General features: G+C 73.8%; 72 protein-coding genes and 1 pseudogene. 30 read left to right on the top strand and 43 right to left on the bottom strand.

The genetic code is table 11. The features are described 5' to 3' along the window. The first annotated feature begins 95 nt into the window (after nt 1-95). From OP18_RS34975 to OP18_RS34955, 5 genes are all read left to right on the top strand, one after another. Nucleotides 96-680 carry a bifunctional 4-hydroxy-2-oxoglutarate aldolase/2-dehydro-3-deoxy-phosphogluconate aldolase gene (locus OP18_RS34975; protein ID WP_033363403.1) on the top strand — a complete coding sequence of 195 codons (585 nt, stop codon included), beginning with the start codon at nt 96-98 and terminating at the stop codon, nt 678-680. A gap of 22 nt (nt 681-702) precedes the next feature. After that, a complete protein-coding gene (locus OP18_RS34970) occupies nt 703-1,947 on the top strand; it encodes a BNR-4 repeat-containing protein (RefSeq protein WP_156090015.1) in 1,245 nt (414 codons plus the stop codon). Then, a complete protein-coding gene (locus OP18_RS34965; RefSeq protein ID WP_052387784.1) occupies nt 1,947-3,098 on the top strand; it encodes a glycoside hydrolase family 16 protein in 1,152 nt (383 codons plus the stop codon). The genes OP18_RS34970 and OP18_RS34965 overlap by 1 nt, the downstream gene beginning before the upstream one ends. Before the next feature lie 400 nt (nt 3,099-3,498). After that, nucleotides 3,499-4,479, top strand: a complete 981-nt coding sequence (locus OP18_RS34960; protein ID WP_033363402.1) for a pirin family protein — start codon at nt 3,499-3,501, stop codon at nt 4,477-4,479. Further along, the gene (locus tag OP18_RS34955) at nt 4,480-4,746 is read left to right on the top strand and encodes a GNAT family N-acetyltransferase (RefSeq protein ID WP_033363401.1); all 267 of its coding nucleotides are present in this window, start codon (nt 4,480-4,482) and stop codon (nt 4,744-4,746) included. A 162-nt stretch (nt 4,747-4,908) separates the two neighbouring features. Here OP18_RS34955 and OP18_RS34950 read toward each other — a convergent pair whose 3' ends face one another. Both OP18_RS34950 and OP18_RS34945 read right to left on the bottom strand, forming a co-directional pair. Further along, nucleotides 4,909-5,751: an SCO6745 family protein gene (locus OP18_RS34950; RefSeq protein WP_033363400.1), complete on the bottom strand. Its 843-nt coding sequence runs from the start codon at nt 5,749-5,751 to the stop codon at nt 4,909-4,911. Between the two features lie 76 nt (nt 5,752-5,827). Beyond that, nucleotides 5,828-8,065 (bottom strand): glycoside hydrolase family 6 protein, encoded by a 2,238-nt coding sequence (locus tag OP18_RS34945; protein ID WP_033363399.1) that lies wholly within the window; start codon nt 8,063-8,065, stop codon nt 5,828-5,830. Nucleotides 8,066-8,371: 306 nt separating this feature from the next. On the opposite strand from OP18_RS34945, the gene OP18_RS34940 reads away from it, so the two are divergent. After that, nucleotides 8,372-8,944 (top strand): TetR/AcrR family transcriptional regulator, encoded by a 573-nt coding sequence (locus tag OP18_RS34940; RefSeq protein ID WP_033363430.1) that lies wholly within the window; start codon nt 8,372-8,374, stop codon nt 8,942-8,944. A gap of 79 nt (nt 8,945-9,023) precedes the next feature. After that, complete coding sequence (locus tag OP18_RS34935) at nt 9,024-10,526, top strand: MFS transporter (RefSeq protein WP_052387782.1); 1,503 nt, start codon at nt 9,024-9,026, stop codon at nt 10,524-10,526. Between the two features lie 248 nt (nt 10,527-10,774). Here the strand turns inward: OP18_RS34935 and OP18_RS34930 are convergent, their stop codons facing one another. The 11 genes from OP18_RS34930 to OP18_RS34880 form a co-directional block, all read right to left on the bottom strand. After that, nucleotides 10,775-11,863 carry a LacI family DNA-binding transcriptional regulator gene (locus OP18_RS34930; RefSeq protein WP_033363398.1) on the bottom strand — a complete coding sequence of 363 codons (1,089 nt, stop codon included), beginning with the start codon at nt 11,861-11,863 and terminating at the stop codon, nt 10,775-10,777. A gap of 252 nt (nt 11,864-12,115) precedes the next feature. Further along, nucleotides 12,116-12,313, bottom strand: a complete 198-nt coding sequence (locus OP18_RS34925) for a hypothetical protein (protein ID WP_156090014.1) — start codon at nt 12,311-12,313, stop codon at nt 12,116-12,118. A 110-nt stretch (nt 12,314-12,423) separates the two neighbouring features. Next, a complete protein-coding gene (locus OP18_RS53510) occupies nt 12,424-13,065 on the bottom strand; it encodes a hypothetical protein (RefSeq protein ID WP_156090013.1) in 642 nt (213 codons plus the stop codon). Nucleotides 13,066-13,241: 176 nt separating this feature from the next. Next, nucleotides 13,242-15,242, bottom strand: coding sequence for an RICIN domain-containing protein (locus tag OP18_RS34915; protein ID WP_033363427.1), 2,001 nt, complete (start codon nt 15,240-15,242; stop codon nt 13,242-13,244). A 468-nt stretch (nt 15,243-15,710) separates the two neighbouring features. Continuing rightward, entirely contained in the window at nt 15,711-17,114 is a 1,404-nt protein-coding gene (locus OP18_RS34910; RefSeq protein ID WP_063745673.1) for a HAMP domain-containing sensor histidine kinase, read from the bottom strand. A 38-nt stretch (nt 17,115-17,152) separates the two neighbouring features. Next, on the bottom strand, nt 17,153-17,839 hold the full coding sequence (locus OP18_RS34905; protein ID WP_033363396.1) for a response regulator transcription factor: 687 nt from the start codon (nt 17,837-17,839) through the stop codon (nt 17,153-17,155). A 178-nt stretch (nt 17,840-18,017) separates the two neighbouring features. Continuing rightward, complete coding sequence (locus OP18_RS34900) at nt 18,018-18,569, bottom strand: QsdR family transcriptional regulator (protein WP_033363395.1); 552 nt, start codon at nt 18,567-18,569, stop codon at nt 18,018-18,020. Nucleotides 18,570-18,579: 10 nt separating this feature from the next. Then, the gene (locus OP18_RS34895) at nt 18,580-19,626 is read right to left on the bottom strand and encodes a serine/threonine dehydratase (RefSeq protein WP_052387779.1); all 1,047 of its coding nucleotides are present in this window, start codon (nt 19,624-19,626) and stop codon (nt 18,580-18,582) included. An 81-nt stretch (nt 19,627-19,707) separates the two neighbouring features. Then, nucleotides 19,708-20,463: a crotonase/enoyl-CoA hydratase family protein gene (locus tag OP18_RS34890; protein ID WP_033363394.1), complete on the bottom strand. Its 756-nt coding sequence runs from the start codon at nt 20,461-20,463 to the stop codon at nt 19,708-19,710. A 100-nt stretch (nt 20,464-20,563) separates the two neighbouring features. Then, nucleotides 20,564-20,755, bottom strand: a complete 192-nt coding sequence (locus OP18_RS34885) for a hypothetical protein (RefSeq protein ID WP_033363393.1) — start codon at nt 20,753-20,755, stop codon at nt 20,564-20,566. Between the two features lie 47 nt (nt 20,756-20,802). After that, nucleotides 20,803-21,489, bottom strand: coding sequence for an ArsR/SmtB family transcription factor (locus tag OP18_RS34880; RefSeq protein ID WP_033363392.1), 687 nt, complete (start codon nt 21,487-21,489; stop codon nt 20,803-20,805). 63 nt (nt 21,490-21,552) lie between these two features. Here OP18_RS34880 and OP18_RS53505 point away from each other — a divergent pair, with 63 nt between their 5' ends. Beyond that, entirely contained in the window at nt 21,553-22,701 is a 1,149-nt protein-coding gene (locus tag OP18_RS53505; RefSeq protein WP_052387778.1) for a hypothetical protein, read from the top strand. Next, nucleotides 22,698-23,429 (top strand): isocitrate lyase/PEP mutase family protein, encoded by a 732-nt coding sequence (locus OP18_RS34870; protein WP_033363391.1) that lies wholly within the window; start codon nt 22,698-22,700, stop codon nt 23,427-23,429. Before OP18_RS53505 ends, OP18_RS34870 begins: the two co-directional genes overlap by 4 nt. 27 nt (nt 23,430-23,456) lie before the next feature. On the opposite strand, the gene OP18_RS34865 is transcribed toward OP18_RS34870, so the two are convergent. Further along, complete coding sequence (locus tag OP18_RS34865; protein ID WP_033363390.1) at nt 23,457-24,470, bottom strand: LacI family DNA-binding transcriptional regulator; 1,014 nt, start codon at nt 24,468-24,470, stop codon at nt 23,457-23,459. Between the two features lie 89 nt (nt 24,471-24,559). Between OP18_RS34865 and OP18_RS34860 the strand changes: the two genes are divergently transcribed. Genes OP18_RS34860 through OP18_RS34850 form a run of 3 tightly spaced genes read left to right on the top strand, consistent with a single transcriptional unit; the run spans nt 24,560 to nt 27,270 of the window. Further along, nucleotides 24,560-25,282, top strand: coding sequence for a cupin domain-containing protein (locus OP18_RS34860; RefSeq protein WP_245635629.1), 723 nt, complete (start codon nt 24,560-24,562; stop codon nt 25,280-25,282). An 18-nt stretch (nt 25,283-25,300) separates the two neighbouring features. Beyond that, nucleotides 25,301-26,452: a Gfo/Idh/MocA family protein gene (locus OP18_RS34855; RefSeq protein WP_033363389.1), complete on the top strand. Its 1,152-nt coding sequence runs from the start codon at nt 25,301-25,303 to the stop codon at nt 26,450-26,452. Beyond that, nucleotides 26,449-27,270 carry a sugar phosphate isomerase/epimerase family protein gene (locus tag OP18_RS34850; protein ID WP_033363388.1) on the top strand — a complete coding sequence of 274 codons (822 nt, stop codon included), beginning with the start codon at nt 26,449-26,451 and terminating at the stop codon, nt 27,268-27,270. The genes OP18_RS34855 and OP18_RS34850 overlap by 4 nt, the downstream gene beginning before the upstream one ends. Before the next feature lie 77 nt (nt 27,271-27,347). Here OP18_RS34850 and OP18_RS53500 read toward each other — a convergent pair whose 3' ends face one another. Both OP18_RS53500 and OP18_RS34840 read right to left on the bottom strand, forming a co-directional pair. Then, nucleotides 27,348-28,727 carry a serine/threonine-protein kinase gene (locus OP18_RS53500; protein WP_052387777.1) on the bottom strand — a complete coding sequence of 460 codons (1,380 nt, stop codon included), beginning with the start codon at nt 28,725-28,727 and terminating at the stop codon, nt 27,348-27,350. Between the two features lie 241 nt (nt 28,728-28,968). Then, complete coding sequence (locus tag OP18_RS34840) at nt 28,969-29,427, bottom strand: MarR family winged helix-turn-helix transcriptional regulator (protein WP_052387776.1); 459 nt, start codon at nt 29,425-29,427, stop codon at nt 28,969-28,971. 271 nt (nt 29,428-29,698) lie between these two features. Here OP18_RS34840 and OP18_RS34835 point away from each other — a divergent pair, with 271 nt between their 5' ends. Further along, on the top strand, nt 29,699-30,676 hold the full coding sequence (locus OP18_RS34835) for a Kelch repeat-containing protein (protein WP_052387775.1): 978 nt from the start codon (nt 29,699-29,701) through the stop codon (nt 30,674-30,676). 114 nt (nt 30,677-30,790) lie between these two features. Here the strand turns inward: OP18_RS34835 and OP18_RS34830 are convergent, their stop codons facing one another. Then, a complete protein-coding gene (locus OP18_RS34830; protein ID WP_033363419.1) occupies nt 30,791-31,534 on the bottom strand; it encodes a DUF72 domain-containing protein in 744 nt (247 codons plus the stop codon). 178 nt (nt 31,535-31,712) lie between these two features. Between OP18_RS34830 and OP18_RS62050 the strand changes: the two genes are divergently transcribed. From OP18_RS62050 to OP18_RS34820, 3 genes are all read left to right on the top strand, one after another. Further along, nucleotides 31,713-31,844 carry a hypothetical protein gene (locus tag OP18_RS62050; RefSeq protein WP_260710334.1) on the top strand — a complete coding sequence of 44 codons (132 nt, stop codon included), beginning with the start codon at nt 31,713-31,715 and terminating at the stop codon, nt 31,842-31,844. Nucleotides 31,845-32,292: 448 nt separating this feature from the next. Next, nucleotides 32,293-35,040, top strand: coding sequence for an ATP-binding protein (locus OP18_RS34825; RefSeq protein WP_245635628.1), 2,748 nt, complete (start codon nt 32,293-32,295; stop codon nt 35,038-35,040). 101 nt (nt 35,041-35,141) lie between these two features. Then, a complete protein-coding gene (locus tag OP18_RS34820) occupies nt 35,142-36,017 on the top strand; it encodes a diacylglycerol/lipid kinase family protein (protein WP_033363417.1) in 876 nt (291 codons plus the stop codon). Nucleotides 36,018-36,039: 22 nt separating this feature from the next. Here OP18_RS34820 and OP18_RS34815 read toward each other — a convergent pair whose 3' ends face one another. The 10 genes from OP18_RS34815 to OP18_RS34770 all read right to left on the bottom strand — a co-directional run bounded on the left by OP18_RS34815 (nt 36,040) and on the right by OP18_RS34770 (nt 45,292). Then, the gene (locus OP18_RS34815; RefSeq protein ID WP_033363387.1) at nt 36,040-37,413 is read right to left on the bottom strand and encodes an alkaline phosphatase family protein; all 1,374 of its coding nucleotides are present in this window, start codon (nt 37,411-37,413) and stop codon (nt 36,040-36,042) included. Continuing rightward, nucleotides 37,410-38,546 carry a metabolite traffic protein EboE gene (eboE, locus tag OP18_RS34810; RefSeq protein WP_033363386.1) on the bottom strand — a complete coding sequence of 379 codons (1,137 nt, stop codon included), beginning with the start codon at nt 38,544-38,546 and terminating at the stop codon, nt 37,410-37,412. The genes OP18_RS34815 and eboE overlap by 4 nt, the downstream gene beginning before the upstream one ends. Further along, nucleotides 38,546-39,409 carry a TatD family hydrolase gene (locus tag OP18_RS34805; RefSeq protein ID WP_033363385.1) on the bottom strand — a complete coding sequence of 288 codons (864 nt, stop codon included), beginning with the start codon at nt 39,407-39,409 and terminating at the stop codon, nt 38,546-38,548. The genes eboE and OP18_RS34805 overlap by 1 nt, the downstream gene beginning before the upstream one ends. After that, a complete protein-coding gene (locus OP18_RS58820; protein WP_033363384.1) occupies nt 39,409-40,005 on the bottom strand; it encodes an EboA domain-containing protein in 597 nt (198 codons plus the stop codon). The genes OP18_RS34805 and OP18_RS58820 overlap by 1 nt, the downstream gene beginning before the upstream one ends. After that, nucleotides 40,002-40,862: a sugar phosphate isomerase/epimerase family protein gene (locus tag OP18_RS58815; protein ID WP_033363383.1), complete on the bottom strand. Its 861-nt coding sequence runs from the start codon at nt 40,860-40,862 to the stop codon at nt 40,002-40,004. Before OP18_RS58815 ends, OP18_RS58820 begins: the two co-directional genes overlap by 4 nt. Further along, nucleotides 40,859-41,752, bottom strand: coding sequence for an SCO3242 family prenyltransferase (locus tag OP18_RS34790; RefSeq protein WP_052387773.1), 894 nt, complete (start codon nt 41,750-41,752; stop codon nt 40,859-40,861). Before OP18_RS34790 ends, OP18_RS58815 begins: the two co-directional genes overlap by 4 nt. Then, nucleotides 41,749-42,864 (bottom strand): inositol-3-phosphate synthase, encoded by a 1,116-nt coding sequence (locus OP18_RS34785; protein ID WP_033363382.1) that lies wholly within the window; start codon nt 42,862-42,864, stop codon nt 41,749-41,751. Before OP18_RS34785 ends, OP18_RS34790 begins: the two co-directional genes overlap by 4 nt. Before the next feature lie 166 nt (nt 42,865-43,030). Further along, nucleotides 43,031-43,615, bottom strand: a complete 585-nt coding sequence (locus OP18_RS34780) for a YidC/Oxa1 family membrane protein insertase (RefSeq protein ID WP_033363381.1) — start codon at nt 43,613-43,615, stop codon at nt 43,031-43,033. A 326-nt stretch (nt 43,616-43,941) separates the two neighbouring features. Next, on the bottom strand, nt 43,942-44,199 hold the full coding sequence (locus OP18_RS34775; RefSeq protein ID WP_033363380.1) for a hypothetical protein: 258 nt from the start codon (nt 44,197-44,199) through the stop codon (nt 43,942-43,944). Between the two features lie 61 nt (nt 44,200-44,260). Then, on the bottom strand, nt 44,261-45,292 hold the full coding sequence (locus tag OP18_RS34770; protein WP_033363379.1) for a GGDEF domain-containing protein: 1,032 nt from the start codon (nt 45,290-45,292) through the stop codon (nt 44,261-44,263). A gap of 156 nt (nt 45,293-45,448) precedes the next feature. Here OP18_RS34770 and OP18_RS34765 point away from each other — a divergent pair, with 156 nt between their 5' ends. Genes OP18_RS34765 through OP18_RS34745 form a run of 5 tightly spaced genes read left to right on the top strand, consistent with a single transcriptional unit; the run spans nt 45,449 to nt 50,389 of the window. After that, nucleotides 45,449-46,399 (top strand): ABC transporter ATP-binding protein, encoded by a 951-nt coding sequence (locus OP18_RS34765; protein ID WP_052387772.1) that lies wholly within the window; start codon nt 45,449-45,451, stop codon nt 46,397-46,399. After that, nucleotides 46,383-47,255 (top strand): ABC transporter permease, encoded by an 873-nt coding sequence (locus tag OP18_RS34760; RefSeq protein WP_033363378.1) that lies wholly within the window; start codon nt 46,383-46,385, stop codon nt 47,253-47,255. The genes OP18_RS34765 and OP18_RS34760 overlap by 17 nt, the downstream gene beginning before the upstream one ends. After that, nucleotides 47,255-48,166 carry an ABC transporter ATP-binding protein gene (locus OP18_RS34755; RefSeq protein WP_052387771.1) on the top strand — a complete coding sequence of 304 codons (912 nt, stop codon included), beginning with the start codon at nt 47,255-47,257 and terminating at the stop codon, nt 48,164-48,166. The genes OP18_RS34760 and OP18_RS34755 overlap by 1 nt, the downstream gene beginning before the upstream one ends. Further along, on the top strand, nt 48,166-48,879 hold the full coding sequence (locus OP18_RS34750) for an ABC transporter permease (RefSeq protein WP_033363377.1): 714 nt from the start codon (nt 48,166-48,168) through the stop codon (nt 48,877-48,879). The genes OP18_RS34755 and OP18_RS34750 overlap by 1 nt, the downstream gene beginning before the upstream one ends. A gap of 37 nt (nt 48,880-48,916) precedes the next feature. Then, a complete protein-coding gene (locus OP18_RS34745) occupies nt 48,917-50,389 on the top strand; it encodes an MFS transporter (RefSeq protein ID WP_156090011.1) in 1,473 nt (490 codons plus the stop codon). Here the strand turns inward: OP18_RS34745 and OP18_RS34740 are convergent. After that, on the bottom strand, nt 50,349-51,104 hold the full coding sequence (locus OP18_RS34740) for a 3-ketoacyl-ACP reductase (RefSeq protein ID WP_033363376.1): 756 nt from the start codon (nt 51,102-51,104) through the stop codon (nt 50,349-50,351). The genes OP18_RS34745 and OP18_RS34740 overlap by 41 nt on opposite strands. Continuing rightward, nucleotides 51,101-52,522 (bottom strand): YyaL domain-containing protein, encoded by a 1,422-nt coding sequence (locus OP18_RS34735; protein ID WP_156090010.1) that lies wholly within the window; start codon nt 52,520-52,522, stop codon nt 51,101-51,103. Before OP18_RS34735 ends, OP18_RS34740 begins: the two co-directional genes overlap by 4 nt. Before the next feature lie 79 nt (nt 52,523-52,601). Between OP18_RS34735 and OP18_RS34730 the strand changes: the two genes are divergently transcribed. Continuing rightward, the gene (locus tag OP18_RS34730) at nt 52,602-52,967 is read left to right on the top strand and encodes a hypothetical protein (RefSeq protein ID WP_052387770.1); all 366 of its coding nucleotides are present in this window, start codon (nt 52,602-52,604) and stop codon (nt 52,965-52,967) included. Nucleotides 52,968-53,026: 59 nt separating this feature from the next. Here OP18_RS34730 and OP18_RS34725 read toward each other — a convergent pair whose 3' ends face one another. The 5 genes from OP18_RS34725 to OP18_RS34710 all read right to left on the bottom strand — a co-directional run bounded on the left by OP18_RS34725 (nt 53,027) and on the right by OP18_RS34710 (nt 58,322). Then, complete coding sequence (locus OP18_RS34725; RefSeq protein WP_033363375.1) at nt 53,027-54,628, bottom strand: DUF2334 domain-containing protein; 1,602 nt, start codon at nt 54,626-54,628, stop codon at nt 53,027-53,029. A 20-nt stretch (nt 54,629-54,648) separates the two neighbouring features. Beyond that, the gene (gene wecB / locus OP18_RS34720; RefSeq protein WP_033363374.1) at nt 54,649-55,818 is read right to left on the bottom strand and encodes a non-hydrolyzing UDP-N-acetylglucosamine 2-epimerase; all 1,170 of its coding nucleotides are present in this window, start codon (nt 55,816-55,818) and stop codon (nt 54,649-54,651) included. Nucleotides 55,819-55,831: 13 nt separating this feature from the next. Next, nucleotides 55,832-57,142: a glycosyltransferase family 2 protein gene (locus tag OP18_RS34715; RefSeq protein ID WP_033363373.1), complete on the bottom strand. Its 1,311-nt coding sequence runs from the start codon at nt 57,140-57,142 to the stop codon at nt 55,832-55,834. A 3-nt stretch (nt 57,143-57,145) separates the two neighbouring features. Further along, entirely contained in the window at nt 57,146-57,313 is a 168-nt protein-coding gene (locus OP18_RS57885; RefSeq protein WP_156090009.1) for an LPXTG cell wall anchor domain-containing protein, read from the bottom strand. 190 nt (nt 57,314-57,503) lie between these two features. Next, nucleotides 57,504-58,322 (bottom strand): serine/threonine-protein kinase, encoded by an 819-nt coding sequence (locus tag OP18_RS34710; protein ID WP_052387769.1) that lies wholly within the window; start codon nt 58,320-58,322, stop codon nt 57,504-57,506. Nucleotides 58,323-58,514: 192 nt separating this feature from the next. Here OP18_RS34710 and OP18_RS34705 point away from each other — a divergent pair, with 192 nt between their 5' ends. Together OP18_RS34705 and OP18_RS34700 are read left to right on the top strand one after the other, a co-directional pair. After that, nucleotides 58,515-59,507, top strand: coding sequence for a LacI family DNA-binding transcriptional regulator (locus tag OP18_RS34705; protein WP_033363372.1), 993 nt, complete (start codon nt 58,515-58,517; stop codon nt 59,505-59,507). 58 nt (nt 59,508-59,565) lie between these two features. Further along, nucleotides 59,566-60,855 (top strand): serine/threonine-protein kinase, encoded by a 1,290-nt coding sequence (locus OP18_RS34700; RefSeq protein ID WP_245635627.1) that lies wholly within the window; start codon nt 59,566-59,568, stop codon nt 60,853-60,855. A gap of 102 nt (nt 60,856-60,957) precedes the next feature. Here the strand turns inward: OP18_RS34700 and OP18_RS53495 are convergent, their stop codons facing one another. Further along, nucleotides 60,958-63,897, bottom strand: a complete 2,940-nt coding sequence (locus tag OP18_RS53495) for a helix-turn-helix transcriptional regulator (protein WP_052387768.1) — start codon at nt 63,895-63,897, stop codon at nt 60,958-60,960. Nucleotides 63,898-63,960: 63 nt separating this feature from the next. On the opposite strand from OP18_RS53495, the pseudogene OP18_RS34690 reads away from it, so the two are divergent. Next, nucleotides 63,961-64,707, top strand: a pseudogene (locus OP18_RS34690) (PP2C family protein-serine/threonine phosphatase); the annotation flags it as partial. A 49-nt stretch (nt 64,708-64,756) separates the two neighbouring features. Here the strand turns inward: OP18_RS34690 and OP18_RS34685 are convergent. Then, a complete protein-coding gene (locus OP18_RS34685; protein WP_052387766.1) occupies nt 64,757-65,875 on the bottom strand; it encodes an FAD-dependent oxidoreductase in 1,119 nt (372 codons plus the stop codon). 63 nt (nt 65,876-65,938) lie between these two features. Between OP18_RS34685 and OP18_RS34680 the strand changes: the two genes are divergently transcribed. The 3 genes from OP18_RS34680 (at nt 65,939) to OP18_RS34670 (ending at nt 70,066) form a co-directional block, all read left to right on the top strand. Further along, a complete protein-coding gene (locus tag OP18_RS34680; protein WP_052387765.1) occupies nt 65,939-66,490 on the top strand; it encodes a TetR/AcrR family transcriptional regulator in 552 nt (183 codons plus the stop codon). A 77-nt stretch (nt 66,491-66,567) separates the two neighbouring features. Beyond that, complete coding sequence (locus tag OP18_RS34675; protein ID WP_052387764.1) at nt 66,568-69,330, top strand: putative bifunctional diguanylate cyclase/phosphodiesterase; 2,763 nt, start codon at nt 66,568-66,570, stop codon at nt 69,328-69,330. Nucleotides 69,331-69,433: 103 nt separating this feature from the next. Beyond that, on the top strand, nt 69,434-70,066 hold the full coding sequence (locus OP18_RS34670; protein ID WP_033363369.1) for a response regulator: 633 nt from the start codon (nt 69,434-69,436) through the stop codon (nt 70,064-70,066). Nucleotides 70,067-70,089: 23 nt separating this feature from the next. Here the strand turns inward: OP18_RS34670 and OP18_RS34665 are convergent, their stop codons facing one another. After that, nucleotides 70,090-70,389 (bottom strand): hypothetical protein, encoded by a 300-nt coding sequence (locus OP18_RS34665; protein ID WP_033363368.1) that lies wholly within the window; start codon nt 70,387-70,389, stop codon nt 70,090-70,092. Between the two features lie 108 nt (nt 70,390-70,497). Here OP18_RS34665 and OP18_RS57880 point away from each other — a divergent pair, with 108 nt between their 5' ends. Beyond that, complete coding sequence (locus OP18_RS57880; protein ID WP_033363367.1) at nt 70,498-74,670, top strand: SCO7613 C-terminal domain-containing membrane protein; 4,173 nt, start codon at nt 70,498-70,500, stop codon at nt 74,668-74,670. 64 nt (nt 74,671-74,734) lie between these two features. On the opposite strand, the gene OP18_RS34655 is transcribed toward OP18_RS57880, so the two are convergent. The 6 genes from OP18_RS34655 to OP18_RS34630 all read right to left on the bottom strand — a co-directional run bounded on the left by OP18_RS34655 (nt 74,735) and on the right by OP18_RS34630 (nt 82,825). Then, the gene (locus OP18_RS34655; RefSeq protein ID WP_033363405.1) at nt 74,735-75,628 is read right to left on the bottom strand and encodes a Gfo/Idh/MocA family protein; all 894 of its coding nucleotides are present in this window, start codon (nt 75,626-75,628) and stop codon (nt 74,735-74,737) included. Between the two features lie 191 nt (nt 75,629-75,819). After that, a complete protein-coding gene (locus tag OP18_RS34650; RefSeq protein ID WP_033363366.1) occupies nt 75,820-76,815 on the bottom strand; it encodes a 1-acyl-sn-glycerol-3-phosphate acyltransferase in 996 nt (331 codons plus the stop codon). Next, a complete protein-coding gene (locus OP18_RS34645) occupies nt 76,815-77,651 on the bottom strand; it encodes a patatin-like phospholipase family protein (RefSeq protein ID WP_033363365.1) in 837 nt (278 codons plus the stop codon). Before OP18_RS34645 ends, OP18_RS34650 begins: the two co-directional genes overlap by 1 nt. Then, nucleotides 77,644-79,299 carry a protein kinase domain-containing protein gene (locus tag OP18_RS34640; RefSeq protein WP_052387763.1) on the bottom strand — a complete coding sequence of 552 codons (1,656 nt, stop codon included), beginning with the start codon at nt 79,297-79,299 and terminating at the stop codon, nt 77,644-77,646. Before OP18_RS34640 ends, OP18_RS34645 begins: the two co-directional genes overlap by 8 nt. Nucleotides 79,300-79,428: 129 nt before the next feature. Beyond that, nucleotides 79,429-80,700, bottom strand: coding sequence for a glycosyltransferase family 4 protein (locus OP18_RS34635; RefSeq protein WP_052387762.1), 1,272 nt, complete (start codon nt 80,698-80,700; stop codon nt 79,429-79,431). A 205-nt stretch (nt 80,701-80,905) separates the two neighbouring features. Next, the gene (locus OP18_RS34630; protein WP_033363363.1) at nt 80,906-82,825 is read right to left on the bottom strand and encodes an amylo-alpha-1,6-glucosidase; all 1,920 of its coding nucleotides are present in this window, start codon (nt 82,823-82,825) and stop codon (nt 80,906-80,908) included. Nucleotides 82,826-82,979: 154 nt separating this feature from the next. Here OP18_RS34630 and OP18_RS34625 point away from each other — a divergent pair, with 154 nt between their 5' ends. Then, the gene (locus OP18_RS34625; RefSeq protein WP_033363362.1) at nt 82,980-85,637 is read left to right on the top strand and encodes an MGH1-like glycoside hydrolase domain-containing protein; all 2,658 of its coding nucleotides are present in this window, start codon (nt 82,980-82,982) and stop codon (nt 85,635-85,637) included. The last annotated feature ends 456 nt before the right edge of the window (nt 85,638-86,093 follow it).

Here is an 86,093-nt window from a genome sequence, read left to right as displayed (position 1 = left end):
GTCCTCGCCGAAGAAGTCCAATCCATCCTCATCGGCAAAAAGAACCCGAAAGAAGCCCTCACCTCCGCCCGCGACCGGATGAACGCCCTCATCAAATGACCTTCGACGAGCTGCTCGACGGGCGCCCGCTGGTGGCGATCCTGCGGGGCGTGCCGATTCCGCGCGCCCTGCAGATCGCCCGTGCCGTCTGGGACAGCGGCCTCGGCGTCGTGGAGGTCCCGATCCAGAACCCGGCGGCCGTCGAGTGCCTGCGCGCCCTCGCCGGCCACGGGCACCCGGTCGGGGCGGGCACCGTCCGCAGCCCCGAACAGGTCGCCGTCGCGGCCGAGGCAGGTGCGGTCTTCACCGTCGCGCCCGGCCTCGACCTCGACGTGGTGCGCGCCAGCCACGACGCGGGGCTGCCGCACCTGCCGGGGGTCGCGACCGCGTCCGAGGTCCACCACGCGCTGCGGGCCGGCTGCCACTGGCTCAAGGCGTTTCCCGCCGGGTCACTCGGCCCCGGCTGGCTGCGCGAGATGCGCGGCCCGTTCCCCGAGGCGAAGTTCGTCGCCACCGGCGGCGTCGGCGCCCACAACGCACGCGACTACCTGACCGCCGGCGCCCGCGCGCTGGGGGTCGGCGGCGCCGTCACCCGCGACGGCGGCCTGCCACCGCTCCTGGAGGTCCTCCGCACGACCTGACCGAGCCCTGAGGAAGGGACCGATGAACCGTGCCGTCCTGGTCGCCGCCACCGCCATGGCGACGGCCCTCGTCACCGTGCCCGCAACCGCCGTGCACGCCACGCCCGCCGACGTCACCCTCGTGCCGTACGGCATCGACAGCTCCAACCAGGCGGCCTGGTGGTCGCCGCTGGACACGTACACCCCCGGCAACGACTACGCCTATCTGGCCTTCAACGAACCAGGCTCCACCGCCGGCACCCACCGCGTCGCGATCGCCCGGCGCGACACGGCCGGCGGCTGGACGAAACTGCCCGTCATGAACGGCGCGGCCCAGGCCGAGTACGCCGACGACAACGGGCACAACCAGCCGTCGATCGCGCGGGACGGCAGCGGCCGCTTCCACGTGTTCGCCAGCATGCACAACAACGCGTGGCGGTACTTCCGCTCCGACACCGTCGGCGGCGCGCCCACCAACCACGCCGGCGACCTGCCGGACCAGGGGATCGGCGTCACGTACCCGGTGCTGACCACCGCACCGAACGGCGACCTGTACCTGATCGCCCGGCTCGACGGGAGCACCGCCCGCTCCGGGCGGCTCTACCGGTGGAACGACGCCGCCGCCACCTGGACGCGTGTCGCGGTGTTCGCCGAGTCCGCCAACCGTGCCGTGTACCCCGACGACCTGCAGTTCGACGCCGCCGGCAACCTGCACATCCTGTGGGAGTGGGGGCTGTACCCGGCGACCGCGTTCCGCCACCAGCTCAGCTACCTGCTCTACCGTCCGGCCAGCAACACGTTCGTGGACCACACCGGCGCGGCGGTGACCGTGCCCGTCAGCACCGCCACCGCCGACGTCATCCAGCCGATCGAGACCGGCGAGGTGTACCAGGGCAACGACGGCACCGGACCGGCCGTGCAGAGCGCCAAGCTCACCGTCGACGGCACCGCGCCGAAGGTCGCATACCGGTACCGGAGCGCGACGAACTTCATGGTGCGGTACGCGTACGTCTCAGGGACGACCTGGGTGCGCGACACCGTCTACTCCGCCACCCAGACCACCGCCGCGATCGACATCACCTGGCACCCGACCGAACAGAAACGCGTCTACTACGCCACGGCGGCCGGCATGTCGGTCGCCACGAAGACCGGGACCGCGTGGACCGCCGCCGCGGTCGCGCCCGGCATCCCCGTCGAGCGGTTCGCCGTCGAGCGCACCAGCGCCGGCGTCGACGTGCTCTACCTCGTCGACCTCACCAACCTTCGCCTCTACTACGGGAGGAACTGATGCGCCGCCTGCTCACGCTCCTGCTGCTGGCACCGGCCACGGCCGTCGCCGTCGCGCCCGCCACCGCCGCCCACGCCGACCCGGCCGGCACCGGCTACACGCTCGTCTTCGAGGACCAGTTCGACGGCACCGCCGTGGACACCGCGAAGTGGAACTACCGCACCGACTCCAAGGCGTACAGCACGCAGCGCCCGCAGAACGTCTCCGTCAGCGGCGGCGCCCTCAACATCGCCCTCAAGAAGGAGACCTACGGCGGCAAGGACTACACCGGCGGCGGCGTGGTCAGCAAGCAGACGCTGCGGTACGGCTACTACGAGACCCGCGCCAAGCTCAACGACGGCGCCGGCTGGCACAGCTCCTTCTGGCTCATGGCCGGCGACGGGTCGACCACGTACCCGGCGTCGCAGCGCACCGAGATCGACGGCTTCGAGATCGACTCGATCAGCCCGACCCGTATCCACCACGGGGTCCTGACCTGGCAGGGCAACGGCGTCTCGGCCGGCAAGTCGTACGGCACCACGTACACGAGCAGCACCATCGACTCGCGCGACTGGCACGTCTACGGCATCGACTGGTCGGAGACGAGCACGAAGTTCTACGTCGACGGGGTCCTCAAGTACACCGCGCCCTACGTGCCGACGGACTGGACCCACGACTACACGAGCATCTGGCTCACCAGCATCGCCTACGGCAGCGTCCCCGACGCGACGAAGTTGCCGTCCACCGTGCAGTTCGACTACGTGCGCTACTGGCAGAAGGACTACTACGTCGACGACGACGGCCCGGCCGCGTACGGCTACAGCGAGACCGGCACCTGGTCGCCGTCCACGCTGACCGGCTGGACCGTCGGCTCCCCGACCCGCTACGCCGCCTGCAACACCGCCGGCAACACGGCGACCTGGCGCCCCAACCTCCGTGCGGCGGGCACCTACCGCGTCTCCTACTACAAGGTGACGGCCACCAACAGCGACCCCGCCGCGAAGCTCACCGTCGCGGGCACCCAGACCACGGTCAACGGCACGGCCGGCTCGTCCGGCTGGGTCGACCTGGGCACGTTCGCGCTGCCCGCGGGCACCGGGACGGCGGTCACGCTGACCAGCTCCGGCACGGGCTGCGCCCGGGCGGACGCGGTGCGCTTCCTCAGGATCTAGCCGGCTCACCCGCGGCAAGAGGGTCCCGGGGCCCCGCCCGACCGCAGACCGCGGCCGGGCGGGGCCCTGCGCTGTTCACCGGCGGGGGCTGCGCGTGCGGGCCGGCGGGACGCTGTGCGGGCGCCCAGCCGACCGCCGCGCCGCTGTGCCCTGGGCTCTGCCGCACCTGACCGTGCCGCCCCTCCGGTCGCATCGTCAGTTCTCCGCACCACGCTGCCCGCCGACCGTGCCGCCGGCCCCGGCCGCGTCGCTGCCCGCTGTCCCGGCTGCCCTCATCCCGCCCCGCCACCGCCCCGCCACCGCCCCGCCACCGCCGGGGCAAGATTGTTGACTTGCGGAATACTTGCCATGCAAGTATCGTTACGGCAGGCGACAACCCGCTCAGCCCTGGAGGCGTCAGATGCCCGCGATCACCGTCGACAACGTCCTTGCGCTGCCCCGCGTGTCCACACCGGACCCGGTGACGGCGCGTCCCCGCCCGGTGGTGTCCGTGACCACGGCGCCGAAGGGCTTCGAAGGCGAGGGCTTCCCCGTCCGGCGCGCGTTCGCCGGCGTCGACCTGCGCACGCTCGACCCGTTCATCCACATGGACCAGATGGGCGAGGTGGAGTACGCGCCGGGTGAGCCGAAGGGCACGCCGTGGCACCCGCACCGGGGGTTCGAGACCGTCACGTACATCATCGACGGCGAGTTCGTGCACAGCGACTCGCACGGCGGTGGCGGTGTCATCCGTGACGGCGACACCCAGTGGATGACCGCTGGAAGTGGCCTGCTCCACATCGAGACCCCGCCGGAGCACCTGGTGGTCAGCGGTGGGCTGTTCCACGGGTTCCAGCTGTGGGTGAACCTGCCCAGGGCGGACAAGTTCGCCGCCCCGCGGTACCAGGACATCCGCGGCGGCCAGGTGGCGCTGCTCAGCTCGCCCGACGGCGGGTCGCTGCTGCGGATCATCGCGGGTGAGCTCGACGGCCACGCCGGGCCCGGCAACACCTACACGCCGATCACCATGATCCACGCGACGATCTCGCCCGGGGCGTCGCTGACCCTGCCGTGGCGCAAGGACTTCAACGCGCTCGCGTACACCCTGGCGGGCAAGGGCACCGTCGGCACCAAGGGCCGGCCGGTGGAGCTGGGGCAGCTCGCGGTCTTCGGGGAGGGTGACAGCATCACCGTCACCGCCGACGCGAAGCAGGACCCGCGTCACCCCACGATGGACGTGCTGTTCCTCGGCGGTAAGCCGATCCGCGAGCCCGTCGTGGCGTATGGTCCGTTCGTCATGAACACCAAGGCCGAGGTCGTGCAGGCGTTCGAGGACTACCAGGCCGGTCGGCTCGGCAGCATCCCCGCGGCGCACGCCGGCGTTCGGGGAGAGGCGTCCTGAGTGGACATCGCAGTCGTCGACAGCCCGGAGCAGCACCGCTTCGAGCTGCGGGTCGACGGTGAGCTCGCGGGTGCGGCCTACTACCGGCTGCACCCCGGCGAGATCGTCTTCACCCACACCGAGGTCGACAAGGCGTACGAGGGCAAGGGCCTGGGCAGCAAGCTCGCCGCCGGCGCCCTCGGCGCGGTGAAGGAGCGCGACCTGCGCGTCGTGCCGCAGTGCCCCTTCATCGCCGCCTACCTCAAACGCCACCCCGAGCTGGCGTAGCAGAACGCCACCCCGGGCTGGCGTAGCAGAACGCCACCCCGGGCTGGCGTAGCAGAACGCCACCCCGGGCTGGCGTAACAGGCACCGCCCCGAGCCGGCTGAGCGGACGCCACCTCGAGCCGGCACAACAAGAAAGACCCGACCTGGCGCCGGCGAGCACGGTCAGTCCAGCGCCGGCAGCCCGATCGGGTTCGGGTGGCGCAGCAGCCGCGACGCCTGGACCGCGATCGGGCGCAGCAGCTCCGCACAGCGCGCCGTGGCGTCGGTCCCCAGGACCCGCCACGGCGTCGCCGCGAGCGCGTCCGTGGTGGCCTCGATCGCGGTGCACGCCGACCGTGCCGCCTCCGTGGCCCGGCCCGACGCGTCGACCCAGCCGCGCGTGCGCAGCCGGTCGGTGGCGGCGTCCCACTCCTCGTCGGTCCAGCCCCGCGCCGGCTGGTAGAAGTCGCGGCCGTCGCCGTCGCGCAGCGCGACCCGCCACACGTTGCACTCCACGCCGTCGAGGCCCTCGACCAGCAGTGCCGCCAGGTGGCCGTCGCCGCGGTGCTCGCGCAGCACGGTGGCCGCCTGCCACAGCACGCCGGCCGGGTCGTCCGGCCAGGGCAGCATCGCGTTCGCCGCGCCCAGGACCCGACCGTGCAGGTCGACCGCCTCGGCCGCGGCCCGCAACAGGCTTGCGGTCTCGGTGAGGTCGCCGTCCACCTTGCGCAGGACCCGCCGCGCGCCCTCCAGTCGAGCGGCCAGGGCCGCCTCCGGTGTGATCCTGGTCCACACGTCCGGCAGTGCCCGGGTCACCATCCGCGGCGCGAAGCCGTAGAACGCGGCCAGCACCGGGCCCGCCGGCACGGCGCCGAGCGGGGCGCTGCGTCCGGCGAAGTACCCCCGCCAGAACCCGCGCAGCCCCGCGGCCTCGAACGCCGCGAGGGCGTCGTCGGCGAAGTAGGTGACCGCATGGACCGGCTCGTACAGGCTCCACATGCGGCGCTCGATGGACAACTCTGTCATGGACCTGACGATAGACGCGAAAAGGCCCCCGGCGAACCGGGGGCCTTTCCTGAACCGGTGTTACAGCGACTTCGTGTTACAGCGCCGGGTAGGCGTTGGCCACGAGCTCGCGGAACTGCGCCGAGAACCACTGGCCGGCGATCGGCGAGTTCGGCAGGGCGCCGGTCGGGTTGTTGCCGTTGCGGTCGTTACCGGTGTAGGTCGGGTCGCACATCCGGTCGAAGCCCTTGCCCTCGTCGTTCGGGATGACCTGGCTCGCGCCGTCCGACTCGCCCGGGGGCTTGATCCAGACGTAGGCGTCGATGCCCGGGGCCGGGGTCGCCCGCGGCCGCTCGCCGATGCCCGCACCGGACTGGTTGCACCAGTTGCCGGCGTGGATGCGCCGGTCGACGCGGGACTGGTTGACGAAGGTGTTGACGTCGGTCGACGTGCTCGCACCGGCCGGACGGTTCGCGCCGCCCCAGCCGTTGCGCGAGGTGTCGATCAGCATGCCGAGGTTGCTGTTGAAGCCCAGCGACACCAGCTTGTTGCGGAACGCCTGGGCGTAGGACTGCTCGTCGACGTAGTAGTTCCAGTCGACCCACTTGGACTGGCGCACCGACTGGCCGTTCACCGTGGTGTTGATGGTGAAGTACGGCTCGACCAGCGCGGAGTAGTTGGCGGTGTTCGTGATGAAGCCGTCGACGCTGGCGAAGCCGGCCGTGGTGCCCCGCACGGTGGAGGCGAACAGGTCGGCCGAGGGGCCGAAGTTCGAGTCCCAGCCGAGCCAGCCGTGGTGGCCGGCGTCGATGTAGGTGTACACGTTGCTGATCGCGTGCAGCTTGTTCAGCGCGTACTGGACGCCCTGGACGTAGGCACCGCTGGACTTCGCCTCGGCGCAGGCGGCGAGGTTGGTGTTGGTGACCAGGTTCGGCAGCGAGTCGATCTCGATGATCGTCACGATGCGCAGGCTGGAGTACTTCGGGTCGCCCAGGATCGTGGCGATCGGGTCGATGTACTCGGTCTTGTACCGCTCGAGACCGTTCTCCGAGATCTTCAGCTCACCGTTGGAGGCGAGCGCGGAGCAGTCCCGGTTCGGCAGGTTGTAGACGACGAACTGGATGGTCAGCGGGCCGGTGCCGGCGTTCTTCTGGGCCAGCGCGTCGTCCAGGTGCGCCCGGATGCCCCGCGCGCTGCTGGTGCCGTTGATGGCGGCGATGCGGTCGATCCACACACCGGTGGAGGCCCCGGCGATGGCGGCGCCACCGTCGGCGCGGGCCTTGGTCGCCCAGTCCGCGTTCACGTAGCCACGCGCGCCGGTGTACGGGTTGTCGACGTGACCGTCGGTCTGCCCGCCGGTGGTGACGGTGATCGCGGCGGCGTTGCTGGTGGTCGAGTTGCCGGAGTTGTCGGTCGCCTTGGCCGTCAGCGAGTAGCTGCCCGCGGCGACGTTGCTCCACGTGTACGCGTAGGGCGACGTGGTGTCGGTGCCCAGCAGCGTGGTGCCGTTGTAGAAGTCGACCTTGGTGACCGTGCCGTCGGCGTCCGCGGCGGTCGCGGTCAGGTTGACCGTGGCCGGGGCGGTGTAGCCGGAGCCGGTCGTCGGGCCGGTCAGGGTGACCGTCGGCGCGCCGTTGGTGCCGCCGTTGGTGACCGTGATCGGCACCAGGCCGCTGGTCGTGGAGAGGCCGCCGTTGTCGTAGGCCTTGGCGGTGATGTTGTAGCTGCCCGCCACGACACCGGTCCAGGTGTACGCGTACGGCGCGGCGGTGTCGGTGCTCAGCAGCGTCGTGCCGTTGTAGAACTCGACCTTCGACACGGTCCCGTCGGAGTCCGCGGCGTTCGCCGTGATGCTGACCGAGGCGGGGGCGGTGTAGGACGCGCCGGCGGCCGGGCTGGTCACGCTGACCGTCGGGGCCACGTTGGTGGTGGTGCCGCCGTTGCAGGCGGTGCCGTTGAGCGTGAACGCCGTGGGCACCGGGTTGCTGGTGGTCCAGGTCCCGTTGAAGCCGAACGTCACCACGCCGTTGGTCGGCAGGTTGCCGTTGTAGCTCTCGTTCTTGGCGTTGACGTGGGTGCCGGTGACCGTCGGGATCGCCTGCCACATCTGCTGGATGCCCTGGCCGGTGACGAAGTCCCAGCCCAGGTTCCAGCTGGTCAGCGCGTCACCCTTGTTCGTGATCTCCACCGCGCCACCGAAGCCCCCGGGCCACTGGTTCGTCACGGTGTACTTGACGCTGCAGCCGGCGGCGGCGAACGCCGGACTGTTGACGGCGATGATGCCGCCAGTTGCCGCTATCGCGGCGATCGAGACGATGGCGAGTTTCCGCCTCATCGATGCTCCTCAAACTTGACGGGAGTTCGGGTCGTTCTGGCCCGGTCACCGTGCGCAGTGGCGTGGGTCACCGTCAAGGAAGGGTCAAGCGGACAGGCTCTGGACCTGGGAATCCCTGCTCAGGGACGTGAAAGTTACCTTGCCGTTAACCATTCCCGGATGCCCTGTGACGTCGTTCACCGGGATCAGGTGTACGGAACGGTTTCGTACCGGAGGTGGTGGGGAGTAGGGTTCCGATACGAAACGGTTCCGTACACCTGCGATCCAGGACTTGCGGAACCGGAGCCTGCGATCTAGGAAGTGGTCATGTCTCCCGCACCGAAGCCCGGCCGCCGCGAAGCGATCTGCGAAGCGGTCTTCGAGCTGCTCGGTGAGGTCGGATACGACCGCATGTCGATGGATGCCGTGGCGGCGCGGGCCCGCGCCAGCAAGGCGACCATCTACCGGGGCTGGCCGACCAAGCCCGACCTGGTGATGGATGCCTTCGAGCACCGGTTCGGCGGCCCGTTCGAGCCGCAGGACACCGGCACGCTGCGCGGCGACCTGATGGCGCTGCTCACCGCGGCCTGCCACGTGGCGAACAGCCCCGACGGCGACGTCATGACCGGTCTGATGACCGCGGCCACCCGCAACCCGGAGCTGGCCGAGACGTTCCGCCGGTGCGTCTACGAGGCGAAGCAGTCCGCGTACGACACCATCGTGCGACGCGCGGTGGAGCGTGGCGAGCTGCCCGAAGGCGCCACCTCGGACCTGCTGCACGAGATCCTGCACGCGATGGTGCTGAACCGGACCATGTGGCACGAGGGGCCGCTCGACGAGTCCTTCGCGACGCGCGTCGTCGACCGGGTGCTGCTGCCTGTCCTGCGTCAGCCCGCCTGACCGTTTTCTCGCACCACCAGGACCCGTCCGTCCACCTGGGCGCGGTCTGGATCAACCATGCCTTGGGAGGCATACGCTCATGTCGAACGACTCGGGGGGAACGGCCACCGCCACGGCGGGGGCCACGGCTGCGGTCGACCCGAAACGCTGGCTCGCGCTGTCGGTGATCGCCGTCGCGCAGCTGATGGTGGTGCTCGACGCCACCGTCGTGAACATCGCCCTGCCCTCGGCGCAGGAGGCGCTGCACATCTCCACCGCCGACCGGCAGTGGATCGTCACCGCGTACACCCTGGCCTTCGGCGGCCTGCTGCTGCTCGGCGGGCGGATCGCCGACTTCTTCGGCCGCCGCCGCACGTTCCTGATCGGCCTGCTCGGCTTCGCCGGCGCCTCGGCGCTCGGTGGCGCCGCGGTCAACGCCGAGACCCTCTACGCCGCCCGCGGCCTGCAGGGCGCGTTCGGCGCGCTGCTCGCCCCGGCCGCCCTGTCGCTGATCACGGTCACGTTCACCGAGGCGAAGGAGCGGGCGAAGGCGTTCGGCGTGTTCGGCGCGATCTCCGGCGGCGGCGCCGCGATCGGGCTCATCTCCGGCGGCCTGCTCACCCAGTACGCCAACTGGCGCTGGACCCTCCTGGTCAACATCCCGATCGCGGTCATCGCCTTCATCGCCGCCCTGCCGGTCGTCCGGGAGAGCAAGGCCACCGGCGACACCCGCTACGACATCCCCGGTGCCGTCCTGGCCACCGTCGGTCAGGTCGCGCTCGTGTACGGCTTCACCAAGGCCGCGACCGACGGCTGGAGCTCCGGCGTGACGATCGGCTGGCTCGTGGCCGCCGGCGTGCTGCTCGCCGCGTTCGTCGTCTGGGAGTCGCGGGTCAAGCACCCGCTGCTGCCGCTGCGCGTCCTGTGGGACCGCAACCGGGGCACGTCGTTCCTGGTCTCGATCCTCGTCGGCGCGGGCATGCTCGGCATGTTCCTGTTCATGACCTTCTACCTGCAGCAGACGATGGGCTACTCGGCCCTCAAGAGCGGCGTCGCCTACCTGCCGTTCTCCGCGGGCATCATCGTCGCGGCCACCCTCGCGGCCCGTTTCCTGCCCCGCGTCGGCCCCCGGGTCATCATGTCGATCGGCGGCGTCCTGGCCACCCTCGCCATGATCTGGCTGACCCGGCTCGACCTGCAGTCGGACTACGTCGTGGACATCCTGCCCGCGTTCATCGCGATGAGCGTCGGCATGGGCCTGGTGTTCGTGCCGCTGAGCAGCGTCGCGCTGACCGGCGTGGCGAACCACGACGCCGGCGTCGCCAGCGCCCTGGTCAACACCACCCAGCAGGTCGGCGGCTCGCTCGGCACGGCCCTGCTCAACACCATCTTCACCACGGCCGTCACCGGCTACCTGACCAGCCACGCGGCGTCGCCGCTCGGCCAGGCGGAGGCGGCGATCCACGGGTACAACGTCGCCTTCACCGCCAGCGCCGTGCTGCTCGGCGTGGCCGCGCTGCTGGTGGTGCTGTTCATCCGCCGCACGCCGGCGGACGCCACCAGCACGTCGGAGCAGGAGCAGGTGCCGGTGCTGGTGCACTGACACCGGGCCGGGATCCCCGCGGCGCACGTGCGTCGCGGGGATCTGCTGTCCGCGCTGCCGTTCCGCTCGTGTACGCCCAGCGCCCCGCCGGACGCCACCGAGGCGTTCAGGCGGGCGGAGCGGCATCGCTTGCGGGCGGCGGTGCGGTGCCTGGCGCGTTCACGCGGGCGCTGCGGTGCCTGGCGCGTTCACGCGGGTGGCGCGCGGCGCCTGGCGCGTTCAGGCGGGTGGTGCGGTGCCTGGCGCGTTCACGCGGGTGGTGCGGTGCTTTCGCGGACGATGAGGTCGGCGGGGACCAGCACCTGGTCCGGGGTGGGCGCGGCGCCGGCCCGGGCCTCGGCGATCGCGCGGGTCAGCGCCGCGGCCGCGGCCCGCCCCTTCGCCAGCACGTCCTGCCGGACCGTGGTCAGCGGCGGCCGCATCCGCGCCGCGAGGGGACTGTCGTCGAACCCGACCACCGACAGGTCCTCGGGGACCCGCAGCCCCAGGTCGTACGCCGCCTGGACGACCCCCTGCGCGATGGCGTCGGAGAAGCACAGCACCGCCGTCGGCCGCGGGTCCTGCGCGAGGATGATCCGGGCACCGTCATAGCCGTCCTCGGGCCGCCCGTGCGCCAGCCGCACCACGGGCGGGGTGATACCCGCCGGCGCCAGGGCGTCCAGCCAGCCGAGGATGCGTTGCTGTGCCACGTACCCGTCGATGACCGCGGCACCCTCGTCCGTCGCGCCGCCGGGGATGACCGCACCGACCGGCAGCAGGCCGTGCGCGCCGCGCACGCCGCTGGTCACCACGGCGATGCGCCGGTGACCGAGGTCGACGAGATGCTGCGCGGCGGCGCGGGCACCGGGCCGGTCGTCGACGTTGACGCTGGGGATGCCGTCGGCCGGCACCTGGTCGATGAACACCAGCGGCAGTCTGCGCCGGATCAGCCAGTCCACGGCCGACGAGCTCGGGTCGCAGGAGTACACCATCGCGCCGTCCATCGCCACGTCCCTCGCGGGGACGACGTCCTCGCGATCCGTGGCGGTGAGCAGGGTCAGGCCCAGCCCCGTCGGGGTGAGCTCCTCCGCGATCGCCCCGAGGAACGTCGTGGCCACCTCGTCGTTGAACGCGTCCCGCAACGACTCCGTCAGCAGCACCCCCACCGCGCCGGTCGTGCCGCGCGCGAGGGCCCGGGCCGCCGGGTCCGGCCCCACGTACCCGAGCTCCGACGCGACGGCCAGGATCTTGTCCCGCAACGTGGGGGAGAGCTGGTCGGGCCGGGAGAAGGCGTTGGAGACGGTCATCCGGCTCACGCCGACCTGGTCGGCGATCGTCTGCAAGGTGACCCTCGCCATCGCACCTCCTCGCCATCGTCGAGCGGGCCCCGTCCCGCGAACTCCGGGAACCCGACGACGATATCGCGCTGCGGCGCCCGGGGCCGCACGCGGCGCCACATGGCGCGGACCGCGGCCGGTGATGCTCTGGCGCCGATGGCGCCGGGCCGGTGGTGCGTCGAGCTTCAACGCGCCCCGTGCGTCCGGCGTCCCGTGCGTCCGGCGGACCTTCAGCGGCGGACCCTTCAGCGGCGGACCTTCAGCGGCGGACCTTCAGCGAGCGGGGCTGCAAGCGGCAGCCGGGGCGACCGCGTCGGCGGCCCGGTGCAGCGACGCGGCGAGGGCCGCGCGGACCTGGCGCACCCTGGGCCGCCGAGCCCGCAGCAGCGGCGCGGCGGGCGGCTCGACCGTCGGCGCGCCGGGCAGCGCACTGCGGACCTCGTGTGCCATCGCGTTCTGAGACTCGATCATCGCGAACGGAAACATGGCCGGACCTCCTCGAACCTGGCGCCTGTCCACGTGGCGCCTATACCGGTACAGTACGACGCGCGACTGTACCGGTCAAGAGGCGGTGGTGGGCGTCACTTGCGGCGCACGGTCGTCCTCCGGTTGGACGACTTGCGCCCCGGCGTCCTCCGAGCGGTCGCCCGCGTCGCAACCGACGTGCGGTGGAACCACCAGGCGGCCACCCCCGCGAGCGCCGCGACGCCCAGCAGGTACCACACCCAGGTGTACGAGGCCTTCGCCGCCGCGGGTGCCGGCACCGGACTCGCCGCCGCCGCCGGCGGCGCGCACACGATCTCCTGCGGCACCCCGTCGGCCGCCACGTGCAGGGCCCCCTGGCACCGCCCGATCGCCGGCGTGCCCATCTCGGCCACGACCGTCCAGTCGCCCTCGCCGAGCGTCCCCGCGTACGTGAGCGCATCCCCGTTGCGTTTCAGCCCGGCCGGCCCTTCCCGCCGCCCGTCCGCGGTCGTCGCGAGCAGCGTGATGCCGACCGCCTCGGTCACCGGGTGCCCGTCCTGCCAGGCCGCGGTCACCCACACCGACCCCCGGCCGTCCCCGTGCAAGGTGAGGATGACCCCGTCGTGCGCGGCGGCCGGCACCGCCGTGCCGAACACCAGCGCCGCCACCACACCGGCCACGAGACCGGCCGCCGTCACGCTCCGCCGCGCCGCCACCGCGACCCGCCGCGCCGCCACCGCGACCCGCCGTGTCGCCACCGCGACCCGCCGTGTCGCCACCGCGACCCGCCGCGTCGTCGCCCGGCCGGCGGTGGTTGCGCCACGGACCCCTGCCGCCGCGCCTCCAGCGGCCCGCGCCCGGCGCAATGCCGTCTTCATGCAGGCCGCGGCCCGGCGCCACGAGGGCACCGGGCCGCGGTCGGTTGCGGGCTGGTTCACGTGCGCTGCGGGATCCAGCTCTGGTACTTGGCGCCGCTCGGCTTCTGCAGGACGAGCAGCCGGCTGCCGAAGTACTCGTTGTTGCCCACGCCGACGACCAGGCCGGTCGCGGTCTGGAGCGACACGCCGAACTCGGTCTTGGTCAGCGTCCACTGCAAGGCCTTCGCACAGTCACCTTGTACCAGGGTCGCACCCACGGTGTCTTTGTCACCCGTGGTGGTGACGCAGGCGTTCGTCGCCTTGGAGCGGACCACGAACCTGCCGTCGGCCACCGGCTCCAGCTTCCACTGCTGGTTCGCGCCGCCGTGCCGCTGGTAGATGATGATGGGCGTACCGGCCGCGCTGCGGGCACCGAAGACGTCCGCGACGCCGCCGGTCAGGCTGTTGCCGAACACCATCCACGCGCCGGCCGTCGGCGCGGGTGCGGCCGCCGTGTGCACCTTGACGGTGGTGGTCCAGGGGGTCAGGGTGCCGTTCTGCGCGAGCGAAACCCCGATCTGGTAATCGGTGTCGGGGCGCATACCGACGATCCGGACGTTGGTCGAGCTGACCTGGCCGATGGACCGTCCGTTGAGGACGACCGCATAGCGGCTGCCGGCCGCGGCCGCGTCCCAGGACAGCCGCACGGAGTTGGCGGTGACGTCACTGACTCGCAGCTCCTTGAGCCCGGTCGGCGGTTTCGTCGGCGTCGGCGACGCGGTCTTCGTGGGCGACGCCGACGGTGTGACCGACTTCGACGGCGTGACCGACTTCGACGGCGAGGGCGACACGGTCTTCGTCGGCGTCGGCGACGCGGTCTTCGTGGGTGACGCCGTCGGCGACGGCGGCGGAGGCGTGGTGCCGCCCGGGCCCGCGATCAGGAACTGGTTGTTGGCCACGTTCCAGTTGTTCGCGAGGTAGCTGCCGGGGCTCGGGTTGGTGTTGTAGTAGTCGTCGTGGTTGCAGTCCATCCGGTTCTCACCGGCCTTGTCGGTGCAACCGGTCCGGACCGACGTCTTCAGACCGCCCGAGTCGTTGTAGCACATGATGTCGTACTCATCGAGGCAGTGCCCGGCCTTGCTGGAGTTCGGCGCGTTGTTGTTCACGGCGCCGAGGTTGTGCCCGAGCTCGTGCGCGGCGACGCTGGCCGCCCAGCAGCCCGAGTCGCTGCGGCCGTAGCCGGGGCCGCCGTTGCTGCGGTTGTTCGAGCCGGGCTGGGTGTCACCGGCGAAGGTGCCGATGCCGCAGTACACCTTCGACTCGCCGAAGATCATGTATTTGCGGTCGGTCCTGTTGTACCCGAGTGCCTTCAGCCCGTTGATGGTCGCGTCGAACGTGTTGAGGCCACCCGCGGGCAGCTCGACCTCGCGGACGTCGACCTTGCAGTCGGCGGTCGTCACGAACCGGACGTGCCGCTCGCCGCCGGTCTCCTTGGCGCTGGTGTTGTAGATCGCGTCGACACCGGCGCTCCAGGTGCGGAAGCTCTCCAGGTACTGGTTGAACCGGCTCGCGGTGTTGGCGTCGCGCACGTACAGCACCTGCACGCGCTTGCCGGACACGCCGTCGCCGTCGCAGGCCACGCCTGACGCGCCGATCGTGTACCCGACGGCGGTGTCGCCGGCGGCCTCCGGTACCAGGGCGAAACCACCCTCGGAGGCGACGGACCCGTCCTCGGCGGTGACGGTCTGTTCCAGCGGGGCGGCCGCCGTGTCCGTCTCGGGAACGACCTGGGTGGGCCCGGCCGCCGTGATCGGATCGACGTTGCCGCGGACGGTCAGACCGACCGGCGGGACGTCAGGGCCGTGGCTGCACTGGCCGCGCTCGGAGACCTGGTACCCGCCGACACACGGGTCACCTTTCTTCGCCGGCGTCAGGCCCTGGTACACCAGGCCGAGCTCAGGGTTGTCGGCCGGGACGCGACTGATCGCGGCCGGCCCTTTCTCGTTGAACAGGCTGTCGATGGCGCCGGGCCCGGCGATCGCCGCACCCGTGCCGAGGACCGCGACCGCAACGGTCACGGCCACGCGGTGCAAGACTCGAGACACGCTCGGTTCCTCCGGAGGGGAAAAGGGCGCGCGGCGGAGACGGGCACAGGGCAGAGGTACCCGTCCCCGCCGCGCGCGGGACGGCCGGCCTTCGAGGGTGGCAAGGCGGGTGAGTGCCGGTCCGTCCACGTGGGAACGGGGTGACCATAGCGAGCCGTCAACGTGTCGTTCCAGCTCAAACGACCCAATTAAGAGACTCATAACCGAGACTTGTGGCGGCCCTACGCCACCTGGCTGTTTTGCCGCGCGAGGCGCGTGCTGCCGCCCCGGTGCCGGACCTCCGGACCGGACACCCCATGCGAACGCTCCGCGTTCACACCTGTACGGTCAGCCGACACCGGCCGCCGGTGTCCTCCGCCGGTGGGAGACCGCCCGGGCCGCACCGCACCGGCGTTGCGGACCCCGGCCGGCTCCGGCCGGGTCACCGGCGAGGTGTGACCCTCAGGAGGCGGCCTTGCCGCGGCGGCGGCGCTCGTTCGGCTCCCGGGACAGCCGGCCGACCAGCCCGAAGCGGCTCTGCGGCGGCTGTTCCTTGGGCGCCGGGTCGGCGTCGGCCATGACGATGACGACGCTCGCGCCGCCGAGGGTGGCGGACGTGCCGATGTTGACGGTGCCGTTGCCCTCGACCGCGACCCGGCGCACGATGTCCAGGCCCAGGCCCGTGGAGCCCTGACCGCTCTCGCCGCGCTGCAGCGCCAGCTCCGGGTCGGGGATGCCGGGGCCGCCGTCCTCCACCCGCAGCACGACGTACCCGTCGTCCCGGCGGGTGACGGCCACCTCGAAGGGGACGCCCTGTGGGGTGTACCTGATGACGTTGCCGATGAGCGCGTCCAGCGCGGCGGCGAGCTCGCTCTTCGCGACGTGCACCGGTGCCGGGCTCTCGGTGCCGATGGCCTTGCAGTCGCGCTCCTGGTCGCCGGCGACGGCGGACCAGAACATCATGCGGTCCCGCACGACCTCGGCGACGTCGCAGCCCTGCTCGCCGGTGGAGGCGGCGGCACCGTCGCTGCGTTCGCCGCGGTCCGGGGTGGGGGAGTGCGCGTCGATCGGCTCGCGCATCGCGCGGATCAGCTTGTCGATCTCGACCTCGAGCGCGGCGATGGCGTCGCGGATGCGGTCGGCGTCCTGGCTGTCGTCGAGCGTCTCCGCGTCGAGCCGCAGGGCGGTCAGCGGGGTGCGCAGCCGGTGCGACAGGTCCGCGACCAGCTCGCGCTCGTTCGTCAGCAGGGCCATGATGCGGTCGGCCATCACGTTGAGCGCGAAGCTCGCCTCGGCCAGCTCGCGCGGGCCCGACGGGTCGAGCCGCACGTCGAGGTACCCCTCGCTGAGCGCACCCGCGGCGCCGGCCAGCTGGCGGGCCGACGCGGTCACCTTCGCGGCGAGCCGGTCGCCGACCCAGACGGAGGCGATGACCAGACCGACGGCGACGGCGGTCAGGGCCCACCAGGCGCCGCTCACCCCGTTGGACAGCTCATCCTCAGGGATGAAGACCTCGACAACCGCCGTGCGGCCCGACCCGACGTCCACCGGCTCCAGGTACGACAACCCGCCCTCGACGGTCGCGGTCACCGGCGCGGCCTGGTCGGCGGCATGGGCGAGGTCCTTGGCGGCGGCGTGCCCCGTGCCGATCTCGAGACCCTCCTCGCCGAGGTTGTGCACCGAGACGCGGCTGACCGCGGGACCGCCGGTGCTGGCGATGGCCCGTTCGATCGCCAGGGGGTCGGTGGTCACCGTGAGGACCGCCACGACCACGGCGGTCTGGCGTTCGGCGTCGGCGAAGGCACGCTCGCGGGCGAGCTGCTGCACGACCAGCCCGAGCGGGATCAGGAACGCCAGGGCCACCATCGTGGTGACCGCGGCGCAGACGTAGGCGAGGGTCCGCCTCAGTCCGGGGCCGCGAACCTGAAGCCCACGCCCCGCACGGTGTGCAGGTATCTGGGAGCCGAGGCGCTCTCGCCAAGTTTCCGGCGTAGCCAGTACAGATGCACGTCGATCGTCTGGTCCTCGCCCACTGAGGGTTGCCGCCATACCTCCTCCAACAGCTCACGGCGTGAGACCACCCGTCCGGGACGGGCGGCGAGGTACGCCAGCAGGTCGAACTCTTTGCGGGTCAGCGTCAGCGGCTCGCCGTGCAAGTGTGCCTGCCGTTGTCCGATGTCGACACGCAAGCCCCCCACCTCGATGGCGGTGGGTTCCTCGCGGCTCGCCCTGCCGGTGCGGCGCAGCACGGAGGTCATCCGGGCGTCGAGGTGGGCGGAGGTGAACGGTTTGATCATGTAGTCGTCGGCGCCGGCCTTGAGCAGCCGGACGATCTCCGCCTCGTCGTCCCGGGCGGTGGCGATGATGATCGGGGTGTCCGCGATGCCGCGCAGCATCCGCAGGGCGTCGGCGCCGTCCAGGTCGGGCAGCCCGAGGTCGAGCACGACCAGGTCCGGCGTCTCGGCGGCGAAACGCCGTAACGCCTCCAGCGCGGTGCCGACCGCGTGCACCGTGTGACCCCGGTCGGTCAGGGAGCGCAGCAGGGCGCCCCGCACGACATGGTCGTCCTCAACCAGCAGCACCGTGGCCATGCGAAGAACATACGTCCTGGCGCAAGTGGCAGTTCTCGCGGTCGATGGACGATTCCGACATGTCCCCTTTTTTCGCTGGCGACCATCATACGTTCGCCGAGACTTCCGTTCGTACGGACACCAACGGCTGGCCGGGTGCCGTACGGCGCGCCGCGGTGACGCGCCGCGCGCCCGCGGCTCACGGCTGGTCGTCGAGCAGCCGCCCGATCACCTGCAACGCCTGTTCCACGTCGGGCTCGCCGTCGGCGATGGCGTCGGCGTAGAGGAAGCTCTCGCCGATGCGTACCAGGACGAACGCCAGCGTGCGCACGTCCATCCTGGGGGTGAAGGCGCCCGCTGCGATCTCCTCCTGCAGGAGGCCCTCCAGGTGCGCCCGGACCCCCGGCTGGACGATGCCGTGCTTCGAGGTGAGGATGCGCAGCGCCGCCTCCGGCTCGGCCGCGAGGAAATGCCGCAGGCTGGGCTGCTCGATGACACCTGCGAGGAAGTTGCCGATCACGGCGACGATCCGGTCGGCACCCCGCCGGCCCTCGGCGGCCTTGACGGCCCGCTGCTGGCTGCGCTGGGTGAGCTGCCACAGCACCTGGCCCAGCAGCTGGTCGCGGCTGCCGACGCGGCGGTACAGGGTGGCACGGCCCATGCCGAGTTCGGCCGCGAGCGAGCGCATGTCGACCCGGCGCCGCTCCAGGAACCGCCGCATGGCCGCGTCGAAGATCTCGTCGTGCGGCATGTCAGGCAGGCTACACGCCTTGAGACAGATCCTGAACTGTCTCGGCGCTGAGGTCGGCGGGGTCGGTGTTCGCGCCGCACAGCACGACCGCGACCCGTCCCCAGCCGCCGGCCCGGTCGAGGAGGCCGGACTGGTCCCGACGGTCGTCTCCGCTGGTTCCGCCGGGCGCGCTCAGGCCGCTGCCGGGCCCGTCGCCGCGGTCGTCGCCGCGGTCGTCGCCGCCGGTCCGCAGCTGTTCGAGGGCGGCGAACGCGGCGGCCGCGCCGAGCTCGACCACGATCCGGTGCTCCGCCCACAGCCTCCTCCGGGCCCGCACCATCGCGTCGTCGTCGACGAGCATGCTCAGCACCCCGTGGCGGGTGACCGTCTCGAAGGCGATCGTCCCGATCCGGCGGGCGCCGAGCGAGTCCGCGGCGAGGCTGTCCACCGCTACGTCCACGGGACGACCCGCGGCGAGGGCCGCGTGCAAGGTCGGTGCGCCGGCCGGCTCGACGGCGACGACCCGCATCCGGTCACCGACGGCCGCCGCGATGCCGCCGACGAGACCGCCGCCGCCCGTGGCGACCAGGACCGTGTCCACGTCGGGCAGCTCCAGGGCGAGGGTGCCCTGGCCGGCGACGATCTCCGGCTGGTCGTAGGCGTGCACGAACAGCGCCCCGGTCTCCGCCACGCGGATCGTCGAGGCGGCGTACGCCTCCGCGTACTCCCGGCCGTGCTGGTGCACGACGGCGCCGAGCTCCCGCAGCCGGCGCACCTTCACCGCCGGCGCGACCCGCGGCACGAACACCTCGGCCGGGATGCCGAGCCGCGCCGCCGCGAACGCCACGGCGAGCCCCGCGTTGCCGCCCGACGCGGCGACCACCCCGGCGGCCGGCAGCTCGCCGGCCTCCCGGGCGGCGAGGATCCGGTTGAACGCCCCGCGGGCCTTGAACGAGCCGCTGTGCTGCAGCAGCTCCAGCTTGAACCACAGTCCGGGCGCCACCTCGACCGACGGGGTGCGCCGCACGTACCCGTCGATCCTGCGGGCGGCCGCCTCGACGTCACGCCTGTCGACCATGCGCCCACCCTACGTCCCACCGGGCGGCGACCCGGCCGCAAACGGCGTGCGGGCGGCGCGGGCCGATGTCGTCCCCTGGTACTAGACGCCGCCGCGGCCCTCACCGGCGGCGAACCTGGCGGCGCCGCCCGCCGCGCCGGCCCGCAGGGACGCCACGCCGAAGCCGTGCTCGACCGCGAGCGCGTCGGGCAACGGGCGGCCGAGGGACTCGTACACCGACAGGCGGTCGTTGCGCAGGCAGGCCTGCGGCAGCGCGGCGAGCGTGGCGGCGAGCGCCTCCGCCGCCGGCCGGGACCCGCCCGGCGGCACGACCCGGTCGGCGAGGCCGATGCGGTGCGCCTCCGCCGCGTCGACCGGGCGGCCGGTCAGGATCAGGTCGAGGGCCCGGCCGACCCCGATCAGCTGCGGCAGCCGGACCGTGCCGCCGTCGATCAGCGGCACGCCCCAGCGCCGGCAGTACACCCCGAACGTCGCGGTCTCCTCCACGACCCGCAGGTCGCACCAGATCGCCAGCTCCAGGCCGCCCGCGACGGCGTGCCCGGCGACCGCGGCGATCACGGGCTTGCCCAGCCGCATCCGGGTCGGGCCGAGCGGCCCGTCGCCGTCCGCCTCGACGCGGTTGCCGTCGCCGGCCGCGACCGCCTTCAGGTCGGCGCCGGAGCAGAACGTGCCGCCCGCGCCCCACAGCACCGCGACCGCCGCCGAATCGTCCGCGTCGAACTGCCGGAACGCGGCCGCGAGCCGTTCCGCGGTGTCCCGGTCCACGGCGTTGCGGGTCTCCGGCCGGTCCAGCACGACCGTCCACACCGGACCGGACCGCTCGATGCGCACACTCATGCCAGCCAGTGTCGGCCACACGGACGACGGCCGCGCCCGAACCCCCACCTGGGGTAGGACGCGGCCGTGGCAGTGCGTGCGACGCCGAACGCCGATCCGCTCAGCGGCGGCGGCTGCGGCGGTAGCTGCCGTACCGGGTGTGCCAGGTGCCCGCACCGGCCAGGTGCAGGGCGACGCACAGGAACCCGGCCAGGCTCAGGGTCCCCACGTCGAGCACCGGCCCGGCGTCGGCACCGAACAGGTCCATCAGCAGCGCGACAGCGAACAGGATCGCGGCGATCACAGCGAACACAACGGCCTCCTTCGTAGTGACCGCTGAGTACCCAACCGCCCCGAAACCTAATCGACGCCGTCGATGCCGAGCAGGTCCGCCAGGGCGACCCGGCCGTCCGGGGTGACCCGCACCGCCCGCCCGGAACCGATGCGCGCGACCCAGCCGCGGGCCAGGAACCGCTCGCACAGCCGCGCCCCGGCGACCCCGGCCAGGTGCGGCCGCCGCTCCGTCCAGTCCAGGCAGCCCCGCGCCACGGGCCGCTTCCCGCCGTCCAGGTCCAACCCGAGCGCGGCCATCCACGCCAGGCCGGCCTCCGTCAACGCGAACCCGCCCGTCTGGTCCAGCAACCCACGTGCAGTCAACGCGTCCGTCACGGCTACCCCGAGCCGCCCGGCGAGGTGGTCGTAGCAGGTCCGCCCCCGGGCGAGGGCCGCCGACGCCGTCGCCGCCCGCAGCCCGGCCGGCCGGGACACCTGCGGCGCCAGCCGCGCCGACATGTCCTCCAGCAGGGCGGCGACCGAGGCGTCGGCGAGGCGGACGTACCGGTGCCGCCCCTGCCGCTCCTCGACCAGCAACCCGCCGGCCGTCAGCCGGTGCAGGTGCTCCGTCGCCGTGGACCGCGCGACACCGGCGTGCCGGGCCAGCTCGCCGGCGGTCCACGCGCGCCCGTCGAGCAGCGCCAGGCACATCGCGGCCCGCGTCTCGTCGGCCAGCAGCGCGGCGAGCTTCGCGAGCGAGGACGGTGCGGTCACAGGTCCATTGTCCGCTCCGTCAGTTCGTCATGTACCGAACGGTCCCGGCCGTACGGTCCAGCCATGCAGACGATCGACGATCCCGGCGACGCCCTCGCCGTGCTCCACGACCCCGGTTTCGTGGTCCCGCCGGTGCCCGCCGCCGCACACGGCGTCGCCTGGCTGCGCGCGAGCGTCGGCCGGTTCAGCGACGGTGCGGCGCACACCCGGCGCCGCGGGCTCAGCGAGTCAATCCTGTCCACAGTGGACCCCGAGGCGCTCCGCGCGGCGGCCGCCTCATCCCCGCACGCCCACCCCGTGCAACTCCTGTGCACCGCCCTCGGCCTCGACTCCTCCCCAAGGACGACCGACGCGGTCCGCGTGGTGGCCGCCGCGTACCAGCCCGGCACCGGCGACGAGCCCGCCGCCGACACCGCCGTGGAGATCCTGGTCGCCGCGTGCGGCGGCACCGCCGACGAGACCACCGCCGCGCGGATCGGGCTGCTGGTGCAGGCCTGCGACGCGACCGCCACCCTGATCGCCCGCGCCGCCGGCCTCCTCGCGGCGGCGCCCGCGGCGACCGGACCCGGGGACCCGGCTGCCGCGCAGGACGTCGACCGGGTGACCGGAGCCGGGGAGCTGGTCGCCGCGGAGGACGTCGACCGGGTGACCGGAGCCGGGGAGCTGGTCGCCGCGGAGGACGTCGACCGGGTGACCGGAGCCGGGGAGCTGGTCGCCGCGCAGGACGTCGACCGGGCGCTGCGCCGGGTGCTGCGCGACGCGCCACCGGTCGCCGCCACGAAGCGGATGGCCACCCGCCCGGCCGACGTCGGCGGCGCACAGGTCGCGCCGGGCGAGGTCGTACGGGTCGGCCTGCACGGCATCCCGTTCGGCGCCGGCCCGCGCGGCTGTCCGGGTCGCGCCCACGCGCTGGCCCTGGCCGAGGGGGCGCTCAGCGCGCACCTGGGCGGCGGGCCCGCACGCGACGGAGCCGCCGCGGGCGTGTCGGCTAGGGGCGAGTTCCCCGGTGGCGGCGAATCGGCGCGTGCACCGGGCACAGACCCGATCCCGAATGATGGGACCGCGGAACCCGCCCGGCCCGGTGGCGGGCTCGGCACCGCCGGTGCGGTCCCCGCCGGGACGATCGCCGCCGTCGCCTCGCCGGTCGTCGGGTCGCCGGTGGTCGGTTCGCCGGTGGTCGGTTCGCCGGTCGTCGCGGGTGAAGCGCGATGAGCGACTTCCGGTCACTGCACCGCGCCGGGGAGCCGCTCGTCCTTCCCAACGCCTGGGATGTCGCGTCCGCCCGGATGCTGGCGGCGGCCGGGTTTCCGGCCATCGGGACGACGAGCCTCGGTGTCGCCGCCGCGAACGGGTTGCCGGACGGGCAGGACGCCACCGGTGAGGAGTCGCTGCGGCTGGTCCGCAGGATCGCCGGGCTGCCCTGTCACGTGAGCGTCGACATCGAACGCGGGTCCGTGCGGGAGGCGGTCGCGGTCGCCGCGGCCGGGGCGGCGGGGATCAACGTCGAGGACGCGATGGGGCCGGTCGAGCGGCAGGTGCGCCTGATCCGCGCGGTGAAGCGGGAGGTGCCCGGGCTGTTCGTCAACGCCCGGACCGACACGCACTGGCAGCGGGGCGGTGAGCTGAGGGAGGCGTTGCGGCGGGTGCGGGCGTACGTGGACGCCGGGGCCGACGGGGTCTTCGTGCCGGGGCTGCGGGCGCCGGCGGACATCGCGGCCGTCGTCCGTGCGGTGGATGTGCCGGTCAACGTGCTGCACGAGCCTTGCGGACCGACGGTCGCCGAGTTGGCCGAGCTGGGGGTGCGGCGGGTGAGCACCGGCTCGCTGCTGTTCCGGGTGGCGCTCGCCGCGGCCGTGAGGGCGGCCCGGGCCGTCCGCGACGGCGCGCCGGTCGACGGGGAGGGCCTGCCGACGTACGCGGAGATCGCCACCGGCGCGTGACAAAATGCCCCACCGACCGGGAATGAGTCAGGTCAGGGGAGCCGACGACTCCCGGTGCACCAGCGTCGCCGCCGCCGGCTCCACCCGCGGGGTCCGCGCCCGGTCCTCCAGCGCCATCGTCATCGCCCGCGCGCCCATCTCCGTCAGCGGCAGCCGGACCGTCGTCAGGGCCGGCGTCACGTCCCGCGCGATCGGCATGTCGTCGAAGCCGACCACGCTCACCTGCTGCGGCACCGCGATGCCCCGCTCGCGCAGCACGCTGAGCGTGCCGACCGCCATCGAGTCGTTGAGGGCCACGATGGCCGTCAGGTCGGGGGAGTCGTCCAGCAGCCGGCGGGTCGCGTCGGCGCCGCTGTCGCGGTCGAAGTCGGCGAAGACGACGCGCCGCGGGGGCAGGGTGCGGCCGTACTGGCGGGCGGCGCGGCGCAGGCCGGCGAGCCGGTCAGTGGTGGTGGTCAGGACCTTCGGGCCGGCGATGACGCCGACCTTGCGGTGGCCGCCGCCGAAGACCTCGACGCCGGCGAGGTGGCCGCCGTCGGCGTTGGCCGGCATGACCGCGTCGCCGGGCAGCTCGTGCCGGCCGATGACGCTGACCCTGCCGCCGGTGCGGGTGTAGGCGGCCAGCTTGCCCGTCAGCGCCTTCGTGAACGCGGGGTCGTGGTAGCCGGAGCCGGCCAGGATGATGGCCGCGACCTGCTGGGCCCGCAGCAGCTCCACGTACTCCAGCTCGCGGGCCGGGTCGCGGTAGCTGTTGCAGATGATGACGAGCCGGCCCGCCGCGGTGGCGACCTGTTGCAGGCCGCGGGTGATCTCGGCGAAGTACGGGTCGGAAACGTCGTGCACGATGACGCCGACGGCGGTGCGCTGGGCCCGGGCGAGGAACTGCGCGTGCGCGTTGGGCACGTACTGCAGCTCGTCGACCGCGCGCAGCACCCGCTCGCGCAGCTCGTCGGTGACGAGTTTCGTGCTGCCGCTGATGATCCGCGAGGCGGTCGCGGGCGACACCCCGGCACGGCGGGCCACGTCGGCGAGCGTCGCCATCGTCCGCCTCCTTCCATTGACTCGTTCGCAGCATACGGGTTAGCGTCGACATGACCAGAGGAAAGCGTTTTCCTGGCGTGAAAGAGGCGGTGACGGCAGTGGCGCGGGACCAGATGCCCGGAGCGGTCGGGATCTCCCGGTTGTCCGTCTATGACTCGCTCGCTCCGGACGGGCTGTTCGGCGGGACCCCGCACATGCACCTCACCTGCTCGGAGGGGTACGTGGTGACCGCCGGCGAGGGGCACGTCCAGACGCTGTCCGGGGAGGGGTACCGGGAGACGCCCCTGCGCACCGGCACCGTCGCCTGGTTCCCGCCCGGCACGATCCACCGCCTCGTCAACGAGGGCGGCCTGCAGATCGTGGTGGTGATGCAGAACAGCGGCCTGCCGGAGGCGGGCGACGCGGTGCTGACGTTCCCGCCCGACGTGCTGGCCGACCCCGCCGCGTACGCCGAGGCCGCGACGCTGCCCGAGGGTGGGGCGCCCGGCACCGACCTGGGCGCCGCGTTCCGCCGCCGGGACCTGGCCGTCACCGGGTTCCTGGCGCTGCGCGAGAGCGGCCCCGACGGCCTCGCCGCGTTCCAGGCCGCCGCGGCCAGGCTGGTCGCCCCCAAACTGCCCGGCTGGCGTGAGCGGTGGGAGCGCGGCGCGCTCCGCGTCGCGCTGGAGACGGGCCGGCAGATCGACGCGCTCGCCGCCGGCGACGCGAGTCATCTCGGCGCCGGCGGCATCAACGTGCTGCCCGCGCCGAGCGAACACGGCAGGCACGGCATGTGCGGCCTGCTCGACACCTACCACGCCACCGCCGCGTGAGGAGCCTGAGGAGTCCCGTTGTCCCGCATCCCGATCGGTATCGTGCTGAACGGCGTCACCGGCCGCATGGGGTACCGCCAGCATCTGGTCCGCTCCCTGCTCGCGATCCGCGAGCAGGGCGGCCTGCCGTCGCGTGACGGCTCGCTGATCTGGCCGGAGCCCGTCCTCGTCGGCCGCAACGCCGACAAGCTCGCGCAGCTGGCGCAGCGGCACGGGCTGACCGAGTGGACGACCGACCTCGACGCCGCGCTCGCCCGCTCCGACGTGCAGATCTACTTCGACGCGCAGGTGACCCAGCAGCGGGAGAAGGCGATCCGCGCCGCCATCGACGCAGGCTTGCACGTCTACACCGAGAAGCCCCTCGCCGAGGACACCGACGCCGCGGTCGCACTGTGCCGCGCCGCGCGGACCGCCGGCATCAAGCACGGCGTCGTGCAGGACAAGCTGTTCCTGCCGGGGCTGCGCAAGCTCAAGCGCCTCGTCGACGGCGGCTTCTTCGGCCGGATCCTGTCGGTGCGCGGCGAGTTCGGCTACTGGGTGTTCGAGGGCGACTGGCAGGCCGCGCAGCGCCCGTCGTGGAACTACCGGTCCGCCGACGGCGGCGGCATCGTCGTGGACATGTTCCCGCACTGGCAGTACGTGCTGGAGCAGCTGTTCGCCCCGATCCGCTCCGTGCAGGCGACCATCGCGACCCACATCCCGTCCCGCGTGGACGAGGCCGGCCAGGCGTACGAGGCGACCGCCGACGACGCGGCGTACGGCACGTTCGAGCTGGAGGGCGGCATCGTCGCGCAGATCAACTCCTCCTGGGCGGTGCGGGTCCGCCGCGACGAGCTGGTCGAGTTCCAGGTCGACGGCACCCACGGCAGCGCCGTCGCCGGCCTGCGCGAGTGCCACGTCCAGCACCGCGGCACCACCCCGAAGCCGGTGTGGAACCCGGACCTGCCGGTCACCGAGCCGTTCCGCGCGCAGTGGCAGGCGGTGCCGGACAACGAGCCGTTCGACAACGGCTTCAAGGTGCAGTGGGAGCTGTTCCTGCGGCACGTCGTGGACGGCGCCGACTTCCCGTGGGACTTCGCCGCCGGCGCCCGGGGAGTCCAGCTCGCCGAGCTCGGCCTGCAGGCCGCCCGCGAGGGCCGGCGCATCGAGATCCCGGCGCTGGACCTGTGAGCGCCGACCCGAGGCTCGAGCGGTTCTCGCTGAACCAGGCCACGACGAAGCGCTGGCCCGTCGACGAGACGGTCGACGGCTGCGTCAAGCAGGGCGTCACCCAGCTCGGGCTGTGGCGCGACCAGGTGGGCACGTTCGGCCTCGAACGGACCGCCGCCCTGGTGCGATCGGCCGGGCTCACCGTCACGACCCTGTGCCGGGGCGGGTTCTTCACCACGCCCGGCTGGTTCGACGACAACCGCCGCGCCATCGACGAGGCGGCGGCCCTCCAGGCGCCGGTGCTCGTCCTGGTCAGCGGCGGGCTCCCCGACGGCAGCCGGGACCTGGACGCGGCGCGCCGCACCGTGGGCGACGCGATCGGCGAGCTCGTCCCGCACGCCGAGGCCGCCGGTGTACGCCTGGCGATCGAGCCCCTGCACCCGATGTTCGCCTCGGACCGGTGCGTCGTGTCGACGCTGTCCAACGCGCTGGACCTGGCGGCGCCGTATCCGCCGTCGGCGGTGGGAGTGGCCGTGGACACGTACCACCTCTGGTGGGACGACCAGATCTGGAAGCAGCTCGCACGGGCCGGCGCCGAGGGTCGCATCGCCTGCTTCCAGGTGGCCGACTGGATCACCCCGCTGCCGGAGGGCGTGCTGCTCGGCCGGGGGCTGCCGGGCACCGGCTGCGTCGAGCTGCGGCGCTTCCGCGAGGCGGTCGACGCGACCGGGTACACGGGCCCGATCGAGGTCGAGGTGTTCCACGAGGCGGTCTGGTCCCGCCCCGGCGCGGACGTGCTGGCCGAGTCGATCGAGGGCTACCTGACGCACGTGCTCTGAGCCGCGGCACCGGCGCACGGGTCGGGTGCCGCGGAGCTGACGGCGGCACCCCGTTGCGAGGTGCCGCCGTCGACGCGTCAGGGGACCTGGTTGCCGCCGCCACCCGGATCGACGGTGTCGGTCGGCGGCGGCGGTGTCGTCGTCGGCGGCGCCGTGGTGGGCTCGACGCTCGGCGTCGTGGCCGGCGGCGTCGTCGGCGCGGACGTCGTGGGGACCGCGGTCGAGGTGACCGACGCGACCCCGGAGACCGTGGGGAACACCTGCGGGCCGTTGGTCGGGTTGCCCGCGCTGGTCGTCGAGCCCGGGTTGGGCCGCTGGATGCCGGTCACGCCCGGGTTGGGCGCGGGCGAGAGGTTGTTGCCGACCTCGTCGCCGCTGGTGCTGCCGCGGTGGGTGCCGGGGTCGGACCTGCCGCCCATCATGTCCGACGTGGTCTCGGCGGCGGCGAAGACCAGCGCCAGGGCCATCGGCACGGCGATCGCCATCGAGGTCACCCGGCGGCGCGACATCTGGGTCGAGCCGCGCAGCCAGCGGCGCTGTGCCGGCAGCGGCGCCGCGTCGAGGTCGTCGATGGCCAGGCCGAGCAGCAGCTGCCGGGCGTCGGGCCGGTCCAGGGGGTCGCGGCTCAGCGCGGCGGCGACCAGCTCGCGGACCGGGTCGGGGATGCCGTTGAGGTCGGGCTCGCCCTCGAGGATCTTCCAGGCGCGGGCCGCGGCCTCCTCGCCGCCGTACGGGTGGCGGCCGGTGGCCGCGAACGCGACCAGGCAGCCCCACCCGAAGATGTCCATGGCGGCCGTGGGCTCCTCGGCGCGCAGCTGCTCCGGCGAGGCCCAGCCGAGGCTGCCGACGATGTTGCCGGTGCCGGTGATGTCGCTCGCGGCGTCCATCGCGCGGGCGATGCCGAAGTCGATGATCCGGACGCCACCGAGGGTGACCATGAGGTTGCTCGGCTTGAGGTCGCGGTGGACCAGCCCGACGTTGTGGATCGCGGCGAGCGCGGCCGCGACGCCCAGCGCGACGCTGTGCAGCATCGCCGGGTCGAGCGGGCCGTCGTCGGCGACGAGCCGGGACAGCGGGATGCCCTCGAGATACTCGGTGACCAGGTAGGGCCGCTCCTCGTGCATCCCGGAGTCGAGCACGCGGGCGGTGCAGAACCCGGGGACCCGCTGCGCGGCCCGGACCTCACCGGCGAAGCGCACCCGGAACCGCGGGTCGCGGGCGAGGTGCGCGTGGACCAGCTTCACGGCCACGCGGGAGCCGTCGGGGGACTGGGCCAGGTAGACGGTGCCCATGCCGCCGACGCCGAGCTGCCCGATCAGCCGGTAGTCGTCGATGCGGATCGGGTCGTTGTTGGTGAGGTCCCCGACGGCGGCGCGACGTGACGGCGCGGCCGAGCGCAGCGGCAGGTCCGGCGTGCCGGACTCACCGGCGCCGTCGTGCGTGCCTGCCTCGGTCATCGGGGTCCTTCCAGCCACTTGGCACAGGTCCTATGCAGTCTGATCTGTTCACCGCGAGATGAAAAGACCACCCTGGATGCAACCCTCGTGCCCGTTCGGGCACATTTGCACCGGCCGGCATCCGCGCATGGTGCCCCGACACTAGTCGAGACGCGCGCGGACGTCCGCGCCGGAGGTCACACCTGTTGACCTGCTCCGTCCAACGACTGACAGCTGGACGGATGACGCCACCGCCGTCACCTCAGCGTGGTCGCTCCAGGTGAGCGATCATTCCACGCAGTGCAGTCGTGACGACGGCGAGCTGGGCCGGTTCGAGGTAGGAAAGGGCGAACACCTCCGCGCTCTGTGACTCCGGCAGCAGCTCACGGATGAGCCGCTGGCCCTTGCGGGTGAGTTGCAGCACGACCAGCCGGCCGTCGTCGGGGTGCGGGCCGCGCCGCACCAGCCCCCGGCCCGACAGCGTGTCGACGACGCCGGTGAGCGTCGCCTTGGAGATGCCCGCCTGCTCGGCGACGTGCCGGGTCTCCATCCTGCGGGCCCCCCACACCGTGCGCAGCACCACGAAGCCGGTCCACGTCAGCTGCCGCGGACGCAGCACCACCTGCTCGACGTGCTGCCGCACGGCGTTGGCCGCCCGGTGCAGGTGCAGCACGGTCTCCGTCGCCGTCGAATGCGCGGCGACGTCCTGCGTAGCGGTCACCGCGTGCCACGCAGACGCTCATGCAGTGACACGACACCTCGCATACCCATGTGGCGGCCCCCCTCCGGTCCCCATAGAGCGCACAGAATATCGAAAAGGTAGCGCTTCCGTTGCCCCACCATCACCGACAGCAATTCTTCGAACGCATTACGTAGACCGACTTCGGGGCATTCGCGTGCTTTGTCCGGCCAATTTATCGGCTATCGGATGAATTGAAACTTCTGATGCCGCGCCGGTACCGATGTGGCGTCGTATCGACGACACTGGACCCATGCGGGTCGCACTGCTGGCCGCCGCGATGCTGGTCGGACTGACCGCGTGCACGGGGTCGTCCGGGTCCCATCCCACCACTGGCCCCGCGACCGCCACGGACCGGACCGGCCCGTGGCGCCGGCTGGCCGACGCCCCCTCCGAGCGCACCGAGGTCGCCGCCGCCGTGTCCGGCACGCGGATCGTGGTCGCCGGCGGGTACCAGCGCGACGGGGGCAGCCTGAAGACCGTCGAGATCTACGACACCGCCACCGGCGCCTGGACGGCCGGGCCGCCGCTGCCGCTCGCCGTCAACCACGCGATGGCGGCCGCGGTCGGCGGGGTGGTCTACGTGTTCGGCGGCTACCTCGGCGACGGCACCCCGAGCGCGGCGGCCTTCCGTCTCGCGGCCGGCGCGGCCCGGTGGGAGTCGGTGGCGGACATGCCGGAGGCGCGCGGTGCCGGTACAGGAGCGGCACTGGGCACTTCGATCTTCGTGGCGGGCGGGATCGGCCCGGGCAAGGACGTCCTGGCCGCCACGACGCTGATCTACGACACCGTGACCGAGCGGTGGCGCTCCGCACCCGGACCGCCCACCCGGCGCGAGCACCTCGGCGGCGCGGCGGCGGGCGGGCTGTTCTACACCGTCGGCGGCCGGACCTCCGCCGGCAACCTCGCCACCGTCGAGTCCTACGACCCGGCCACGGGTGCCTGGACGCGGCGGCCCGACCTGCCGACCGCGCGGGGCGGTCTCGCCGCGACCGGCACCTGCCACGGCTGGGTCGTCGCCGCCGGCGGTGAGGGCAAGGCGACATTTCCGCAGGTGGAGCTCTTCGACCCGGCGACGCAGCGGTGGCGGGCGCTGCCCGGCATGCCCAACCCGCGGCACGGGCTCGCGGTGGTGACCGTCGGCTCCACCCTCGTCACGCTGCCGGGCGGGCCGCAGCCGGGGCTGTTCGTCGCCGCCACCACGGAGTCCCTCGAGCTCGACCCGTGCTGATCAGTCCCCGTCGCGGTGCCCGCGGCGCAGCAGCCGGTTGCGCTGCCAGACGAGGTACGCGAACAGCGCGATCAGCATCATGATCACGCAGAGGAACTTGGCCATCGGGTCAGCCTACGGCGCGCCCGCCCGACCAACCTCCAGCCCTCGGCGCCGGGCCAGCCGGGCCAGCGCCAGCGCGTCGCGCACGGCGGCGCAGCCCGGGTCGTTGTTGCAGTAGACGTACGACTCGCCGAACTGCGCCAGCCGGCCCGCCCACGTGTCCAGCGCGGTGCGGCCGTACCGCGGCCACGGCTTCGCCCGCCCCTCGTGCAGCCGCAGGTAGCCCCAGTCGCTGGTCGCCCACAGCGGCGTCACCGGCCGGCTGCCCCGGTCGGCCCAGCACAGCGCCGCGCCACGGTCGCGCAGGACCTGCCGCACCTCGTCGACCCACCACGAGGTGTGCCGCGGCTCGACCGCCACCCGCACCCCCGCGGGGAACGCGGCCAGGGTCGCGTCCAGCGCCGCGACGTCCACCCGCATCGTCGGTGGCAGCTGCAGCAGTACCGGCCCGAGCCGGTCACCCAGCCCGCCGGCCCGCTCCATCAGCCGCCCGACCGGCTCCTGCGGCTCGCGCAGCCGGCGGACGTGGGTCAGGTACCGGCTGGCCTTCACCGCTACGACGAAGTCCCCCGGCGTACGGTCGCGCCATCCCTCGAACGTCGAGCGCTCCGGCAGCCGGTAGAACGCGTTGTTCACCTCGACCGTGCCGAACACGCCCGCGTAGTGCTCCAGCCAGGCGCGCTGCGGCAGCTCACGGGGGTAGAACGGGCCCCGCCAGTCGCGGTACTGCCAGCCCGACGTGCCGATCAGCATCATGCCCACCGGATACCCACAAACGGCGGCTTCCGCAGGGCCTGTGTCGCCTACGTGTACGTAGTTCGGTCGTGCGGCCGACTACGTATGCCTGCCCGATGCGATTACGTAAGCGTGACCGATGCCGCGTGGGCCTTACCGCGCGACGATGGTGACACACGGATCGCAGAGGAGCACCGACATGAACGTCCACCCGATTCTCCTGACCGAGCTCGTCCGCCAGCGCCAGCTGCACATGCTCGACGAGGCGAAACACTGGTCAAGCCGCGTAAAGCTGCGCCGCAGAGCGCATCGCTCCGGCACGGCGGCCTGACCGGCCCGCAACCCCGCAGCCCCGGATGCCTCCGCGGCTGCCGCACCACCTCCCTCCGGGTGCGGCAGCCGTTGGACCGTCCGGGGCTGCAGTGCGTCCGGGGCCAGGTGGGTCCGCCGCCCGGTGCGTCCGCCGCCGGCGTCCGGTGGTGCCGGTGCGGCGGTGACTACGACCGCCGACCGGGTCTAGGTACCGGCGCGGCGGCCAAGATACGTAACAGGTACAGATGGAAACGGCTCCTTACCCGACCAGGATGGGGACATCACCGAGTGAAGGAGCCAGCCATGATGCACCCAGTGTTTCTCTTCGTGCAGGTCCAGCACCGTCAGGAGGACCTGCTCGGCCTCGGCCGCGGCCCCCGGCGCGCCGGCGGGGACGACCGGCCGTGGTGGCGCAGGTCGCGTCCGTCACAGCCATCGCACCGCCCGCCCGCCGGTAGGCTGGTGGCGTGCGGGCCAGCCGTAGCGGAGTGAGCCAGGTGATGGTCGGCCGCGACGATGAGCTGCGCCGGTTGCGGCGGCTCCTCGACGGGTCCGAGCCGTCCATCGCCATGCTCGGCGGCGAGCCGGGCATCGGTAAGAGCCGTCTGGTGCAGGAGCTGATCACGGGCTTGCCCGAGACGGTGCCGGTGCTCGACGGGCAGGCCGATCCCGGCACGCTGAGCCGGCCGTTCGAGGTGCTGCTCGACGCGATCGACAGCTGCCACCGCTCGGCCGGGCTCGACCCGGAGCTGCTGGTGACCGTCACCGACGCGTCCCGGTCGATGATCGACCGGATCCAGGCCGGGCTGGAGATCGTGCGGCTGCTGACCACGCCCGGGCCGTCGGTGGTCGTGTTCGAGGACCTGCACTGGGCCGACTCGGAGAGCGTCGCGCTGTTCGAGCGGATCGCGGACCTGCCCGGCAGCCGGCTGCTCATCGGCACCTACCGGCCCGACGAGGTCACCCGCCGGCACCCCCTGGCCGATCTGCTGACCCGGCTCGAGCGGCGGTACATGGTGACCAACGTGCGGCTGGAGCGGCTCAACCTCGCCGAGACGTCACGGTTCCTGAAGTCCGTGACCGGCCGGCCGCCGGCGTACCGGACGGCGCTGTCACTGCACAACCGCACCGGTGGCAACCCGTTCTTCCTCGAAGAGCTGATCAAGGCCAACGGCGACGAGGACCTCGACACGCTGTGCGACCGGCCGCTGCCGTGGAACGTGGCCGAGGCGCTGCGGCGCCAGCTCGACGACCTCGACCCGACCGAGAAACGCATCGTCGAGGCCGCCGCGGTGCTCGGCCGCAAGGTCCCGTTCGACCTGCTCGCAGCCGTCACCAGCCACAGCGAGCCGGAGCTCATCGACGCGCTGCGGGTCCTCGTGCGGCGCGGGCTGATGGTGGAGACCGGCGACGACGAGTTCAGCTTCCGGCACGCACTGACCCGCGAGGCGCTCGCCGACGAGCTGCTCGCCCGCCAGCGCCGCCGCCTGCACGAGCTGGCCCTGGAGACGCTGCTGTCCACCGGCAGCAAGGACTACGCGCTCGTCGCGCACCACGCCCGCGGCGCCGGCCGCTACCTCGACATGGTCGAGGCCGCCCGGCGCGGACTGGCCACCTACCTGGCGATGGGCTCGCCGTACCAGGCGCTGCAGCTGGCCGAGATGGGCCTCGACGAGCTGCCCGACGACGTGGAGCTGCTCTCGTGCGGGGCGCGCGCCGCGTGGCTCGCCGGGCTCCTCGACGACGCCCAGGAGCTCGGCCGCCGCTGGCTCGCCGCCGCCGGCACCCGCGCCGACCGCGCCGACGCGCTGCGGCTGCTCGTGCGGCTCAGCTGGGAGATCGGCAGCAGCGGCAGCATGCAGGAGCGGGCCGAGGAGCTGCGCGCCGAGATCGAGCCGCTCGACGACGGGCCGGCGAAGGCCCACGCGTATGCGGCGATCGCCCAGGCGTACATGCTCATGGACAACACCGAGTGCGCCATCGAGTGGGCGGACAAGGCGATCAGCCTCGGCGAGCGGCTCGGGCTGCCGGCCGTGTGGCTGGCCGGCAAGGTCGAGAAGGGCTCGGCGCTGGTCAACTTCGCCGCCGGCGTCGACGACGGCATCAAGCTGCTCAACGAGGCGGCCCAGGAGGCCGAGCAGGCAGGCGAGTGGCTGCTCGCCGCCCGGTCGCTCAACAACCTGTACAACCTGCTGCCCGGCGGCCCGGCCGACTGGGCCGCGGCGCTGGAGCGGATGCGGACGTTCGCTGAGCGGGCCGGCTTCGAGTCCCTCGCCGTCGCCGCGTACTTCCAGGGCCGCGCCCGGCTCGCCGTGCAGGAGGGCAACCTCGGCGGGGCCCTCGCCGAGCTGGAGTCGGCCCGGCGGCGCGACCGCGGCCTGCTGCGCACCCGCAACGGCATCGACTACCACGGCGTGTTCTTCGCCGGGCTGCTGCTGGAGGCCGGCGAGCTGGACCGGGCCGACACCGTCATCCGCGGCATGGTCGAGGCGACCGACACGTACACGATGCTGACCCAGACGTCGGTGCCCGGCCTGCAGTTCCACCTGGCCGCCCGGCGCGGGCACACCGACCAGGCCCGCGAGCTGCTCCGGGCGGTCCTCGACGCGGTGCGGGTCACCGGGGTCACCGGCCGCGACTTCGCCCACGACCTCATCTCCGCCGGGCTCGTCGGCGGGCTCGGCGTCGACGAGCTGCGGCCGGTCGCCGCCGCGATCGACGACCCGTTCTTCGACGACGCGTGGCGGTGGCTCGCCGACGCGCAGATCGCCGAGGCCGCCGGCGACCACACCGCCGCGCTCGCCGGCTACCGGCGCGCGGTCGCCGAGCCGTCGATGCTGCTGCCGGCCACGAAGGGCTCCGGTCACGTCGGCGCCGCCCGCTGCCTGGTCGCCCTCGGCGACCTCGACGGAGCCCGCCAGCATGTCCGCACCGCCGAGCCGCTCCTCGCGCGCTGGTCCGGGTGGCGGGTCGCGGAGCTGTCGGCGCTGCGCGGGCGGCTCGGCCTCGGCGGCCCCGTCGCCGGCGACCAGGCCCTGACGCCACGGGAGCGGGAGGTGGCGGTGCTGCTCGCGGAGGGCCTGACCAACGCCGAGCTGGCCCGTCGGCTGTACATCTCGCCGCGGACCGCGGCCGTGCACGTCTCCAACATTCTGAGCAAGCTCAACCTGGAGTCGCGGACGCAGATCGCCGCGTGGGTCAAGGCCGGCAGCTGAGGGGGCCTGCCGCACGTCCCGCGGGTCGTCGGCGGTCGTTCTCCGGTACGACCCGGTCGCGGCGGCGTCGCACGTCACATGCAGCCCGTATCGTGAGCGGGGTGCTGGTCGTCACGAACGAGCTCGCCGGGCGGACCGAGGCCGATGCCGTCGAGGCGGTCCTGACCGTCCTGCGCGACGCCGGCGACGTGGAGACGGCGGCCTGCGGCGACGCCGGCGACGTGGACCGGATCCTCGACGCGCGCCGCGGGCGCCGGCTGGTGGTCGTCGGCGGTGACGGCTCGCTGCACACGATGGTCGGCGCGCTGCTGCGCCGGGGCGAGGCCGGCACGTGCGAGGTCGCCCTGATCCCGCTCGGCACCGGCAACGACTTCGCCCGCGGCGTCGGCATCCCCGTCGACGACGTCGCGGCCGCCGCCCGGCTCGCCGCGACCGGCACGGCGCGCCCGACGGACCTGATCGTCGCCGACGGTGCCGGGGTCGTCGTCAACGCCGTCCACGTCGGTGCCGGCGCCGAGGCCGCGTTGAAGGCCCGGCCGCTGAAGCGGTGGCTGAAGATCGCCGCGTTCCCGATCGGCGCGGTCCTCGCCGGGTTCACCGCGCGGGGGTGGCGGCTGCGGGTCACCGTCGACGGCGCCGTGGTGGCGCGCGGGCGGCGGCGGGTGCTGATGGCGGGGCTGTCCAACGCCCCGACGATCGCCGGCGGCACCGGTGCGCTCGGCCCCGCCGCGGACCCGACGGACGGCCTCGCCGACGTCACCGTCTCGTTCGCCGTCGGGCCCCTCGCGCGGGTCGGCTACGCCCTCGCCCTGCGCAAGGGCCGCCACCCCGGCCGGGACGACGTGACCCACCTGCGCGGCCGTGACATCCGCATCGAGGGCGAGCCGTTCCACGTCAACGCCGACGGCGAGCTGACCGGCCCGTTCCGCTCCCGGCACTGGACCGTCGCGCAGGGCGCCTGGCTCCTCGTCCGCTGAACCCGCACGCCTGAGCCGCCCGTCAGGCCAGTCCGGCGAGGCGCAGCAGCAGCCCCTTCACGTCCGTCGCGTCGACCGACTCGGGCGCCACCGCCGGGTCGCTGCACATCCACACCGGCCCGTCGTCCACCGTGGACGGCAGCAGCCCGTGGGAGCCCTTGACCGCCCGGGCGCCGGCGTCCAGGCCGACGACGCTCATCATGTACCGCATCCCGAGCTTCTTGCGGGCCAGCGCGACCCCGGCCCGGGCCTTCGCCGCGCCCGGGGCGGCCGGGTCGAAGAGCAGCTCCGCCGGGTCGTAGCCGGGCTTGCGGTGGATCTCGACCAGCTGCGCGAAGTCGGGGCGGCGGGCGTCGTCGAGCCAGTAGTAGTACGTGAACCACGCGTCGGGCTCGGCGAGCAGGACCAGCTCGCCGGCGCGCTCGTGGTCCAGGCCGGTGCGCTGCTTGCCGGCGGCGTCGAGGACCTCGCCGACGCCGGGCAGGCCGGCGCACAGCTTCTGCACCAGCGGCAGGTCGGCGGCGTCGCGGACGTACACGTGCGCGACCTGGTGGTCGGCGACCGCGAAGGCCCGCGACGTCCACGGGTCGAGGTACTCCATGCCGTCCTGGGTGTAGACGTTGAGCAGCCCTTCGGCGCGCAGCAGGCGGTTGACGTCGACCGGGCGGCTCGCGTCGGTGATGCCGTACTCCGAGAGGACGACGACCGTGACGTCCCGCGCGGCGGCGGCCGCCAGCAGGGGAGCGACGACGTTGTCCAGCGCGGCGGCGGCCTTGGCGGCCTCCGGCGAGGACGGGCCGAAGCGCTGGAGGTCGTAGTCGAGGTGCGGCAGGTACACCAGGGTCAGGTCCGGCGACTTGTCGACCAGGATCTGCTCGGCGGCCCTGGCGATCCACTCCGAGGACGGGATGCCGGCGCCGGGTCCCCAGTACGTGAACAGCGGGAACTCGCCGAGGCGGGCGGTCAGCTCGTCGTGCAGCGCGGGCGGGAACGTGTAGCAGTCCGGCTCCTTGCGCCCGTCGGCGTAGTAGATGGGGCGCGGGGTCACGGTCCAGTCGACGTCGGCGCCCATCGCGTACCACCAGCACACGTTCGCCACCGTGTAGTCCGGCTTGACCCGGCGGGCGGCGTGCCACAGCTTGTCGCCGCCGACGAGGGCGTTGTGCTGGCGCCACAGGAAGATCTCGCCCAGGTCCCGGAAGTACCAGCCGTTGCCGACGATTCCGTGGTCGGACGGCATGGCCCCGGTGAGGAACGTCGATTGCACGGAGCAGGTGACCGCGGGCAGCACGGGCCGCAGCGGCACCGCGGCGCCGACCGCGGACAGGCGCGGCATGTGCGGCAGCAGCCGGGGCGTCAGCCCGACCACGTCGAGGACCAGCAGGGGCTTGCTCATCGTGGCTCCAACGTCTTGAGACCGAGGTCGTGCAGGGTGTCGCGGGCGTAGGCGAGCTCGGCGGCCATCCCGGCGGCGAGCTGCTGCGGCCCGGTGGGGCGCTGGGACGGCGGCAGCACGCCCCAGGTGTACGTCTCGACCTCGAGGTGGTCGCAGCCGGCGACAGGCCCGCCGAGCAGCACCGCGAGGCCGGCCCGCAGCACGCCGGTGGTCGCCTCCAGCGGCGGCTCGGGCGAGGCGTGCAGCGGCACGTGGTAGTGCACCCGCCACGGGCCGTCGGCCCCGCTGGCGAGCGCCTCGTCGAGGTCGTCGAACGACGCCGCGCAGCCGCGGGAGCGGGTCTGGTGCATGAAACGGGGCTCGACGTACCCGGCGAGGGCCGGCGCGCCCGGGTCGTCGACGGACAGGGCCGCCGACACCTGCACCTTCACCACCGGCAGCCCGGCCCGGGCGAGGCGCTGCACCGCGGTGACCGGGTCCTCCCAGGCGCACGCGAGGTGCGCGAGGTCGACGCAGACGCCGAGGTACCTGGGGTCGACCCGGGACAGGTGCACGGTCGCCTGCAGGGTGTTCTCGATGACGCACCCGGGCTCCGGCTCGAAGGCGACCCGGATCGGCCGGTCCAGGAACGACAGCCCGTACGCGAGCTGGTCCAGGGCCCGGTTGACCGCGCCGACCTGCGGGCTGTCCCACGGGTCGCGCCAGCCGAGCGGCAGCGTCGAGATCGAGCCCCGCGCGGCGTCGTCGGGCAGCAGGTCCACGAGGACCCGGGCGAGGTCCATGGTGTACCGCAGCCGCCGCGGGTCGGCCCAGTCCGGCAGGTACACGGCCTTCTTCACCACCGGCGCGTGGAACGCCTCGTAGGGGAACCCGTTGAGGGTCACCACCTCCAGGCCGCGCACGTCCAGCTCGCGGCGCAGCCGGCGGCGCAGGACCGGCTCCGCGGCGAGGGCGGCGGCGACCGGCGCGGCGAGCCACAGCCCGAGCCCGAGGACGGCGGTGTCGAGGTGCGACCGGACCCGGGCCGCGTAGACATCGAGTTGCGTGAGGATGCCCGGCAGGTCCTCCGCCGGGTGGACATTGGTCCCGTAGGCCAGGTGCACGACCTGGCCGTCGGGGTGTCGCAGCCGCATCACGACCCGCCGCGGAGGATCGAGTTCCCCTCGAAGGTCGCCGGCAGGGGAGCCCCGATGGTGTCGAGGTCGGAGACGTCGAGCCGCTTGGACTGGCCGTAGAACTCCACCGGGTTGCGCCACAGCACCCGGTCGACGTCGTCGTCGCTGAACCCGGCGGCCAGCATCGCCTCGCCGGTGTACCGCGTCAGCAGCGGGTCGGAGCGGCCCCAGTCGGCGGCCGAGTTCACCAGGACCCGGTCCAAGCCGTGCTCCTGCAGGATGGCGACCATCCGCTGCGGGGTCATCTTCGTGTCGGGGTAGATCGAGAACCCCATCCAGCAGCCGCTCTCGGCGACCCGCGCGACGGTGACCTCGTTGAGGTGGTCCACGACGACCCGGCCCGGGTCGATGCCCGACTCGCGGACGACGGCGAGGGTCCGGTCGGTGCCGCGGGCCTTGTCGCGGTGCGGGGTGTGCACCATCGCCGGCAGCTCGTGCTCGACGGCGAGGGCGAGCTGCGCGGCGAACACCTCGTCCTCCTCCGGCGTCATCGAGTCGTAGCCGATCTCGCCGACCGCGACGACGCCGTCCTTCTCCAGGTACCGCGGCAGCACCTGCAGCACCTCGCGGCAGCGGGCGTCGTTGGCCTCCTTCGGGTTGAGCGCGATCGTGCAGTGGTGCCGGATGCCGAACTGGGAGGCCCGGAACGGCTCCCACCCGACGAGGGAGTCGAAGTAGTCGGTGAACGAGCCGACGCTGGTGCGCGGCTGCCCGAGCCAGAACGCCGGCTCGACCAGCGCGCGGACCCCGGCGGCGGCCATCCGCTCGTAGTCGTCGGTGGTCCGTGACGTCATGTGGATGTGCGGGTCGAAGATGCGCATCACGAGACCCTCTCCTGAAGACGGTGCAACAGCGCCATGGCGTCCTCGGCGACGGCGCGCCCGGCGGCGGTGCGCTCCTCGACGAGCCCGGCGAGCATGGTGGCGAGCTCGGCGTCGGCGCGCGTGTCGAGGTCGGCGACGGCGGCCAGCGGCAGGCCCATGAAGACCGCCTTCAGCACGCCCTGCCGCCACGCGGCGTCGGGCAGGCACGCGGCGGCGGGGCCGAGCGCGGCGGCGACGAGCCGGGTGTCGTTCGTGCGCAACGCGTCGAGCAGGATCCCCGGCGCGGCGTCCTGCGGCGGCAGCAGCGGCAGCGCCCGCAGCACGGCCCGCTTCTCCGCGCCGTCACCGTACCGGTAGAGCGGCTCCAGCTCGGTCTGCAGGGCGCTTGCGGGCATGCGGGTCAGCAGGAGGACCCGGGCCGCGTCGTCGACGGTCCAGCCGGGCAGCCCGGTGAGGGCCCACCGCCCGCAGCGGCGGCCGGCGGCGGGGAAGAGCCGGCCGATCGCCGAGGGCTGCCGGGCCACGGTCTCGAGCGCCGTGTCGAGCCACACCGTGTCCGTCAGCTCGGCGGTGAGGGAGTCGTACAGGTTCATGGCACCTCCTGGAATCGGTCCAGTGCCTGCGCTTCGGCGGCGCGCAGGAACGCGAGGGAGTCCCGGGCCACGGCGGGCGCGGCGTGGCTGTGCCGGGGCAGCTCGACGGCGACCAGGCCGCCGTAGTCGGTCTCGGTGAGGGCCCGCAGCACCGCCGGGAAGTCGACCTCGCCGGTGCCGAACTCGAGGTGCTCGTGCACCCCGCGGCGCATGTCGTCGATCTGCACGTTGACCAGCTGCCCGGCGACGCGCCGGACGCACTCGTCGGCGGGCCACGGCTCCAGGCAGCGGCAGTGGCCGATGTCCAGGGTCAGGCCGAAGTGGACGGGCGCGCCGAGGTCGGCGCGCAGCCGCTCCCAGTCCGTGATCGACTCGACGAGCATCCCGGGCTCGGGCTCGAACCCGAGCATCATCTCCGCGCCCTCGGCGGCGGCGAGCACCTCGGCGCAGCCGGTGACGAGCCGCCGCCACGCGACGTCCGGCGGCAGCCCGGGCGGGCGCACCCCGGCCCAGAAGCTGACCGCCTCCGCGCCGAGGTCGGCGCCGATGCGCACGGCCCGGCGCAGGAAGTCGACGCGCGCCTCGGGCTCGTCGTCCTGCAGCGTCGGCGCGTGCTTGTGCCACGGGTCGAGCAGGAACCGGGCGCCGGTCTCGATGACGACGCCGAGGCCGAGCTCCTGCAGCCGCTGCCCGAGCGCGCGGACGTGCCGCCACAGGTTGCTGTCGTACGGGTCCAGATGATGGTGGTCCAGCGTCAGGGCCACCCCGGTGTAGCCGAGCCCGGCGATGACGGTCAGCGCGTCGTCGAGGCGGTGGTTGCTGAAGCCGTTCGTCCCGTACCCGAACCGCAGGCTCATGTCGGTGACAGCCGTTTCGCGAGGTGCCGGCCCAGCGGCGCGGCGGCCGCGACGGCGATCCCGGCGATCGGTGCGCCGGCCCGTGCGGTGAGCGCGCCCTGCAGCGTCGGCAGGTTGACGATCCCGGCCCCGACCGACGCCCGGATGTTGCCCGCGGTCGGTTTCTCGAGAGCCCGCAGCTGCGCCTCACCGTAGCGTTTCGCGTACCAGCCGGACAGCGCGAGCGGGATCAGCGACCGCCATCCGGGGCGCCGCGACGGCAGCGCCGCCGACACCGCCACCGCGGCGGACCCGGCCAGCGTGGCGGCGGGCAGCGACGGCGTGGAGCCGTGGACCTCGGCGCGGGACAGCGCGGTCACGGTGTACGTGTGCGCGAACACCGTCGCCGCCGGGTACACGGCCCGGCGCAGGCGCCCGCCGCTCGCGCCGAGGAGCACGTCCAGCGCGCGGCAGGCCGCCATCGCCGCCGGTCCCGCCGGGGTGTTCTTGAGCTTGAGGTCGTAGGCCCACACGGTGCCGGCGAGCGGCACGGCGACGGCGAGGGCGCGGCGGCCGCCGGCCAGCCCGGCGAGCGCGACGCCCGCGGCGGTCAGGCCGGCCGCGACCCCGAACGCGGCCCCGGGTGTGACGCGGCCCGACGGGATCGGCCGCTCCGGTCGTTCGACTGCGTCCAGGTCGCGGTCGGACCAGTCGTTGGCGGCCATGCCCGCCCAGTACAGCAGGACGGATGAGGAGGCGAGCAGCGGCGTGCGCGGCCCCAGGGTGCCCGCGGCGGCGGCCCCCGCGACGACGTCACCCGGCACGCTCAGCGCCGCGGGCGCCCGCACCAGCTCGGCGAGCGTCCGCCAGTCGAGGACCTGCCCGCCGGGTCGGGCGGCGGGGGTGCTCACAGCGACCGCACGAACGTGGCGAGGGCCTCGAACTGCGCGCCGAGCGCGTGGTCGACCTCGCCGAGCGGGTCCTTGAAGAAGAACGCCAGCTCGGTCAGCGGCCCGACCCGCCCGGCACCGTGCGCGGCGGCGGTGAGCCGGGCCAGGTCCAGCACCAGCGGCGCGGCGAGCGCGGAGTCGCAGCCGTGCCAGGTGAACTCCATCCGCATCGGCGTGCCGAGGAACCCGGCGAACGTGATGAGGTCCCAGGCGGTCTTGAAGTCGCCGATGTCGGGCACGTACTCGATGCGGGTGTGGCCGTCGGGCTGGTAGCCGAGGGTCTCGCTGAGCACCCGCTGCTTGCTGGCCGACTTCGCGGCGTTGGCGGCGGGCTCGGCCAGGGTCGCGCCGTCGCCGCCGCCCAGCAGGTTGGTCCCGGACCAGGACCGCACCCGCAGGTTGCGCATGGCGAACATCGGCGCCAGCACCGACTTGATCAGCGTCTCGCCGGTCTTGCCGTCGTGCCCGGCGTAGGGCACCCGGCTCGCCGTGGCCAGCTCGTGCAGGGCGGGCAGGCGGGCGCCGGTGGACGGGGTGAAGTCGACGAAGGCGCAGCCCGCCTCGAAGGCCGCGTACGCCATCAACGCGCTGGGCGGCAGCGTGTCGAGCGCGTCGCGCAGCGACTCCAGGCTCGTGTGGGCGGGGTGGGGCGCCGCCGCGGCCTCCGTGGAGGCGACGTTGACGACCACCACCCGGGCCAGGCCGTGCCGCCGCCGGAAGTGCAGCAGGTCGGCGGTGACCGCGGCGGCGACCTCGGCGGCGGTGCCGTGCGGCAGTGGACGGATCTCCTCGTCCACCGCCGCCAGCTCCGAGTGCAGGGTCGCCACCAGCCGGGCCGGCACCACCCCGGACTCGGCGAGGGCCTCGGCCTTCTTCACCACGCTGATGGTGGCGATGTCGTGACCGCCGAAGACGAGGTCGCCGAAGGCGGGCAGCGCGTCGCTGCGCAGCACCGGATGCTCGGTGACACAACCGATCGGCTCGGTGAGCCCGGCGCGCACAGCGGCAGCGCCGACGATGCTGGTGACGGCGACGGAACCGCGCGCGCCTACCAGCCACACACCCGTTCGCACCGGGCCCTCCCATGACCGTTGGAGTTGTGTGACGATCTTGTGGCGACATCGCCGACTGTCGCTTGAGTTGGCAGCGTAGAACTCGTTTCCTCCTTCCGCCAGTGGCAACCGAACTTTTATATAAACGAAAAAAACTTTGCGCTGGTACGTGCAAAAGCGCTGCTCCTCAGCGCCGCGCGACGATCCGCTCGACGGCCGTCCAGAGCCCCGAGGTGACCAGGTAGATCCCGGCCGCGACGGGGGTGAGGGCGGCGAACGCCACGGTGCCGAACGACAGCACCCTGACGAAGCCCGGCGAGCCGGCCGGGAGCTGCCGCACGTTCCAGACCGCGATCGCGGCGAGGGCGGCGACGATCAGCCAGCCGGCGGGCAGCGCCGGGTGGTCCAGGAGCCGGGCGGTGAGGTCGGCGCCGAGCAGCGTGTGCCCGCGCACGGCGTCGCCGCTGAACTCGCGGTACAGCAGCCAGATCACCGGCGCTTGGGCGAGCGTCGGCAGGATCCCGGCGAGCGGCCCGGACCCTTCGGCCCGCATGAGCTCGGCGGTCTTCTCGGCGAGCGCGACCGGGTCCTTGCCGTGCCGCTCCCGCAACGCGGTGAGCTGCGGGGCGAGCCGGGCGCGGACCTTCTCGGCGCGGTACGCCCGCAGGCTCAACGGCAGCAGCGCGGCGCGGACGGCGAGGGTGGCGATGACGATGGCGGCGGCGACGGATCCGGTGGTGGTGGACAGCAGGACGAGGACATGGTGCAGCACGACGGGAGCCCTTTCGGCTTCGGTACGCGCGCCGGACCGCCACCGGAGCCGGCCGGCGACACGACACCCGGCACCCACGCCGGCGACACCCCGGACGGCGACGACCCCGACCGGCGGCGCGCCGATGGGCGGCGTCGGTCGTGGACGTCGGTCGTGTCGGTCGTGGACGTCGGTCGTGGTGTCGGCGGGTGGCCAGGGCGGGGCGGGCCGCGAGGCGCTCCCCGGCCGGCGGGCGCCGCCATCGGCGGGCACTCAGGGCAGGCGGGCGCTCGGCACCGGCAGGTGGACAGCGCGCGGAGGAACGGACGGACGGGAGTCGGGAGGAACTACCGCCGTCCGGGCGCCCGGGGCCGCGGCCGCCCGGCCGCGTCGGGGTCCGTCGCCCGGGAAGGGCGGGCCCAGCGGGAACGGGCCCGGGCCGGCACCGGCACGACCCGCGGCGCCGCCGTGGGTGCCCCGGTGAGCAGCCGCGCGGCGAGGACGATCGCGAGCGCGGCGAGGACCGCCGTCGCCATGGCGACGGCGTCGGCCGGCGAGGTCACCGAGGACCACGCGGCGAGGAGGGTGGTCAGCGACCACGACATGCGATGAGCATACGCCCGACCCGCGACCCCGGCGCCCGTCCGTCACGGCGGGCGATCGCTGCTACGCGGCGTGGGCCGTCGGGCGCCGCCGGCCGGCCTTCTCCCGGTACATGCCGGCGTCGGCGGCCCGCAGCAGCGCGTCCAGGGTGTCTCCCGGCCCCGCCGCGGTCGCCGCGCCCACGCTCGCGTCGATGCGCACGGACCGGCCGTCGATGGTGACCGGGGCGGTGATGGCGAACCGGAGCCGGGCCGCCACCTCGGCCGCCACCTCGGCGGAGGCGCCCGGCAGCAGCAGCACGAACTCGTCGCCGCCGAGCCGGGTCACCAGGTCGCCGTCGCGGGCGTGGCCGCGCAGCCGGGCACCGACGACGCGGAGCAGCTCGTCGCCGGCGGCGTGGCCGAGGGTGTCGTTGACGGCCTTGAAGCCGTCCAGGTCCAGCACCAGTACGGAGGTGGGGCCGCCCGGGGTGAGGCCGGCGCGGGTGAACTCCTCCAGCAGGTTGCGGTTGCCCAGCCCGGTGAGCGGGTCGTGCAGCGCGAGGCGGCGCAGCTCGGCGCGGGCCTCGGCGAGCCGGCGCAGCTGGGTGTGGTGGCCCCGGGCCAGCAGGCCGGCGAGGATCGCGACCACCAGGTGCAGGGCCGGGGCGAGGCCGACGAGGTCGTGGGTCATCGGGCGGCCCGCGATCGGGCCGGACCACACGTACAGGGTGACGCAGCCGGCGGTGGTGGCGAGCCAGGTGAGCAGGGCGCCGGCCAGCTGGCCGCGGAAGGCGCCGACGATGATCGCGATGACGAAGACGGGCCACAGGGCGGCCGGGGAGAATCTGCTGGTGACCATGACCGCGCCGATGACCGAGGCCGTGTCGGCGGCGATGACCAGCGCGCTCAGCACCGGATAGCGGCGGTGCCCGGCCTTGCGCAGCGCGTACCACGCCAGCAGGTTGGTCAGGGTCAGCTGGACCGCCCACAGCGCCGTCGTCACCGGTAGCGACCACAGCACCAGCGACCCGACGATCCACAGCACGGAGACGGACCGGCTGACGAGGCCGGCCCACTCGATGCTGCGTCTGACGCGGAGCAGGGGTGAATCCACGCCCCCACGTCGGCAGTCACGGCGCCGACCTGAGTGTGACGAACCTGAGAAGTGACTGAGCGAACCTGAGCCGAATCTCAGGTTGAACCCCTAGGTGGCCGGGTTCAGGTGCGTTCCGGATGGTCCTCGGGGTTCACGGTCCGTAAGGTCGGCGACGTGGCACTCATCGAGACGCGTGCGCTGACGAAGCGCTACGGGGGTGGCGTCACCGCCCTTTCCGAACTGACCCTGGCGGTGGAGCCCGGGATCATCGGGCTGGTCGGCGCGAACGGCGCCGGCAAGTCCACGTTTATCAAGATCATGCTCGGCCTGCTCCAGCCGTCCGGCGGAGAGCTGCGGGTGCTCGGGCTCGACCCGACGACGCAGTCGGTGCAGGTGCGGCAGCGGGTCGGGTACATGCCCGAGCACGACTGCCTGCCGAGCGAGACATCGGCCGCCGAGTACGTGACCCACCTGGCGCGGATGAGCGGCCTGCCCGCCAACGCCGCCCGGGAGCGGGCCTCCGAGGCGCTGCGGCACGTCGGGCTCTACGAGGAGCGGTACCGCCAGATCGGCGGCTACTCCACCGGCATGAAGCAGCGGGTCAAGCTGGCCCAGGCCCTCGCGCACGACCCTGACCTGCTGCTGCTGGACGAGCCGACCAACGGCCTCGACCCGGCCGGCCGGGACGCGATGCTGGAGCTGGTGCACCGCATCGGCACCGAGTTCGGCATCTCCATCGTCGTGTGCTCCCACCTGCTGGGCGAGGTCGAGCGGATCTGCACCTCGCTGATCGCGATCGACGGCGGCAAGCTGCTGCGCTCCGCGACCGTGTCGGACATGACGACCAGCCGCGACGTGCTCACCGTCGAGGTGAGCGAGGGCGTGGAGCAGCTGGTGGCCCGCCTCGCCGAGCAGGGCCTGCCGGTCACCCGCGACGGGCACGCGCTCATGGTGCCGATGGACAGCGACGAGGTGTACGACCGCATCCTCATCGCGGTCGCCGAGCTCGACCTGCCCCTGCACCGCCTCGACCAGCGCCGGCACCGCGTCGCCGAGCTCTTCCAGACCCCGTCCGTGACCGGACCGGCAGCAGCACAGGAGGTCGGCCATGGCGCAGCCAACTAGCGTCATCCATGACATCGGCTACCAGCGCTACACGGGCCCCCGGCTCGGCCGCGCGTACGCCAACCGCTCCCTCTACGAGCAGAGCCTGCGCACCGCGTTCGGCATCGGCCGGGGCGCCAAGGCGAAGATCTTCCCGTGGCTGGTGATCGGCATCGCGCTCAGCGTCGCCGTCATCGAGATCGCGGTCCGCTCGCTCACCGGCGAGTCCTTCATCAGCTACCGCGGGTTCGCCAACACCATCAGCTTCCCGGTGATGCTGTTCCTCGCCATCGTCGCGCCGGAGCTGGTCTCGCGCGACCTGCGGGACCGGACGCTGCCGCTGTACTTCAGCCGGCCCCTCGGGCGCACCGACTACGCGCTGACCAAGTACGCCGCGCTGTCGACCGTGGTGCTGCTGCTGCTCGCCGTGCCGCAGCTGCTGATCTACATCGGCGCCGTGTTCACCCGTACCGACGGGTTCAGCGGCGCCATGAAGGAGCTCGGCGACATGGGTCCGGGCCTGGCCGGTGCCGTGATCCGGTCGCTGATCCTCGCCGCGATCGCGCTGCTGGTGGCGTCGCTGAGCGGCCGGCGGGCGTTCGCCGCGGCGTTCATCGTCGGCGTCTTCGTCATCACCGCGCCGATGGTCGGCATCCTCAACGTCATCGGCGGCCAGGACAGCGCGCTGTCCAGCCTCGCGTTCATCGTCAACCCGATGACGTTGCTCATCGGCGTCGAGCAGTGGCTCTTCGGCACGCTGGACAACGACCCCATGCCGATCGGCGACTACGGACCCGCCTACGGTGTCGCCACCCTCCTGCTGCTCGCCGGCTGCCTCTCCCTCCTGCTCCTGCGTTACCGGAAGGTGGCCGCCTGATGGGCACCGTCGACCTGCAGCACGTGTCGCGCTGGTACGGCAACGTGGTCGCCGTCAACGACGTGACGATGACCCTGGGCCCGGGCGTCACCGGCCTGCTCGGCCCGAACGGCGCCGGCAAGACCACGCTGCTGCACATGATGTCGGGGTTCCTGGCCCCGTCGAAGGGCACGCTCACCGTCGACGGCGCGCCGTCGTGGCGCAACCCCGACGTGTACCGCACCCTCGGCCTGGTCAGCGAGCGCGAGGCCGTGCACGGGTTCCTCACCGGCAAGGAGTTCGTCCTGGCCAGCGCGCGGCTGTTCCGCCTCGCCCAACCCGAGGAGGCCGCCCGCCGAGCCCTGGCGATGGTGGAGATGGAGCCGGCGCAGGACCGGCGCATCGACACGTACAGCAAGGGCATGCGCCAGCGCATCCGGGTCGCGGCCGCGCTCGTGCACGACCCCGGGGTGCTGCTGCTGGACGAGCCGTTCAACGGCATGGACCCGCGCCAGCGCTTCCACATGATGGACCTGCTGCACAAGATGGGCGACGACGGCCGCACCGTGCTGTTCTCCTCGCACATCCTGGAGGAGGTCGAGCAGGTGTCGGGCACCGTGCAGGTCATGGTCGCCGGCCGGCTCGCCGCCTCCGGCGACTTCCGCACCATCCGCCGGCTCATGACGAACCGGCCGCACATGTTCTCGATCCGCTCCAGCGACGACCGCCGCCTCGCGGTGGCGCTCATCGGCGAGCCGTCGGTCACCGGCGTCGACCTCGACGCGACCGGCCTGCAGGTCCGTGCCGCCGACTACGGCACGTTCACCCGTGCCCTGCCTCGCATCGCGCTCAAGGAGGGCATCCGGGTGCGCCAGCTGGTGCCCGCCGACGAGTCCCTGGAAAGCGTCTTCTCCTACCTGGTGGGTGCCTGATGAATCCGACCATCGCCCGCATCACCGCGCGCGGCCTGCTCGGCCGCCGGCGGATCTGGCTGCTGGTGCCGCTGCCGATCATCCTCATCGGGTTCGCCTGGGCGGCCCGGGCGTTCGGCGAGCCGCCCACGAGCTGGGGCGAGCCCGTCATCGTCGGGCTCGGCTTCACCGCCGTGCTGCCCGTGATCGCGCTCATCGTCGGCACCGGCGTGCTCGGCTCCGAGATCGACGACGGCACGATCACGCACATCCTGTCCAAGCCGCTGCCGCGTTCGGAGATCGTGTTCACGAAGCTCGCCGTCGCGGTCGGCGTCACCGGCGGGTTCGCCGGGGTGCCGCTGTTCGTGGTCGGGCTGCTCGCCGACTCCACGCCGCTCGCGTTCGCGCTGGTCGTCGGCGCGTTCGTCGGGGCGCTGGCCTACTCGGCGCTGTTCCTGGCGATCAGCGTGATCACCCGCCGCCCGGTGCTGCTCGGCCTGGTGTACGTCGTGCTCTGGGAAGGGCTGCTCGGCAACATCCTGTCGGGCACGGCGAAGCTCAGCATCCAGCAGTACGTGCAGACGATCGTGGACTGGCTCGCCCCCACCGACGTGCTCGCCGGCCACGTGTCGGTGCCCGTCAGCTTCGTGATGGCCGGCGTCTTCACCGTCGGCATGACGGCCCTCGCCGTGCAGAAGCTGCGCACGTTCGCCGTCGCCGGCGAGACGGGCTGACGTCGCCGAGGCTGGGGATACGGGCTACCGTCCGGACGTGAGCTTCCACCGCGTCTACAGCGTCGCCGTCTTCATCGTGCTGGCGTCGCTGGACAACGTGGCGATCAGTCTGGTGCCGCCGCTCTACTCGCCGATCAGCCGCTCCCTCGGCGTCGGCGAGGGAGCGCTCGGCGTGGTGACCGCGGTCGGGTACCTCGTGACCGCGGTCGCCGCCGTCGGCTGGGCGTACGCCGGTGACCGCACCGACCGCAAGCCCGTCCTCATGGTCGGCACCCTCATCTGGGCCGGTGGCACGGTCGGGACCGTCGCCGCGCAGGGGTACTGGTCGTTCCTCACCGCGCAGCTGGTCGCCGCGGTCGGGCTCGGCGCCGTCGGCTCCGTCGGGTTCTCCGTCGTCAGTGACCTCATCTCGCCCCGCCGCCGCGGCCTCGTCATGAGCCTGTGGGGCCTGTCGCAGGGCGTCGGCACCCTCGCCGGGGTCCTCGTCGCCAGCCAGCTCGGCGGCGCGGACTGGCGGCGGCCGTTCGTCGTCCTGGCCGTCCTCGGGGTCCTCGCCGCCGCCGCGTACTTCACCACGGCAGACATCCGCCGCGGCCAGAGCGAGCCGGACCTCGCCGCCGTGTTCGCCGCCGGCGAGGAGTACGAGCACCGCATCTCCCGCGCCGAGCTGCCCGGCATCGTCGCGCGGCGCACCAACGTCTGGCTGATCCTGCAGGGGCTCACCGCCCAGGCGGCGTTCGGGTCCCTCGTGTGGCTGCCCCGGCTCTTCCAGGCCAGGGCCGAGGCACAGGGCTACGACGAGCAGTCCGCCATCCAGATCGGCGGCATCCTCGCCACCCTGTTCCAGCTCGGCGGCGTGCTGTCCGTGGTCGGCGGCCTGCTCGGCGACCGCTGGCAGCGGCGGGACCCGGGCGGCCGGGCGAAGGTCGCCGCGATCGGCATCCTCGCCGGTGTGCCGCTGTACGTGGTGCTGTTCTTCGCCCCGCTGTCGCTGCCCGCCCCGGACGGCCGGTCCGCCACCGCCCTCGTGTTCGGCGCCATGTTCACCACGCCGAGCCTGCTCGCCGCGTTCCTCTGCGCGCTGCTGGCCCTCGCGCTCACGTCCGCGAACTCGCCGAACTGGTTCGCCCTCATCGCCGACGCCAACCCGCCCGAGCACCGCGGCACCGTCTACTCCCTGGGCAACCTCGTCAACGGCGTCGGCCGCGCCGCCGGCAACGGCGTGGTCGGTGCGGTGTTCGCGGCCCTCGCGCGCAGCTTCCCGCCGCCGACGAACCTCGCCGTGGGGCTCGCCGCCTTCCAGGCGTTCTTCATCCCCACCGGCGTCATGTACTGGCTCGCCTCCCGCACCGCCCCGGCCGACATCGAGGCGGTCCACGACCTGCTGCGCGCCCGCGCCGCCGCCGAGATCGCCGGCGCCGATGGCGCCGGGGGCCCGGCCGCCGGGCCGGCCCCGGCGGCCGGGCCCACTACAGGGTCCGCAGGTGGAACCCGCCGTCCACGTCGATGACCTGGCCCGTGGAGAACGGCAGCAGGTCCGTGGCGATCGCGACCACCGCCCGGCCGACGTCGCCGGGGGTGCCCCAGCGCCGGATCGGGGTGATGCCGTCGGAGAGGATGAGCTTGTCGTACTTCGCCTGCACGGCCCCTGTCATGTCGGTGGCGATGATGCCGGGCCGCACCTCGAACACGGTGATCCCGTGCTCGGCGAGGCGGGCCGCGAACAGCTTCGTCATCATGCCGAGGCCGGCCTTCGTCACGCAGTAGTCACCCCGGTTCACGCTCGCGGTGTACGCGCTCATCGACGAGATCGTGACGATCTTCCCGGCGGTGCCGGCGTCGACCATCCGGCGGGCGACCTGCTGGGTGAGGAAGTACGGCCCCTTGAGGTTGATGCCGACGAGCCGGTCGAACGACTCCTCGGTCGCCTCCAGCAGGTCCGCCCGCACCGACGGGGCCACCCCCGCGTTGTTCACCAGCAGGTCCAGCGTGCCGAAGGCCTCGTGCGCCTCGTGCACGAGTCTTGCGCGGTCCTCGGCGTCGCCGACGTCCGCACGGACGAGGACGGCCCGGGCGCCGAGCTTCTCGATCTCCTTCGCGGTGTCCTCCGCGGCGGCGAGGTTGGACGCGTAGTTCACCACCACGTCGAACCCGGCCCCGGCCAGGGCGATCGCGATGCCCCGCCCGATGCCTCGGGAGGCCCCGGTGACCAGCGCCGCGCTCACGCCCCCACCCCGCCGTCCGCCGCGCCGCCGCCGGCCGCGCCGCCGTTGCCGCCGCCGGCCGCGTCGCCGTTGCCGCCGCCGGCCGCGCCGTCGCCCGCGCCGTCGCCGTCCGCCGGCTCGCCGGCGAAGAACGTGTAGTACGGGCCGTCGACCAGGCGGCCGATGTACAGCGCCAGCTCGCGCAGGTGGTAGTCGCCCCACATGCTGGACTCCCCGTTCGGCACCGACTGGCCCGCCGGGACGTGGTCCCAGCCGTTCGGGCGGTGGTACACCGAGTGCAGCAGCAGCCCTTCGTGCCGCGGGTCCGTCGACAGGTACGGCTCCTGCAGCAACGTCCGTGCGACGGTCAGCCCCGCCTGGGTGTACCGGTCCTCCCCGGTGCACCGGCCGAGGCGCAGCAGGCCCTGCGCGGCGATGGCGGCGGCGCTGGAGTCGACCGGCTCGTAACGGTTGAACGGGTCCGCCGGGGCGTCCACGTCCAGGTGCACCAGGCCCGGCGCGCCGGTGTCCCAGTACGGCACGCCGTCGGCGGGGGAGTGCTCCAGGTAGAAGTCGCACGTGGCTTGCGCGGCCGAGCGGAACAGGTCGGACGGGTGGAACTCCAGCAGCTCCGCGAAGCCGAGCATCGCCCAGGCCAGGCCGCGCGTCCAGGTGGAGAACGCGGAGTAGCCCTGCTGCGTGCTCGGCGCCCGGAAGCGGCCGTCGTTGACGTTGAACAGCGCCTCGTGCGCGGTGCGGCCGCGGACGTCGTAGGTGTCGCGGCCCGCACCGAAGTAGACGTTGTACCGGGCGGTGCTCTCCGCGTGCTGGGTGAGCCGGGTGAGCAGGTCGATGCGCTCGTCGTGCTCGCCCATGAGCACGTGCCCGAGCCGGTGGGCCACGGCGAGGGACCGGCAGGAGCGGATGGTGTCGACGAACAGCGACTGCGGCCCGTTGAACGAGTAGATGTACCCGCCGCCGTCCGCGGTGCGGCTCCACCGGGCCGCCTGCACGGCGCCGCTGATCTTCAGGGCCAGCTCGGCGAAGTGCAGGTCCTGCTCGCCGGCGCGGCCCTCCAGGATGAGGCGGCGCAGCGTGCCGTACGTGCTGACGTTGTTGAACCCGTGGTCGTGCACGCCGATGTGGCTGACGTGCGGCGCCATCACCTCGATCGTGTGGCGGCGGCCCTGCTCGAAGAAGTGCCGGTCGCTGGTCGCGTCGAACTGCAGCAGCGCCGAGCCGACCTGGAACCCCTGGGTCCACTCGGTCCAGCCGCGCGCCGTGTACCGCCCCTCGACGGTGAACACGGGCGCTCCCTGGCTGCCGCCCGGCGGGTTCGACGCGTCGATCGCGTCGATCTTCCCGGCGGACAGCTCCCACATCCGCCCGATCGCGGGCAGCAGATCCTTGGGCGCGAGCCCGTCATCGATGCGCAACATGCCCACGAGGATAAGGGGAAAGCGCTTTCCTGAGAACCCCGGGGCCGGGTCGCTTTCGTTCGTGGCAGGATGGCGCGTGATGGACGCGACCGCTGTTGAGGATGTCGCCGCGCGCTGGGTCGCGGCCTGGACCACCGGCCGCACGAGCGCGCTGTTCAGCCTGCTCGCCGCGGGCGCCCGCGTCGAGTCCAACCTCGACCCCGACGGTGACTTCATCGAGAAGCTCACCGGGTATGCCGCCGGGCTCACCTCGGTGTCGGTGTTCTCGCGCACGGTCATCGACCAGCGCGTCGCCCTCGTCTACGACTGCGCCGTGGACGCCGAGCAGTTCCGCCTCGCCGAGTTCCTGGTGGTGACGGAGTCCGGCCTGATCGCCGAGGTCCGCCGGGTCTACGACCTGTACGCGATCGAACGCCTCATGCCCGACCTCCTGCTGGAGACCTGACCGCGGACGGAGAAGGGCCGGGCCCCGCGGTGCGGAGCCCGGCCCGGATCGTCAGCGCGTCAGGACATCGCCGCCGCGGAGACGAACGTGTAGCCGAGGCCCTGGATGCCCTCCACCGTCTGCTTCAGGTAGTCGGTGCCCAGGTACGGGTGGTAGAAGAAGCTCGCCACGCCGTCGCGGACGGCCAGGTTGGTCTTCGCGTTGGCGATCAGGTCGGCGGGAAGGACGGCCGGGTGCTGGTTGAACGGCTCCGGCTCGATGTTGCCGATGTTCTCCGGGATGACGGTCGAGCCGTAGACGTCACGGACCGTGTAGGGGAAGAACTGCCCGACCATGCGCGCGGTGCTGTTGTCGACCGTGCCGCCGGACAGCACGCCCGGGAAGTAGAGGCCGCGCTCGTAGCGCACGCCGTACAGCGTGTTGATCGTCTTGTAGTCCAGGGCGCTCGCCGCGTAGTGCGGGAACTCGAAGATGGTCGGCTGCTTCAGGCCGGCGAGGAGCCAGTCGGTGCGCGAGGCCATGACGCGGGCGGTCACGTTGAGCGCCGAGTCGTTCTTCACCGGGCCGTCGTAGATGACGGCGTCGTTGGCGTCGACGTGCGCCATGAAGAACTCGAAGTCGTTGGCGCTGACGCCGTCGTACGGGTTGTCGATCGCGTCGAGCTGGTGGGTGTAGCCGTGCTGGAGCAGGGTGCCGCCCTTGCTCTGCATGTACTTCAGGGCGCTGACCACCAGTGGCCGCTGGCGCAGCGTGTAGTCCTCGGCCTTGCCATCGTTGTTCACGCCTTTCGGGTCGCGGTACCGGCTGTAGACGGCGACGGTGAAGGGGACCTTCTTCGAGTACAGGTAGTCGGCGACGGCGCGCAGCTCGGCGGGGTCGGCGTCGGGGCCGACGTCCTCGATGCGGACCAGGGCGCGGTGCCGCGCGGCGGTCTGCGGGGCGAGCACCGAGTAGAGCAGGTCGGAGAAGGCGAGGTAGCGGTCGCTGGAGGTGATGTAGGACAGCGGGATCTCGCCGAGGTAGGTCAGGTTGCCGGACCGGATGCCCCACGGGAAGGTGGTGCCGTCGGCGCGGACCGCGGTGCCGACGGGGACGGCCTTCGCCGGGTCGGAGACGACGTAGTCCATGATGCCGCCGGCGTTGCGCACGTCGCGGGTCATCGTGGTGCCGTTGTAGTCGATCCGCGACACCGGGGACGTGTCGTAGCCCTTCCAGGTGTAGCCGTACGTGCCGACGAAGTCGGCGGAGCGGGCGGTCAGCTGCCAGATGTTGTTGTACATCCACACGACCGGCTTCGTGTCGGCGAGGGTGTCGTCGAGGAACGCGGTCGGCAGCGGCTCGTCGTAGGTGGAGCCGACGTAGACGACGGCGGAGTAGGCCGACATCTCACCGGCCTTGTAGGCGCCGACCGGGTGGGCGGTCCAGGACCCGAAGTGGGAGACGAGGTTCGTCGCCATCGTCGCGTAGTCCTCGCCGAGCCAGGAGTACGGGCCGGTGTTGTCGTAGAGGACGAGCGTCTTCGTCGCGGCGTTCGAGCCCGGTGCCCCGGCGCCGGAGCGCGTGGCGGTGGGCGCGGCGGCGAAGGCCGGGGCCGCCGGTGCGGCGAGGGCGAGCGACGCGGCCACGGTGACGGCCGCGAGCGAACTGATCAGCTTGCGCATGTCGGTACGGGATCCCTAACTCAGACGGAGACGGTGGTCGGCATGGGGGCGGGGTGCGCGGCGAGGCCGAGCATCGCGGCGACGGCCTGCTCGGTGCGCTGCGACGCGAGCCCGTCGCCGTAGGGGTTGCCGTTGGCGGTCATCGACTGCCGCAGGACCGGGTCGTCGAGCAGCCGGGCCGCCTCGGCGACGATGAGGTCCTCGTCCGTGCCGACGAGCTTCGCGCAACCCGCGTGCAGCGACTCGACGCGCTCGGTGACCTCACGCAGGACGAGCGCCGGCACCTTGAACGACGGCGCCTCCTCCTGGATGCCGCCGGAGTCGGTGAGCGTCAGGTACGCCCGCGACAGCAGCCGGGCGAGGTCCGGGTAGGGCAGCGGGTCGGTGACCGTCACCCGGGGCACCCCGGCGAGGCCGGCCTCGACCTGGGCGCGCACGGCCGGGTTGGCGTGCGCCGGCAGGACGACCCGGATGTCGGGGTACGCCTCGATCAGGCGGCGCACCGCGCTGAGGATGCGGTCCAGGGGCTCGCCCCACGACTCGCGGCGGTGCGCGGTGACCAGGACCAGGCGGGCTTTGCCGTGCTCGGCGGCGTCGACGGCGGCGGCGATGCGGGCGTCGGTGAACGGCAGCTCGCGGGCGGCGATCGACAGGGCCGCGTCCACCACCGTGTTGCCGGTGATGAGCACGTTCGCCGGGGTGACGCTCTCGTCGAGCAGGTTCGTCGCGGCGAGCGCGGTCGGCGCCAGGTGCAGCGCGGCGAGCTGGCCGACGAGCTTGCGGTTGGCCTCCTCCGGGAACGGCGAGTCCAGGTCGCCGGAGCGCAGCCCCGCCTCCAGGTGCACGACCGGGATGCGCCGCCAGAACGCGGCCATGGCGCCGGCGAGCGTCGTGGTGGTGTCGCCCTGCACGACGACCGCGGCCGGCTTGCGCTCCTCCAGCAGGGCGTCCAGTGACGAGATCATCGCGGTGAGCAGCTCGGGCTGGCTGCCGGTGACCCGCTGCAGCGGCAGGGTCACGTCGGCCTGGACGTCGAACGCGTCGAGGGCCTGGGTGACCATCGTCGGGTGCTGCCCGCTGGCGACCAGCACCGGGGTGAGCCGGCCGGCGGCGCGCATCGCGGCGGCGACGGGCGCCAGCTTGATGGCCTCGGGGCGGGTACCGGCGATGAGGAAGACTTCGGGAGACATGTGCTGACGTCCTTTACGAGAGAACCGGCTCTTCGACCAGGCGTTCTGTTTTCGCCCAGGCCTGTCGCCGGCTGATCTGCCGGCCGATCGCCCGCCAGGTGCTGACCAGGCCGAGCAGGAGGAAGAAGGGGTACGCGACGGCGGCGACCAGCAGTCGCCAGAGCTTCTCGTCGCCGAGCTGGACGCGGTGGACCAGCGCCCACACGACGCCCGGGACGGTCATGCCGAGCGCCCAGAAGAGCGCGACCTGCCCCATCTGCGCCCACGAGTGGATCAGGACCGACTGTCCGTGGCCGGGCAGGAGCCGCCACATCGCGACCGCCCAGAGGCCGAACACCGCCGCCGTGCCGAAGGCGTTCATCCACGGCGCGAGCAGGTAGTACAGCATCTCCAGCAGCGCGTGGTTGCGGATCTTCCGGGAGGCGACCAGCTTCGGCACGTAGCCGACGCACTGCAGGTTGCCCTGGGCCCACCGGGTGCGCTGCCGCAGCAGCCGCTTCACGTCGACGAGGCCCTGCTGGTTGACGTTGGCGATCGAGGTGTACCGGATGCGCTCGCCGTTCAGGTGCATCCGCAGCCCGAGCTCGAGGTCCTCGACCAGGCAGTGCGACCACGGCGCGTCGCCGAGCCGCATCAGCGACGACAGCCGGGCGAACTGCCCGTTGCCGCCCAGCCCGACCGTCCCCGCGGCGTTGCGCAGCAGCTGGCTGGCGTTGGCGATGGCGGCGAACTCGAGGTCCTGCACGGCGCCGAGGACACGGTTGCGGTTGTGGATGCGCACCCGGGTCTGCACCGCGCCGACCCGCGGGTCGCGCATCTGGCGCGACACCTCGGTGAGGATGTTGGCGCTGCCCCGCCCGTCGCCGTCGATGACGCCGACCGCGACGAGCGCCGGGTCCTCGCCGTGCAGCAGGGTCAGGTCGCGGATCGCCCGGAACGCGGCGTTGAGCGCCTCGCCCTTGCCCTTGCGGGCGTTGGGGAAGTCCCGGCGCAGCACGGTCAGACCCGGGTGGTCGATGGCGGCCAGGACGTCCGGGGTGCCGTCGTCCGATCCGTCATCGACCACCAGGACCCTGGTGCGCGTGCCTGCCGGGCCCGCCAGCGCCAGTGCGGCGGAGACGGTCCGGCCGACAACCCGTTCCTCGTTGAGGGCGGGCACGACGATCCAGAAGGTCAGCGGCTCGTGCTCGTTCGGCGCGACGGCATCGCGCCGGCGACGCCGGCCGGCGGTGGCCGAGTCACTGGCGGTGAAGGCCACCAGTGCCAGGTTGTACGCCGGCCACAACGTCAGGAGCGCGAAGCCGACCAGAAGGATCGCCGTCATGCGTCAGGCTGCGCTGCGGTTGAAGCGGGACGCCCGCACCATCAGGGCACCGGTGACGACGAGCGCGACACCTGCGACGACGATGGCGAAGACGGGGCTTCCGGTGACTGGCAGTGATGCGGCGGTGGATCCGCCGGTCACGATGACGCCGGTGACCTTCGTTCCTGACATGACAGCTTCCCCTCGGCTATCTCTGCGGTGATGCCATCCGGCTCCGTGTTGGCAACCGTTGTGCACCTTGTCCGAGAAGCTTGGATCGGCCGAGGGGCAATCACAATGGGTGAGCATGGTCGGATGCACCCGAGCGGGCCAAGTCCGTCCAAGGACCTGACAGGGCGCTTACGCAGGCAAAATACGGAGACTACGCAGAGTGGTCAGACCGTGTGCGGTAGCTCTCAGTGAAGGAGTCCTGGTGTTGCCAGTCGGTTGCGAACTCCGCCCACAGCGACAGGGCGACCGCGGCGCTGTCGGGCCGGTCCGCCGGCCGCTTGGCCATGCACTGGCGGCACAGCTCCGCTACGGAGCGTGGCAGGCCCGGTGCGAGCAAGACCGGGGTGGCGACCGGTTGCAGCAGCCTGGCGCCCGGTGCGTGCGGTGAGCGCCCGGTGAGCATCTGGTACAGCAGCACGCCGAGGGCGTAGACGTCCCAGGCGGGGGCGTGCTCGACCCGGGACGCGGCCGGGTGCGCGAACGGCACGGCGAGGCCGAAGTCGATGATCTTCACGCCGGCGGTGGTCAGCATGACGTTGTCGGCGGTCAGGTCGCGGTGCGCGATGCCGCGGCGGTGTGCGACCGCCAGCAGTTCGGCGACGGACGCGGCGATCTCGACCGCGTGCTGCCACGGCAGCGGCCCCTCGGCCAGGCGCTTGGTCAGCGGCACGCCGTTGAGCAGCTCCATCGCCACGCAGGGCACGCTCGCGCGGCCGGTGTCCAGCTCGCCGTACCCGAAGATCTTGGGCACGGTCGGGTGCCGCATCCGCTGCATGAGCAGGGGCTCCCGCCGGGCGGAGTGCACCGCGCGGCCGTTGTTGGCGAACGCGGGGGCGAGCACCTTCACCGCGGCCGGGCGCAGCTGCTCCAAATCGACTGCCTCATACACCAGCGACATGCCGCCGCGGGCGATCGGGCGGACCAGCAGGAAGCGCTCCAGCACCCTGCGGCCAAGCTCGATCTCCGACACAAGCGCCGACTATTCCCTATTCGGTCCCGATGGCGGAAGTCCCAGCGAGGTTTACCACAGCCCGTGTCGATGGCATAAATCCACATATGTCGGGTGTACCAAAGGAACCACACAGCCGATCGAAACGCATAGTTGACATCCGAGTAACGGTGGCTGACGCTGGCCGCAGGAATCGCTCCTACAGGAGACGGGATGCCTGACGAGCCATCGCCACCAACCGTCACTGAGGTCGCCGCCGCCGCGGGGGTCTCCGCCGCGACCGTGTCGCGCGTTCTCACCGGCCGGGTCAGGGTCAGCACCTCGGCCCGGGTGTCGGTGCACGACGCCATCGCACAGCTCGGCTATGTCCGCCACCGCGGGCCCCGCCGGCCCGACCGCGTGTCGCAGCGGCTGCCCGTCGCGGCCCTGGTCTTCGAGCCCACCGCCCGGCTGTTCCACGACACCTTCTCCGCGCGGCTGCTCGCCGGCGCCGAGGAAGAGCTGACCCGCCACGGCGTGCCGCTGCTGACGATGTCCGCGACCCGGGGCACGATCGCGTCCGCGACGCAGTTCCTGACCACCGGCGGCGTCGGCGGCGTGCTGCTGCTCGGCGGGCACAGCAGCCACCCCCTGACGGTCTCCCTCGCCGCGTCCCGGGTGCCGCTGCGGGCCACCGGCCGCCCGGCCGAGGGCCTGGACATCCCGTTCGTGGACGTCGACAACCACGACGGCGCCCGCCAGGCCGTCGAGCACCTCATCCTGCGCGGACGCCGGGCCATCGCGACCATCGCCGGGCCGCCCGACTCGCCCGCCGCGGCCGACCGCCTCGAGGGCTACCGCCGGGCCCTGGAGGCCGCCGGCCGTGCCCCCGCCGTCGCGTACGGTGACTTCACCACCGCCTCGGGCGGGCACGCCGCCGCCTGGCTGCTGGACCGGATGCCGCGCCTGGACGCGCTGTTCGTCGCCTCCGACGCCATGGCCGCCGGCGCCCTGCAGGCGCTGCGCAAGGCCGGCCGGCGGGTCCCCGAGGACGTCGCCGTCATCGGCTTCGACGACGCGCCCCTGGCGTCCTACACCACGCCGGCGCTGAGCACGGTGCGCCAGCCGGTCTCGGAGCTCGGCGCCACGGCGGCCGCGCTGCTGCTGGACGGCTCACCGGACAGCCCTGTCCTGCCGACCGAGCTCGTCCTCCGAGCGTCCAGCTAGCGACGTGATGCAGGACGGTCAGCTGCGGGAAGGCGATGTCCTGGCCCGGCGGTACATCTTGAGGCGACCCGTCGGCGCCGGCGGCATGTCCGTCGTGTGGCGGGCGTGGGACAACACCCTGGAGCGCACGGTCGCCGTCAAGGTCCTCGACGGGCCCGTCGGCACCGACGGCGGCCAGCGGGAGCGGATCCGGCGGGAGGCGCGCGCCGCCGCGCGGATCGAGCACCCCAACGCGATCGGCGTCTACGACTACGGCGAGACCGTCACCCCGCACGGCCGCATCGCCGCGTACGTCGTCATGCAGCTGCTCGACGGGGTCTCCCTCGCCGGCCGGCTCGCCGAGGGCCCGCTGCCGTGGCAGGACGCCGTCGCGGTCGCGGCCACCGTCGCCGACGTGCTGCACGCCGCGCACCGCCGCGGCGTCGTGCACCGCGACGTCACCCCCGAGAACGTCATGCTCACCACCGACGGGGTCAAGCTGCTCGACTTCGGCATCGCCGCCGACGTCGGCCAGCGCGACACGCTGACGTTCGGCACCCCGCCGTACGTCGCGCCGGAGCGGCTCGTCGGCGCGCCCGCCAGCGGCTCCACCGACGTGTACGCCCTCGGCGTGCTGCTGTTCGAGATGCTCACCGGTGCCCCGCCCGTGCGGGCCGCGACCTGGGACGAGCTCGAGCGGGCCATCGCCGCCGACCACCGCCCGGCCCTCGCGGTGCCGGGCGTGCCACCGGCCGTGGCCGCGATCTGCCTGCGCTGCCTGGCCGCCGACCCCACCGAGCGCCCGACCGCGGCCGAGGTCGCGGCCGTGCTGGAGTCGGCGACGGAGCGGGGGCGCCGCCGGTGGGTGCCGGTCCTCGCCGTGATCCTGGCGGCGACGGTACTGGCAGGGCTCGGCTACCTGTGGCGGGGCACGGTACGCGACGACAACGCCGCACCGGTGCCCACGGTGAGCATCGTGGTGTCCATCCCGCCGGCGGTCACCGTCCAGCCGTCGCCGGGCGCCACCCCGTCGCCGACCCGGGGCCGCACCACGTCGCCCGCCGCGACGACGGGCGCCCCGTCGCCGTCGCCGTCGGCGTCCCCGGCGCGGCTCACCCCGCAGCAGGCGGGCCGGGCCGTCCTCGCCGTCGTCGACCGGCGCTTCGCCGCCGGCGAGATCCGCACCGACGTCGTCGACGACATCCGCAACCAGGTCAACAACATCATGGCCCAGCCGCCGGACGCCGCCCGCCGCGTCGAGATGCTGCGCAAGCAGCTGATCGACCGGGAACGGGAGCGGTCGATCAGCGCCGGCGCGTACGACGAGATCGACGCCGCCGTGGTCGTCCTCGGCGCGTCCCTGGCCTGAGCCCTCGGGCGCTCCCGCCGGTTTCCGCGTGGGCCCGGCGGCCGGGCCCACCCAGGGCTCCGGTGGGGCTCGGGTGGGGCTCGGGTGGGGCTCGGGTGGGGCTCAGGTGGGCGTGATGACGCGGTGGCGGACCGCCCACAGCGCCGCCTCGGTGCGCGACGCGGCGCCGGTCTTGCGCAGCAGGTTGGACACGTGCACGGTGACGGTGCGGATCGAGATGCCCAGGGAACTGGCCACCTGCTGGTTGGACATGCCGGCGGCGAGGCAGCCGAGCACCTCGATCTCCCGGGCGGTCAGGTCACCGCCGGCGCGCAGGCTGTGCAGCAGCGTCTCCGCCTCGGCCAGCCGCCACCCGGGCCAGTGCACGAGCAGCGCCACCGCCCGCTCCGCGTGCTGCCGGGCGTCGGCGGCGCGGCCCAGCCGCAGCAGGGCGTGCGCGGCCGCGGTGTGCACGGCGGCGTCGTACGGTGCGGCCTCCACCACCTCGACGGTGCCCGCGGTGTCGCCCCCGGCCGGCCCGTCGCCGTGGCGCAGGGCGGCCGGCAGCAGCTCGACGGCGGCGGCGTCCCGGCCCGCCGCGACCGCCAGGAGCAGCCGCAGCTGCGGTGCCGCGCCGACCGCGTCACCGACGAGGTCCTCGACCGTCGCGGCCGGCACCCCGCCGTGCAGCGCCCACCGGGCCGCCTCGACCAGCCGGGCCGGCCGGCACCGGCCGACGCACTCGGCCAGGGCCAGGGCGGGGTCGACGGGGTGCACGCCGCGGGCCGCGACCGCCACCCGCAGCACCCGGACCAGGCCGACGTCGCGGCCCTCGCCGTCGGCTCGGGCGAGCAGCCGCACCGCGAGGGGGTCGTCGCCGCGCTCGACGGCGAGCAGCCCGGCGGTCGCCGCGAACCGCACCCGCTCCACGGGGTCGGTCTCGATCGGCAGCCGGGACCACACGAGGGTCTCCGCCCGGGCCAGGTCGCCGGTCCGCAGCGCGTGCGCGACGCCGAGCGCGGTCGTGCGCCCGGCGCAGAACTCCAGGCCGGACCGGCCGATCGCGGCCATCGCCTCGTCGAACAGCCGCCGCCCGGTCACGTCGCCGAGCCCGGGCAGGTCGACGGCCACCAGGTTGTTGACGGCCCGGCCCACGGTCACCGGATCGCGGTCGTGTTCGGCGATCTGCCGGCAGGCGTGCAGCAACGCCACGCCCCGGTCGCGCGCACCGCCGAACGCGAGCGCCGTGCCGAGCGTGACCCCGGCCGACGCGATGCTCTCCCCGGACTGCTCGGCGGCGACCATGGCGGCCTCGGCGAGCGGCACCACCTCGACCGGCGCCCGGGTGCGCAGCGCGCTCGCCGCCTCCGCCGCCAGCTGCCGCGCCCACGCCGCCGCGATCCCGCCGTCACCGGCGTCGCCGTCCGCGCCGCCCGCCGCGTCGTCGGCCGTGGTGCCGTCCGTGCCGCCGCAGGCGTCGGCCGTGGTGCCGTCCGTGCCGTCATTCCTGGCGCCGTAGGCGTCGGCCGTGCCGCCGTCCGGGGCGGCTGCCGCGCCGGCTACCGGGCCGGCGCCGGCCGGACCGGTGGCCGCGGCGAGGGTGGCGCGGGCGTCGGCGAGGGCGGTCAGGTGGCCGGGGCGGTCGGCGAGGCACCAGCGGATCTCGGCGGCGAGCCGGTGCGCGTCGGAGGTCTCGACCGCGCCCGCGGCCTGGCGCAGCCAGTCCGCCGCGTGCCGCTCCGCGACGGTGAACCGGCCCGCCACGAACGCCGCCACCGCGCCGGCCCGGGCCAGCTCCCGGCCGGTCGGTGCGGCACCGGGGCCGGCGGCGCGCAGCCCCAGGCCGACCAGTTCCAGGGCGGCGTCCGGCAGGCCCGTCGCGAGGCTGGTCAGCGCGCCCCGCACCGCGGCCGCGGACGCCTCCCCGAGCCGGCCGAGCGCGGCGGCGTGCCTGGCGAGGGCCGCGTCGTCGCCCAGCTCGACCGCGAGGGCCCGGGCCAGCCCGTGCACCCTGGCCCGCTCGCTGGGCAGGGCGCTGCGGGCGAGGGCCTCGCGCAGCAGCGGGTGGCGGAACCGCAGCGGACCCGCCGGGGCCAGGTCGGGGGCGATGACCAGCATGCCGAGGTCCAGCAGCCGGCGCAGCGCCGGCTCGATCTCGCCCTCGCACACGTGCACGAGCACGTCGGTCTCGACCGGATCGCCGAGCAGCGCCGCGGCGCGGGCCACCCGGCCGACCAGGGCCGGCTCGCCGGCGAGCGGCTCGACGAGCAGGCCGGCGACGTGCGCGGGCAGCGGCGCGCCGGCCAGGTCGCCCCGGGCGGTGACCAGCTCCGTCAGCCAGAACGGGTTGCCGCCGGTGCGGTTCAGCAGCGCCCGGACCGTCTCCGGCGGCGGGGTGCCGCCGCGGTGCGCCTCGACCAGCTCGGCGGTCTCCCGGGCGTCGAACGGCGCCAGGTGCGCCCGCACCACCGACGGCGCGCCGCTGAGCCGGCGCAGCGTCCGCGCGGCCGCCGGCGCGAACGCGGCCTCCTGCGGCGGGCGGCTGGTCACCAGCAGCAGCGCCGGCAGCGCGGCGGTCGCGGCGAGCTCGCCGATGAGCGTCAGGCTGGCCGGGTCGAGGTCGTGCAGGTCCTCCACGACGAGCACGCCGCAGCGGCCGTCCAGCAGCGTCCGGACCACGTCGACGGCGGCCCGCAGCATCGCGGCGGGCGCGAGCCGGGTCCCGGCGCCGGCCGTGGGTGAGCGCTGCGCCAGCTCGGGCGGCACGCCACCGTCGACGGGGTGCCCGCTGAGCACCGAGGCGAGCCAGTCGTGCGGTGCGGCGCCGAGGGTACGGGCAGCGCCGGCGAGCACCACCGGCGGCCGGGGCTCCAGCCGGTCCAGCACCTCGGCGACCAGCCTGCTCTTGCCGCTACCGGCCTCGCCCGTGACCAGCACGACCCGCGGGCCGGCGGGTGCCGCGAGCGGTCCGGCCGCCGGTCCCGGCCGGCCGGCCAGGGCCGCCCAGGCGTCCATGATCTCGGCGAGCTCCTCGGCTCGTCCGATGAACGGGGTGGCGGGCATGCGGCCACGATACGCAGAAGTGCGTACAGACGCCGTGTGCGCCGGTCGGGCACGCTGACGACCATGGAAGCGTCGCAGCCGCGCCCCCTCGCGCTGGAGTGGGCCGCCAGGACCGAGGTCGGGATCGTCCGTAGCAGCAACCAGGACTCGATGTTCGCCGGTGGGCGGCTCCTGGCGGTCGCCGACGGCATGGGCGGCATGGCGGCCGGCGACGTCGCCAGCCGGCTGGCGATCGAGGCGATGACCCCGCTCGACGAGGAGTTCGCCGGCAGCGACCTGCTGACCGCCTTGCGCACCGCGGTGTCCGACGCCAACCGGCGCATCCGCGACGAGGTCGAGGCCGACCCGGAGAAGCAGGGCATGGGCACGACGCTCACCGCCATCCTCTTCTCCGGCGACCGGGTCGGGCTCGTGCACATCGGCGACTCGCGGGCGTACCTGCTGCGCGGCGACGACTTCGAGCAGGTCACCCGCGACGACACGTACGTGCAGATGCTGGTCGACGAGGGCCGCATCACGCTCGAGGAGGCCGCGACGCACCCGCAGCGGTCGCTGGTCAGCCGGGTCCTGCAGGGCCAGCCGACCGACCCGGTCTACTCGGTGGTCCCGGCCCGCGCCGGCGACCGCTACCTGCTGTGCAGCGACGGGCTGTCCGGTGTGCTGCGGGCCGAGACGATCGAGGAGGTCCTGCGCGAGTACGCCGACGTCGACGAATGCGTCGAGCGGCTCGTCGACCTCGCGCTGCGCGGCGGCGGGCCCGACAACATCACCGCGGTCGTCGCCGACATCGTGGGCGACGACGTGCCCGAGCCGAAGGGGCTGCGGCACCGGTTGAAGAGCTGGCTCGGCCGCGACCAGGTCAACGGCGCCCGCCTGCCGGCGTGATCGCCCTGCCGGGGACCTTGACGTCCTGCGGGCTCCACGCGGCGACCCGCTGGGCGGCCGACGCGGCCATCCGGTCCGGGGTCAGCCGGACCAGGGCCCGCGCGAGCGCGCCGGTCAGCCTGCCCTTCGCCCCGGCGACCCGCCCGACCTGACGCGACCGCCGCGACACGGCCGCGGTGCGCGGGCGGCGCTGCTGGTCGTACACCTGAAGCGCGGACGACACAGCGGCACCCTTCGGCAGCAGGACGGCCAGGGTGACGGCGTCCTCCAGGGCCTGGCACGCGCCCTGACCCAGGTTGGGCGTCATGGCGTGCGCGGCGTCGCCGACCAGCGCGACCCGCTCGCCGAAGCGCATCGGGGCGACCGGGCGCAGCTCCCGCAGCGGATGGTGCAGCAGCTGCTCGGGTGCCGTCGCGGCGAGCAGCCGGCCGACCGGGTCGTGCCAGCCGGCGAGCACCGCCCTGAGCTCGGCGAGCTGCTCGGCGCGGGTGCCGGTGCGCAGCGGGCCGGGCGCGGCGACGTACCAGTAGACGGTGCCCCGGCCGGTCGGCGCGTACCCGAACCGCCAGCCGCGTGGCCCCATGGTCTCGCCGCCGCCGTCGACCTCGGCGCGGACCATCGCCCGCCACGCCACCTGCCCGCTGTCGGTGACCCGCACGTGCGGGGCGTACGCGGCCCGCACCACGCTGCCGATGCCGTCCGCGCCGACGACGAGGTCCGCGTCGCCGAGCGCGCCGACGTCGGTGACCGGGTGCCCGGTGCGCACCGTCGCCGGCAGCCCGTCGAGCAGGATCTCGTGCAGGTCGGCGCGGTGCAGCATGACCGCCGGCGCGGCGAGCTCGACCCGGCTGAGCCAGCGCCCGTGCCAGGCGCGCAGGCCGCCGCCCCGGACGCGGGCGCCGGCCCGCTCGACCGCGGCGCCGATGCCGAGGTGGTGCAGGGCCCGCATCGCGTTGGGCCACAGCGAGATGCCCGCGCCGATCTGGCCCAGGTCCGGCTGCCGCTCCAGCACGGTGACGTCCCAGCCCTGCCGCCCGAGGCCGCGGGCCGTGGCCAGCCCGCCGATGCCGCCGCCGATCACGATCGCGTGCACTGCCGCCCCCTCCGGGATTACTACATCTGTAGCAACTGACGCTACACCTGTAGCATCGCCGGGGTGAACGTTCGTGACGCGGATCGCAAGACCCGCCTGGCCGACGCGGCCATCGAGGTGGTCGGCACCGGCGGCGTCCGGGCGCTGACCCACCGGGCCGTCGACACCAGGGCCGGGCTGCCGCAGGGCACCTGCAGCTACCACTTCCCGAGCCGGGCCGCGCTGCTCACCGCCGCGCTGACCCGCATCGCCGCGCTGGACCTCGCCGACGCGGCCGCCGGTTCTCCCGCCGGTTCCCGCGGCGGTGACCTCGGCGGTGATCTCGGGGTGCTGCTCGCCGCCTGGGCCGGGCCGCAGGCGACCAGGACCAGGGCCCGGTTCATGCTCATGCTCGACCCGCAGGCCCGCGCGGAGCTCGGCGACTCGGCGGACACCCTCGCCGGCGGGTTCGTGCGGCGGGCGACCGAGCTGTTCGGCTCCGAGGACCGGGCCCGGCTCGCCATCGCGCTCGTCGACGGGCTGCTGCTCGACGAGCTGACCCGCGGCGCGCTCACCGGCGAGCAGCGGGCGGCCCGCCTCGCCGCGATCCGCGAGATCCTCACGGTCGGGCAGTAACCGCGGGCGGATCTCCTCGTTGGCCTCAATAGGCACGAATCCCCCCGTGCCCATCGCCTCGCGAAAGCGACACGACCGTGGTCAGCAACCCGCGCACGTTCTGGCTCGTCCTGGTCACCGCGGTCGCCGCGTTCAGCGCCGCGGCCGCCGCCGGCCCGGTGCTGTCCCTCGGCGCCGTGGCCGCCGGGGTCGCCGCCGGCTCCCTCGTCCACGCCGGTGCCCTCATCCGGCTCGCCCTGCGCGTCCACCACGGCCGGGGCAGCTTCGGCCCGTGCCGCGGCGCCGGGTTCCTCGGCATGGGCGCCCTGTTCACCGGCGTCGGTGTCGCCGCGGCCGGCGCGGCCGCGCTGACGCCGTCGATCGCCGCGCCCGGCCGCGTCGCCGCCGTCACCACCCTGGTCGCCGCGCCCACGTTCCTGCTCGGCCTGCTCCTGCTGCCGGGCACCGCACCCACCGTCCGCGCCCGGCTGCGCCGCCTGCTCGACGGCGCCGGCATCGGCGTCACGTTGTGCTACAGCGTCTGGGTCCTCGCCACCGCGCCGGCCGCGTCCACCCTCGCTGGCCCGCTGCCGCTGACCGTCGCCGTCACCTGCTGCGTCGCGGTCTCCGTCGCCGTCGTCACCGGCCTGCGCGCGGTCCGGCACCGCCCTGCGGCCCTCGGCTGCGCCGGCGGCGCCGCGCTGTCGATCGTCGGGCTCGGCGTCTTCACCGTCCTGCTGTCCGCGCTCGACGGCCCCGGCGACCTGTTCGGCCCGGCCAGCGGCCGGATCTGCGCCGGGCTCGCCGCCGCCGGCCTCGCCCTGCTCGCCGGGCCGTTCCTCATCCTCACCGGCGCGCGGCGCGCCGACGACGCGCCCAGCAGCCCGCACGCCGCCGACAGCGACGGCACCCTCGCCGGCTACCCGCTGCTCATCGGCCCGGCCCTGCTCGCCGTCGCGGTGTCCGTGCTGCACCTGCTCACCGGCGGCCGGTTCGACCGCACCGCGATCGGTCTCGGCTTCGCCGCCGTCGTCGCCGTCGCGCTGCGCGAGGCGCTCGCCGCCCGGGACATCCGCCGGTACGCGCGCACCCTCGCCACCCGCGAGGCCCACTTCAAGACGCTGGTCGCGGGCTCCACCGACGTCACCGTCGTGCTGGACGCCGAGCTGATCGTGCGCTGGCAGTCACCGGCCGCGGCCCGCCAGTTCAGCCTCTCCGACCAGGACGTCCTCGGCCGGCCGTTCGTCGGCCTGCTGCACCCGGCCGACGCCGGCCCGGCCACCGGGGCGCTGCACGCCGTCCTCGCCGGCGAACAGCACGTCCTGGTCCAGGCCCGCCTCCGCGACGGCTTCGGGCGCTGGCGCGACACCGAGTCCACCGTCAGCGACCAGCGCGCCGCCCCCGAGGTCGCCGGGGTCGTCGTCCACGTCCGCGACGTCGGCGACCGCGCCCAGCTGCAGCGCAGCCTCGACGAGGTGACCTGGACCGACGAGCAGACCGGCCTGGCCAACCGGCGCAAGTTCCTGGCGGCGGTCACCGAGGCCCGCGGCACCACCACCGCCGGCTCCGTGCTGCTGGTCGAGCTCGACCGGTTCGAGAGCGTCGCCGACCTGCACGGCCCCACCGTCGCCAACGCCGTGCTCATCGAGGCCGCCCGCCGGTTGCGTACCGCTGTCGGCCGCGACGACCTGCCCGCCCGCCTCGGCGGCGCCGGGTTCGGCGTGCTCACCGGCGCGTCGCTGGTGCACGCGTTCGCGCTCGCCACGCGGCTGGCCACGGCGCTGGCGGAGCCGTTCCACCTGCCGGGGCACACGGTGCACCTGGCCGCGGACGTGGGGGTCGCCGATCTGTTCGGTGCCTCCGACGGGTCCTCCGGTGCTTCCGGCCTTTCCGGTGCGTCCGGCTTCTCCGGTCCGTCCGGCCTTTCCGGTGTTTCGGGGCTGTCCGGTGCCTTCGACCTCGGGGCGGAGGGGGTCCTGCGGCACGCGGACATCGCCCGGCGGCGCGCCCGGCAGGTCGCCCGGGGCCGCGAGGGCGGTCGGGTCGAGTGCTACGACAGGTCGTTCGAGGCGGCGCTCGTGCGCCGTACCGACATGGAGCAGCAACTGCCCGGGATCGTCGGCCGCGGCGAGCTCGACCTCGTCTACCAGCCCGTCGTCGAGCTCGCCCAGCGCCGGCCGGTCGGCGTCGAGGCCCTCCTGCGCTGGCGGCACCCCCGACTCGGCGTCGTGCCGCCGCAGGAGTTCCTCCCCGTCGCCGAGGAGCTCGGCCTCGCCGACGAGCTCGCCGAGTGGGCCCTGCACCAGGCGTGCCGCCAGCTGTCCCGCTGGCGCGCCGACGGCCGCGACCTGTGGATGTCGGTCAACGCCTCGGCCCGCCAGCTCGCCGCCGCCGGCTGGCTCGCCACCGTCGCCACCGCCGTCGACACCCACTGCGTCCCCGCCGAGTCGCTCATCATCGAGGTCGCCGAGGCGTCCCTGCCCGACGACGCCGGCGCCGTGGAGCAGCTCGCCGGCCTGCGCGCCCTCGGCGTCCGCACCGCGATCGACCACTTCGGCACCGGCCCCACCGCCCTCGCCCACCTGCGCCGCCTCCCGGTCGACGTGCTGAAGATCGACCAGGTGCTGTTCAGCGAACCGGCCGGCCAGCGCGCCCCAGCCACCCCGATCGTCGACGTGGTGGTCAGCCTCGCCCGGCGCCTCGGCATCGACGTGATCGCCTGCGGCCTGGAGACCGAGTCGCACGTCGACGTGGTCCGCGCCGCCGGCTGCCAGCTCGGGCAGGGGTACCTGCTGAGCCGCCCCGACCACGCCGAGCACGTCGAGGCGTTCCTGGAGCGGCACCGGACCAGGCTGTTCTGAACCCCGCCGTCGTGCCGCACCCGCATGGCCGGCGGTGCGGGCAGCCTCCATGCAGCCGGACCGATAGGCTGCCGGCGTGGAAGCAGCGGGACCGCTCCGGGTCATGGTGGTCGACGACCACCCGATGTGGCGTGAGGGCGTCGCCCGGGACCTGGCGGAGGCGGGCTACGAGGTCGTCGCCGCCGTCGGCGAGGGCGCCCAGGCGGTCCGCATCGCCGGGTCCGTCCGCCCCGACGTCGTCGTCCTCGACCTGCAGCTGCCCGACCGGTCCGGGGTCGAGGTCATCCAGGGCCTGCTGGCGTCCTGCCCCGAGGTGCGGATCCTGATGCTGTCCGCCAGCGGCGAGCAGCAGGACGTGCTCGACGCGGTCAAGGCCGGCGCGACCGGCTATCTGGTGAAGTCGGCGGCGAGGGAGGAGTTCCTCGCGGCGGTGCGGCGCACGGCCGAGGGCGACGCCGTGTTCACGCCCGGGCTGGCCGGGCTGGTGCTCGGCGAGTTCCGGCGGCTGGCGACGGTGACCCGGGCCGAGGACCCCGACGCGCCGCGGCTGACCGAGCGGGAGACCGAGGTGCTGCGGCTGGTCGCCAAGGGCGTCACGTACAAGGAGATCGCGGAGCGCCTCGTGCTGTCGCACCGCACGGTGCAGAACCATGTGCAGAACACCCTGAACAAGCTGCAGCTGCACAGCCGGGTCGACCTGGTGCGGTACGCCATCGAGCGCGGCCTCGACGACTAGCCGGCTGTCCTTCCCGCCTGTCCTCAGACGCCGTAGATGTCGAGCAGGTAGTGCCCCAGGACGGTCTCGGTGCGCAGGTCGAGGACGAGGACCAGGAACACGTTCGGGGTCTCACAGTTCACCAGGACGTGCTGCAGCTCGCCGACGGGCATCTGCCAGGCGTAGTTGACGCTGCCCTCACTGAAGTCGTGCCCGCCCAGGTGCTCCTCCGGGATAGCGTCGAAGTAGGGCCAGAAGTCGAACGGCGGCTCGTCGTCCGGACCGATCTGTATCGGCTCGGGCTCCATCGTCGCCTTGTACTCAGCCTCGGAGAGCAACCGCATCCCGCCAGCATGCCCCGTCGCCACCACGACAGGAAGATCCCGGTACTCAGACGAGGATGAGTACCGCACCCGATACCCGCAACGACCTTGCAGCGCCATCCTGACGGCATGATGACGTATCCGTGCCCGTTCTGCGGCGGCCAGGCCGACCTGGAGGCCGGCTGCTCCGGCTGCGGTCGTGCCCCGTTCCCGGATGCCGCCGAGGTGGTACGGCTCGGCACCCGCGCCGACGAGCTCCTCGCCGAGGTCGAGGCGGCCCGCGCCGACCTGGACGAGGCCCGCAGCAGGTACGGCGCCGCGGTCCAGCGACTGAACGCCGTCCGCGCCCAGCGCAACCTGCTTGCGGCACGGGTCAGCCAGGCGGTGCAGGCGGCCAGGGGCGCGCTCGCCCCCGCGCCCCCCGCGCCGGTACGGCCGCTCCCGCCGGTGAGCTCCGCCCCTGGCGCTGCGGCCGTCTCGGGCGCCGCGGGTGCCGCCGGCGTCTCAGGTGCCGCGGGGGCTTCGGGTGGCGCCGGCGCCGTGGCGGCCGCGGGGGCTCCCGGCGCGCCGGGTGGCCGTTGGCCGGTTGCCGTCCCCGCCGCCGGGCAGGCCGAGACCAGTCCCCGGACCGTGCAGAACCTGCTGTTCATCCTCGGCGGCCTGCTGCTCGGCAGCGCCGCGATCGTGTTCGCGGCGGTCGCCTGGGCGAGCTTCGGCGTGGTCGGCCGGGCCGCGATCCTGGCGACGATCACCCTCATCACCCTCGCCGTGCCCCCGGTCGCGCTCTCCCGCGGCCTGCGGTCGACGGCGGAGACGTTCGCCGCGCTGGGCCTGCTGCTGGTGCTGCTGGACGGCTACGCGGCCTGGTACGTCAACCTCGCCGGCCTCGCCGACGCCACCGGGCCCAGGACGTACGCGGGGCTGGTCTGCGCGGTCACCGCCGTCGTCGCCGGCGGCTACGCCGTCGCAACCGGCTTGCGGGGCCCCCGCTTCGCGGCCCTCCTCGCGGCGCAGCCGGTGCTGCCGCTGCTCGCCGCCGAGCGGTCGTTCGAGGCAACCGGGTGGACGTTCACGTTCGCCGCCGTCGCGGCGCTGGACCTGCTGCTCGCCCGTACCGTGGAGAAGGCCGCCTGGATCGGTGCCGGACTGGCGGTCACGCTCGCCGTCCCGCTGGGCTTCGTCGCGTTGACCACCGTCGACGGCGTGCCCGCCGTCCTCGGCGCCGCCGCCGCGATGCTCACCCTGGCCGCCGTCATCGTCGCCGCCGGCCTCGTGCACCGCGTCACCGCGCATGTCGGTGCCGGGGTCGCGGTGTGCATCGTCGCGATCGTCGCCGTCCGGGTCCTCGCCGAGGTCGTCACGGACCAGCAGGCGCTCGCGTTCGCCTGCGTGCCGGTGCTGATCGCGCTGGCCGTCGCCGTGCTGCCCGACCGCGTCCGGGCGGGCGCCAGGACCGGCGCCTTCGTCGTCGCCGGCGCGACCGCCGTCCCGTACACCGTCGCGGCCCTCGTCGCCGCCGCCTCCGCCGTGGGCCGCGCACTGCCCGCCTGGCACGGCCCCGTGTCCACGATGGACAACCTGTACTCGTGGCAGGTGCCGGTCGCCCTGCTGCCGATCGCGGCGGCGTTCCTCGTCCTGTCCCGGTCCCGTTGGGTGGTGTGGCCGGCGGTGGTGCTCGTGGGGTTCGCCGTCCCGGGGGCGTTCGACGCGCCGCTGCCGGTGGTGTCCGCGCTGGACTTCGCGGTGCTCGCCGCGCTGTCCGTGGCAGCGCTGCAGTGGTCGGCGCGGCCGGCGACCGCTCCCGTCCCGCCGGCGGCCGGTGGTCAGGTGACCGGGGCCGCGGAGATTGCAGACCACCCGGCCGGCGTGCCGACCACCGATGGTTCAGCTGCTGGTGGTTCAGCCGCCGGTGGTTCAGCCGCCGGTGGTTCGGCTGCGGAGTGGCCGGCGACCGGCGGCTGGACGGCGGTCGACGCTCCGGACGCCGTCACTGCGGACGCCTCGGGCTCGACCGGCGGGAAGCCGGACGTGGCGGGCCGGCCCGCGTTCGATCCCGTACGAGGCGTCCCGTTCGGTGCGGGCTCGCCGCCCCTGGCCGGGCAGCCGGTCGCCGTGCGGCAGCTGTGGGTGACCCCGCCGGCCGGGTGGTGGGCCGCCGTCTCACTGCCGGTCGTGGCCGCGCATGCCGTCCTCACCGGGCTGGACACCCCACTCGCGACGCTGCTCACCATGGTGGCCCTGACCGGCCTGTGCGTGCTGCTCGCCCTGCGGGACAGGACGCCGCGCCTCGCGACCCCGGCCGTCACCGTCGGCCTCGCGGGGCTGCCGCTGCTCGCCGCGGCCGCCGTCCGGCTCACCGGCGCCGGCAGCGCCCTGCACGTCCCCGCGCCGATGTACGGCGCGGCCGCCGGACTCGCGCTCGCCACCGTGCTCGTCGCCACGCTCCGAACCAGATCCAGCGCGGCTGTGTCCGGCACGGCGGCGGTGTCCGGCACCGCGGCTGTGTCCGGCACGGCGGCTGTGTCCGGCACGGCGGCTGTGTCCGGCACGGCGGCTGTGTCCGGCGCGGCGGCTGTGTCCGGCACGGCGGCGGTGTCCGGCACAGCGGCGGTGTCCGGCGCGGCGGCGGTGTCCGGCACTGCGGCGGTGTCCGGCGCGGCTGGCGTGTTCGGCGTCGCTCTCGCCGGTCTCGGCGTGACCCTCACCGCGGCCGGGCTGTCCGCGTCGGACGGCGGGCACCTGCCGTTCGGGGTGTTCGCGGCCGCGGCCGTGCTGTCGGCCTGGTCCGCGGTCACCGGGGGAGCCCCACGACGGGCGGTCGGCGCCGATCGGCCCCTGGCGACTCCCGGCGGTCCTACCTCGGTAGGACCGGTGCCTGCATGGTCCGTGCAGGCGGCGCTCCCCGCTGTCATCCCCGCGGCGGTCACGCTGCTGGCGGTCGGGCCGGCGGTGTTCGAGACGTTGCTGCGGCCGTACCGCTGGCTCGGGGCCATCTGGCAAGGCGCACCGGACGGGGTGGGGCTCGACCCGGGCGGGCGGTGGTGGGCCGGCGCGGCGCAGGCGTTCGGGCCCGGTCCGGCCGCCGCGGCGCTCGCCCTCGTCGCGGTGCTCGCGTTGCTCGTGGCCCGGCGCACGCGGGCGGCGGTGTGGACCCTCGCGGGCGCGCCGGCGACCATGGCGGTCGTGCTCGGCTGCCTCGCCGCCGAGGCGCCGTGGCCGGCCGTGCCGGCGGTGACCCTGGCGGGTGGGCTGGCCACCGCACTGGCCGCGGCCCTGGTGCGCCCACACGCCCGCGCCCTGCGGGTCAACGTCGGTGCGGTCACGTGCTGGTTCACCGGTGGGGCCGGACTCGCGGGCTGCCTGGCGACGAGACCCGCGACCCTCGCGGCCCTCGCGGCGGTCCTGGTCACCGCGGCCGTCGTCGGGGTCGCCGGGCGGACCTCGGTGGCCCGCACGCTCGGCTGGCTCACGGGTGCGGTCAGCGCCGGATGGCTGGCGTTCGCCGCGGCCCGGGCGGCGGAGCTGCCGCTGCGCTGGGCGGGCTACTGGGTGCTGCTCGCGGCCGCCGTCATCCTCGCGGCGGCGGTCGTCATCCGCCGGGTCCGACCCGCCGCAAGCGACGTGCAGCGTGGCGCGGTGCCGGGTGAGGCGCTGGTGCTGGAGGTGGTCGCGCACGCCACTGCGGTGGTCGCGTTCCTGCTCACCACCGCGGACCTGGCGGCGATGGCCGGGATCAGCAGCCTGTGGGGGATCGTCCTCGGGTTGCGGGCGCTGACCGGCGGCCCGCGGGTGGTGTTCGCCGGGGTGGCGGGCGCCGCGCAGCTGGTCGCGTACTGGCTGGTGCTCGCGTCCAACGACGTCGCCCTGCTGGAGGCGTACACGCTGCCGGCCGGTGCGGTCGCCGCCGCCGTCGGCTGGTACGCGGCACACCGGCGACCGGAGGGCGTGGAGCGGCTCGGCAGCTGGGTGGCGTACGGGCCGGCGCTGTTCGCGGCGTTCGGGCCGAGCCTCGCCTCGGTGCTGGTGAGCGAGGGCGAGCCGCTGCGGCGGCTGCTGCTGGGCCTCGGCGCGCTGGCCGTCGTCGTCGTGGGGGCGGTGCGCCGGCTGCAGGCGCCGGCGGTCGTCGGCGGGTCGGCCCTCGTGGTGATCGCGCTGCACGAGATCGCCGTGTACTGGGACCTGCTGCCGAGGTGGGCACCCCTCGCGGTGGCGGGTCTCGTGCTGGTCGCCCTGGCCACGACGTACGAGCGGCGCATCCGCGACGTCCGGCGCCTGCGGGCGGCGGTGACCCGCATGCGCTGACGGCCACGACGACCGTCAGCGGCGGGATCGGTCCGGCCGCCCACCGTGCGAAGCGGGGAAACGGTCAGACGGTGACGATCGTCTGGGTGCGGCGGGCCTGGTCCGCCGCGCTCAGGATGCCGGTGATGGAGGCCGCGTACCGCACGTCGCACGGGTGCGGCACACCGCCGGCCGCCGCGATCAGTGCCGTCACCGCGTGCCCGAACGCCGTGACGGGGGTGTCGGCGCCCCACGCGGGCAGGGTCAGGGCGCCGTGCTCGCCGTAGTACGAGAACCCGAACGTCGTCGCGTCGGGCGCGGCGTCGAGGGTCAGCGACAGCGTGCTCGCCGCGCCGCTGTCGTGCCGCAGGAGGAGGTGCACGGTGTCGTGGGGGCCGTCGGCGGCGCTGAGGTCGACGACGGGCCCGAGCAGCGGCAGGACGACCGAGAGGGCGTGCGGGCCGAGGTCCCACAGCCCGCCGTGCTCCCTGCGCCACGTCGATCCCGCATACGGGTTGCCGGGCTGGAAGATCGAGGCGTACATGGTGGCGTGCGCGGCGTACCAGCCACCGAGCGCCTCGTTGTCGCGCAGGAACTCGGCGACGGCGGGAATGAACCGGTTGGTGAAGAAGACCACGGACGCGACGCCGTTGTCGGTGACCGCGTCGACGACCGCGGACGCGGACTCGACGGTCAGTGCAAGCGGCTTGTCGAGCAGCAGGTGCTTGCCGGCGCGGGCGGCCCGGGCGGCGAGGTCGGCCTGGATCTGCGGCGGCAGCGCGATCGCGACCGCGTCGACGGCGTCGAGCAGCTTGTCGACGTCGTCGAACGCGGTGATCCCGAACGACTCGGCGACGGCGGCGGTCTTGGCGGGGGAGCGGCCCCAGACACCGACCAGGCTGGCCTCGGGGTGCGCCGCCAGGGCCACCGCCTGTGTCGTCGCAGCCCAGTGTCCCGTGCCCAGCACCCCGAATCGCATCCGGCCATTCTGCACGAACACCGCACCCCACCCACGCCAACCCCCGAACACCGCCGCAGCCGCCCGCCGCCGCCCGCCGCCGCCCGCCGCCCGCCGCCGCCCGCCGTCCGCAGCCGCCCGCCGTCCGCCGCCGCCCGCCGCCACGCGCCGCGCCGCCGCCCCGGAACCACGCCGCGGTCAGGAGCGGCCGGCTACGACCCGGGACCGTGCCGGTCGATCCACGCGTCGATGCGGCCCCACCACTCGTACAGCCAGTCGACGCGCTGCTCGTGACCGTCCGGCACCTGCGCGGCGTCCACCGACCACCAGCGCATCGTGATGGTGAGGTCGAGCGGCAGGTGCCGCCACAGGTCCCCGACGGTAAGCAGCTTGTCCAGGCCGGTGTGCGCGACCCAGATCACCCCGGCCTCCGGCGCGGCGTCGAGCGCGGCGAGGGTCCCGCCCGGCCGCGGCGCCACGACGTGCCGCATGCGACCGGCGCGCTCGGCCAGCGCGTGCAGGCCGAGGTCGCGCAGCCGCCGGATGGCGCGTTCCCGGCGGGTCGGGGTGAAGTTGCCGCCCTCCGGGAAGAGCACCAGGGCGTCGTTGTCGTCCAGGCCGGTCGCGAGGGCGGCGACCTGCGACGGGTCGCCGCCGCCGGCGGTGAGGAACAGGTTCGGCAGCCGGTTGAGGATGACGTCGATGACCGGGTCCCACTGCAGGGTGTGCTTGAGGACGATGCGCGGCTCCCGGTCGAACCAGTTGACCAGCGCGTGGATGAGCAGGAACGAGTCGCCGGGCCCGGCGTGCCGGCAGAACACCAGCTCGGGGCGGCCCGGCGCGGCGACGTCGGGGTGGGGGCCGACCACCGCGACCTTGACGCCGAGCGCCCAGCGGGCCTGCGCGTACAGCACCCGCAGGAACCAGCCGGTGAGCACGTAGTGGATCCGCTGGAACCGCGGCCCGCGCAGCTTCCAGCCGAACCCGCTGCCGACCCAGAGCCCGAACAGCACGACCAGCGCGACGGCCTCCAGCAGCAGGTAGACCGCCACCATCCAGGTGACCCGCAGGGCGCGCAGCCGTCCGGACCCGAACGGTGCCGCGACGGCGGCGGCGAGCAGCAGGACGGGCATCATGACGAGCACCACGAGCACGACGCCGAGGAAGACCGGGGCGAGCACGACGCGGCGCAGCCAGCGGGGCGGCACTACGCCGCCGCTTCCAGGTAGGCGCTCGTGGCCTGGTACGCGCGCTCGATGCGGGCCCGCGCGAGGGTCATGTCGCGGTAGGACAGCGGTGAGTCGTCGCGTGCGGAGCCGCCGCCGGTCGGTAGGACGTGCACGGTGACCTCGGGCGGCGCCTCGGACAGCTCGCGGGCGAAGCGGTGCCGCCGCGCGACCTCGAACGCGACCTGCGCGACCTCCCACGGCCGCCGCGGCGGCCGCAGCGGGCGCTCGATCCGGCCGACCTGCATGACGAAGACCGTCCTGGCCCCAAGGGTGACGGCGCGGCCGACGGGGACGGAATTGACGATCCCGCCGTCGATGAAATGCTCGTCCCCGAGGTGTACGGGCGGCAGCAGCCCCGGCACGGCCGAACTCGCGAGCACGGCCTCGACGACGGAACCCTTGTCGAACCAGTGCTCCGCGGCGCGTTCGATGCTGGCGGCGCAGCACTGGAACGGCACGGGCAGGTCGTCGAAGGTGGTGTCGGCGCCGAGCTCGCGGGTCAGCAGCCGCCGCAGCGGCGCCTGGGAGTGCAGGTGGGTGCGGCGGGCGAAGCGGCCCAGCTGGCGGGGCAGCGAGTCGCCGTACACGGTGCGGGCCTCCGGCGACACCCACAGCTCGGTGAGGCGCTCGGCGACCCGCTCGTCCGGGTCGGCGGCGACGGCCGCGCCGTTGAACGCGCCGATCGACGTGCCGACGACGAGGTCGGGACGGATCCCGGCGTGCAGCAGGGCGCGCACCATGCCGACCTCGACCGCGCCGAGGACGCCGCCGCCGCCGAAGACGAACCCGACAGGACCCGCGAACCGTTCAGGCACGGTTCTGAACGTAGCGCGACGGCGACGGCCCCGCAGTGCTCGTCGGGCGGCCGCTCGGCGGCGGGCCGCCGCCCCCGTCCTCGCCGGGCGGCGGCGGTGGCCGGTCCCCGTCGAACCCGCCGCCGCCGGGCGGGCCACCGCCTTCCGGCGGGCCCGGCGGGGTGGTCGCCTTCGGGCGGTTCTCGTCCTTCGGCGGGTTGACCAGGTCCGTCATCGGCGGGAGGGTGGCGCCGCGCCGCAGGTCGGCCCACCGGGTGTCGCAGGCGACGTCGTTGACGGTGAAGTCGGTCGGCAAGGGCTGCACCCCGCGGGCACCGTTCATGCCGACGGTGAGCGCCTTGCCGGGCGGCAGCGCGTAGGCGCCGGTCATCCGGACGCCGCCGCCCACCCGCTCCCAGGTGGCGAGGCCGCCGGTGATCTGCGTGATCTCCTGCCCGCCCGGGAGCAGGAAGTGCAGCCGCCACGGGTCGGCGGGCCGGTTGCCGGAGTTGGCGATGACGATGCGCGCGGCGAACCCCCGGTCCACGCCGTCGGCCGGCTCGGGCCGGCTGTAGTAGTCGATGCTGCACGCGGGCCTGGGCTCCCACGGCTTCCAGACGGCGAGGGCGCCCGCGCCGACGGCGAGGACCACGGCGAGGGCCGCGCCGAGGACGGCCCGCCGGCTGCGGCGCCTGGCGGCCCGCTGGCGCGGGACGGTCACCTCCCGGCCGAACGTCGCCTCCACCGGCTCACTCGGGCGCGGCACGGCGGTCGCGGGGGCGTGCACCTCCTGGGTGGAGGTGCCGTCCTCCCCGGGGAGGACCACGTGGATGCCGGTGGCGGCGGCGAGGGTACGGGCGACGTACGCCGCCGGCGGCCGCGTGGCGGGATCCTTCGCGAGGCACTGGGCGACGAGCTGCCCGATGTCGCGGGGCAGGCCGGGGATGTCGGGCAGCGGGTGCGGCGGCTCGTACACGTGGTTGGCGATCATCTGCGTCGGCGTGTCCGCGTGCCACGGCAGCCGGTCGGTGAGGCACCGGTAGACGAGCAGCCCGACGGTGTACACGTCGGTCGCCGGGATGACGCCGCCGCCGAGGAGCCGCTCGGGGGCCAGGTAGGCGGGCGTGCCGAAGACGGTGCCGTCCTCGTCGTCGGGGTCGAACGAGCCGGTGAGCCCGGCGACGCCGAAGTCGAGGATCTTCGCGCCGGCGGCGGTGAGCATGATGTTGCTGGGCTTGATGTCGCGGTGCACGACGTGGCGCTCGTGCGCGGCGGCGAGCCCGGCGGCGACCTGCGCGCAGATCTGGGTCGCCCGGCGCCACGACATGGGCCCGCTGCGCAGCCGGTTGGACAGCAGCTCGCCCTCGAGGAGCTCCATCACCACGTACGGGCGGCGGCCGTGGCGGCCCGCCTGCGCGTCGCCGGCTTCGCCGTAGTCGTGCACGGCGGTGATGTTGGGGTGCTGGAGCCGGGCGACGACCTGCGCCTCGGCCCGGATGCGCTCCCGGTTGCCGGGTTTGTTGGCGAGCTCCTCGGCGAGCAGCTTGATCGCGACGTCGCGGTCGAGCACGAGGTCCTGGGCCCGCCACACGACCGCCATGCCACCGGTGCCGACGGGTGCGATGAGCCGGTACCTGTTGCCGAGGACCTCGTCAGCCGTCCCGCTCACCCAAGTGCCGTCCTGATCGATTCCGGTCGCTATACCCCAGAGACCCTAATCGCCAACGCGCCCGGACGCGAGACCGCAAATGCGAACAGCCCCGGCAAAGTTCTCGCCGGGGCCGTTCAAAGATGCGACTCAGATCGTCAAAAGGTTGCCCTCGGGCACGACGATCTGCGGTCGGCCGTGCTCGAGGACCGCGGCGGCCTGCTTCGCGGCGAAGCCGGGGGCCTCGGTGATCGCGGTGCGGTAGACGTCGGCGGTGTTGGCCGCGATGGTGGACCAGCCGTACTTCTGGCCGACCATCGTGCGCGCCTTCTTGGCGACCCGGCGGGCGAAGGGCTCGTCCTCCAGGAGGGTGCCGACGGACGCGGCGAGCGCGTCAGGGCTCTTCGCCGGGAACGTCACGCCGGTCTCGCCCGGCTCGACGATCTCGGCGAGGCCGCCGGTCGCGGCGACCGCGAGCGGCGCGCCGGCCGAGGCGCCCTCGAGGGCGACCATGCCGAACGGCTCGTAGATGCTCGGCACCACCAGGGCGTCGGTGGCGGCCATGAGCGCCGGCAGCTCGCCCTCGCCCATGAACCCGGCGAAGCTGACCGCGCGTTGCAGCCGCAGCCGGCGTACGTCCTCCTGCAGTTCCGCGCGGTGCGGCCCGTCGCCGGCGATGACGACCCGCAGGCCGTTGTGCCGGGCGCGCAGCTCGGGCAGGGCGGCGATGAGGTCCTGCACGCCCTTCTCGTACACGAGGCGGCCGGCGTAGCCGATGAGGGGACCGTCGCCGGCGAACCTGGCGCGGGCGGCGTTGACGGCCCGGGACGGCGCCTTCCAGACACTGGAGTCCACGCCGTTGGCGACGACGGAGACCCGGGCCGGCGCGAGGTCGAGCAGCCGGGTCACCTCCCAGCGCATGTACTCGGAGCAGACCACCACACGGCAGGCCTCGTGGCCGAGCCACCACTCCACGGAGTGGATGCACTTGTTCATCTCGTCGGGCAGCCAGCCCTGGTGCCGGCCGGCCTCGGTGGCGTGGATGGTCGCGACCAGCGGCAGGTCGAGGCACTCCTTGAGGGTGACGGCGGTGTGCGTGACCAGCCAGTCGTGGGCGTGGATGAGGTCGTACTCGCCGGTCGCCGCGGCCCGCAGGGCGGCCCGGGTCAGCGTGTGGTTGAACGCCATCGTCCACGCCAGCAGCGTGGAGGTCGCGAGCGGGAACAGCGGCGGGTCCTCCGCCGCGCGGACGACGCGGACGCCCTCGGCGTACTCCTCCAGCGGAGCCCCGGGGGCGTGCCGGGTCACCACCGTGACCTCGTGGCCCGCCGTCACCAGCGACGTGGCGAGGGCGTGCACGTGCCTGCCCAGCCCGCCGACGACGACCGGCGGGTACTCCCACGAGAGCATCAGGATCCGCATCGGTCTCGCCGCACTTCCGATGTTCTGGTCCACGTGGCCGCCCCCACAGTTGAGTTGTTGATCAAAACGCCCGCCCTGTTACCCACGCGCGCCAACGCTGACACACGCAAATCAAACTCACGTGTGACGAGATGGGTGGGCTTGAGACTCATCCTGCCGGGCGAGGGTTACCGGGGAGGCAAATCTCATTTCTGGGGTGTAAAGGTCAGCCGACAATCCGCCTGACGCGCAGGGTCTCCGCGACGGACCACGCCTGGAACGGGCACCCGGTGGCCCGATGCGGAGCGAGCCCGTCCGCTGTCTCGCTGACCGAACCCACACCCCACTCCCACAGGTGCGCCTCGATACCGGCGAGCAGCTCGCGGTGGTCCTTCGCCTGACTGTGCCGCAGCGCGTCGACGTACGGGCCGGTCAGCCAGGGCCATACCGTGCCCTGGTGGTACGCCCGGTCCCGCTCGGCCGGCGACCCGCGGTGGGTGCCGGTGAACGCCGGGTCGTCCACCGCGAGCGAGCGCGGTCCAAGCGGCGTGAACAGGGAGAACAGCCGCTCCGGTACGGGGGTGCCGCGCAGCGGGGCGTGCGGCAGGCTCCACGCCAGCAGCTGGTTCGGGCGGGTCGCCGGGTCGTCGCCGTCGGGGCCGTCGACCACGTCGTACAGGGCCGCCGCATCCTGCACGTCGCTTGCGGCCCGCACGATGCGGTAGCGCGAGGCGAAGCTCGCCGCGGCCCGCTCGCGGAGCCGGTGCAGCCCGGCCGCGTCGCCGCCGAGGCGCTCCTTGAGCCCGGCGACGGCCGCGAGCCCGTTGATCCACAGCGCGTTGACCTCGACCGGCTTGCCGACCCGCGGTGTGACGGGGATCCCGTCGACCCTGGCGTCCATCCAGGTGAGCGCGACGCCCGGGGCGCCCTGCGTGACGAGGCCGTCCGTGGGGTCGACCCGGATGCCGTACCGGGTGCCGGCGACGTGCGCGGCGACGACCTGCTCCAACCCCGGCAGGACCTCCGCGGCCAGGTCCTCGTCGTCCGTGGCGGTGACGTGCCGCTCGACGGCGTGCAGGAACCACAGCGTGCCGTCGACGGTGTTGTACTCCGTCTGTCCGGTGTCGGCGGTGTTGGCCAGCATGCCCTCCGACAGCGTGGCGGCGTAGGCGCGCAGCAGCTCACGGCCCTCGTCGCACCAGCCGGTCGCCAGGAACAGCCCTTCGTAGCTGGTCATGGTGTCGCGCGCCCAGGTGCCGAACCACGGGTAGCCGGCCACCACGTCCGGCGCCCCCTGCGCGCCCGCGACGACGAACGCGTCGGCCGCCAGTACGAGCGCCGCATCCACATCGTCGCAAGCGTCGTGCGTCAACGACCGCGCCCGGTCCCGCGCGCGGTCGACGATCCGCCGCGCGCCGCGCGCCTCGCCGTCACCGGCCCACGCCTCGACCTCGACCGCCTCGCCGGCGCGCAGCGACGCGCCGAACTCCCCGGCGAACCAGAGGTCCTCCGCCGCGTTCAGCCCCCGCGCCGCCTCCTCGCGGGCGTAGGCACCCCGGTACCACTCGCCGCCGACCCGCCAGGAAGGCCCGTGCAGCCGGAACGCCCGCTCGACGACGGCGCCGTCCGCCGTGGACGCCACCACCGGCGGCGGGCCCGAGGCGCCCCGCTCGGCGTGTGCGTCACGCCACGTGACGAGCGCCTTCAGCGTGAGTTTCACCTCGTCCGGAGCGCTGAGGAGACGGTGCACGATGCCGACGTGCGACCGGCCGTGGACCATGGCGAGGGTGCGCTCCACGACGACCGGCCCGATCCGCCACCGCCACCGCGGCAACCCGTCGACCAGCTCGAACCGCTCGAGGAGGGTGTGGCCCTCGGGACTCACCACGCCGCCGCTCCACTCGTGGGTGGCGAGGGACACACTGGCGCCGGACGGCAGGGTCAGGACCGGGTCGAGCGCGGCGAGCCCCAGGTGCCGGCGGGCCGGCTGCCCGGGCTCCGCGACCACCAGCAGGCCGTGGTACCTGCGGGTCCGCAGCCCGGAGACGGTGCCCATCGCGTAACCACCGACGCCGTCCGTGACGAGCCACTCACGGGCCGCTCCGGCCGACAAATCACCGCATACCTGCGCACCGAACACCACCATGGGCACAATCTTGGTGGCAAAGGGTGGCAGGGCGCGAGCGACTCGCGACAAGATTATTGATCAAGGCAAGATTGGGTGGACCGACAAAAGCGACATCAGGCTACGACGAGACCTGCTCAACTTGAGCGAAACATCTGCGACGGAGAATGACTTCGTGATCGAGGACGATGGGAACGCTGAACGTCGCCGGCTGGCCGAGGCCGACAGCGGGGAGCGCCCATGGCGGGGCTGGGGGCCCTACCTGTCCGAGCGCGCCTGGGGCACGGTCCGCGAGGACTACAGCGCCTACGGCACGGCCTGGGACTACTTCCCGCACGACCAGGCCCGCTCCCGCGCGTACCGCTGGAACGAGGACGGGATGGCGGGCATCTGCGACGACCGCCAGACCTTCTGTTTCGCCCTCGCCCTGTGGAACGGCAAGGACCCGATCCTCAAGGAGCGGATGTTCGGCCTCGGCGGCGACCTCGGCAACCACGGCGAGGACGTCAAGGACTATTGGTGGTACCTGGACTCCACCCCCACCCACTCCTGGATGAAGTGGCGGTACCACTACCCGCAACAGGCGTTCCCCTACGACGACCTGGTCGCCGAGAACTGCCGCCGCGGCCGTGACGAGCCCGAGTACGAGCTGGTCGACACCGGCGTCTTCGACGAGGACCGCTACTGGGCGGTCGAGGTCGACTACGCCAAGGCCGGCCCGACCGACATGTGCATGCGCATCACGATCGAGAACAAGGGCCCCGAGCAGGCCAGCCTGCACGTGCTGCCGACCCTGTGGTTCCGCAACACGTGGGCGTGGGGGCTGCCCGGCCGCGACTACGAGCCCGAGATCCGCGCCAAGGACAACGGCCTGCTCGCCGAGCACCGGCTCCTCGGCCGCCTCGCGCTGACCGGCGACGGCACGCCCCGCCCGCTGTTCTGCAACAACGAGACCAACGGCGACCGCATCTGGGGCAAACCAGGTCGAAAGTTCCCCAAAGACGGCATCAACGACCACATCCTGCACGGCAAGGACACGGTCAACCCCGACCTGGTCGGCACCAAGGCCGCGCTGCACTACGTGATCACCGTGCCCGCCGGCGGCACCCGCGAGATCCGGCTCCGGCTGAACCTCAACGCCCCCGGCGCCAAGGACCTCGCCCCCGCCGACCTGCGCAACGACTTCGAGACCACCATGTCCCGGCGGGCCGCGGAGGCCGACGCCTACTTCGCCGCCCTCGTCCCACCGACCGCCACCCCCGAGGAGACGATGATCGTCCGGCAGGGCGTCGCCGGCCTCATGTGGGGCAAGCAGTTCTTCCACTTCGACGTGGCCCGCTGGCTGGAGGGCGACCCCGTCTCCGAGCCCCCGCCGGACAGCCGCCGCCACGGCCGCAACAGCCACTGGTGGCACATGAACAGCTGTGACGTGCTGTCCATGCCCGACCCGTGGGAATACCCGTGGTACGCCGCCTGGGACCTCGCCTTCCACTGCGTCGCCATCGCGCGCGTGGACCCCGGGTTCGCCAAGGACCAGCTGCTGCTGCTCCTGCGCGAGTGGTACATGCACCCCAACGGCCAGATCCCCGCCTACGAGTGGGCGTTCGGCGACGTGAACCCGCCGGTGCACGCGTGGGCCGCGCTGCGGGTCTTCGCCATCGACGGCTCCAAGGACTTCGACTTCCTCGCCCGCGTGCTGCACAAGCTGCTGCTCAACTTCACCTGGTGGGTCAACCGCAAGGACGCCGAGGGCAACAACGTCTTCGAGGGCGGCTTCCTCGGCCTCGACAACGTCGGCCCGTTCGACCGCTCGGCGGCACTGCCGGTCGGCGGCCGCCTCGAGCAGTCCGACGGCACCGCGTGGATGGCCATGTACGCCCTCAACCTGCTCGACATGTCCCTCACGCTCGCCGTGCACGACCGGGTGTACGAGGACATCGCCGCCAAGTTCCTCGAGCACTTCGCGTACATCGCCGACGCCGCCTACGAGTTCGGCCTGTGGGACGAGGAGGAGGCCTTCTTCTACGACGTGCTGCGCACCGCCGACGGCCAGCGCATCCCGCTGAAGGTCCGCTCCGTGGTCGGCCTGCTGCCGCTCACCGCCACCACCATCATCAGCTCCTCCACGCTGCGCCGCCTGCCCGACGTCGCCGCCCGCCTGCGCTGGTTCCTCACCAACAAGCCCGAGTACGGCGACGTGGTCGGCGCGAAGAAGAGCCGCGGCGGCCAGCAGCTGCGCCTGCTGTCGATGGTCGGCCCCGACCAGCTGATCCGCATCCTGCAGCGCATGCTCGACGAGGAGGAGTTCCTCTCCCCGTACGGCCTGCGCACCCTCTCCCGCGCCCACCGCGACCAACCCTTCACCGTCCACGTCGGCGAGGCGGACTACACCGTCGGCTACGAGCCCGGCGAATCCACCAGCGGCCTCTTCGGCGGCAACTCCAACTGGCGCGGCCCCATCTGGTTCCCGGTCAACTACATCCTCATCGAGGCGGTCCGCCGCTTCTCCGAGTTCTTCGGCGACGACCTGCAGGTCGAGTACCCCGCCGGCAGCGGCAAGATGGCCACCCTCAGCGCCGTCGCCGACGACCTGTCCCGCCGCCTGGTCAACCTGTTCCGCAACGACGACACCGGCCGCCGGCCCGTCTTCGGCGACGTCCCCCTCTTCCAGAACGACCCCGCCTGGCACGACCTGCTCCTGTTCTACGAGTACTTCCACGGCGACACTGGCGCAGGTCTGGGCGCGGCGCACCAGACGGGGTGGACGGCCCTGGTGATCGACCTGATCCTGAACCTGCACGCCCCACCCCACCCCCGCCCCGCCGACTACTGACGCGGCCCCGCCCCCGGTCCGGCGCCGACGACTGGCCCTGTCACCCGCACTGGAACCGTCCGTCCGGGCGGACAGCCGCAAGTGGCCGGGCCAACGGTCGGATCGCCACCGGGAGCGACGGCTGCCGGAGTGCCGGGCGATGAGCGACGCCGGTTGCGGGCGACGCCGGCTGGTGCTCCGCGGAACAGGTGGCGCCCGCCGGTGACGGAGAGGCGCTGGAACGACCGGTCCTGACCGACAGCCGGGCGCGGCGACGGCGGGGCGCGGCGACGGTGGGGCGTGGCGACGGTGGGGCGCGGCGACGGTGGGCGTGGCGGCGGCGGGCCGTGGCAACGGCGTGGCGCGGGGGCGGTGGGGCGCGGCGACGGTGGGGCGTGGCGACGGTGTGGCGGTGGGGCGCGGCGACGGTGGGGCGTGGCGACGGTGTGGCGGTGGGGCGCGGCGACGGTGGGGCGC

The sequence above is a fragment of the Dactylosporangium aurantiacum genome, assembly GCF_000716715.1.
Taxonomy (GTDB): Bacteria; Actinomycetota; Actinomycetes; order Mycobacteriales; family Micromonosporaceae; genus Dactylosporangium; species Dactylosporangium aurantiacum.
Note: the sequence above shows the minus strand (reverse complement) of the source record. Positions and strands in the feature narration are given on the sequence as shown.

Excerpts from the sequence above, each read along its gene's own strand:
- OP18_RS34975 (WP_033363403.1), top strand. The coding sequence starts at position 96 with ATGACCTTCGACGAGCTGCTCGACGGGCGCCCGCTGGTGGCGATCCTG.
- OP18_RS34970 (WP_156090015.1), top strand. The coding sequence starts at position 703 with ATGAACCGTGCCGTCCTGGTCGCCGCCACCGCCATGGCGACGGCCCTC.
- OP18_RS34965 (WP_052387784.1), top strand. The coding sequence starts at position 1,947 with ATGCGCCGCCTGCTCACGCTCCTGCTGCTGGCACCGGCCACGGCCGTC.
- OP18_RS34960 (WP_033363402.1), top strand. The coding sequence starts at position 3,499 with ATGCCCGCGATCACCGTCGACAACGTCCTTGCGCTGCCCCGCGTGTCC.
- OP18_RS34950 (WP_033363400.1), bottom strand. The coding sequence starts at position 5,751 with ATGACAGAGTTGTCCATCGAGCGCCGCATGTGGAGCCTGTACGAGCCG.
- OP18_RS34945 (WP_033363399.1), bottom strand. The coding sequence starts at position 8,065 with ATGAGGCGGAAACTCGCCATCGTCTCGATCGCCGCGATAGCGGCAACT.
- OP18_RS34940 (WP_033363430.1), top strand. The coding sequence starts at position 8,372 with ATGTCTCCCGCACCGAAGCCCGGCCGCCGCGAAGCGATCTGCGAAGCG.
- OP18_RS34935 (WP_052387782.1), top strand. The coding sequence starts at position 9,024 with ATGTCGAACGACTCGGGGGGAACGGCCACCGCCACGGCGGGGGCCACG.
- OP18_RS34930 (WP_033363398.1), bottom strand. The coding sequence starts at position 11,863 with ATGGCGAGGGTCACCTTGCAGACGATCGCCGACCAGGTCGGCGTGAGC.
- OP18_RS34925 (WP_156090014.1), bottom strand. The coding sequence starts at position 12,313 with ATGATCGAGTCTCAGAACGCGATGGCACACGAGGTCCGCAGTGCGCTG.
- OP18_RS34910 (WP_063745673.1), bottom strand. The coding sequence starts at position 17,114 with ATGGTGGCCCTGGCGTTCCTGATCCCGCTCGGGCTGGTCGTGCAGCAG.
- OP18_RS34905 (WP_033363396.1), bottom strand. The coding sequence starts at position 17,839 with ATGGCCACGGTGCTGCTGGTTGAGGACGACCATGTCGTGCGGGGCGCC.
- OP18_RS34900 (WP_033363395.1), bottom strand. The coding sequence starts at position 18,569 with ATGCCGCACGACGAGATCTTCGACGCGGCCATGCGGCGGTTCCTGGAG.
- OP18_RS34895 (WP_052387779.1), bottom strand. The coding sequence starts at position 19,626 with ATGGTCGACAGGCGTGACGTCGAGGCGGCCGCCCGCAGGATCGACGGG.
- OP18_RS34890 (WP_033363394.1), bottom strand. The coding sequence starts at position 20,463 with ATGAGTGTGCGCATCGAGCGGTCCGGTCCGGTGTGGACGGTCGTGCTG.
- OP18_RS53505 (WP_052387778.1), top strand. The coding sequence starts at position 21,553 with ATGCAGACGATCGACGATCCCGGCGACGCCCTCGCCGTGCTCCACGAC.
- OP18_RS34870 (WP_033363391.1), top strand. The coding sequence starts at position 22,698 with ATGAGCGACTTCCGGTCACTGCACCGCGCCGGGGAGCCGCTCGTCCTT.
- OP18_RS34865 (WP_033363390.1), bottom strand. The coding sequence starts at position 24,470 with ATGGCGACGCTCGCCGACGTGGCCCGCCGTGCCGGGGTGTCGCCCGCG.
- OP18_RS53500 (WP_052387777.1), bottom strand. The coding sequence starts at position 28,727 with ATGACCGAGGCAGGCACGCACGACGGCGCCGGTGAGTCCGGCACGCCG.
- OP18_RS34835 (WP_052387775.1), top strand. The coding sequence starts at position 29,699 with ATGCGGGTCGCACTGCTGGCCGCCGCGATGCTGGTCGGACTGACCGCG.
- OP18_RS34830 (WP_033363419.1), bottom strand. The coding sequence starts at position 31,534 with ATGATGCTGATCGGCACGTCGGGCTGGCAGTACCGCGACTGGCGGGGC.
- OP18_RS62050 (WP_260710334.1), top strand. The coding sequence starts at position 31,713 with ATGAACGTCCACCCGATTCTCCTGACCGAGCTCGTCCGCCAGCGCCAG.
- OP18_RS34815 (WP_033363387.1), bottom strand. The coding sequence starts at position 37,413 with ATGAGCAAGCCCCTGCTGGTCCTCGACGTGGTCGGGCTGACGCCCCGG.
- eboE (WP_033363386.1), bottom strand. The coding sequence starts at position 38,546 with ATGCGGCTGCGACACCCCGACGGCCAGGTCGTGCACCTGGCCTACGGG.
- OP18_RS34805 (WP_033363385.1), bottom strand. The coding sequence starts at position 39,409 with ATGCGCATCTTCGACCCGCACATCCACATGACGTCACGGACCACCGAC.
- OP18_RS58820 (WP_033363384.1), bottom strand. The coding sequence starts at position 40,005 with ATGAACCTGTACGACTCCCTCACCGCCGAGCTGACGGACACGGTGTGG.
- OP18_RS58815 (WP_033363383.1), bottom strand. The coding sequence starts at position 40,862 with ATGAGCCTGCGGTTCGGGTACGGGACGAACGGCTTCAGCAACCACCGC.
- OP18_RS34775 (WP_033363380.1), bottom strand. The coding sequence starts at position 44,199 with ATGTCGTGGTCGCTGACCACCCTCCTCGCCGCGTGGTCCTCGGTGACC.
- OP18_RS34760 (WP_033363378.1), top strand. The coding sequence starts at position 46,383 with ATGGCGCAGCCAACTAGCGTCATCCATGACATCGGCTACCAGCGCTAC.
- OP18_RS34755 (WP_052387771.1), top strand. The coding sequence starts at position 47,255 with ATGGGCACCGTCGACCTGCAGCACGTGTCGCGCTGGTACGGCAACGTG.
- OP18_RS34750 (WP_033363377.1), top strand. The coding sequence starts at position 48,166 with ATGAATCCGACCATCGCCCGCATCACCGCGCGCGGCCTGCTCGGCCGC.
- OP18_RS34735 (WP_156090010.1), bottom strand. The coding sequence starts at position 52,522 with ATGTTGCGCATCGATGACGGGCTCGCGCCCAAGGATCTGCTGCCCGCG.
- OP18_RS34730 (WP_052387770.1), top strand. The coding sequence starts at position 52,602 with ATGGACGCGACCGCTGTTGAGGATGTCGCCGCGCGCTGGGTCGCGGCC.
- OP18_RS34725 (WP_033363375.1), bottom strand. The coding sequence starts at position 54,628 with ATGCGCAAGCTGATCAGTTCGCTCGCGGCCGTCACCGTGGCCGCGTCG.
- wecB (WP_033363374.1), bottom strand. The coding sequence starts at position 55,818 with ATGTCTCCCGAAGTCTTCCTCATCGCCGGTACCCGCCCCGAGGCCATC.
- OP18_RS34715 (WP_033363373.1), bottom strand. The coding sequence starts at position 57,142 with ATGACGGCGATCCTTCTGGTCGGCTTCGCGCTCCTGACGTTGTGGCCG.
- OP18_RS57885 (WP_156090009.1), bottom strand. The coding sequence starts at position 57,313 with ATGTCAGGAACGAAGGTCACCGGCGTCATCGTGACCGGCGGATCCACC.
- OP18_RS34705 (WP_033363372.1), top strand. The coding sequence starts at position 58,515 with ATGCCTGACGAGCCATCGCCACCAACCGTCACTGAGGTCGCCGCCGCC.
- OP18_RS53495 (WP_052387768.1), bottom strand. The coding sequence starts at position 63,897 with ATGCCCGCCACCCCGTTCATCGGACGAGCCGAGGAGCTCGCCGAGATC.
- OP18_RS34670 (WP_033363369.1), top strand. The coding sequence starts at position 69,434 with ATGGTGGTCGACGACCACCCGATGTGGCGTGAGGGCGTCGCCCGGGAC.
- OP18_RS34665 (WP_033363368.1), bottom strand. The coding sequence starts at position 70,389 with ATGCGGTTGCTCTCCGAGGCTGAGTACAAGGCGACGATGGAGCCCGAG.
- OP18_RS57880 (WP_033363367.1), top strand. The coding sequence starts at position 70,498 with ATGATGACGTATCCGTGCCCGTTCTGCGGCGGCCAGGCCGACCTGGAG.
- OP18_RS34655 (WP_033363405.1), bottom strand. The coding sequence starts at position 75,628 with ATGCGATTCGGGGTGCTGGGCACGGGACACTGGGCTGCGACGACACAG.
- OP18_RS34635 (WP_052387762.1), bottom strand. The coding sequence starts at position 80,700 with ATGCGGATCCTGATGCTCTCGTGGGAGTACCCGCCGGTCGTCGTCGGC.
- OP18_RS34630 (WP_033363363.1), bottom strand. The coding sequence starts at position 82,825 with ATGGTGGTGTTCGGTGCGCAGGTATGCGGTGATTTGTCGGCCGGAGCG.